This is a genomic window from Paenibacillus sp. JQZ6Y-1 (assembly GCF_040719145.1).
In the GTDB taxonomy this organism is placed as follows: Bacteria; Bacillota; Bacilli; order Paenibacillales; family Paenibacillaceae; genus Saccharibacillus; species Saccharibacillus kandeliae.
The window spans coordinates 173014-288356 of the sequence record NZ_JBFDUZ010000005.1; the positions used below are offsets into that span (position 1 = coordinate 173014).

Genomic DNA, 115343 nt, shown 5'->3' on the forward strand with positions numbered 1-115343 from the left:
GCTGTCGTGCTTGCGGTAGTGGAGGTTGCCGCTGATGCGGATTCCAATGTAATCGGTAATACCAGCGCCGTCGCTAATACAAACGCCCCTATGTTTCTTGTCCAGCCATTCCATTTGATCATACAAATTCCTCCTTCAGGATGTTGGTTGAGTGTTGCACACATGTATATCACGCTGTTGTTTGTATGTATAAAAATTCAAAGCAAGCGGTAAACAAGCAGCAGATTCATGTATTCCGTATTCTATGTAATCCAGCCAAACGGTTTATTTTCACCTCCATGTATTTTTTTAAGCAAAAAGCGAATTTTATGTTAGTTTATTTTACATAAAAGCATGTGATTTGAGGTAAATTATAATAAACGCGTTTCTTCCACGTCAAGTAAATTTACATAAATATAAATGATCGTGCATATTATGCAAATTATATTTTGGTATTTTATACATATTTTCCTTTTTACTGCTTGCTTCTTCTAAAAAATATCGCCTCAAGTCGTCTGTAGAGGTAGACGACTTGAGGCGATGTTTGCCTATCAATATACGAGACGGTTCCTCGCGATTCAAAACAATTGTAGTAAAGGGGCAGCGTTATCAAGTAGGGATCAGGGCGGCAATCCTATTATTCCATGCCCAGTACCTGCTTCTCGTACGATTCAAAAGCATTTTCCAAACCCATAATGACATTTTTAATCTTCATATAGCCGCGTGTGTAAGGCTCGGAGTCGCGAATCGCTTCCCACATATAGTGATACGATTCCATATCGTCCGTTTCGCAGACGACAAAGTCAGTGTAGTCCTTGCCCGGTAGTGCCTCGGCGTCAAAAAACCGCACAGTTACCTTATCCTTATGCTGCTGTATAATCTCTTGCAATCCAGCAGCATGTACGCGCCGTTGTTCTCGCGGCAACGCCAACCAAGACGGATAAAATTCCAACAGTACAATCATCATATAACGCATTTCATCATTCTCCTTTACGTGATCAGTGGATCATATTTCATCCTGTGCTGACTTGATTGTAAAATATTCATCGAAATTCCTCATTAACATAGGTTAATGACAAACTTACATCTGCTGAGTAGCATCACAGTTAGGCGCTGGTTATTAGATTTCGCCGCGATGCAACATCCGACTAAGCGACACAGGTGAAATACCAATATAGGAAGCAATATGATACTGCGGAATGCGCTGCTCTAGCCCCGGATATTTGTGTAAACAAGCTTGATATCGCTCTGCGGCAGACAAATACAGCAACTCGCGCTCCCGTTCTTCTTTTCGAATATACAGCCTCTCCACTGCCAGTCGGACAAAGCGCTCCCAGCTATGATGCTCTGCCATCAACTGTTCTAGCAGCCCATGATCCATTTCGATAACCACCGAATCTTCCAGTGCTTCAATCGTATACGCTGAGGGGGTTCTTTGAATCATTGCTGCATAGGATGTCGCGTAATCGCCTTCCAATGTAAAGCCTACATTGTATTCGCGTCCGTCCTCCAATATATAATAGAGCCGAAACAATCCGCTCACGCAAAAGTAAGCCGCTTTAACCGACTCTCCCGCAGCAATCAGCTGTTGCCCCGCCCGAATCTGACGAATCGTCGTCCCCTGAATAAATGGCGTCCATTCCTGCTGCTTCATGCCCGTCTCAGCCGCCAATCGCCATAGGGCTTCATAATGCTGATCCATGCTAATCATTTCCTCCCTTCTGCTCAAAGATGTTATGTGATGTGCAATGTGCAGATCATTTATTTCACACATGGGAACAAGGTAATTTTGTTGTGTTGTTGTGTTGTTGTGTTGTTATTTAATATTTTTGTTGTTTGGTAGCTTCGTCGTTCCGTTGTCTTGCCAGTAAACCGCTGCGATTCTCTACCTTATATTGTATGCTTCTCCAGCGTCAAAAAGCCATTTCATGCACATAATCACCGTCATTCTCATGTTTCTCCAAGCCTACACAATAGATAACTATCATAATAGGGATTCCTGAAAAGGATAGAATTGGTTATACTCATTATTGTAAGCGTATACAATTAATGCCTAATTGTCGCTTATCCTGTTCATACCAGCACTACATAGCTCATCATTTGAAGGAGGACATGTCATGAGATTGATCCATAACAACCCCACCAGATGGTTACCTCGATTGAGCGCGCTATCCCTATCCATCGCGCTCTTTTCCAGTATGGCATCCGGTGCTGGAGCAGCGTCGTCTACAGGCAACGACACCACTGCATCCAAGCAAGAACCTCAACGCAGTGTACAAACAATTACAATCAACGGACAGCAGCATTACCAGCATATCGACGGCTTCGGCGCATCTGGTGCATGGAGTATCGATCATATCGGCTCCGAATGGTCGGACAAAAACAAAAATCGTGTCGCCGATCTGCTATTTTCCAAGCATAAAGGCATTGGGCTGTCCATCTGGCGCTTCAATATTGGTGCAGGCAGCACCGCGACCGATCAGGATATCATTAGCGATCCTTGGCGCCGAGCGGACAGCTTCAAATCGGCTGCCAATCAGCCATACGACTGGTCACAGCAGGCAGGGCAGCAATGGTTTCTCAAAGCCGCCAAGCAGCGTGGTGTCAGCCAAACGGTCGCTTTTGTAAATAGCCCACCCGTATGGATGACCAAAAATGGACACGGGCAGCCAGACGATTCGGTTGGCAGCACCAATCTGAAGCCAGAGGCGGTTCAGGATTATGCCGTATTTCTCGCAGATGTATTGGAGCATTTTGACAAGCAAAAGCTGGGCTTCGACTATATTAGCCCGATCAACGAACCGACATGGGACTGGAACAAAGCCGGGCAGGAAGGCAATCGCTATAACATGCAAGACATCCGCAATGTGCTGAATGCCCTGCATACCGAGCTGCAAAAACGCGGTCTGCATACCGAGATTGATGCCATCGAAGCAGTCGAATACTTATCCCTGCTGGATAACGATCAGTACGCTGCGTTTACCGGAAAAGCTGGCAGCACCTACACCAGTGGCAATGCAGGCGGCAAGTATCCCGGCAAATACAGCGAATATATCAAGGAACTGCTGGGTGACCCCACAACAGCACAGATCATCGGCAATAAGATGAGCGCTCACGCCTACTGGTCTGATCAATCCAATCCCGGCGACGACCGACTGGTGCGTCTGCGTGAGCTGGTTCGTGACAATTTGAACCGATACGGAAAAAATATGACATTCTGGATGTCCGAATACTGTATCCTCGGCGATCGTGGACCCGGACGTGATCTGACGATGACAACGGCACTGGATGTAGCCAAAGTGATCCACTATGATATGGTGACAACACAGGCATCCGCATGGCAATGGTGGCTTGCCGTATCCAAAGAAGATTACAAGGACGGTCTGATCTACACTGATTACAACAATCCGGGCGATGAACAGTCCATTTTACCATCCAAAACGCTATGGGCGCTGGGCAATTACAGCCGCTTCGTTCGTCCTGGTGCAGAACGCATCGGTCTAGAAGGTGCCAACGACCCGAATGGTCTGATGGGCTCGGCGTATTATCATGACAAAGACAAGCAGCTGTCCGTTGTATTCGTCAACAGCAGCAATGAAGACAAAACGATCCATGTGGACATCAGCAACCTACCCGGTGGCAAGGATGTGAAGCAGTTTGAGCCTTATCTGACTTCCGATTCTGCCGATCTGAAAAAGCAGTCTACCGTTTCGATGAAAAAGGATATTACCATCCCGGCACGATCCCTGATGACACTAGTAGGAAAATGATGCTAATAGCGAAAAATGAAAGAAATACCAGCAGTCTTGCAGACGTATGGCGCACTCGATCTAGCATACGAATCTCTGATAGCAAGAACGTATGCTCATTCCATAGGAAAGGAATATAGTAATGATCGTTATCTATATGATTGCAGCCGTGATTGGTTTCTATGTGCTACACTTTTTGCTTTCCTTGTTCAATATCCATGTGTTGGATAACGGCTGGGAAACGGTATACCTGTTGCTGACAGTCATCATTGGCATTCTTCTGTATATCGCTTCGCTTTTACAACACTCGCATAAACGAAATTAGATGTGGCATTCCATGTGACAGCATACTGCTGCACCATACAGCAAAAAAACGACTGGCTTTTGCCTAGTCGTTTTTTTACTATGATCCTGTGTTGTTTGTTTCTTCTATTCCGTACACATTACTGCTTACTTGGTATCGGTCGTCGTGTCGGTGCTGTTCGTTGTACCTTGTTGTTGTCCAGGTCTGCCGCCACCGCCGCCCATTCCACCCATGCCGCCGTTCGGGTTGCTAGTGGATACGCCGGATTCGCTCAACCATGTTACATTGCTGGAAATATCGAAGCTCACTACTTCTGTACCGCCGCTGTACGTACCGTCCGTATACAGTCCGTCTGTTGCTGTACCTGTGGAGGAACCACCGCTGTACAGGGTGTAGCTGCCGTCTTTCAGATCAGGAGAGCTAACAACGACATATTGATAGTCTTTATCCGGTGCAAAGGTCAGGATGTTATTGCCATCGCTGTCTTGCAGATGAACCAGTGTGCCTGCTGCCTGTGTGGTGGAGTAGCTCATCGCTACCGAATATTGGGTTGAGCCGTCGGAAGTGGATTGTGCCATACCGGAGCTGCCCGAAGCAACCAAGAAGCCACCTGTCATTTCAAAGGTACCGTCATAGTCGAGTGTACCGTTACCATTCGATGTTGGACCATTCACGACTACCGTACCGCCGGACATCGTGATCGAACCATTCGCATCCAGACCGTCGCCTTCTGCATCTACATACAGGGTACCGCCAGTGATGTTGATCAGCGCGTTGCCTGCTGCTTGTGGTCCGCCACCGCCACCAAAACCGCCTGCCGCTTGTGTTGCTGTCGCTGTATCGGTTGCCGCAGCATTCGCTGTTGTTACGTTGGCAGTATCCGTTGTTGCGCTGGCTGTAGTTACTGCTGCATCTGTAGCATTTGTGCTCGCCGTTACGACCGATGTATCAGTGCTGGCTGCTGCTGTTTCGTTCGTCGTTGTCGCATCGGTCGTTGTCATTGTGTCGCTTTCGGAAGCATTCACACCGTCATCGCTTGCTACAACATGCGTTTCGCCGCCGGAGACTGCAATCGTAGTTCCTTCCAGACCCTCATAGCTTTTCGCAATGTTCACTGTACCGTCAGTGATACTCAGTGTCGATTCAGCATGTACACCATCATCGCCAGTTGCCAGTGTCAGGTCGCCGCCATTGATCGTTACCGTGCCGTTACTGTGTACACTGTCGTCTTTGGCATCCACAGTGAACGTACCGCCGTTGATGACCAGATCGGTTCCAGCTTTCAATGCTTTGGCACTGTCGGATGATTCTTCGGTTGTAGTCGTATCTGTTGCTGTAGAATCTGCCGATGTGCTGGCTGCCGTTGTCGTTACATTCGCAGCTGTTGTTGTCGCATTGGCTGTTGTTACGCTGCTATCTGTTGCTGCTGCCGATGTGTTGGTGTTGCTGGATGTCGTTGTGTCGGTGCTACCCGGAGGTGTACCGGTTGGAGGTGTGCCACCGCCACCCATTCCACCGCCCATGCCGCCACCCGGCATTTCTTCGGTATGTGCTTCAGCATTGGCACTGCCGCCACCAGTTGTGATGTTGTACGTACCGCCATCGGTCACGAGTACCGTTTCCGCTTGAATGCCGTCATTCTCAGCAGTGATTGTAAATGTACCGTCGGTGATAGCGACAAAGCCTTTGTCTGTATCCTCGTCATTGGTCGATTTGATACCGTCGCCGCCAACAGTAATAGTAAATGTACCGTTCTCGACTGCAACCATATCCTTACCAACGATACCGTCATCTTCCGCTTGGATGTTGAAAGTACCAGAAACGATTTTTAGATCGTCTTTGCTGGTGATGCCGTCTTTGTAGTTGGCGTTGATATTCAGTATACCGGTGCCGTTGATCGTCAGATCGGCTTTACTAAACAGTGCTGCGCTTGGCTCATCCGTGGAGCTGTCAGCGAATACATAGTTGGAACCGTCGGTCAGTGTATTTTCCGTGCCTTCTTGCAGTGTCAAAATGACATTGTCGGCTTCTTGGATGTAGATCGGTGCGCTGTCGCTGTCGGTAATATTGATGCCGTTCAGAACGATATGCACATCGCCTTCTTCTGTGCTGTTGACGATAATCTGTCCATCGGTCAGCTCACCGCTGATCACATACGTACCAGCTGTTGTGATCGTTACGTTGCCGCCAGATACTTCAGCACCATCGCCAGAGACGGAAGCACTGCTGCCGCTTAGTGTAATCATGGTGGAGCTATCCGCGCTCCAATCCGTTGTATGATCGGAATCTTTGAAGGTAACTAGATCGGCGCTGGTGGTCGTTACTGGTGTCGTTACGGTCGATGTGCTGATCTGAGTTGCCGATGATGTGGTCAATGCACTCGTCGTTGCACTGGTTGCGCCAGTCGATGTACTGCATGCTGCCAAGATGGATGCGGATAGAATCAATGCGGAAAAGACAGACGTCACTTTTTTGGCAATGCCTTTTTTATTCTTCGTGGACGGGGAGGTCGGTTGTTTGGTTACGTTTCTCATAATACATCTTCCTTTCAGGATCGTTTGATATGAATCGCTCATTGATCAGGGGCGTCATGGTCAAGGTTGTGATGATGCTCCGGCAGGTTGCGTGTGGATCTCGCTTGGAGACATTCAACTGCCGGAGCGTGTAGATGATTAATATTCGTTGACTGGAGTTGGGCTCATCGTCAGGGACAAGTCCAGATTGCCGTTGCGGCAGCGGATATCGTCCAGAAATTCTTTTTGATTCGTCGTTGGCTTCATGGTGACGAGATACACGAGTTCGTACAAACTGCCTAGCTCGGTCGTTCTGATTTTTTTCAGGTCATATTGCACGTCGAATTTGTGAAATACTTCGTTAAAGGCTTCTTCGTAGCCGAGATTTTCAGGAATGGTCACTTTTAGCATACGTTGCTCGGTTTTCTTACGACCGAAGTTGAAGCGGTTGAGCAGAAGCATCAGTGCGCAAAGGATCAGCGTGAACAGGACTGCGTAACCGTAATATCCGGTACCAACTGCCAGACCAGCTGCCATTGTGAACAGGACGTATGCGATGTCCTTCGGATCGCCGGGAGCACTGCGGAAACGGATAATCGAGAAGGCACCAGCAAGACTGAATGCTCTAGCGATATTGCTGCCAATCAGCAGGATAATGATGGCGACGATGACGGGAAGCAGTACCATCGTTAAGGTGAAGCTTTGGGAAAAACCGGCTTTGTTCGTTTTCATATACGTTAGGCTGATGATACCGCCGAGAATAATTGAGATTAGAATGGTGATCAGCGCGCCGCTCAGAGTGAGGTCGGTCGTGCTGGTGCTTAATGTGGTGCTAAACAAACTATCAAGCATAGAGGATCGTCTCCTTTTCGGTAGGGATAGTAATGACAGGTTCGTTGACCGGTACCAGCTCCGGTTGGAGAATTGGTAGAGTCGGTGTCGGTTGGTTGCGATGTTTGATCATTTTCTTGTATTCATTGCCGTATTTGGAAAAGCCGGTGCGGTACAGCCCGTGCTTGCCGAGCAATTTAGATAACCAGAGGGGAACGGTGTTTTCCGCTTTGACCTCCATCAGCCATTGATCCGGTTCCATCAGCTGTTCGCCATAATCGCCCTGCTCCAGCTTCAGATCGTAGCGTCGGCAGCGAATGTTAGTGTCAAAGGTGATCCGTAGATCGCGGCTTTCCTTGCTGAACAGTGCTTTGCGGTCGTACGAGAGATACAAGCGCGGAGCCAGATCGTACAGTCGCAGGAAGTAGCTGATTTCGTTGACGACCTGCTTGTTCATATAATCCTGAAGTTCAGGAGCAACACCAGTGCGTACAAACTCGTATGCTTCATCCAATCGCAGCGCCGTACGACGCTTGTTGACCAGCCCGGTGAATTTCTTTTTGATCTCCAGATAGACTTTGGCGTTGGCATCCGGTACACCGTAAGCACGAAGGCGAAGCTTTTCTTTGTACTTCGGTTTGGATAAACTTTCGCGGATCAGTGTGTTGCTTGGTGTGTCGTAGTAGATGTTGCTAATGCTGTAAAAGTCGTGCTGCTTGTTGTACGCATCCAGTTCCATATATTCCAGCAGGTCAGCGTACAGTTCATTGAATTTGGCGGTGTTCATTAGGTATTTGCTTTCGTAGCGGTTAAACACTTCAATAGCCATGTGGATCATTTCCTCTCGTATGTGGGATGCGATGTGCTCTATGGTTTGGACCGTTTGTCGTTTGTTTTGACTGTGTGTCTGTTGCTTATGTTTGTATCTTACGGGGGGAACCTTTAGTGAATCTTAAATGTTTTACATTGCGATAATAAATTTACAAACATCTACATTAGGATCGAATGCGGTGAAGTAGCGAATATTTTCTTTCATTAATAGCGCGAATAGCAATAGCACAAATAGCATCGAAAGAGAATAAGGCGAAGACACGGACAAGGTAAGGATTCGGCATGAAAATAGATTCCGCACCTATACGGAGTTATCGCAGGCATACAAAAAAACACTACTCCTGCTTTCGCGGTGGAGTAGTGTTGAGGTGTACCTTTATGTGGGTGATTGTGGTAATTTGCCGATTGGTGGTACTGATGTATGGGTGTGATGATCGTATGATCATGATATGGTCTATTGGTAATGGGATTGCCATATTGGGTTTGATAGTAGGATTATATCAAGTGTTCGATAAACTATGATCCCAACGCAATCGTTCAGCAATCAGCGCGATAAATTCGCTGTTGGTCGGTTTGTTGCGAGTAGCATGGACCTCATAGCCGAATAGGTTATTAATGCTGTCCATATTGCCGCGCGCCCAAGCGACCTCGATCGCATGGCGAATCGCACGCTCGACCCGTGGCGGGGTGGTATCGTATTTTTCGGCGATTTGCGGGTAGAGGATTTTGGTCATAGAGCCGAGAATACCCGGGTTTTGGTGAATGAGTGCAATCGCTTCGCGCAGAAATTTGTAGCCTTTAATATGCGGCGGGATGCCGATTTCGTTGATGATAACGGTGATGTCGATCTCCAGATTGCGCACGGTTCCCGGCGATACGGCGGTAGCCATCGAGGAATGGATCGCTGGCGGCGTCGGTCGCGTGGGTGCAGCCTGTGGTGCTGTTCCTTTACTTGGAACGCTCACCAGCTGACGAATGCGGTTCATCAGCATCTCCAGATCAAATGGTTTCACAATATAGTACGAAGCACCCAGCTCAACAGCGCGCTGCGTAATATTTTCCTGACCAAAGGCAGTCAGCATAATAATCTTCGGTAGCGGTTTACCTTTCCAATCCTGCAACCGCTCCAATACACCAAGTCCGTCCAAATGCGGCATAATAATATCCAAAATGAGCACATCCGGCAGCTGCGGCATCATATGCATCATGCGCAGCACTTCCTCCCCGTGCGCAGCGACACCCGCCATCTCCATATCCCCCTGCCGGGAAATGTAATCCGACAACATATACGTAAATTCCCGGTTGTCGTCAGCAATCAAAACTTGAATTTTCGTCATGGTATGTTCTCCTCTCTGCACATTCCAGATTCCGTTTCCATTGATGATCATGCGCAAACACCTTGTTAATAGATGGTATTATCCCCTATTCTGTCAACATGACTGAATGCAGGAGCGATATGGACAAGTGCTTACATGATGTGCTGCGTATACGTGAAGGATGGGAACCGGATTTGCTCTGAATTTTCAATAATCAGACCACTACTTATTTACTATATTAGTTCTTTTGACTCATAAAAGAAAGTGTTTATTTCCAGAAAGTGCTATCCGCACTAATTTGGACCATCGTTTGGCGGATATATGTTCTACTCGATATGGTTCATACGAGATGGAATTTGCTTTCCACCCCAACGACAACCTGTGATACGCTGATACTAATCTGATGCCATGAAGTATGAAGGCTTGGAGTATTGCTTGGAGTATTGGAAATGAGCATGATCTATCATTCCATTAAGGTTCGCTAAAGCTTACAACGCTATACTACACACAACCGATGTACACGTACCCGGCGATACGCTGGAATAAGCATAGATGAAGGAGATACGACAATGAGAATACTGATCGTGGAGGATGAGCTGCATCTGGCGGAAGCGCTCATGCAGATTTTGAAAAAGCACAACTATTCGGTAGACGCTGTACATGACGGTCGGACTGGGCTAGATTATGCGCAGAGCGGCATTTATGATCTGCTGCTGCTCGATATTATGATGCCGGAAATGGATGGAATCAGCGTGCTCAAAACGCTGCGCAATCAGGGCGATTCTACACCAGTCATTCTACTGACTGCCAAAGGGGAGACTTCCGACAAAGTGACTGGTTTGGATTATGGCGCAGATGATTATATTGCGAAACCGTTCTCGTCCGAGGAGCTAATGGCGCGTATTCGTGCCGCGCTGCGCCGTAAAGGTGAGGTTCCGCCAGACGACTCGCTGCGTTATGGCGATCTGGAGCTGAATGCCGCCAATCTCAAGCTGACCGTAGGCGGCAAAGAAATGAAGCTGAATTTGAAGGAAACGGAACTGCTGGAGCTGCTCATCGTGCGCAAGCAATCGATCACATCTAAGGAGCAGATTATCGAGAAGCTATGGGGATTTGATTCCGAGGCGGAGCATAACAATGTGGAAGTGTATGTATCCTTCCTGCGTAAAAAGCTGAATTTCCTGCATTCGACAACCAAGATCAGCACCATCCGCAATGTAGGCTATGTACTTGAGGTGAATGAGTAATGTTTAAGCAGCTACGCAATCGCTTTCTGATTCTCAATCTGGCGACCATCTCCATTCTGATGATCATCGCCTTTGCTTCCATTTATACGATTACCTATCGGGATGTGCAGAACGATATTCAGCAGGAGATCAGCCGCATTTCTGAATCGTACATGCACCCTGGCAACGGACAAGGTCCACCCGGCTCACAAAATAATGGCAGTAGTAATCCCAATTCCACCTCTACCACCGAACCGTCCACATCCCATTCTACATCCAGTACGGATGGCGATACATCGACGGGTACAACTACTAGCGATACCAGCCTGACTATGAATGACGAAACGCAGCGTACAAATGCGAATACGGCAACCAGCCCATCCAATGGCAATATGATGAATGGTACGCCGGAGCGTGCGGTTGCATTTATGATCGAGACGGATACTGCGGGTAGTGTGATCAATCAGAAATCGCAGGTCGATATTGAGACTAGCGTATACACAAACGCCTTAAAAGAAGCACTGGATCAAGGGAGCCAGCGCGGGCAATTCACGCTGGATGGCAGCGACTGGACATTTATCCGCCAGCCGCTCAACGATGGGTATTTGTATACGTTTCTGGATATTACGGCGCGGCAGGATATTTTGACCAACCTGGTATATACATTTGCCGCTGTCGGTGTCGTGATGCTCATTCTGCTCTTTTTCACGAGTCGGTACTTTGCGAACCGTTCGATTCAGCCAGTACGCGAAGCATTTGACAAGCAGAAGCAATTTATCGCTGACGCTTCTCATGAGCTAAAAACGCCGCTGGCGGTCATTAATACCAATACCGATGTGCTGCTCGCCAACCCAGACGATACGATCCGCAACCAGTCCAAATGGCTGCATTATATCAAAGGCGAGACCGAGCGCATGGCACGTCTTACTGGCGATTTGCTGTTTCTAACTGAAATGGAGCAGACGCGTACCCCGATGATGTACACCGATTTCGATCTGAGCGACACAGTGGAAAATATCATTCTGACGATGGAAGCAGTCATTTTCGAGAAAAACCTGACATTGGACTATGATATTACGCCAGGTCTGGTAGTCGAGGGCAGCAGCCAGCAAATCCATCAGGTGACTATGATCCTGCTGGACAATGCGATCAAATATTGCAATACAGGCGGCGACATCAAGCTAACGCTACACCGCCAAGGCAATCAGGCGGTGCTGTCGGTTACGAATACCGGTGACGGTATCGCTGCCGAACATCTGCCTCGCATCTTCGACCGCTTTTATCGCACAGATACGTCGCGTGCGCGCAAGCTGGGCGGTCACGGACTCGGTCTAGCCATTGCCAAATCAATCGTAGAGCAGCATAAAGGAAAGATCGAAGCGACCAGCGTTGTTGGTCAATCCACCACCTTTTACGTATATATGCAGACACAATCCTAAGTCGGAGCCAAGCTTCCACTTCGGTTGACTGTTCACCCTCACGCTTCGTTCAGATAGTTAGTAATAATTTTACAAAAAGGCTCTGCTGGACCTACAGCAGAGCCTTTGTTTTGGGGTATATAATACATGCGGTGATTCCGCCAAGATGACATTACCCTTTTCAATCTCGGCTTATTGTTCAATCTTGCCTGATGGTACTTCAATGTCATACGGTATTCGATACAAACCATTTGAGATACTTATCCCATTTTACAATAGAAAGGAACATTCCCTGTGAAGCGAGCCATGGTTATTATCAATCCCTCCTCCGGTAAGGAGCAGGCACAACAATATGTGGAAAAGGTTGAACAGCTTCTACGCGACGAAGCTGGATACGATGTCGTAATTAACGAAACCGCCAAAGAACTGGATGCGACCAAATATTGCGCGTCCGCATGTGCGGACTGCTTCGATCTGGTCATCTCCATCGGTGGCGACGGCACGCTGCATGAGACGATTAACGGATTGTTGGATCAGCAGCACCGCCCGCAGCTGGGTGTGATTCCGCTCGGTACGGTGAACGATTTTGCCCGTGCCTTGAATATTCCGCTTAATACGGATGAAGCCATCCGCACCCTGTTGTCCTCCAATCGGCGCAAGGTCGATATGGCGCGATTGAACGATCAATTGTTTGCCAATGTGGTAGCAGCCGGTTCGATGGCAGAATCGCTATCGTCCGTTACCTCCGAGGACAAATCCAAGCTTGGCGCCTTTGCCTATTTCCGTGAAGGATTCCGCGAATTGATCGGTGGCTCTGCTTCGCCACTTGTGATCGAATACGATGGACAAACATGGTCCGGCGAATCGCCACTATTTATCGCTACCCTGACCAACTCAGTTGGTGGTTTTGAAAAGATCGCCCCGGATGCCGAGGTGGATGACGGCTTGCTGCACGGCTTCATTATTCACAACCTGAATCTATTCAACACGCTTGCTGTCGGCACATCCTTGCTGCTAGGCAACCTGAAGGATCATCAGGACGTGACTTACTTTACCGCTCGTCAGATTACGGTCAGCTCTACGGAGCCGGTACGTACTAATGTAGATGGTGAGGAAGGACCGACACTACCGATTAACATGCACATTTTGCCAGCACATGTGGAAGTGATTGTGCCGGAGACGGCGTAGTGATGCGAAACAGAAGAATGAGATGAATCTAGGTTCTTTCATTTTTTTGTCCTGATTATATCTCAGTATGGAAAATAAAGATGAAACCACTTGATTAGCCATGTGGATTTTGACTTATATGTAAATACGAAAGTAGGGGATTACTCCCCTACTTTTTTTATTTTGTAATATTAACTGACTGTTCCATAGAATTAAACTATGATGCTAAAGTGTATGTATTGAATTAAAAAACAGAGAAAGAGGATAAATATGAGTAGAAAAAATAGAATTGGTATTTTAGTTTTTGCTATTGTTATTATTGCTGTAGTATCTTTGTTCTTTGTTTTCAAACAAGAGCGTCAACATTATATCTTTTTAATTCCACAAAACTATACTGGACAAGTCGACATTGTTTTTGAACAAGAAGGAGCTGCCCCTTTGAAATATGAAGGAAAAGATGCTATCGTTCAAATTCCAGATACAGGTAAGGTTTCAACATCAGACTCCAATAAAACTGGCACAATCGACTATTACTTTATAGACAAGAATGGAAACAGAGAAAAAATAGATGATATTCAAAATGTCATTCACAACCTTCATACTCAGTCAGGAAACGACAATGGAAAAAATATAAACGAAACTATTCAATTTTTTGTAGGCTCAAAAGATGATGTTCAGTAGTAAATATTCAGCTTTCAACCCAAACACTAGTACATGTAAATTTCTTATTACTTGTGCTAGTGTTTTTTATACTATATAGAATATGTTCATTACACTTTCTACATACCCAACAAAAAAATAAATGCCTGATTTTCGGCGATGAATATGTCAGGCAGACGATATACTACATGTATACTCAAGCTTCCACATGAAAGGACGTATGAACATGATTGCACTGGATCGCAAGCAGGAATACTATCAGGCGCTGATTTCAAAAAATACAGAATATGAAGGATTGTTCTACGTAGGTGTCAAAACGACCGGCATTTTCTGCCGCCCTACCTGTCCGGCGCGCAAGCCAAAATTTGAAAATTGTGAGTTTTTTGACAATGCACAGCAAGCGCTACTGGCATCCTTCCGTCCTTGCCAGCGCTGTCGTCCACTGTCGCATCCTAATCATGTGTCCGATGTCATTCGTACACTGGTGGAAGCTGTGGAAAACAACCCGGAAAAGCGCTGGAATACGCAAGATTTCCGCGCATTGTCTATCGACGAATCGACCGCACGCCGTCAGTTCAAAAAGCGGTTTGGCATGACCTTTGTAGAATATGCGCGTGCTCGCCGTATGGGGCTAGCGCTCAAGCAAATTCGCTCCGGTCAAAGCGTGATCGACAGCCAGCTGTATACCGGCTATGAATCGGGCAGCGGCTTTCGCGATGCGTTTGCCCGCATTATGGGCGATGCGCCAACCAAGCTGAATGATCAGCATATCCTCAAAGCAGCATGGCTGGATACGCCGCTCGGTCCGATGATTGCCATTGCCGACGAGCAGGCGCTGGTGTTGCTAGAGTTTGTAGATCGGCGAGGCTTGGAGCGCGAGGTGGAACGATTGCGTTTACGTACAGGCTCAGCGATTATCCCCGGCATGAACGATGTGATCGAATCTATCGAGCAGGAGCTGGAGCAGTATTTTGCCGGAACCTCTCTGCATTTCTCTACTCCGATTCGTATGATCGGATCGCCCTTTCAACAAAGTGTGTGGCAGCAGCTCATGCAGATTCCGGTTGGCGAAACACGCTCGTATCAAGGCATCGCTATACAGCTTGGTCGACCGACTGCTTCTCGTGCTGTCGCTCGCGCCAACGGCTCCAACCAGCTGGCGATCATCATCCCTTGTCACCGCGTCATCACCTCCAGTGGCGAGCTTGGTGGCTATGCGGGAGGGTTGACCCGTAAGGATTGGCTGCTCAATCATGAGAGTCGGCATAATACAATATCTTAACGATATAAATATAGACGTACTATTCAAATACTCACATGTATATGCACAGACAAATAGACCCGACTGGCAAGAAGAGATGCTTCTCTTTGCCTGTCGGGTCTATTTATATCATTGCCGTATCTTTACACTCTTATACATGCTTGCTTCATCTAGTGATTATCGATTCGGACGCTCACGTTTCGGAATCAATCCCCATAGTCCAGCGAGACCCAGTAGACCAAACCAGCCCCATTTGCCGCTGCTGCCGTTATCCATGTCGTCCATATCATTCATATTCATCGTATCGCCAGTTGTTCCGGTGGTTGAACCGGTCGTGCCAGTAGTCCCCGTTGTACCGGTTGTTCCTGTACTACCTGTTCCCGTTCCATTATCTGTACCCATCGTTCCGGTCGAATCGGTTGTTCCAGTGCCTGTACCTGTTGCCGGATCGGTCGTGGTGCCTGTTCCATTGGTGGTGCCAGATGGATCGGTTGTCGTTCCTGTTCCCGGCGTTGTCGTTCCCGCGGGATTGGTCGTACTCCCAGTCGAATCGGTCGTACCGCCCATTGAGCCGTCAGTCGTTCCGGTTCCATCCGTTCCCATCGTGCCGCCTGTGCCTCCCGTAGTACCGCCAGTGCCATCGGTTCCTGTCGTACCGCCAGTTGTTCCACCGGTACCTGCTCCAGCATCCGTTCCGATGCCTGTGCTTCCTGTACCTGTTCCTCCTGTTGTTCCGCCCGTACCACCTGTCGTTGCAAAAGCAGGTACTGCCGCACCCGCGGATACCAGCATAGAAGCCAGCGCAATCACCTGAATTTTCTTCATCATCGTGTATTCGCTCCTCTAAGATGAGTTATGTTCTGATAGGCTACTATTAACCCTCCTCACCTCAGCGAAACGAATATTTTCTAATTATTGGAATTAAAATCACCTCTGCGAAAAGAATCCGTGCCTGATTTTCGGCGATGACGAGTGCAAACAAGCGATATACTACAGCTATACTCATACAGAAAAGAGAGGAATGATTCTATGAACACTTTTGCCGTACAAACCGAACAATTTCACAAACTTCATATTCCAGGGCAGCCGCTCATCCTCATGAATGTCTGGGATGCAGGCAGCGCCATCACGGTAGAGCAGACGGGAGCACAAGCGCTGGCTACCGGTAGCTGGGCAGTCGCTCATGCGCATGGTTACGAGGATAGCGAGCAATTAGCATGGGAGCTTGTGCTGGCGAATGTACAACACATATGCCGTGTTACGCATACACCCGTAACGATTGATATCGAAAGTGGATATGGCGTTGATCCTGACATGATTGGTCGCCATGTATTACAAGTGATCGCGTATGGAGCCGTCGGCATCAATCTGGAAGACCGCTTGCCGGATGGGCAGGGATTGTATTCCATAACCGAGCAGAGTGAACGCTTGCGAGCAGCACGCTATGCTGGGAATCTGCATGATGGGCAACTGTTTATCAATGCACGGACTGATCTCTTTTTCCAAAATCCAACGGATGCTCATTCCATCCAACATATTGACCAAGCCCTTGAACGTGCGCAGGCGTATGCAGAAGCGGGAGCGAATGGGTTGTTTGTACCGGGTCTGAGTGATTTGGCATTGATTGAAGCACTTTGCAAGCAATCTCCGTTACCGATTAATGTCATGGTGAACAGCGAAGCTGATTGGAACGCATTGGCGCAATGTGGCGTTGCACGCATAAGCTATGGACCTGCACCGTATTTGCAAGCCTTGCAGACGCTGAAGCAAATGGCACAACAGATATACGATTTGCCGCTTGTGAAATAACCTTATGGATACAAGTAACAACGTATAAATAACATATGCAGTGTCATGATTCATTTCATAATTATCTTCTACCCATCTCATGCAAAAGAAAAAGCCGGGGGCTACATCGCCTCCGGCTCATATTCACTTAGCTTGCCCTCATATACTAGTCGCAATCGCTCACTGCTGCGCAAATCCTCCGGCGTCACCAGTGCAGGCAGCTTGCTCCACAACTTAATGCCAGAACGATGCAGAATCTCTGCTACAAATTGCGAGCAGAAATAGGAGTTGCTAAACTCCACCGGTTCCTGAATAGCCACGCCAATCACACCAAGCAGATTATAACCATACTTCTGACTGCTGCGGATAAAAATATGCAGCACTCGCTTCATTTTTTCGACTTCACGCGGCATTACCTTGAGTTCATAGATTACACAAGTCGTATTGGGATACTTGCTATATGTACCAGTCTGGATATTTTCTTTGACAAAACCGCCGTTCAGCGGATTCTTCGGCTGCTTGCGTCCGAAGCTGTACAGTTCGCTCAATTCACGGTCAAACGAGATCGATGCGTGGTTGTAAGGTGCCTTCGTATACAGCTGAATCATACGTGTGAACAGCGTGCCTGTATTCGTCAGCAAAATATAAACGGATTGTTCCTCGTTCATGCTGCAATTCCCCTCTTATCAAGTTGGCATTATTCCTTCATAATAACATAGGAACCTCTGTCTGCTGCGACATATTTGATACGACAGAGCAATCTTACTTCTTAATAGGCGGTGGTAGCATATGAGCGCGTCTTTGCTTACGCTCATTCTCGTATTTACAGCTTTACTGATCGTCCAGCTTGTCTACATAATCATTGGCAAAATCCAGCCAGAACGCGATTACCGACTGATCGGTACACGTATCAAAACATGGTGGGGCATGTTCTTTATTTTCTGTCTAGCCACGCTGTTCAACCAGATTGTATCACTACTCTCCCTGATGGTATTGACCTTCTTTGCCCTCAAGGAATACTACTCAATGATTCGCACGCGCAAGGCAGATCGGCGGCTGTTTCTGTGGTCGTATCTGGCAATTCCGCTGCAATTTTACTGGATCTATATCGGCTGGTATGGCATGTTTATCGTGTTTATTCCAATCTATGTATTCCTGCTGTTGCCTTTGCCACGCCTGATTAACAAAGGCACTGGTGGCTTCTTACGCAGTGTTAGCTCGACCCAGTGGGGCTTGATGCTAATGGTATTCGGTCTGAGCCATCTGGCATATTTCCCATTTGCAACGCCACAATATGGCGGCAGACTGGTGCTGTTCCTCGTGCTGCTGACCCAGCTGAACGATGTGGTGCATTACGTGGCATCCATGTATATCGGCAAACACAAAATCGTTCCCACCTCCAATCCGCATCTCACATGGGAAGGCTTTGCCTGTGGATTTGTGGCGACGTTGGCAGCAGCGTATATCGCTCATCCGTATTTAACGCCGTTTGGAACAGGCTTTACGTTCATCATCGCGGCGCTGATCAGTCTGGCGGGCTTTTTCGGTAGTTTGACGATTTCCGTGCTGAAGCGGGATCTGCTTATCGGTGACAGTGGCAGAGCCGAAGCGCTCAAGGAAAGCTATCTTAGTCGCGTGGACAGTCTGACCTATACAGCACCGGTCTTTTTCCATGTTGTGCGATATGTCTTTGACTTTATGTAAAAAAAGAATCTATACTTTGTTCAGATGCACAACCCGGATGACCAATCAGGAGGCTGAAGATGTACAAGCTCTCAGACAGACAGGCACAGGATATCGTCGACAAAATGATGCAGGACATTCCGTACAACATCAATATTATGAACGAGCAGGGCATTATCATCGGTAGCGGTAACGCCCGCCGCATCGGTTCCGTCCATCAAGGCGCGGTTGCTGCACTGCAAACCGGTACGATGGTTGAAGTATGGCAGGATGGTCGTCTGGAGAAAAAAGGCACCAATGAGCCGATCGTGATCAACGGTCAGCGCATTGGTGTGATTGGCATTAGCGGCGAACCGGACGAAGTCCGTCCATTTTGCAATCTGGTACGCACTACGGTCACACTGCTGATTGAGCAGCGCAGCCGTTTGGAAAGTCTCGCACATGAAGCGAACCGCAAAAAAGCGTTTTTGGAGCAGCTGCTGCGCTATACCGGCTCTGCCTATCCGCCGCGTATGCGACGCGAAGCAGCAGAATACGGACTGGACCTGCTGCTTCGCACGACCGTCCTGCTTGTCCGCCGCCTACAGCTAGATGAACCAACCGCACGCGTACTGCTGCAATTCCCTTCATTTCAAACAGGCGAGCAGGACGATATGCAGCTGATCTTCGTACAAAATGAAGCAGAATTGCCGTCCCTGTTAGATACGCTGCGGATGCAGCAACCTCAAGCCCAACTCACAGCCGGACGCCCCGAATCACTGATTGCCCATAGCTATGCACAGGCGCAGGATACGATGAATGTCCTACTGGCGCTGCAACCAGATACTTCGTTTGCTACCTATGATCAGCTACAATTCATTATCCAGTTTGGACAAGCGGTAACGGCGACCCACAATCCCGTTGCCAAGCTGGAAGAACATGCGGATCTGCTGCTCACGCTACGTAGCTTTATTTTTCATAATGGCAGCATTCATGATACGGCGTTGGCTCTGAACATTCATCGCAACACCCTACAATACCGACTGAAACGCATCCAAGCCATTACCGGACGCGATCCACGGCAATGGCTGGAATTGATCGAGCTGACGCATGGATTGCTATCCATGTATCTGACACCATAATGAGCAGGCTGATATTATCCTAACGATAGCTTCAGTGTACGACCGATATTTTCCATTGTGCGCTCTACATTGGCAGGTCCTTGCTGCAATAGTTGCTCTAGCTCCCCTGCTCCCGGTACGATGCCGAATACAGCATCAATGCCTTCCTCATACAGCGTGTCGATCCCTTCGCCCACATAACCAGCAATCGCAATGACTGGCTTGCCTGCTGCCTTTGCCGCTTGCGCGACACCATGCGGTGTTTTGCCAAACTTGGTCTGGAAGTCGATACCGCCCTCACCTGTAAAGACTACATCTGCTTTAGACAGCTGCTCCTGCAAGCCAGTATATTGAATCACAATATCAATCCCACGCTGCAAGGTCGCTTGGGTAAAGGTCATCAGTCCCGCACCCAATCCGCCTGCCGCACCTGCACCGGGAAGCTCCCGTACCTCCTTGTGCAGCTGCTGCCCAATCACATCCGCATAATGCTGCAAACTATCATCCAGCTGGCGCACCATCTCTGGGGTCGCCCCTTTTTGTGGACCAAATACATACGATGCACCCTGCTCGCCGCACAGCGGATTGCTCACATCACAGGCAACGATCAATGCCGTCTGCTGCAACCGTTGATCCAATCCACTGCAATCGATACGATCCAGATGTGCTAGCGCTGCACCGCCACGCGGTAATACCTGCCCCTGCTCATCCAGCAAACGGACACCGAGCGCTTCCGCCATCCCAGCGCCTCCATCATTGGTCGCACTGCCGCCAATGCCGATAATAATGCTGCGAATCCCCTGTTCCAAACAAGCAAGGATCAGCTGCCCCGTACCATAGGTGGACGTAATCAACGGATTTCGTTGCTGACGCGGCACCAGATGCAGCCCGCTTGCCGATGCCATTTCAATCGCTGCTGTCTGTCCATCGCCTAGAATGCCATAGCTTGCTAATACTGGTTCACCGAGCGGTCCACTAACTTCCAGCTGCATCATCTTGCCACCAGACGCATCCACTAGCGATTGCACTGTTCCTTCGCCACCATCTGCCATCGGTACATGAATATAGTTGGCATGCGGGAACACGTGACGCAGCCCTTTTTCCATCGCCACACATACCTGCTTGGCAGTCATGCTTTCCTTGAATGAGTCTGGTGCCAGTACAAATGTCTTTTCGCTCATCTCTCTCCACTCCGTCCCTAGTATGATCTCTCTGTTATAGCTATTGTCTGTAACGACTATGGTCCGTTCGCCTTTATAACAAAAATCCATACAGCAGTGTCGCTACAATCGCCATCGTGCCGCCGACCATCGCTTCATACGGTACAACGCCAAGCCGCTGACGGATGCTCATTTTCATACTATCTGCTGTCACGTGGAAATAGTTGCCCTGCGGCAGTGAGTCAATCACAGTCGCGCCTGTATGCACCATCACTGCGGCTGCAAGCGGAGCAGTACCCATATTTAGAATCGCTTCCCCAAACGAACCCGTTGCCAGAATGACACCAGTTGAAGTGGAAGCCGTCGCAGCCGCCATCAGAATACCGGAGATCGGCGCGAGAAAGGTTCCCGAAATGCCAGATGCATCGATCAGCGCCACCACCTGCGACGACAGATTGGATGCCGAGATCAGTCCAGCAATCCCGCCCGCACCGACCAGAATCAGTACCGTAGCAGTCATTTTATTTAATCCAGCGGTTGTGTATTTCACGATATTATTCGCCTGTCCCATCGCCAGCATGCCGATAATACCGGCAATCGGTAAAATGTACATCGCGTCCACCTTGAAGCTGGATAACCAGCTAATCCCTGCGATCGAGCCGATTGGATTGATCATCAGCAGCACAACTGCCACCACTGGCGCCACAATCGCACGGCTGAGCGGTGGATACTTGGACATATCCACATCCCCATCATCCGCTTCCTCAGCAGACACCATATCGCCTTTGTTCTTCAATAGCGAAGCAACAATAACAGCAACCGCCAGACCACAGATCGCTGGCACAAAGCCCGCCAGCATGACGCTGCTCAGATCCAGATCGAATCCACGCGCCGCCGCAATCGTATTCGGATTGGGTGAGATGATATTGCCTGCTTTGCCTCCACCGGATAACGCAACCAACAGTGCTAGCTTGGAAATGCCCATCTTGTTGCCTACCGACAAGGCAATCGGTGCCACGATCAGCACCGCCACTGGAATAAACACACCAACCGCCGTGATGATCATCGTTGCCAGCGCCAATGCCAGAATCGCCTTGCTGCCGCCAAATTTCCGTACAATCGCCTGTGCAATCGTCTCAGCTGCCCCCGATTCCATCATCACGCCAGCCAGCACACCCGCTGCCAGCACGCGCAGCACCGTGCCCATCACGCTCTGGGTACCGCTTACAAGAATACTAACCGTCTGTTCTAGATTCGCACCGCCGAGCAATGCCCCAACAATCGCACCCAGAAATAACGCATAGACCGGATTTAATTTACGTAAAATCAAAACAATCGCAAGCGCCAGCCCTGCCAGCGCACCAAGCCATCCAATCGTCAATCCTTCCATACCCGTCTTCCCCCTACGCACATAGTGAACACGCTTTCATTATATATAGGGATGTCGTTAAAACATATTGATGAACGGACGAAATTCATTGTGCATCTGCACAATCCATTAGTAATATAGCGAATATCACGTACTCCCTAAACAGCAAAAAGCCCAATTCTCCGCACAGAAGAAATTGGGCTTACACATGGCTTTCGATGCTATTGCATGAGCTTCCTTATTAATCATATCGCTGTATCTGCGCTCTTCATTCAAGATCACTGTATCCGCACGAATGGTGAGTATCATCAACGAGCGATCATATCCTGATAAGGATACAAACATACTCCACGTTCAATGTTCATGTTAGGCAGTTGCTGGCTTGGCGATCTCAGTACCATTCAGAATCAGACGGTAGTTAATAGTCGCGCTCAATGAATCCGATACCGCACAATACTTCTCTTTGCCCATCTGAATCGCGCGCCATACACGGTAATCGGGAATCTCGCCATCTACATGGAAGATCAGATCAATATCCGTGAAGCCCTTCGGCATCTCCTCACGACGCGTACCGTCTGCTTCAATCCGAATACTCTCAATCTGACCTAGAAAGGAATCCAGAATCATCGTAATATCAATACCGATACAGCCCGCCAGCCCTGCCAGCAGCAGCTCCATCGGCGTTGCGCCTTTGCCGAGTCCGCCGTAAGCAGGAGTCGCATCCATACCAACTGGATAACCAGAAGGACCTGTCGATTCAAATGCACGTCCACCGTGCCATACTGTTGTTACATTCATAGGTAGTACCTGCCTTTATATAAATTTGGTTTTGTATATTGTGTAACGCGATGGTGTATCATTCATCCCTTGCTATTCATCCCTTGCTATTGATCCTTTGCAATCAATCCCGTATCTCTCTCTCAATGATCCAATACCTTACTCAAAAAGCGCTGCGCCCGCTCACTAGACGGCTGTTCAAAAAACGCCTCCGGCTCGGACTGCTCTACAATCCGACCTTCATCCATAAAAATGATCTTGTTCGCCACTTGGCGTGCAAACTTCATCTCATGGGTGACCACGATCATCGTCATGCCTTCCTGAGCAAGCGACTTCATTACATCCAGCACCTCGCCTACAAGTTCTGGATCAAGCGCAGAAGTCGGCTCATCGAACAGAATCAGCTCTGGCTGCATCGCTAACGCACGCGCAATACCGACACGCTGCTGCTGCCCACCGGACAATCGCGACGGATACTGATCCTTTTTATCCAGCAAGCCAACGCGTTCTAGCATCCGCTCGCCCAGATTGCGTGCCTGTATCGCACTCATCTTTTTCACCATTCGTAGCGATTCGGTCACATTACCGAGTGCCGTCTTGTGCGGATATAGATTGAATTGCTGAAATACCATACCGGTGCGGCGGCGAATCTGCGCCATGACACGCTGCCGCTGCCGAAGCGACATCGTGCCGTTCACCTGATGATCCTGCACTTGAATTGAGCCACTGCTCAAATCCTCCAAACCGTTAATGCAGCGTAGCAGTGTGCTTTTGCCTGAACCGCTCGGTCCGAGCAGTACCACAATCTCACCCGCCTGCACATCCAGATCAATCTCATGCAGCACCTGATGCTTGCCAAAATGCTTGGATAGATTCCGAATCTGTATCATCTGATCCACCTCCTGTATGCTCTCTATCTATGCTTCATCTTCTACTCAATATGCCCGTGCTAAGCGTTTTTCCACCAATTCCAGCAAGGTGGAAAATACCGTACTCATCACCCAATACATGATAGCGATGCCGAGATAAAATGGCATATAAATGTAATACTGCGCAATCAGCAGATCCGCCGAACGCATCAGATCAGTTACCGTAATGACAGAGACGAGCGAGGTTTCTTTAAGCATGCCAATAAATGTATTGCCCATCGGCGGAATCGCTACTCGTGCTGCCTGCGGTAAAATAATACGCCACATCGTTTGCAGCGAGGACATGCCTGTCGCATACGCCGCTTCGGTCTGCCCTTTTGGAATGGACAAAATCGCGCCGCGGAATGTTTCCGACAAGTACGCCCCGATGTTGATACTAAGCGCAATACATGCTGCTGGTACGGCATCCAGCGTGATGCCATAATCGGTTAATCCGTAGTACACGATCACCAGCTGTACGAGCACGGGTGTACCACGAATAATGGATACATAAAAGCGTGCTATCGCACGCACCAATTTGTTGCCCTTCATACGCGCAATGGCTACCACCACGCCGATGATCAATCCGAAGAACATCGAGATCACTGTCAGCAGCAGCGTATAACCTGCACCCTTGAACAGAAACGGCAAATTGTCCCATACGAGCTGCCAGCCCGATTCACCGACCGTTTGCATGTTTCCATCCCTCCTTCCTATCTCTCATGGTAAAAGACTGCGCCATAGTAGCGCAGTCTTGATATCACATCATGAAGTTGATGATAGCCGCTTATTCTGCAGGCGGTTGCTCACCAAACCATTTTTCAAAAATCGTATTGTATGTGCCGTCGTCCTTCATATCCTTGAGCGCTTTGTTCAGTGCTTCCAGCAATTCTGGATTATTTTTGCGAATCGCAATTCCTGCTTGGTCAGACTTGATCGCATCGCCGACAGCTTTGATTTTGAACCCATTCTCTTCCACAACCGGCTTCAGTGCATAGATGTTGTTGATCGTTGCGTCGATACGTCCCACATTCAAATCCTGCAACGTCGTGATCACATCGTTGTACGTTTTGATCGTAAAGTCACCAACCTGCGGCAGCACTTCGTTACGCAGATACGTTTCGTCGTTCGTGCCCAGACCAACGCCGATGTTTTTGCCTTTAAAATCAGCAAGCTTGGTAATATCGGTATTGGTTTCGTTGACGATGATCTTCACCTGATTGGTAATGTACGGATCGGAGAAGTCCAGCTGCTGCTTGCGCTCGTCCGTAATCGTCACCTGACTGATGATGGCATCGAATTTGCCCGCTTGCAGACTCGGAATCAGACCGGAAAATGCCTGCGTCGTAAATTCGACCTTCACGCCAAGACGCTTGGCAACTTCATTCGCAATATCTGCATCGAAGCCGATGACCTGCTTGTTGGAATCCAGATAGTTGTACGGTGCATAGGTTCCCATCAGACCGACCTTGAGTACGCCAGCAGACTTGATCTGCTCCAGCTCGTTACCGCCCGTTGTTGTAGCTGCTTCCTGACTGCCTGTACCGCCTGCATTGCTGGACGTGGATGCTGCATTCCCGCATGCGCTCAATACCAGTGTAAGTACCATAACCAGTGTGAGCGTCAGCGCGCTTTTACGTTGAAACAATGACTTCATGGATCATTCTCCTTTATATAGATATGCCGGTTTGTGCTTACTTATAACCGATATACATTGTTGATTGACTCGTCAGTCGGTTTATTTTTAAATCCTATCCGATAACTTGGTTATTGTCAATTGCTTTCCTTCTCGTCTGACCAAATAATTTTCGTTAGGATCAAGCGTTCTTCCGTGCATACGTAGCAAGCATGTATCGTGTATGTCGTTTGCCTATACGATACACGAAAAAAGGATGTATCTCCTTTTCAACTTGGGAAAAGGGATACATCCTTGATCTATACCGTCTATGCCGCTTAGGCAAAGATTCGTTTGAGTTCACTCGCCATCAGCTGCCATGCTTCTTCGGCATTAGCAGGGGTGCCGTTGTGCGTGAAGCCGTGCGCTTCGCCAGGGTATTGTCGCTTGGTGACAGCCACACCGGCTTGCTCAAGGTGCTCTGCGTATTTCTCCGCTTCCGCTGCCAGCGAATCTTTGCCTGCTGTAATGACAAGCGCTGGGGGCAGTTTTTGTAAAGAGGAAATCGGCGCAAACACCGGCGATGCCAGTGGATTGCGTGGATCAGCACCCTCTTCAAAATACATCGCGTTAAACATACGTGCCATATCAACTGGAATCGCTTCGGCAAAGGCTGGCTTCTCTGCTGGATCGGTAGCCAGATCAAGTGGCGGATAGTCAAGAATCTGATAAGCGATTGGCAGCTCGCCACCTTTATCCAGATTCAGCAAGCAAACAGCAGCAGACAGATTGCCACCGGCGCTGTGCCCACCGATTGCCAGCTTGGAGCCGTCGCCGCCCCATTCCGACGCATGTTGATGAATCCATTGCGCCACTTCGTAACACTGATACACGGCGGCAGGGAATTTGTGCTCCGGTGCCAGTACATACTCCACGTTGAACACGATACAACCGGATAGATCGGCAATATACGCACACCACGGATCGTCCATTTGCGGATCACCAAGCACGAAGCCGCCGCCATGCAAGTTTATGAACACTGGCGCTTGTTCCTCAGCATCCAGCGGACGGTAGATACTTGTGCGTGCGTCGCCATAGGTGGTAGGAATGACAATCTCCGTACGCTGCGCCGCAGGTGTACCCGGAGGCGAAAGCGTACCGCCATCTACTTGCGTAAATTGCTGTTCACGTATTTCACGGATCATCTTCAGTTGTTGTTCTCTCATCCATATCACTCCGTTTCAATAAAATAACTGCAAAGGATACTATAATCAACTATCATTGAAGGCTCTTTTCTAACAACCTGTAACAGGTATCAAACGTACCTGTTACTATATAAGATACACCTTTAAAATCACTACATTCAACTTTGGTCGATCTTTTTCTTTCATTTATTATATATTTATCCATCATTATACTTTCCTTATAAAAACAGGCTCTATTTCTTACTTCACCAACGACGTTTGAGCCATCCCCCTATCATGATACTCGTAGCGATCAAACTACAATTGTCCCCAGTACACCTCTGTCTCATAATCCATATAGACAACTCCATCCTGCTTCGTCTCGTTGAACAGCCGCTCCGCTTCCTGCATGAGCGGCTCATATCCCGGTTCACCCGCTGATGGTACATAAGAAGTGGAACGCAATCTACCCTGCACCCCATCCAGATCCATCACCTGTCGATTGATAAAAGTAGCCCGCTGCATCGTGCCATCCCGAAATACTGGATGCTGCAACTGGCTGAACATATACTGATGATTCACTTCTTTGTAATCGGTACCAAATTGCTGTAGCAGCTGCTCATATCGTTCCAGAAAATCACTGCCGGTCTGTAGCCGCGTATTCCAGATCAGCGCTAGCTTGCCATCTTCTCCAGCGATTCTGCGAAATTCTTGGATCGCGCGTTCCGTATCAAACCAGTGGAATGATTGCGCGCAGACGATGACATCGACACTATGATCTGGCAAGTTCGTCTGCTCTGCCGATCCATCCATCAGATGCAGAGGTGCACTTGGCAATGACTTCTCCGCAGCAAGGCGCATCGGCTCATTCGGCTCTACCGCGAATACTTCCAATCCACGTTCCAGTAACAATGCGGTAAAAATCCCTGTTCCTGCACCGATGTCAGCTACCTTTTGCCCAGCCTCTATACCCATAGTGTTCTGCATATAATCGAATAATTCCGCTGGATAGCCCGGACGATACTTCACATAATCATCTACACGCGTCGAAAAACGTTTGGTTACATCCTGTTTGTTTTGGTCACTCACTACAATCATCCTTTCTGGAATAGGATTCTCTAGAATCAATTTGTTCCATCTGATGAAACTGAGTTTTGTTATAGAAAAATTATATACCAAACACACAGACATTCCAAATCCATATGATGCTACACTTATATATGAATAACGCAGTTTCACCTACGCTTTATTCTCTTTTTTTATATATTCCCGTCTGTTTCACTACAATCTCTACATTACAGACGTAAATGAGTCGTGATTAAATATACATTCTGTCTCAAAGGTTAGAATGTATATATCATCTCAGAAACATCATGTCGCAAACCGTCACCCTTACCCAAGGTTTGTCACTCTTATTCTGCTCTAGGTAAGACATCTACAGTAATAATATGTTAGTACATCTAACGACTAATTCTTCAAATGACTTCGCACTTTATATACCTCAACTCCTTTATCAATTACATATAGACACATTTTCATACATATATATCCATAAATAAGTTCCAATCCCCCTATTTTTCGCCAAAAATCGCATAGATTCTATTTATTTTTACAAAACCAATTGACATACTTGGTTTTAGCTTCTATATTAAATTCTAACATTACAAGTCGCACATCAATTAAAGCTTTAACGCAACCATGTACAGGGGGAACTAACCATGAAAAAGTCTTCAAAATCCGCACTTCTGCTCTCTATTCTGATGGTCTTCGCGATCGTGCTGAGCGCCTGCGGAAACGGAGCAGCAGATAACAACGCTTCGGGAAGCACAGAGAATGCTTCTGGCAACGCTCTTGCCGGTAAAAATATCGCACTGATCATGCGTCTGAACAACGGTAACTTCTCCGCCCAGTATGTGGACGGCGTGAAGGATCAGGTTGCTAAATACGGCGGCACTGTTACGGTGATTAGCGCCGACAATGATCTGAGCAAAATGGCATCTTCACTCGATGCAGCAGTTAACCAAGGTCAATTCGACGGTATCCTGATCGACCACGGTGATGCAGGCGCACTGACAGCTGGTGTACAAAAAGCAGTGCAAGCCGGTATTCCGGTTGTTGCCTTCGACTCCGCACTGGACGGTATTCAAGGCGTAACAAGTCTGGCACAAAACGACCAAAAAATGGCGGAGCTGACACTGGATCAACTGGCAGCCGATGCTGGCGGCAAAGGCAATATCGTCAAAATCTGGGTGGCCGGTTTCCCACCGATGGAATCCCGTCAAATCTCCTACAAAAAATTCCAAGAGAAATATCCAAATATTAAAGAAATCGCTGCTTTTGGTACAGCAGACAATGCACAGCTGGATGCACAAACGCAGATGGAAGCGATTTTGAAGCAATATCCGAACAAAGGCGATATTACAGCGGTATGGGCATCTTGGGATGAATTTGCCAAAGGTGCTAGCAATGCAATCAAACAAGCCGGACGCAATGAGATTAAAGTGTACGGTATCGATATGAGTGACGAGGATCTGAGCATGATTCAGGATACGACCAGCCCGTGGGTAGCTTCCGCAGCGGTTGATCCGACCACAATCGGACGCGTACAGGTTCGCTATCTGTACCAGAAATTCGCAGGCGATACATCTGACCAAAAAGTTGAGCTGGAGCCTGTTTATGTGAAACGTGACGATCTGCCGAAGGATAAAAAAGTAACCACTGCCGATCTGAATCAATACGTGAAGGGCTGGGGCGAAAGCGATCAAGGCAATACCGATCAGCTAAAAGAACTGGAAAAAGCAGTCGCAGCAGCGAAGTAATTGCAAGCACAGGATAGCAAGATCATCCTATCCACTACGATGTGGCTATCCTTGCTCCCATGATGTATGAAACGAACAAAACCGTGATCCACCTGCATGAGCTATATGGTGCAGGTGGATACTGTTGTTATTGCAGGTTACAGGAAAGGGGCAATCCATAATGAGCAATTCCGCAGCGACAACCAGCGGCAATCTGACCATGACCGGCATTTTCAAATCCTTCGCCAACGTACCGGCGCTGCAGGATGTGGATTTTCAATTGCACAGCGGCGAGATTCATGCGCTGCTCGGCGCGAATGGCGCAGGCAAGAGTACACTGATGAAAATATTGTCCGGTGCCTACACGTCAGACAAAGGCAGCATTTTGATCGACGGCAGCGAAGTGGTTATCGATTCACCCGCAGCCGCCAAACAAGCCGGCATCCAGTGCGTCTATCAGGAGGTCGATACCTCGCTGATTCCGCAGCTGTCGGTAGCGGAAAATATTTTGCTGGATCAGCTGATCTCTTCCGGTGGCAGTCCTGTGCTGAACTGGAAAAAGCTATACAACGAGGCAGATGCTATTTTAAAACGGCTGGGCTTTGCGATCTCAGCGCGTCGTCAGGTGAGCGAATTGACGCTGGCGGAAAAGCAGCTCGTGCTAATCGCCCGCGTCATGGCGGAGCAAGCACGCTTTGTCATTTTGGATGAGCCGACGGCGCCGCTTAGTATTGAAGAAGCGGAACGGTTGTTCACGATTATGCAGGAGCTAAAATCACAGGGCATCGGGGTCATCTTCATCTCGCACCGTTTGCCGGAGATTTTCCGAGTGTGTGACCGCATTACCGTGATGCGCGACGGTCGCCGAGTAAGCACACTCCCAGCGGCAGAAACCAATCCAAACGATGTGGTGCATTCCATGCTGGGACGCGCATTTGAAGAGGAATATCCGAAGGTATTTACCGAGATCGGAGAGCCGATTCTGACCGTGCGCAATCTGGCGGCAGGGCGGCATGTGCAGGATGTGAGTTTGGAAGTAAACAGCGGCGAGATTGTTGCCATCGTCGGGCTGGTGGGCGCAGGCAAAACGGAGCTGTCCAAGCTGCTGTTCGGTGCGGATGTACCGGAGCAAGGCAGTATCGAGCTGAATGGCAAAAAGCTGCGTATCCGCACGCCGCAGCAAGCGATCTCCGCCGGAATCGTGTTGGTGCCGGAAGAACGGCGCAAGGAAGGTATTTTGGTCAAGGAATCGGTACTGCACAATCTGAGTCTGCCTATTTTGCAGAAAATCACATCACTTGGCATCGTCTCGGGCAAAGCGGAACGCAAGCACGGCAGCGGTCTAGTATCTGCGTTAGGCATCAAGGCAGCATCCGATCAGCAGCTCACCGGCTATCTCAGTGGCGGGAATCAGCAAAAGGTCGCTATCGGGAAATGGATGGAGACCAACGCGCATGTATATGTACTCGACGAGCCGACCAAGGGCGTTGATGTGGGCGCGAAGCGCGATATTTTCCGTGTAATCGGCGGCTTGGCGCAGCAGGGCAAAGGCATCCTGTATCTCACCTGCGAATTTGAGGAAGCACTTGGACTTGCCGACCGCATTCTCGTCATGTGCGACGGTCGGATTACGAAAACCTTTGCCTACGGCGAAGCATCTCATGAGGATTTACTATACTACGCCAGCGCAGGCCGGGAGGAACTTGTATGAAACACCAACTCGCCCAATTCTCATATCGTTACGGAGCGCTGATCTTTATCGGTCTGGTACTGGTCTTCTTCTCCGTCTATAATACGCATTTCTTTACGTACAACAATATTACTGATATTTTGCGTTCGATCTCGATTGTGACGTTTGTGGCAATCGGTATTACGATCTCGCTTACGGTAGACGGCTTTGATCTGTCCGCAGGCTCTACCGTCTCGCTCACAACCGTTGTCACCGCAGCGATGATGGTATGGTATCAAATGCCGCTGATCGCTGTTATCATCGTGCCGCTCATTCTGGGCGCACTGGTCGGCTTGCTGAACTCGCTGTTAATTGTGAAAATTCGGATTCCCGATCTGCTGGCAACACTGGCAGTGATGTACATCATTAGCGGGATTCATCGTACGTATACAAAAGGCTATGCCATTTACAACAATATGCAGTTTCAGGATGGCACGAAGGCGCCGGGCGTGATGTTGGATTCCTTCCTTTGGATCGGGCAAGGGCGTCTGCTCGGGATTCCATTCCCTGTAATTCTGATGATTCTAGCTGTGATCGGCATGCACCTATTCTTCAAATACACACGTGGTGGTCGTCAGATGATCATGACCGGCAGTAACGAGGAAGCTGCACGTCTGTCAGGTCTGCGCGTGAATCGCATTCGCACACTGGCATATGTCGCTTCTGGTATCTTCGCTGCGGTCGGTGGGATTCTGTTCGCAGCACGCGTCGGTTCCGGTCAAGTCGATGCCGGTTCGTCGATGCAAATGGACGCGCTTGCGGCGGTATTCGTTGGTTATTCGGTCTTCGGCGCAGGTCGTCCAAATGTGATCGGAACCTTTTTCGGAGCGGTATTGATGGGCATTCTCGTGAACGGTATGACCATGCTGAATGTGCAGTATTATGCGACAGATATTATCAAAGGCGCAGTACTGGTACTGGCGCTGGCAGTCACCTTTATCCATCGGGCAAGACAGAAGGTATAACATTTTATCAGGAGGGAATGCGTGATGAGCACACCTGCTACCAATACGTATGAAGCATTGAATGAACAGACCGCGATAGAACTGGCGGTGAAGCTGAATCTGTTTCCTACGGATGCCAAGCTGTCCTGCCGCGAGATCGGCGATGGCAACCTGAATCTAGTATTTCATATTACCGAGCCGTCCACCGGACGAGGCAGCATTATTAAGCAAGCACTGCCGTATGTACGCGTGATCGGGGAAGGCTGGCCGCTGACACTGGATCGGGCGCGAATGGAGAGCGAAGCGTTACGAATCTTTGCTCGGTATGCCCCGGACTACGTGCCGCAGGTATATTATACTGACGAGCAGTATGCAATTACAGTAATGGAAGACTTATCCCATCTGACAATCGTGCGTACCGGATTTGCCGAAGGCGCAGTCTATCCGCTGCTATCTCAACATATCGGCGAATATCTGGCGCAAACGCTGTACGGCACGTCGGACTTTGCATTAGGTGCGGAGGCACGGCGCGAGCTGGCATTACAATTTCATAATCCAGAGCTGTGCAAAATTACAGAGAATTTTGTGTTTACCTATCCGCTGATCGACGATGAAAGTAATGACGTCGAACCCGGCTTGCAGCAGCTAGCACAGCAATTGTGGCAAGATCAGGCATTGCTATTGGAAGGCGCCAAATTGAAGCGTCACTTCATGACGTCTGCCGAAGCACTGCTGCATGGAGATCTGCATACCGGTAGTATCTTTGCCAGTGATGAGGAGACGAAGGTGATTGATCCTGAGTTTGCCTTTTATGGTCCTGTCGGTTATGACATTGGTCTGTTTATCTCCAATACGCTACTGTCTGCTCTAGCGCGTCAGGATGATAGCCGTGAGCTGCTGCTGAATCATGTGCTAACGGTGTGGGACGTGTTCTCCACTCGTTACCGTGAGCTGTGGCAGCAGAATAATCAGGAGTATTTTGCCAATGTGCCGGGGTTGGTGGAGGATCAGCTACAGCATATTTTGGAAGATACGGTAGGCTTTGCGGGCAGCGAGATGATGCGACGTGTGATCGGACTCGCCCATGCCAAGGATATTGAAGCTATCGGCGATGACGAAAAGCGTCTGCATATCAAGTCCAGTGCTGCTCTGCTAGCACGCGATTTTATCGTGAACCGCAGCCGTTATCGCACTGCACAGCAGATCGTCGATGCACTACAGCAGGCAGATCAAGGTGTTCCTATCCATATCCATCCATAAAAAAGAGGAGAGTGCGATGCGCTCTCCTCTTTTTTTGTTGATCATATTCGTTTTTATTCCTCTATCATGCTCAGACCTATGTCATGCTCAGACTCATATCATGCTCAAACCCATCTCCCCATTAGATTTGAAAGGTAAGATACATTCACATATAGCGACATTGGATGATAGTTGAATAGTTTTTACAGTGGTTGATACTACATGTACAATAAATGGAAACGATCGCAGTTCAGGAATGGAGGATTTTGATACATATGTCGATATATCATCCGAAAATCGTGTTTCCTATGATTGCCCTTGTGGTTTGGATCACTGTTATGATTTTGTTTGGCGTTGTATCCCATTTCTCTTTGGGCGGTTTCTGTTTATGTATTCAGGGTCTATGCTTCTATCTATATGAGTCAAAGCAAAAGAAGAAACCATCACTAGCTATATTGGGTATTACTTTTGCAATTGTTCATGCGATCAATGCTTGGTATTTGGAATCTTCAAGTGTACCATTCAAACTATTCGTAATCTTATTTTCATTAGCATGTGTATATGTGTTTGTGAATATGATCCGAGAAACTAACTATGCAAAATGATATATCCATCTTTAAAGAAAGAGAAGATGACCGTTCTACAACCTAAAACAAAATAGAATATATCCTCAATCTTTTTTACTTTTTTGCGTAAATATATAACGTATATAAGATATATCATGTTATAATAAAAGCCGGATGATCAAGTGTCCGGCGGTACACGACACGGCATCGCAGCCCGAAAGGGGGTGACGCCATGTCATATTTTGATTTCGTATTCGGTTTGTTAAATGTAGGGATTCGGGCTGCACAATTTTTGTATATTGTGCTGAAAATACGCTCTTTTCTACAAACAAGCAAATCTGAGAACGAAGACAAGAAAAACCGCCGGTCGTAAGAGGTGACTACTCTAACCGGCGATTTTCTTGTGTCGAATGATTACAAGCGATCGCCGTGTATGTCCGCCGATCTGTCATCCAGCCTGTGATGTTAGCGCATCACAGGTTTTTTTGTTTGATAATAGTATTATAACGCACTTCATTGCGTATTTAAACAGATTTATCATAAAACGTTCATTATCTTTTATCATTTCCATTATTACTTTGCAGCTTGCCGATTTGTTTCAGAGGGAACGAACAAACGATAGTATACTCGTACTGATATTGTTCTATATACGGATGATTATACTCCTACCTAGGCGCTTAATAGGACTGATCAACTCTGCGCGATCGTAATCGCCGCATCTTCATCCAGCAAGGCTTGATTGTTCTGGATGACCTGCTCACCGGATTTTAGACCTTTGGAGATCAGCGTTTGAGAACCAGTTGTGGAAGCGATAGTGACTTCTTTGCGTATCGCTTTGCCATTAGCAGCAACGTACACATACGATTTGTCGCCATCTTTGACAACCGCTTTGGTTGGGATGATGATGCCGGATTTGGAATCTTTACCGATAAAGCTGACGTCAGCCAGCATTCCCGTTTTGAGTTTTCCATCGGCATTGGATACCGTTACCTGTACTGGATAGCCATTGCCGCTATCATCCAGTGGATTGATCAGCTTCACTTTTCCAGTAGCAATCAGACCGGAGGACGATACATTAACCTGCACCTGATCGCCTTTTTGAATACCATTAATCTGGTCAGCTGGAATGTAGATCAGAATATTGACGGTATTCAGATTGGCAATTACGAGCGATGCGGTTCCGGTTGGCGTCATCTCGCCAGACTCGATATTTTTGGTTACGATGATACCATTAATTGGTGATTCCACAACTGCGTTATCCAGCGCATCGCGGGCAATATCGACATTCACCTGTGCCTGCTTGAGCTTTTGCTGACTCGCTTCAATGCCTGCGGTGCTTTGCGATACTTCCAATTGACGCTGCGCATTGCTATAGCCGTCGTTCGCGTTGGCATAGCTGCTAGTTGCGTTATTGTACGCTTCACGGGCAGTGGTCAGTGCCTTTTGCGTGGTGGCGATATTGTTCTGCGCTGCTGCCAGTTGTTCTTCAGCATTGGCTTTGGCGTTGACTGCATTATCGTAGGCGGTCTGGGCGCTGCTAACGGCGGATTGTGCTTTTTCCAGATCAGCTTGTGTAGCCAGCCCGTTATCCAACAGCGACTGAGTACGTGTCTGGGTAGCCTGCGCCGTCTTTAAGGCTTCCTGCGTTTGTTTGATCGTATTGCCCGCCGTGGATACGCCAGTTTGTGCTGTTTTCAAGGCTGTATTCGCCTGATTCACTGATGCTTGCGCTTGATTGATGCCGCTCTCTGCTTGGGTGATTGCACTTTTGGATGAAATCACGCCGCTTTTCGAGCTGACGACGCCGGAATTGGCAGATACCATACCGGATTCGCGGGAGCTTTCTGCGGTTTTGATGCCAGCGGAGGCTGCTTCGGCGTCGGATTGAGCGATCTTGAGTTTATTTTGCAGATCGTCATCCTCCAGCTTGAACAACACCTGACCCGGTTTTACCGGTGTGCCAACATCGACGGAGACGGCGGAGATTTTGCCGCTCATTTTCGGTACGATATTGACCGTTTCAGACGGATTGACGGTACCCGTGTAGATTTCACCCTGACCAATCTGACCCTGCTGAGCAGAAGCGACTTTGACCGTCACCTTCATCGGAGATGCCGCTTGGTTACTGGTAGAACAGCCTGCCAGCATGACGGTACTAAGTACCAGTGCGGCAGCAGTCATTTCCCATTTTCTTGTTCTCATGGCTCGTTTCCCTTTCCTTCTGTAATGATACATATCTTCTATCGCCATAGGCTTGGATTGAAATAGGAATATCCTTGCGCTTCTATAGGCGTTCACATGCGACTAGGATACATACAAAGCTGCAAATCATGCGTAGGATCGACTTCATATGGCATAGATATTGGCTTGCTTATACCTGCGCCTGAACTTCTTCCGTCAGCGGCATTTCCTTGTTCTTCGGTTTTCGTTTCCCACCGAGGAATAAGAACATGAGTGGGATGCAGCAGAATAACGGAATGGACGACAGTAAGAAGGTATCGGCGATCCCACGCGAATACGCATCTAACGAGATCAGCCCCGTTGCGCTGGACAGCCATGAGCTGCCAAGTACGGATTGCAAGTACTGTCCGCCCTCAACCGTGATCGACTCGGCAATATGCTGGCTATGGACAGCTGTACGATCCTGCATAATAAAGGTCAAAATAGCAATTGCCATCGAACCCGCCAGCGTACGGATCAGGTTGGAAGCAGCCGATGCGCTACTGACCTTCGCTGGCGACACTTCGTCCGCAATAGCATTCATACCGACCGTAGACAGCGGCATCAGACAAAGCCCGATCCCCATCCCGCGCATCACCATCACCGTTTCAAACCAGAGGCGGGACGTTTGTGGCGACAGCGTATGCAGATGGTATGTCATAAAGCTGGTTAAGGTCAGCCCGACCAGACAAAGCGGTACGATACCGATCTTGTCGACCAGCTTGCCTGCAATCGGCATCATAAGCGCCATCGCGACCGCCTGTGGTAGCAGGATCAGACCGGTTTGGATCGCAGAATTGGACTGCACACTTTGCAAAAATAACGGCGCCAAAAAAGTACCGCCCATCATGCCCATCATTACGAAGCTGGATGCGATGACACTGACCGTAAATTTATAGTTTTTAAATAACGATACATCAATAACGGCATTGTCCTTGCCACGCTCCACATAGATTAGGAACACAAGCGCCCAGAAGGAGATAAAGAATAAGCCGACGATTTTGAAAGATGTCCAGCCGGACGATGAACCGTTGGACAGTGCGTACAGTAACGTTCCCGCACACGTTGCCGACAATAGAAATCCGGTTAGATCGAATTTGATCGGTTGGTTCTTCGGCGGCTCCTTGATCAGTACAAAGACCATCAGAATCGCAAACATCGCAATCGGCACACAAGCGATAAACAGAAAGCGCCAGTTGAACCATTCGATCAAATAACCGCTCAATGTCGGACCAATCGCTGGTGCTGCCATTGCAGCAATCCCCCATAGACCAATTGCCAGTCCCACCTGCTCGCGCAGCATGATTTTATATACAATCGTCATACTAAGCGGCATAATCAGACCGCCGCCCAGACCCGCCAGAATACGCGCCATAATCAGCGACATATCATTCCAAGCAAACGCACAGATCAGCGTGCCAATCGTAAACACCGACAGTGCTAAAATCATAAATTTCTTGTAGCCGATCCGCTGCTCCATAAAGCCAGTAATCGGCACGATAATACCGGAAGCAAGCGTATAGCCAGTAATCACCCATTGAATACGGGTCGTCGTCGATCCAAGATCGGTTGTAAGCTGCGGAATCGCAACGTTAATCAGACTATTGTTCAGAACAGCAACGAATGTACCAAGGACGATTGCCCAGAATGCAAACCAGCGTTCACGCGAGGTGAGATGTTCTGGACCGGCAGGAGCAGTACGTATAGCTTCAGATGACATCGGTACGCCCCCTTTTTACGGTGTATGAATCTTCACTTCCACGTTGGTTCCGGGAATCAATTGCAGTCCTTCCGGTACGTTCAAAGCGATCTCAACCGGAATCCGCTGAGTGACTTTGTTAAAGTTACCGCTCGTATTGGTCGCCGGAATCACGGAAAAGACCGAGTTCGACGCTTGTCCAATCTTGCGCACCTTGCCTTGAATGATCTCATCACTCGCCGCATCCAGCGTAATATCGACCAGCGCCCCCAGCTTGATGCGGCTAATGTCGGTTTCTTCGATATTGGTCGATACGTACAAATTGTTCAGATCCGCCATTACCGCGACCGTCGAGCTAGGCGAAGCGATTTCGTTTGTTTTGGAATACAGCTTGAGCACCGTGCCGTCAATTGGGGCGCGCAGTATTGATTTGCTAATGGCATCGGAGGTGAGACCGGATACGTCCTGCTCGGCAATCGGTTCATTGCGCTTCAACGTGTCCCCTTCCTCTACATCAATATGCGTCAGCTTGGCTGTAATCTGCGGCATCACCTTATACTGGTCAGCCGTAATACGTGCGTCATCGCTCTTGATGTAATACGTTCCTTGGTACCAGTAATAGTAGCCGAGCGCCCCGCCACTAATGACTAATAACGCGACCAATATCCATAATGTGAGCTTCTTCTTCACTCTTTCCACCTCAAACCTGTATATTTTGCATCCATACGGATGTGGATCATTGCTGGCTGTTCATCCGTTGAATAACACCAAGCAAGTCTTTTAGCGAAGCCAGTTCATTTTCACGCTTCGAAAGCGAATAGCGAATTAAAAAGGCATGGCATTCCTCATACTCCGGCGTCATGTCCGGTGTAGTCCATTGGGCTGAACGTTCTCGTGTGCTCACAAGGTCTTGTTCACGCTGCTCCACTGCTTCCTGTAGCAAAAAAGCAATCCGATTCATATCCACCAGCCGCACAAAAAAGAGCGGCGCCAGCAGCGAACGTACATCCTTGGGGGCTGTAAAGCTTTTGTAAATCATATCTTTTAGAGATTCGCGTCCCTGCTCGGTGATGCCGTAAAAGCTTTTGTCAGGATAGTGTTCGGAAGATACCGTTTCAACCTTTTCGATGTAGCCTTTCTTATGTAGGGCATCGAAATTGTAGTACAGATTGCCGTCGGTAATGGTGACTGTGCCGCTCGTATTCTCGATAATGCGCTTCTTGATCTCGTAGGGATGAATGTCGTTTTCCCATAACGATCCTAGAATATAAATTTGTAAAGACAATGCCTTCCCCCTTCTGCTGCTTGCTTCATGCCGGTTATCTGTGATGCGTTCCGGTCAGCGGTTCGATGTGTACCTATGCGTGGTAGATGCATGAATAGATGTGGTACTTATGTGGATATATGCGCTTTTGCTCTGCATAGAGTACTCTGTACAGAGTATGTCTGCTGATTAATATACAGAATTTTGTTTAGAGTGTCAATATATTAGGTAACCTATTATTTTTGAAAATATTTGCTTGAGAACGATCATCTCTTACTTCTTTTGAATTCATTTTGGTAGGTGTGGTATGTTGGATCATGTGAAGGAGCCATCCAATCTGATAGGAGGGAATATCATCCATGAACTATTACGTTTTGGAGTATCAATATCCACGCAAAGGATTTATTTCCGGGGGGGCTACATTTACACCTGCAGTAGAATATTATGATCCGATTCAAACGGACCTACCACCCTATACAACTGCTGAAGTAATACTGGATTCGCGTTTACGCAAAATGGATGTCGATTTCTTTTATACTGGTACACGGGCTACTGTAGTATCGGATGCCTTCAAGCAATTACTAGAGCAGTATCCCACACCGACGCAATTCGTACCGGCGAAGGTTTATTATCATAATCACGCGCTGGTCTCTACTACATATTGGATTGCTCATCGTATACAGCCGCTGGATTGTGTTGATTATGAAGCCTCTCAGTATGCCGGAAAGCAATTGGTGCTGCGTTCGATCCAGCAGCCTCCACGCCGAATTGCTAAAGGGTTCGAACACATCGTATTGGATGAACAGAAGATCGGAACAAACGAATGGTTCACACTGGATTATACATACATCTCCAATCCGATCATCTCGGAAACGTTAGCTCAGGAAATCAAGGCACGCAAATTACACGTTCACACTACCCCCATTGGTGATTTTAAACCGTAGTTATCAGAACATAGATAAGCCCTAGTCCATCGTTTCATTCCATAGACTGGGGAATTACTGATATATGGATTGCATTTTTCCAAAAAAAAACAAATAGCCTGCGTTCGTATACATATTGAACGCAGGCTATTTGCTTTTAGATTGTATTACAGGTGTTTTGGACAGAAATCGCTTGCATAGCGCGCTTCTTTCTTCGCTATATTGGATGTTCACTACACGCCTACATCCGATGCCCATTCGCCTGAATAAAGAATTGAGACTGTACATAGTTGTACGTGATTTTGGAAAAGTCGAACGGTTGACCATTGGACAGATGGAAAATCGTCTCCACCTGTAGCTTCGGCTCACCCGGCTGCAATCGCAGATGCGCCGCCTCCTCCGCATTTAGCTTGTCGACATGCAAATACGAATCCGAGAATCCGATCTTCAGCCCCAAGCCGTCCCGAATATAATCAAAGATCGAATCGGAGACGATCTCATTGTTCAGATACGTGACAATGGCTTTGTTGTAATACGATTCCTCTACGCATAGCGTCTGCTCGTAGATATAGCGAACCCGCTTCACATGATACACATCCTGATCCGGCTCAATATTCAGATTGGACGCCACCTCGCGATTGGGCTTGATCACTTCTAGTAACAGTACATTCGATGTCACCGGAAACTCATCCAGATCGCGGGTAAAGCCTTGATTTTTCAGCAAGCTGATATATCCTTTGCGCCCGTGACGGCGGACGAAGATACCGCTACCACGCACCTGAAAGATCACGCCTTTCTCTTCCAGCAGCTCTAGCGATTTGATGATGGTGCTTTTGCTCACACCGAATTGGAGCATCAGCTCGTCCAGCACGGGCAATTTATCTCCCTGCTGCAAGGCATGCTCTTGAATGTATTTTTCGATTTCTGCGGCAATGTGTTGGTATTTTAACATAGGCATTCCTCTTTAATTGGATTGGTATTGGGCATGTAAATATTTCCACGCTCCATCGCACCGATAAGCGGCGCCGATGATTCGTAGGCTGTACCGAAATTGTATCATATTCATTTCAAAACCACATGATTAAATCGTATATTCAAAATATAATTATTTGGTTATTGATAAATTATACCGTTATAATTATAATGTAAGCGTATAACAAATAAAAGGAGTGGATTCCATGTCGGGAAAAGTGAGAGATTATCCAAAGCTGGCACAGGACATCCTGACCGCAGTCGGCGGTGAGCAAAACATCGCTGGAGCGACGCGCTGCGCAACTCGGTTGCGTCTGGTGTTGAAGGATTCGAATACACAGGCAAAAGAAACCGTGTCCGCAATGCCGGGTGTCATCACCGTGGTGGAAAATGGCGGACAGTTCCAAATCGTCATCGGTCAGCATGTCGGCGAAGTGTATGACGAATTCGCCAAGCTAGTCAATATCGACCAGTCTGCTGAAGGTAACGAGCATAAAGGTACGATTGTAAACCGTATTATTGCTACGATGTCAGCAGTATTTGCTCCTTTTGTCTATATTCTGGCAGCAGCCGGTATTATGCAGGGTCTGCTGATTATCATCAATCTATTGTTTCCTGGCGCGGATCAGAACAGTACATATCAGGTGATCAGCTTCATCTCCTGGTCGCCGTTCACCTTCCTGCCGATCTTTATCGCCATTACGGCATCCAAGCATTTTAAAACCAATATGTTTATCGCGGTCGCCTGTTGTGCGGCACTTGTTAGCCCTTCATGGGCAGAGATGGCAGCGCAGATTGCCGACGGCGGTCGCTTGAATTTTGCTGGTATTGCACTGACAGAGACTACGTATACCTCTACTGTGCTGCCACCGCTGTTCCTTGTATGGATTCTGTCCTATCTGGAAAAATTCCTAAACAAACGTATACATGAAGTGATTCGTCCACTATTTGTACCGCTGCTCTGTATGCTGATCATGGTTCCTTTAACCATCGTACTGATCGGTCCGGTAACCACAATGGGTGCTAACGGCATTGCAAACGGATACAACTTCCTTGCTGAGCACGCACCTGCTCTTGCCGGTGCGATTGTCGGCGGATTCTGGCAGGTCATCGTGATCTTTGGCGTACACTGGGGTGTCACACCGATGGTACTCGCCAACTTTGAACAATATGGACGCGATTCGTTCCAAGCGTACCAAACGATTGCTGTCGTCGCACAGATCGGTGCTGTACTGGGTGTTATTTTGAAAACACGCAACAGCGAAACACGCAAAATCGGTGTATCCGCTGGTGTCACTGGATTGTTCGGCATTACCGAGCCAGCGATCTACGGGATTACGCTTCGCTTCAAAAAGCCGATGATCTTCGGCTGTATCTCTGGTGCAGTTGGTGCAATTGTAGCGAGCTTCTTTAACCCGTATTACTTCGCTTATGCAGGTCTGCCGGGTCCACTCACCATTGTAAACGGCATCAACGCCGACTATCCGACTTCTATCTGGGGTCTGCTCATCGGTGCTGCCATTGCCATCGTTCTGCCGGTTATTCTAATTCAGCTATTCGGCTATGGCGTAGACGAAGCCAAATCATCGGACGGCGATCCACAGCTGGCAAGTGAACAAGGTAAAACTGGTACAGCGCAGCAAACGCCTGCACCAGCGGTGATCGGTACACTGAATGATGCAGCGGTATCATCTGCATCGCAGAATCCTACTGGCGTAGCAGCAACGACCATCCATACTGCTCAATCAGCAGATGCACAGCCATCCACTGCTACACTGGCGCAAGAAGAAAGTATTAGCGCTCCGTTAGCTGGCAAAATCCTGCCATTGTCCGATGTACCAGACGAAGCATTCAGCTCTGGCGCGATGGGACAAGGTATTGCGATTCAGCCGGATGACAACAAGCTGTACGCACCATTTGACGGTACCGTGGCAACCATTGCACCAACCCTTCATGCCATCGGGCTGCAATCGGATAGCGGTGTAGAGCTGTTCATCCACATCGGATTGGATACGGTCAAACTGAAAGGCGCTCCATTCACTCTGCATGTACAAGATGGCGACCGCATTCGCAAAGGCGATCTGCTACTCACCTTTGACCGCGAGCAGATTGAAAACGAAGGGCTGCCGATCATCACACCCGTACTGGTCACCAATGGATATGAGTACAAAGACATCGTAGTCGGCAATCTGGATATCGCTACAAGAGACGCTGACATTTTGACCGTCATTCGTTGATCCCTATCGGATGACAGAAGCACACTATTACTAAAAAACAGACAAATAACATATTGGACTATAGGAGGAAATCATCATGACACAACTACCAAAAGACTTTTTATGGGGCGGCGCACTGGCGGCGCATCAATTCGAGGGCGGCTGGAACGCCGACGGTAAAGGACCGAGCGTCGTAGACGTAATGACCGCTGGTGCGCACGGTGTACCACGCCGAATTACCGACACCATCGAGCCAAACACCTTTTACCCGAACCACGAAGCAATCGACTTTCATGGTCATTATAAGGAGGATATTGCGCTATTCGCCGAAATGGGCTTGAAATGTCTGCGCACCTCCATCGGTTGGAGCCGTATTTTTCCACAGGGTGACGAGGATGCGCCAAATGAAGCAGGGCTGCAATTTTACGACAATGTATTCGACGAGCTGCTGAAGCACGGCATTGAGCCAGTGATCACGCTGTCGCATTTTGAAATGCCGCTGCATCTGGCACGGGAATATGGTGGTTTTCGCAGTCGCAAAGTCATCGAATACTTCGTTACCTTTGCCGAAACCTGCTTCAAGCGCTACAAGGACAAAGTGAAATACTGGATGACCTTTAACGAAATCAACAATAAAATGGACGCTCACAATCCGATCTTCCTCTGGACCAATTCCGGCGTAATGGTACAAGAAGGCGAAAATGCGCGCGAAGTGATGTACCAAGCTGGACATCATGAGCTGCTGGCGAGCGCACTGTCCGTTGCCAAAGGTAAAGAGATCAATCCTGATTTCCAAATTGGCGCCATGGTGTCCCATGTACCGATCTATCCGTACTCCTGCAACCCAGACGATGTGATGCTAGCAGAACAAGCGATGCGGGAACGCTACTTCTTCCCCGATGTGCATGTGCGCGGATACTATCCAAATTATGTGCTCAAGGAATTTGAACGCGAGGGCTACAACATCGTATTCGAGCCGGGCGATGAGGAGATTCTGCGTAATGGTACAGTCGATTACCTCGGCTTTAGCTATTACATGTCTACGACGGTGAAGAGTGATGTGCATAACGATAATACAGGCGACGTGGTCAATGGTGGATTGCCCAACAGCATAGCCAACCCGTATATCCAATCGAGCGATTGGGGCTGGGCGATTGATCCCGTTGGATTGCGTTACACGCTGAATCGCTTTTATGACCGTTACCAGATTCCATTGTTTATCGTGGAAAATGGCTTTGGTGCGATTGACCAACTGGAAGACGACGGCTCCATCCATGATCCGGCGCGGATTGAATATTTGAAATCCCATATTGAAGCGCTGGAACAAGCAGTGAATGAGGACGGCGTGGATCTGATCGGCTATACGCCATGGGGGATTATTGATATTGTGTCGTTTACGACGGGCGAGATGAAGAAGCGGTATGGAATGATTTATGTAGATCGGGATAATGAGGGCAATGGGTCGATGAAGCGGTATAAGAAAGATTCGTTTGCTTGGTATCAACAAGTGATTGAGAGCCGTGGAGAAACAAACAACAAATAATAATTAATATAAAACTAGTCGATTAGTAAGCAAAATTTTCGGCTAGTTTTATATTAAAATCTAATTTTATATTTTCCTCCAAATTGGAGTACCTACTTTAATAGGTAAAGATTTTATGATCTCTTGAAAAGCTTCTAATTCTGAATCAGGTGATTTCCATACAAAATCTTGGAGCAGTTCTGGAACATTACCCTTATTACCATTTTGATCTTTAAATTGGAGTGTTATAATTGAGAAGTTTTGCTTTTTAACATGCTTTTGTTTTATTGCATAATCCACTTCAGTTTCTAGATAATCTTCATCTTTGAACTCAGGTGTAATGAAAAAAATAACAGCACAAGAATCTTTAAACCCTTTAAGAATTGATCTATACAGTTTAACTCCTGCCTCCATGTCTTCTTCATCAATCCAAGGATCGAATCCCATTTCTTTCAAAAGTTTGTAAAATTTTCTGACCAAGTCTTTATTAGCGCCCTTATGGCTCAAAAAAATTTTCTGTGGATACAGGTTAATAATCTCTTCATAAGTTACCGAAAAATTGATAATGCTCATTTCACTTTGAAGCGCACTATCATGTTCTAGTTTCACTTCTATTTTTCCTTTCAACCAATCTGGAGAGTCTAAAAATAGAGATGGATAAGATTGAGTAAGTGCGTCTAAGTCTACAAAGTAGTCCTTATTCTCCTGCAATAACCAAGAAGTACTTTTAGCAAAATTATTAATTATATATTTCATTTCACTATCATGTACATTTATCTCGAAAAAAAAGTCTATCGATATCCCATCATATAGATGATCTTTTAAGTGCGGAGAAAACTTCATATGATATTGTTGGTCATTGGTTACCGTGATTGAAATTTTTCTCATTTTTCTTTATCTCCTTCTTTCTATATCTCTCATAAAGAATATTAAACGCCTTAGCTAAATCCAAAAATTCTTCTTTACTTATATCTTTACTAAATTGCAATAAATTGTTTTTCCTAAAAGTCAAAACGTAATTATTTATATCTGGTTGTAGTTTTATATATTCAAAGGATATGTCTGGCATTTTCAAAGCATTTTTAAATTCAAATGTAAAATTAAGTCCTTCTCCATAAATAAGTTTTTGATCGAAAACTTCAAAATCTTCATCTCCAGAAATATACATTTCAATTAAATTATCACTAAATTTACTATCAAAGAAAAACTTTATTAGTTTCTTATCAACAATATTTATAGGTTCTAAAATGCCTTTAAGTTTTCTAGGTAGATTGTAGCTTAAATGTAGCCCTTCATTTGGAACAATCCATAATAAAGAATTAAACAAAAAAAAATTCGTGTCTTTGATTGAGATAATTTGAGGTTGATTTACCAAATTACATGTATGCAAATCAAAAGAAGAAATTAAAGGATTCTCAAATTCCAATAAATCTGTTATAAATTCCAAAAGTTTAGATTTATTCAATTTATTTTCTTCAATGTAAAATACTAGTGATCCATACATTGTATTTTCCCACTTTACTTTTAAATACCTAACATTTCTTTCAATTTAGACTCATTTTTAAGATCACTATCTTTTAAATGTGTTATAAACATATTTTTCAAATCATTATAAGCATCCTTCACAACTTGTGTAATCAAATAATCACTATTATCAATATAAATTCTTATGCCCTTAATTTTACTTTTATCATTAATTATACCTGCAGTAATAATATGTTTTCTGGGATGATTTAATTCATTGAAAGTGGTATGTTCGATTTTAAATTCAATTTCTAAAATCATTCGATTATTTAGAATGTGCTGTTTTATTTCTTCTTTTTTGAAAAGATCACCTATATCACATCCATAAGCCTGACTACCAATTCTATGATGTAAGTCTGATTTATTTGTTGTATCTTCATGGTCAAACTTAATATCAATACACTCGAAATTACTAAATGTATTAGAATTCTCTATTTCAAGAAATAAATCTAGCAGCTTGATTGTATTCCGATTGATATTAGTATAATCAGTGGCTGTTCTACCGTCTTCACTAATTACAAAATTAAGGCTCTGACTCATTTTAGGAAATAAAAGTTTGATTCCAACATGTTTATCCTCAGTCATATAATTTAAAAAGCTGGCTACTAGAGGCCGAATCGCATTAAATTTAACAGAATTAGAAGTTTGAAAATATATTACTTGTTCTAAAAAATAAATTTCTACTACTACTTTTTGAATATCATAATAGGATTTGCTAAACATACTTTGATTATCATAAATCAATCTTTCATTTTTTTTGATAAAGACGAATTGACAACGTTCTGATGAAAAATATCGCAGTTCTACGTCTACTTGATAATTATTTTCTAAAGGCTTATCGTTTTGCTGTATACCTTCCTTCCATCTTTCAATATATGATAAAATTTTATTCTCAGAAATTTTTCCAAAATCATGAATGAAAGTCAAAAAGAAACCATCAGTTGATTGCAAATTTGGATCAAATGCCGCTTCCCTAAAATCTTGAAATGCACTCATAGAAATTTGACCCTCTTCGAATATTTTCACTAAAAAGCTCAAAAGTTCTCCAACTCTGTCAAAATCGGTTGGAATATTAATTTTATGTCTATTAATTATAACCATTAATTCTCTTTTTCTTTTTTTCAACAAATAAAGGGAGTGTCTAAAAGTAGTTATCTCAGTTGCATTCGGTAATTTTAATTGAATTACATTATCTTTTTCAATAGAATCATCTTCTACACTATATTGTGACTCATGGTTATTCATTAATTGATTGAGATTCCCCTTGGATTCCATAATTCGTTTCTCCTCTACAAGTTATAACCTTATCCTTTCATAATTATATACATTCTTCCTAATAATTCCTATGTATTTGTAGAGAAGTTTACATCTTAATTATATCAAAAGAAATAAATAAGAACAAGTGTTCTCTATTAATCCTCCATTATCTTATTTAATAATTTAATTTTTGATTATTAAATAAGATGTTCAAATTAAATTTTTCATATTTGCCTCATATTGCCCCTCTAAGCCATACTTCTGTGTGATGACGTGCTCCATACCCATCTCTAATGCATTCCTCACTCCTTTTATCAAGTCGAAATATGCCCCACTGCTCAGTTTCGTTACGCTCTTATAGTCACGGAATATCGTCTCAATCTGGCTTTCCGGCAGATTGTCTATCGCATTACCACCCTGCATCTGCACTAAATCAACCTTGTTAAACGCATTCAAATGTTTTGAATTTTTCAGTTACAGCAAATTTAGCTATTCCGCAATCTAACCTATAGTCAGGAAGCCGCGATGCAGCAATTGAAAAATTTGTATCCAATTCGATTCAGCCAAGGCAGGCAATGTTGCAGCAACGATTGCGCTCATATTGAAATCATTCTCTTGTACACTTAATATACTCCCAACAGCAAGCATCATTTTGCCGTATAGATCAAAAAAGCAGTACAATACATACCATATAGACCTACTATAACTATCACTGTCGCGAAGCCGATTCATCTCCTTGTTTGTCTTTAGCTCTTCCTCTACTTTTCAAAGCTACTTATAACCGCCAAATCAATAAGCATACACAACAGACATCCACTCCCATCTGCTCAAACCAAAACCTAAGCAGAAAGGACGTATCCTCATGAAACTACAGCGTTCCTCCTCGGCACTCGGCGAGTTTATCCGTTCCCGTCGCGAGCGTATTCAGCCTACCGATGCTGGAATCCAGCCGCTGCCCGGTAGACGGCGTACACCCGGACTGCGGCGCGAAGAAGTTGCCTATCTTGCCAATGTGAGCGTCACCTACTATACGTGGCTAGAGCAAGGCAAAGAAACCAATCCATCGCCAGATGTGTTAACCAGCATCGGATCGGCGCTGCAATTAACCGACGATGAACGGCAATATATGCTGGGTCTGGTACAACGGGAGGCTACCGATCCTTCGCGTCTGCTCTGGCCGCCGGAACGCAATACCGACGTCATGCAGCAGCTGGTGCAGCAATTACAATACCCTTCGTTTATTACCAATGAAGCGACCGATGTGATTGTTTGGAACCGAGCGGCGGAGCTGGTAATTGCCGATTTTGGTCAAATGGAGCCGTCGGAGCGATATATGATGAAGCTGATTTTCCTGCATCCCGACTATCGACGCAAGCTGCTCAATTGGGATGAATTTGCCCGATATAGCGCAGGCATTATGCGTGCCAGCTTTGAAAAGTACCGTGACGAGCCATTATATATGGAACGCTTCAACCGTTTATATACAGGCAGCCCGGAGTTTGCCACCCAATGGGATCGCTTTGAGATTCGGCAAAAGCAGGTAGCCACCGCCACGTACCAGCTGGACAATGGGCAAACGATGGAGTTTGACATCCACTCCGCTACCTCCATCGACAATGATCCGGGGCTGCATTGGTGCTTCTTCGTTCCATCCGCAGATACGGCGCCTAAGTTAGCACAATTGCTGGCACAGGATCGCGGATAGTGTCTTGTCCTGCATCACCTGCTCTATGTTATGTATTCCATTCTGCTCACCAGCCTGTTAATGCCATTACCAGTATAAGCATGCTGTGGCTGGCGGGGGTTTCAGCCGTTATGCTATAAGCCAATACAGCATAACAGGAGGCATATGATGACGAACACAGCGAAAACATGGTTTATTACCGGTGCAACCGGAGGTCTAGCTACTCCCATGATCGAACGACTGCTAAAGCGCGGGGACCGTGTAGCAGCAACGATTCGCAAGCCAGGCGCACTGGACGAATGGAAGCAGCAATACGGCGACCAGCTCTGGATCGCTCAACTGGATCTCACGCATGCCGAACAGATAAATGACGTGGTAAAACGCGCCTTTACCGAACTTGGTCAAATCGATGTATTCGTCAACAATGCCGCCTACGGATTATATGGCGCGATTGAAGAAGCGACAGATCAGCAGATCGAGCATCTGTTCCAGACGAATGTACTCGGCTCGCTGCGCGCAGCACGAGCGGCACTCCCTTTTCTCAGACAACAAGGCGGCGGACAGATTGTGCAAGTTTCCAGTATGGCGGGGCATTATTCGGTAGCTGGAATGGGACTATATTGTGCGTCCAAATGGGCGATTGAAGCTGCCATCGAAGCACTGGCACTGGAAGCGGCGCCGTTCAACATTCATACGATGATGGTGGAGCCGGGCGGCATTCGGACCAGCTTTATTACCGGCAATGCGGTATTCGGCGAGCGGATGGATGTGTATCGCGATCAGGAAGCAGGTCAATTCGTCAGCCTGATGAAAGGCGAGCTGCCCGGCATTGATATGGATGCCTTCCATCGCATGGTGGTCGGCGATCCGGTAAAAATGGCGCAACAGATCATTCAGGCGGTGGATCGGGGCAATGGTCCGCTGCGTCTGGCACTGGGTAGCGATTCGTATGAATATACCCGCAAAGCCTTACTAGATCGTCTAGAAGCATTGGAGGCGCAAAAGGAACTCGCTTTCTCCACCGATGCGGATGATGTTATTCGGCAGTAACGAATCTGGCAATACCGATACAGTTTCGTATGGAGTCAGATCACATGATAGGACAGCCAATTTATATCATTACGATGTGATGCAGATGGATACGATATGGGATGCAACTCTACTCAAGTTAAGGATATTGCAATCTACGTCATCGCTGCATCTACATACTACCACTCTATAAATACTGCAATCGAAAAAGGTTCACGTCTCTGCTGCCTAGCTTATGCAGCGGAACGTGAACCTTTTGAGTTCTGAACATCCTTTTTGGTTGTTACGATTTGTTGGAGTTGGTACTACGCTTTGAGGTTGCTGCATGCTCTCTTGGCTAGAAGTATTCTGACGATCCCCTCACCATCCATTCAGCAGTTTCACCATCACTTATCCATTCAACAGCTCAACCGCATCGTACACCCAGCCTGCACTTAACCATGTACCAAGATCGCTAGAACCGCTGATTGGTGTAATGGTCAGCGTATTAGCACCGGATTTGAGCGAAGACGTTGGAATAGTCCATGAAAAAGTATGATTGTTTCCACGATACGTGCCAATTGTAAAGCTGCGCGAGTTCGGCTGTGTCGATGCGCCCGGATTGGTCAACGCATTGCCATTGACGGATACGCTTGGGCGACCGTTAATGTAAGCAGCAGTAATCCCTATATTCAGTATATGCGGCGAAGCCGCCTGTGTAGCCGTCAAATTGAACGTAATCGTCGTTGGCGAATTCTGATTACGGAACTGGATCGCTGGAAATTTGTTGGTCGCACTCCCCGTCGCAAATGTCACTGGTCCCCAGCTTGGATTGCGGCTGTCGGACGGATGACGGACGCTGATTGTCTGTCCATTCAGAAATTCCAGCGGTGTGCCGTCCCAGTTACCAATGCGCCAGATTGCCGATTTGGACGATGGATCGGCGCTAATGGTGCGCGTATTGATCGTCGTCGTGCCGCCTGCGGTCACATTGACACTCTCACTGTGTACCGCCAGTTCGCCCTTGTATACCGTCATCGTATACGTGCCGGGAATCATATCGCGGCGTACAGCCGCTCCGCTGGAGGAAGCGCTTGTCCAATATTGCGCCGTACTATTGGCAAAGCCGACCGTATACGCATAATTGCTATCCATACCCGACAATCCATTCAGCACAACAGCACCGCGACTGGCTACCCAACCAGTGAGATTTAGCCCCGCCATCCAGCTAACATCCGGTACCGACGGCGTCGAACCGGTAGTGAAGATGAGCGCATACGGTCCATGCAGACCCATGCGGAAATTCTCTGTCTGCTCATGACCGGAGTTCATGTAGTTGTACACCTCAGTATCGCCGCCGCTCTGAAATTGAATATCTCGGAAAAAGGGACCACCAGAGCTTTTTTCCCGATTGCCATACGCCATGAATACACCGACATTGCTTCCAGTAACGCCGCGCACGGTTAGATGTTTCGCTTGATCATTGCCGTAGTATTTGGAGGCAGTTTGCCCGTTGGAGAATCCAAATACATCCTGACTTTCAATCGCGCCGGTATTGCCACGATTATTAGAATTGGCAGGCACACCAGTCAGCACATTGCCATTGCCACGGAAAATATAGCGCAGCTCGCCCACCGATGGCTCTGCTGTTATGTATGTCGCCATATAAATGATATTCTCGCCACTGCGCGAGGCGTAATAATGAGTCAGCGTGCTAGTTTTGGCGGTGATCAGCACCGTCGAGCCAGATGGGGATGCGTTCCATGTTACCTCTGCACCCGAACCGAGACCAGAGCTAATATGCGAGCCTTTACCAGAGCTGCTCAACTCTGTACCGTTTAACTTGCTGGATGTAAGATCGCCGTTGTCCTTGTTGACCGTGTACACAAGACCAGCGCCTGTCGTAACAACGATGCTAGAGCCATTGTCTGTAACTCCGATAGCGGCAGCATGACTTTTCTGTGCTGGAAACACATTACTGGTAACGACCAGAGCGAGCACAAGCAGAACAGTTAAAGTCTGACGAATAGAAAGCGGACGACGAGAAGATGATTTTTTCACGATACAATCCCTCCAAATGATGTAGTACTATCGCTAGCATCCCTATGGATTACAACATAATGAATATGCTAGCAATATTTTTGTAGCGCTTACATTTTGAAGTATACGGAATAGTAAGATGAATAGTAGGAAGAGGATACTATAGACTGCGATGATAACGTGTGCAAAAGCAGCAGGAAGCGTAGCTTGAGCATGAGAGCGAGTGGGCTTTAAGCATTACAGAGCACGGACAGATAGCGACAAGAGGTATCTAGTGTTGCGATTTAATTTTACATTATCTTACATGTAGAGATGGTACATTTAAAGGGGTTTTCGGGAATGTTATAGCGCAACTCCATTTTTTCATTGCATAGCTATGGACAGTTCTCTTTCTTTTGTAAAATAAAATCATTCTCGCGGCGTTCAATTCCCGTTACACTATATATATGGTTGCATTCATTCTGACGAACGGAGTGATCCTTATGGAGCAAGGCATGAACCCTTATCGATTGAACCCTCGGTATGCCCAGATGATCGTGGATGCCATTGTGGAAGGGTACCGCGACTATATCGAGATTCGTAAAAAATACCGGAACAGCATGGTGATCAGCTCGGCGTTCGCTTGGACCAAAGGCAATTGTATTGAGCATAAAGTAGCGGAGCGTGCGCGTTCCTTCGGCTTTCATTTCAAACGAGCCAAAGCGGGCATGACGTGGGACTATTTGCAGTTTATCCATGATGACGACAAGCTGATGTTTGTGATCAAGGATGCGGCTTATTTTCTACCGACCGGATTCACGCAGAGCCGCTTGCCCAATCCACTGATTCCGTCCTCGTCTCAGCGTACGTATTTGCATGAGCTGTCGCGACTCAATCAGCATATTATTTTCTCGGATGACTACAAAGAGCCTTCCTTTGTGTTTGAAGAAGAGATGCAGCAGGGAGAATTTGATTTTGGACTGGAACAGAATCAACGGTCGCCAGCAACAGACTTCTTTTCGCATATTAATGAATTTCATATTTTGACGTATGCGCTGGATAGTCATCATCAAATGTCGGAGATTATGCACTACTTGCCCAACCCAGACGACAATCTGGCGTATGTGGTAGAAGACTTGTCGCCACTTATTACCGGAGCAGAATTGTCCGAGCATGATCGGCGCATCTTTGCACCGGATGAGGATGAATATACGCGCTATATCGCTGAATTTGAAGCGCTAGCCGATGATACGGACAAACCGGAATAAGGATGGATATTGGAAATAACATGCAGTCGTATGGTAGGAAAGAAGCGCGGTAGACGGAGATTCATTATCCGTCCGCTGCGCTTTTTTTGTATGAATCGTGATCGTTATAAAGATAAGCTCATTGTAAATAAGGAGCAGTGGAACGGTAGATTGTACGTGGCAAATAGATAACCCTTCAAGCGATGGAGCACATCGCGGTGTAGATGACATCATGAGCGGCATCATACCCATCGTATCTGCACCGACCTTCCATCGTCGTTTGCCTTCCTACTATCCCCCATACGACTTGTAAACCGTTACTCTGCTTTTATTCGTCTTTAGCCGTTAGACTCTTGGATATTTATCCCGATCCGCTTCCGTTATGTCGCGAATCACTCGGCAAGGATTGCCTGCGGCGATCACACCGGGCGGAATATCCTTGGTGACCACACTGCCTGCGCCAATAACGGAGTTATCTCCAATCGTGACACCCGGCAATACAGACACGCCACCGCCAATCCATACATTGTTGCCTACATGAATCGGATAAGCAATCTCCAATCCCTGATTGCGCTGCTCCGCATCCAACGGATGCCCTGCTGTATAAAATCCGCAGTTCGGAGCGATAAACACATAATCGCCAAACGTAATCGGAGCAGCATCCAGCATAACTGTATTGTGATTGCAGTAAAAGTGATCGCCGATGGTAATGTTATAGCCCTGATCGCAATAAAAGGGCTGCTCAATCCAAAACGTATCACCCGTCTGAGCAAATAATTGCCGAATGATGTCTTCGCGTTCCTTGACCATCGACGGGCGAAGCTGGTTGTAATCGTAGCATTGCTCCTTCGCCTGCTGACGCTCTGCCACCAGCTGGGGATCATTGTTATTGTCGTAGAGTAAGCCGCGTTGGGCTTTTTCCTTTTCCGTTAAACGCATCGGTTATGACTCCTTCTCTAGGTAGATCGATTTCCCTTTGGATGGATATAGCATAACGCGCCTACGTAAGTGATGCAAAATGGACAGAGCAGCATTACCAAGGCAATTGCTCATCCATATGATAAAACGTTCCGGTTGGTCCGTCAGACGGCAATGTAGCAAAATGAACTGCCGTTCTCGCTCCATCCTCAATCGATACAGGCGCTTCTTCACCGCCCATCTGTGTTTTCACCAGACCGGGATGAACGGAATTGACCTTGAGCGGAGTATTGCTGTAGGTTTGCGACCAGTACGCCGTCAGCATATTCAGCGCCGCCTTGGATACTGCATAACCGGGCTTTGCCAACTGCTTCACAAGAGGTTCGTTCAATTGCAGATATATGGAGCCAATCGCGCTGCTCTGATTCACAATGCGCCCAGCAGGGCTTTGCAATAGCAGCGGCAACAATGCTTCCGTCAGATAAAAGGGAGCGATTGTATTCACTTCCAGCGTATCACGGAAGGCATCTCCTTCATAATCCCCTCTTTCCAACAATACGCCAGCATTATTGATCAGAATATCCAGCTTGCCGTAGCTACTTTGAATATGTTGAACAAGCGCCTCAATATGCTGTGGATTGGTCACTTCCAGCTGTACAGCCTCCACGTCTAGTCCTTCCTGCACCAATTGAGTCGCCGCTTCCTGTGCTTGCTCTAGCGACCGTGCTGCCAGCAGCACCTTAATATGTTGCTTACCTAGCTGGCGTACAATTTCCAAACCGATTCCTTTACTTGCACCTGTAACCAAAGCGATGGATTGCGTCATGATTATGTTCCTCCTCTAAATCTGAATGAGCTGCCAGAAAGTGCTCTCCAACTAGCAGCATGAATGACTATGTACACAGTGATAACGGATATAACGACTATTGAGAACGATCATTCTCAATAAGGTAAAAAATTTTGTTTTTTATTTTGTATTTATTTTGAATGCTTGGTACATATCCTGCTTGATAGGTGTGATTGGTATGTAGCTTGAGCCGTATACACCTTGTTGATATGAATGTTTGGTTGCTGCATCTGGCAGCATCAGCCTTCCAGCAACCGCAAATTCATCTCCATAATCTCTCGCAATTTGGACGTATCTGTTGACGTGCGCACGAGTACACGCAAGCCAATCAGTGCATTGTGTAAATACGCCGCCATCTGCTCTGCATCCAGTGTGCTGCTATATTCGCCTGTCTGCTGACCATGACGGATGATGCCAGCGATCATCTCCTCTGTTTTCTCAAAAGCGGCAACTGCCATATGATCGACTTTCTGATCCCGCGCCGCCAGTTCTACTGCTGAGTTAACCAGCAGACAGCCCGCAGGCAGATCTTCAATGCCCTCAATTACATAGCCAAATATCATTTCCAACGCTTCACGCGCCGTTTTTGCCTGCGCAATAGCTGCCTGTCCACGATTGCCATTCTGTACGCCGAACTTCTCCAATGCCAGTAAGAATAGAGTATGCTTGTCGGTAAATGTATCGTATAAACTGCGGCGATGAATGCCCATATGCTCGGTCAGATCATTCATAGACGTCTTCTCATAACCCTGCTGCCAAAATAGCTTCATCGCACGATCCAGTACGACTTGGTCATCAAACTCCTTACTCCGCGCCATCTTCATTCCTCCTTGCTGTCTTTTCCTATACATCATCGAATGAGAATGATCGTTCTTATTTAGGTGAAGATATCTACAAATCCTTAATTAGCCTTTCCCCACTTCAAGGAGCACTCACCTGTATCTCGTCTTCTCGTCATCCAGTAAATGATGCACTCAGCATATCATATTGAGAACGATCGGTAAAGAAAGATATTTAAAAAAGATTATTGAAAGAAAAAGAACGCTCCGATCCGTAGACCGAAACGTTCTGCTTGTGCATCTGATTATTTTCCGGCAGTCGCTGCTGCAATATCGCGTGCTGCCCAGTACGTAGACGGTACATCCGACCATGCGGACGTTGTCTCTGTACGGTTGCTATCGGTTGCAACATCCATTCCAAGCACACGGTTAAACAAGGTTACGGCTTCCGCACGAGTCAGTGTACGATCCGGTGCAAAGCTGCCATCCGGTTGTCCCTGCATATAGCCTGCCTGCTGCACGGATGCAATATCTGCTGCCGCCCAATGCCCAGCAGTGTCCTTAAATGCCGCCGGAATATTATGGGAAGAAGTAGTAGCTCCACCTCCAGCTGCATGACTATCCTTCATCCAGCGCGCCAGCACCGTTGCCATTTCGGCGCGCGTAATGGCGCGCTGCGGAGCAAAGGTATGATCGCTATAACCTGTCATCCAACCGGATGAGGTGGCTGCCACAATCGCTTGAGCTGCCCAGTTGTCAGTCGGTACATCGCTGTACATTCCAACTGCGGTGGATGGAGAGAAGTTCGTGCTTGTACTTGGTATACTATTCAGTTGAGTAGCTCTATTCGGTTGAGCAGCTACATCATCTTTCTTGTCCAATGCACTCTGTACCGTCGTGTCTGTTGCCGATGGTACTGCTGCGAGACGATTCAGCATCATCGCCAGCTCGGCGCGTGTTACCGTATGCGTCGGGCGGAAGGTCCCATCCGGGTATCCCTGCATATAAGCGGCATGCTGCTTAATATCACCTGTTGCATCGTTGCTGTCCGTTGTCGTCTTAGCTGCATTCCATTTCTGTTCCGAATGTAGAATGGTAAAGGTACTGAATTTGCTCACTGTAAATTGCAGCGCCGACGGCTGATCGCCCTTCCATTGTACAGTTGGCGTGATCAGCTCTTTGCTTCCATCGCTATGCTCTACATATATTGCCAAACGATCCAGAAACGTCTGTCGCTCCGCAGCACCTGACGGTATTGCTCCAGCTGGTAACGGCAGCGATACTTGCACAGGCTGACCTTGTACATTGGTATCAATCGTTACTGGTGTGCCAATGATCTCAACAGCACCCTGATTGGCTGCTTGCTGTACCATATCATCCTGCTGAGCGCGGCGAGCAATGGCGTCCAGCGCAGCAGCCCCTTTGGCTGGCAGAATGGTAAACTGGCTCGCTCCATTCATCGACGACAGCGTGTTTGCAGGCAGAGTCAGAGAGAGATGATTCGTTTGCAGCTCCAATCCAGCGTCTCCGGTTGCTAGCGTTTTAGCCGCGTCGGTTGGCAGGCTGAAATTCAGTTCTGCCACCTCGTCGTTCTGATCTGGCAAAACAAGGCGTACATTGCCGCCACCCGCTGCCTTCACATTGTCCAACGCCGTACGCGCTTGAGTTGCACTGTAGTTGAGTGTATCCTTTTTCCAACCGTCTGTACGCGTGGTACGTTGCACGGTAAAGGCGGCGGAAGAACCGCCATTTGGCACATCTGCCTGTACCTGAATACTCTGGCTCTGACCGGTAGAGCTACTTCCCCCACCACCGGATGAACTGCCAGAACCGGAATTGTTGCCCGGTACAGGCGTTGGTACAGGTTCAGGAGTCGGCTGCGGTGTTGGCACAGGCTCCGGTGTTGGTTGTGGAGTCGGTACGGGTTCTGGGGTAGGCTCTGGTGTCGGCGTCGAATCATCCACACCGCGTACAAAGGTCAGATAGAAATCGTCCAGCGTTCCCCATGCGCCGCCATCTGCTTGAACAGAAGCACCAATAGTCAGTGCGCCGTCTGCCACATACACATCATGGATGACAGGCTGGCTCCATTGTACCCAACCATTCACGCTGGTCGGTGTCTCTTTCTCCTGTCCGTTGCTCACCGCATACAGCTTCATATTCGCGTTATTGGCGTTGCCGCCCTGAATATTCATAGATAGATCGTAATAGCCCGGCTGCAATCCATATACCTGTTGCTCCACCGTAAAATTAACCGGATCGCCGTTGTAGAAATGCAGCGAATAGTCACCCGACTTGGCATCGGACGCTTTGTTCTGGTAATCCGTATGCGGGCTCAATCCCGCACCATACGTAATATGCCACATGCTGCGGTCGCTATTCTCAAAACTGCCATTTTGCAGCAGATTCGGCTTGCGAATGGATAGGTTGACCTGCGCCTCGTGATCGCCTTGCGTTTTGCCTGTGATGATATAGCTGCCTGCACCTTTGGCAATCGCCTGCTGCAAGGCTTGCTCATCCCAGCTCACATCCACCGTGCCAGTGCTGCCATCGTTATATGTGACACTCACCGTTTGCGGCAACTGGATCACATCACCCGCGTTAACCGTAATGGATACCGGCTGTACTCCATCCACCTTCAATGGCGCTACTGCACCAGTATTGACGTAGTTGAACACATTCAAGGATGACAACGGATGACCGGTAAAATCGAACAACGCTTGGTTGTCGACTGCGCTGCCGCCATACCATTTGCCTGCATCGTCAGGATCATATTCGCCCGCATAGCTGGATGCCCAACCGGAGCCGTACGTTTCCCACAGCTCTTTGTTATGCGCTAGCTCACTTGCCGGACCGACTGGTAGCCATGCCGGTTCCCAGTAAAACATACCAATTCCCGCCGCACCTACATCCGATACCGCCTGAATTACATTGCGCACAGACGTTGCTTGTCCCTGCACGCTAACCGGATAATCCAGCGTCTGACCGGAGCTGCGTGGTGCGGTATTTTCATGCCCGTCGCCATCCTGCGAAGTGTACGTATAGGATGTTTCCGCGACCATGACCTTTTTGCCATACGTATCGGCGACCTGCTTGAGTACAGAGGTCAGATTGCTCAATGTACCATGCCAAAACGGATAATACGAACTGGCAAACACATCGTAATCGACATGGTTATCCGCCAGTGCCTTCGCATACGCCGCATATCGTCCCGGCGTCTCTGGATTCGTAAAATGCAGAGCGATCAGGATATTGGGATTGATCTCACGAATCGCTTGACTGCCTTTGTTAAACAGCTTGCTGATGCTACTCCAATTCGTTTCCCCGATAAACGATTGATTCGTCTCGTTACCGACTTGCACCATGCCTACGTCCACGCCCGCATCTACAATCTGTTGCAAGCTGGACTTGGTATAGTCATATACCGCTTGCTGCTTTTGCTCCAGATTCAGGCTAGCCCATGCTTTCGGTACATGCTGCTTGCCCGGATCTGCCCAGAAATCGGAATAATGGAAATCGACCAGTAGCTTCATCCCATTGGCAGTGGCACGTTTGCCAATCGCAATCGCTTTAGCAAGATCGTTATCGCCCCCGCCGTAGCCCTTACCATCTGCGGTGTAAGGATTATCCCAGACACGCACCCGAATATAATTCACGCCAGACTGATGCAATGTCGTGAATAGATCCTGCACCTGTCCCTGCTCATCGTAGAATTTCACCCCGCTCTGTTCCAGCGAGATAATACTCGACACATCGACACCCTTGATAAAATCTGGGCTTAATCCCTCGACCTTTTTCACAAAAATATCCGAGGATACCGGCTGGCTTGTATCCGAACCCGTGCGTTTTAGCTTAAAGCTGTCCAGATAGCCCCAGCCGTTAGCCATTCCGCGAATATGAGCGCCAATCTGCACCTGATTCGTCGGCTGCGTTAGCACAAATTGCAGCTTCACCGTACCCCATTGGTTGTAGCCAGTCGTCGCCACTTCAGTGCCTTGGTTGGTATCTGCGAATACCTGTACATGCCCCGATTCAGCGCCGCTGCCACCCATGGATTGTACAGTCAGCTCATAGCTGCCCGCAGGCAGAGACGATACGTTCTGACTGAGCGTAATCTGTTGTTGTACGCTGGCTGTATCTTTGATCCAATATTTGAATGCGTACGTGTCCTCAGATGGTGTAATAAAAGGATCGTTGGCGTAGGCATATCGTTCGATGCTCACCTGATCCCAATCCGAAGGCTCTACTTTCCAAGACCCGTCACTCCACCAGTCACTTTCAAATCCCGCATTGTTCAGCGGAATATCCTCATCATTCGCTGCATGCGCCAGCGGCGCCTGTATCGGCAACATGCCTAGCACCATCACCACTGCCAGCATTAACAACGACACCCGTTTCTTGCTTCTCATTCTGTTTATCCCCTTTCAAAACCGAATACCCACATGCAAATCCCACTTTTTGTAAAGCGCTTACATATTTGCTGTGATCACTATAGCAGACGGCAGAAGCAGAGGACATGGGAAGATTGCAACATTTTGTGTTTTTATGCAAGCAGTTTGAAGGGCATATAGAGCCAATACATAGAATCTGGAAATTCATCTACAACTGCACAGTCGAGGGGATACAACCCTAGCTCACAATAGACATAAGCTGGTTATGACATTACATTGCAGACGGTTTTTCAGTCCTTTATTGATGTACAAGTAGCAAGGAGCTAGGCAATAAAAGGGATGATCACCTGAATCGGCGATCATCCCATCGGTAGAGCCATTTTACCCATCGTCTGTTGTGCTTATCATTTATTGGTATGCGTCGTCCTCTATGATTCGCTTGTTATCGAAAGAAACAGACCTAACATCTACTTCTCCGTTCCATACACCTCAAACTGCGTCAGCGCTGGAAACGGCGACGGATCGTCCGCCTGAATCAGCTCGTGCAGCTTTACCCACTCTACCTGCTTGCCGCCAACCTCTATCGTCTGCCCTTTATCTGACTTCTCCAACCCCACCACCTGACGCGTGCCGTCGGAGTATTCCAATGTCACCTGCTGCCAGTAGCTATCATGCGGAAAGTCTGCCCGCAAATACAGCACGATTTCCTCAATCTGCACCGTGCGTCCAAATTCCAGTGTAAACGCCGCATCCAGATTTTGATTGATTCCCCACGACTCAAATGGCCATTCTCCATGCGAAAAGGTAATCGTATTTCCATTAATCGCATTCCTTGCTGCAAATACTGCTTCGCCGCGCGTTTCTACATTAGCGTGCGCATGTGGGAATAGCGAATCATTCCCATGATGATCGTACACATTGCGTGCCAGATTGCGGTAAGCCTGTACCTCTCGCTGCTTAGCCACGCGTGCACGCAGCGCATGCAGCTCACCGATAAACGTCTGAGGAGAGTAGGACGATTTCTTTTCACCAAATGGAATGGGCAGTGTATACTCCTGTCCGGTCATATAGACCAGCTCCTTGCCCAGCGCTTCATCCAATGAAATGCGCAGAAATACCGGCGTATCGTTACTACGCAGTACAATCACATCACCCGGCTCGTAAGCCGCCGCATAGACCAGATTCACCTCGCCTTGATTCTGTTGCTCCGCCTTTACGTTACCATGCTGATCCTGTATCACAATCGTTAACTGTGTCATATATTCACCTCATCGTTGAAATGGTAGACTATGCTTCTCATCTATCGTTGCCTGCATATGACTTGTTACTGCGTTCATGTAATCTTCCACAAATGAGATGCAAACAAAGGGTATAGCTCTATTCAGTATGTATTGATTCTCTCTTCAATCCCGTTCGTTCTCTATTTGCGTCCAGTCATCGCCTTGACTACGGCTGCGGCTATGGCTATGGCTATGGCTATGGCTATGGCTAGTTTAGCATAGCGATTTTGATTGCCATGATAACAATATTGACCAAAACGCATACTCCTTTGTGCACTTATACCGTTTCTACTTGTATGCCTATTTCCTTTGCCCTTCACACTACAGTTGATCACAAGCCACCAATCTACTTTATGCCGCTCGCTTCATACCAAAAGAACCTTCAATCCGCTCTGATCAAAGGTTCCTCCTCTTGCTGTCACTTCTATGCTGTTGGTGTAACCTTACGGATCATCCTTTGGCGGCAGGCTGCCAGTCCTTCGGCAGAACCTCATTTCATGGTTCTTCGCCGACGGCCCATCACCGTCTGGCAGCCTGTATGGTCGGCTATAGGGAATAGCACGAGCATTTTAAAATAATGATCTATCTCTCATGAGTATCGATTGGACGAATCAGATGCTTTTGGTGACCATATCCGGCGATGTTTCCACTCCGGTATGAGCAGGTTGTCCTTTATCCAGCTCCAGCATTTTCGTCGTTGAAGCGAAGATGTCGCGGAACAGATCAGGATGCTGGGACAGCGACAATCCGTAGGACGGGATCATTTCCTTGATTTTCGGCTCCCAGCCCGGCATTTGCTGCGGGAAGCAGCGGCGCAGTACTTCCAGCATGACATGAACCGCTGTCGATGCTCCCGGTGACGCGCCCAATAGTGCAGCTACTGAGCCATCCGCGGCACTGACAACCTCGGTACCGAATTGCAGCGTTCCTTTGCCTGTTGGGGTGTCCTTGATGACCTGTACACGCTGACCTGCGACAACCAGTTCCCAGTCCTCGCTTTTCGCATTGGGAATGAATTCACGCAATTCTTCCATCCGCTGCTCGTTGGACAGCATGACTTGCTGCACCAGATAACGGGTTAGCCCCATTTCCTTCATTCCGGCAGCTAGCATGGTCATCAGATTGTTCGGCTTGACTGAACCGATCAGATCCATATTCGAACCTGTCTTCAAAAACTTAGGTGAGAAACCAGCAAAAGGACCAAACAGCAGTGCCTTTTTGTTATCAATATAACGGGTATCCAGATGCGGAACAGACATCGGCGGCGCGCCAACCTTCGCTTTGCCGTATACTTTGGCATGATGCTGTTCAATCACATCTGGATTTTTACAGACCATGAATACACCACTAACCGGAAATCCGCCGATCTGACGGGATTCTGGAATGCCTGTCTTTTGCAGCAATGGCAGACTACCGCCACCTGCTCCGATAAACACAAAGCGTGTCTCGTGATGCTCTACCCGACCGGTATTCAGATCCTGCACCTTGATGTTCCACGAGGAACCATCTGCGGCGCGCTTGATGTCCTTGATGCTGTGCTTGTAATGAATCTGCACGCCTTTGCCCTTGAGATACTCGAACATCATCCGAGTCAGTGCGCCAAAGTTCACATCCGTACCGGTTTCGATTTTGGTTGCAGCAATAGGTTCACTGGACGTACGCCCGTTCATAATGAGCGGAATCCATTTTTGCAACGTAGCCGCATCCTCCGCATACTCCATTCCTTGGAATAACGGATTCTCGGTAAGCGCTTTAAATCTTTTTCTTAAAAAAGAAACATTGCTCTCTCCCAGCACCAGACTCATATGCGGAATCGGTTTAATAAACTGCTGTGGATGATGCAATACACCGGTTTGGATCAAGTGAGACCAGAACTGACGAGACAGCTGAAACTGTTCGTTGATCTGTACCGCTTTGGTAATGTCGATCGAACCGTCTGGCTTTTCGGTCGTATAATTCAACTCGCATAGTGCCGCATGACCGGTACCGGCATTATTCCATTCATTGGAGCTTTCTTCTCCAGGGTTTGCTAATTTCTCAAACACTTTAATTTCCCATTCTGGTGCTAACTCTTTCAGCAATGATCCCAGCGTCGCACTCATGACTCCGGCACCGATTAAGATAACGTCTGTTTTTTTCTGTACGTTGCTCATAAAAACAAAACCTTCCTTATCTCGTATATTTGCAAAAAAGAGCAGTAGCTCCTGCTCTGGTACTACACGAAAGCAAGGCTCCACTCAGGAACATCCTCGAACTGTCAAACACATCTGCAACCGCTAACTTCATTATAACCCAATTGCAGTCTGTTAAAAATGTTATCGACTCTTATCATTTAATTATATACTATTTAGAGTTGGTAAAAAATGAAAACTTTGCGCGAAAAGGGCTAAATCGGTGGAAAAAGAGTCGTCTATACCATTTCCATTCTATTCTTGAAATGCCTATGTATCCCTCCTACCTTTACATTTTATACTTATTTTTTTACATATACAAAAGAAATGAGATCGGATTGCAGGTATTCTTTTTATTTTCCCGCTAATAGGGACATTATTCCGTTCTTTTATAGCATCTATTTGCAGCTGACTCGCTTCTATTTTGCCAATTGAAAGCAATCTCCGGTATCCTCTATATCGAATAGCAAACAACGCGATTCCGGCATGTTAAACGGGCGATGCAAAATGAGCTTCCATTGCCCATCAAAGGTCTGGAACAGCATGCCATGCCCGCTATCCTCCTTCACAAGCGGCTCCAGCTGCTCCCACGGTCCTTCCAGCTTGCCGCTGATTGAACGGGCAATGGTCTGCACGTAGCTGTCCTGTTCATAGCTAGACCAGAGCATGATCAGATTGCCACTGGATGTACGGTACAGCTGACAGCCATCGGTGACGTACACTTCTGGTTCGTTCCTATTCGATTCTTGCGGAATCAACTGGGCTTCGTCAACGTTGTAGCGCTGCGGGTGTTCGACGTCTTGGGAATGGTGAGGCTCCGACTGTGGTAGTCTGGAATCGTTGCACTGCGTTTGTGAGTCTTGTTTAGAGCTGTGAATAGTCTGTATACCCTCGTCGGATAACGATGGAGACGACAGCCAAGGTGCTGCCGATCCGCTGAACAGATGCACCGGATCGCCGACCGCAGCCGACCAATCTCCATTCAGACGTACCGCTTCAATCGTACCATCTAGCGTCTGTACCCATTCGTGACAGTACACCATCCACGGATCGTTATGCTCATCCCGATACAGCGTGCCATCCAGCGTCATGAACGTTTCTGATACAACCGGACGTTGCTTGTTCATCATAGTAAAAGGACCTGCTGGGGAGTCACTGACCGCGATTACGGTGCCGCGCCAGTGCTTGTTGTATCCTTGAATCGGCTCACCATCCAGCACCCGTTCCTGATTATGCAGCGTGACGAACAGATAATATTTGCCCTCATGCTCATGTACTTCCGGCGCCCAAGCACCATGTTGCGGATGCGCCCATGTATCGTCAGGAATGATAAATACAACATGCGGTCCTTCCCAGTGCTGAAGATCAGCGCTGGTGTAGGTTATGACGCCATAACGCTCCATCCCGTTGAGCCACGGCGCGCCACCAGTGTAGAGATAGTAGAGTTGCATATGCGGGTCAGCAAGAATAAACGGATCATGGGCAGGGATGTCGGATAAGAGATGACCTTTTTGCGGATGCGCAACGTCGGCAGCGCTGTTGTATGAAGGCATGGGAACCGCTCCTTTGGATGTGTATAGGATTTTTTGTATACGCTTTCAAAATAGTATGCATCGTATTGTTCTGGATGTCCATGGATTTTAAAACCAAGTCGATATGCTTCCAAGCACTCTTCCATTCTAACCATATGCCAATCTCATCATCGGTTTCTATATCTTGAGCCAGCCTACATAGATCATTCCAGTTTCCTATATGCTGCCTTTCATTATCTATTCATATCGTTTGAATGGCTCATACCACTGCTCTACCTGTATAATTTCACTTGCAAATTCATTTCTAATTTCCTGCGACTGGCGCAATTCCAACCTCTTTGCATCATTGCTACGTTCATATGTATCTAGCAAACCATAATAGTACGAGCAGTGATGTGCCAGCATTTGATAGGCATCTGCATAGTGAGCCATCTCCATCAAAAATACCGACCATGCTTGTGGACTGCTGGGTAACTGTCGTTCGTATTTTACATACAAGCAAGCGGCATACAGCTGATACCGTGCTTCCAAAAAATTCTCATCCGCTTCATCGGCAATATACTCATAGATCCTATTCCTTGCTTCTTCCGCATCCCGTATTACAGCCAGCTCTATCATCAAATAGGGCGGTGTATCCATATTCTCAATGATCTCATCGCAGAACGGAATATACTGCTTATAGGTTAGCAGCCCCGTTTCGATCATCAGCGCCAGTTGATGGGCAAATACAATGCCAAATGGGTTGTTCATTGCGATCATCCTCTATAGTCAAATAAGCCTTACACAAATCCCGTAATCGACTGACGTTGTGAATGTTCTATGATAGTGCATACAACGAATTTACAACACCAGTTTAACACATCAAACAACAACAAACAGGCTTCTCTCCATCAAATAGACTTGAGAAAAGCCTGTTTATTACAACATAAGCAGTTTACTTCAAAATTAACAACCGATCATCGTCTGCATTCGCTGAACCTCGCGACGTATTATTCGTAATCACATAAATCTTCCCATTGTGAATTGCTACATCGCGTACTCGGCCGACATCGGTGAGGATATCAGTCATTTTTTTGGTAGATGGATCGAACAGTTTCAGGCTTTCACCAGCAAGGGTGGCGACCAGTATCTTATCATCCGGTGTGGCGGCGATGCCGGATGGCGCGATGGCGGTGGTACCGGCGACATAGACAGGGGCGGTGATGCCTTGGGCGGTTTCTTTGCCCATCACCTTCGGCCAGCCGTAGTTGGCGCCTGCCTTGATCACGTTGATCTCATCCAACCCCGTACGGTCGGTCTGGCTGGTGCCGGGAATTGGTGCGCCGCTTGGACCATGGTCGGATGCGTACAATACGCCTTTGGATGTCCATGCCAATCCTTGCGAATTGCGCAATCCGTAGGCGTAGACGTAGGAATTTTTGAACGGATTATCCTTAGGCACTGCGCCGTCAGAGGTCATGCGCAGGATTTTGCCGCCTAGACTGGAGCGATCTTGTGACAGCTCACGGCGATTGGTTTCACCAGCAGTGCTGTACAGTAATCCATCTGGACCAAAGGCGAGTCGTCCGCCTTCATGAATGCGTCCGCCTGGGATCTGTTCTACCAGTGCCTTTTGTTCTTTCCAGACGCCGCTCGTCAGCTTGATCTTCACAATGCGATTGTATCCGGTGCCGTTCTGCTCATACGCATGGTAAATGTAGGCGGTTTTGTTGGTGGAAAATTTGGGATCGAGCACAAATCCGGTCAAACCCGCTTCGCCAACGACACGTAGCACTTTTTTGGTCTGAATCTTTTGCACGGTTTGCTTGCCGTTCTTGATCTGTACAATTCCGCCGCCGCGCTGCGTGATATACACGGTATCGCCAGAGAATTGGATCGACCATGGAATGTCTAGCTTGGTTGCCGCTACCGTGTAGCCGCCTTTCAGGGAATCGGTAATGCTGGCATTTTTCTTGGTAGTCGTTGCGGTTGTCGTTGCTTTTTTACTCGTAGACGAAGATGTACTATTGGCTGCAGAGGAGCGATCTGTGGACGACGACTGGTTATTGCTACTGGTATTTGTAGAATCAGTCGTTGATGTAGACGATGGCTTGGATGAGGATGTGGCTTCACTGGTAGTGCCGGATGCTGTGGACGAAGTAGGAGCGGTATTGGACGAGATCGACGGTGTGGTGGAAGGTTCTGTCAACGCACCATTCATTGTAGATTCGGATGTACAGGCAGAGACGGGCAGGGCAAGCAGCAAAGCTGCGGTTAATATTTTTCCTTTTGGATACATATTAAGCATATTGTTCCTCCTTCTGCTCTTTTCCATTTTTTACCCATAGATGAAGGTAAGAACCGGAATTAACGCAATCTACAGCGGATATTGGTGAAGGAAGCAAAAGTCATATTACACATTTGGCATATAAATAGGTGTAGGGATTTATACGTACTAGGAACGGATGATGCAGTATTGTAGATAGTAGACGGGTGAAAGCTACGCCTTATACCAATCAATCATAATACTAGTCATTCATGCAAAATAAAGGCATTCCCAGATAACCGGGAATGCCTTTGTCGAAGTTATGGTTGTGAACACAAACATGTATCCAGAGATGAGTCTGTCAAACAGAACGGACCTATCCATTTCTCTATCAAGCGCGTGCGTTGGATGTCTGCGTTTGCAATGCTTTCTGAACGCCATTCTCTTCAATCTCTTCTAGCGTATGACCGTGTGTTTCTGGTACACGGGTACGAATGAACAGAATACCGAGCAGACAAATCACGCCGAAGATGCAGAATACGGTCTGTTGCGACATCGACGCAGTCATGATCGGGAACAACAGTCCGACTAGCCAAGAGCCGATCCAGTTAAACGACGATGCCACGCCAGACGCTTGACCACGAATCGCGAGCGGGAAGATCTCACCGACGATCACCCATGTCAGCGGTGCCCATGTGAACGAGTACGCAGCGACATAGATGGACAAGAACACAACGATCATAATCGGATTGCTATTCGGCATAATCCAGCTGATGACCGCTGGCAGGATAAAGGAAAGACCCATCACAGTACCGCCCAAAGTCAGCAAGGTACGACGCTTGAATTTGTCGGCAATCAGCAGGAAGACGAGCGAGCCGATGACGAGAATGATCCCTTGAATAATGGGCCACAGTAGCGCAGAGCTTGCGGATGTACCGGTTGCCTTTTCCACGATCAGCGGAATGTAGTAGAAGATCGCGTTAGCACCTTGAAACTGTTGAAACGCAGCAACGCCGACACCAGCGATGACCAGATAGCGGTATTTGCCACTAAACAGCTTACTCCACGATGCACTGATAGCGCTTTTCTCTTGCTTGGCAGTATCTTGAATTTGCGACAGCTCAGCATCGATTTCATTGGCAGGGCGGATATAACTCAGTACTTTGCGTGCTTCATCCATCATATTGTGTTTGACGAGGAAACGTGGCGATTCTGGCAGGCGCAGCACGCCAACGTACAGAATCAGCGCCGGTACGGCAGCCAGACCGAGCATCAGGCGCCATGCCATCACTTCCGGCAAGTCTTTTAACAAAAAGTCCACTACATATGACAGCAGCATACCGGATACGATCATCGTCTGGTTAATACCAGATAAGCGTCCGCGCAGCTTGGCAGGAGCCATCTCTGACATATACGCCGGTACAAGCGCTGAAGCAGCACCGACCGCCAGACCGAGGAAGATCCGTACCAAGATCAGGTAATACGATCCGTTATGCGGCGCGACCGCAGACAGTACGGAACCGATTACAAAAACAAGTGCCGACAGCAGAATCATGCGCCGCCGACCGAGTCGGTCGGACATCTGACCCGCCAATGCACCGCCGAAGATCGCACCGAACATCACGGAAGCGGTAATCCAGCCGATGATGCCCGCGCTGTCCTGTAATCCCCAATCACTTTGCAAAAACGGGAGCGCACCCGTCATCACACCGATATCGTAACCAAACAAAATGCCACCAAACGAACCGAAAAAATAGATAAATCGACTTGAGATTTTCTTGCCATCTTTCATTGTTTCCATCTCCTCATCCCGACAATGAACGCCTGCGGTCTACCGCATGATCATTCATTCCCACTGTTGATATCCATCTCTCTCTGTATAAAAATATGGAAACCCCAATTCAATGATTACTCACATGTCGAATATTCGTTGTTAGATCACTTTTGCAATCACCATATTTACAATCAATCAAAAAAACAGTCTCTGCGCAGCAACCCTGTCTTTTTTCCGGCGTGTACGCCTTCCGATATGACAGTATATTCCTGTGCAAAGACTGTTTCGTGATCGCCAAATATAATAGCGTTTGCAAAACCAGGTTTCTTCTGTCATTTCTCAGGTGTCTTGGACGAAATTCCGGTATGGGATAGTTGACCGGAACGCTGTATTACAGATCGTTCCGGTCATATGGCAACTCTTATGATTGGTATTATTTATAATCGATATTATTTGATCACTACATAGTCCAGACCAACCAGCTTCGCGTAGCTGACGATCTGATCTGTAGTCAGGTTCAGAGACACAACGGTATGGTGACCACCGCCATTTTCGATCCACGCTTTCACGCCGTCTTGGAAGTTCGGTTTCACTTCCCACAGTACGCGTGCTACCGGTAATTTCGGAGCTGGAACGGTTGGTTCAAATGCGGATACTTCGTTGATCAGCAGCTTGTAGTGCGTACCGAAGTCTGCCATAGATACAACGACACCTTCACCAGCTTTGCCATCGAATACAAGACGTGCTGGGTCTTCGCGGTCGCCGATACCAAGTGGGGATACGACGATTTTTGGTTTGCTGCTTGCCAGTGTTGGGTCTACTTCCAGCATATGCGATTGCAGGATTGCTTCTTGTCCTTCGCCCAGCTCGTAAGTGTAGTCTTCCATAAAGCCAGTATTTTCATTATGGCTCATGATCTTCAGCAGACGATCCAGAGCGGCTGTTTTCCAGTCGCCTTCCCCAGCGAAGCCGTAGCCTTGTGCCATCAGACGTTGTACAGCAAGACCCGGAAGCTGCTTCATGCCGTGCAGATCTTCAAAGTTGGTTGTGAATGCAGTGTAGCCGCCTTGGTCGAGGAAGCGTTTGATCGCAATCTCGTAGCTAGCTTGTACACGTACACTGGCTTCCCAGTCTTCTTTGCTGTTAGTGCCATAATCGAACTCGTACAACTCGCCGTATTGGGACAGCAACTCGTCGATTTCCTGCTCAGTCACTGCGTTGATCACTTCGACCAGATCACCGATTCCGAAGTAGTCGACCGTCCAGCCGAATTGGATTTGCGCTTCGACTTTGTCGCCCTCGGTTACGCCAACATTGCGCATGTTATCGCCAAAGCGTGCCACTTTGATATTGAAGCTTTCGTTGTAAGCAACCGCCACATCCTGCCAATCCGCGATTTGCTGCTGTACAGCCGGACGCTCCCAGTAGCCAACTACGATTTTGTTTTGTTTGTTCAGACGAGCATTGATAAAGCCGTATTCACGATCACCATGCGCCGCTTGGTTCAGGTTCATAAAGTCCATGTCGATCGTTGCCCATGGAATATTTTCGTTATATTGTGTCGCCAGATGCAGCAATGGTTTTTGCAGCAGCTTGGTACCGCGAATCCACATTTTCGCTGGAGAGAAGGTGTGCATCCAAGTGATCACGCCTGCTACTTCGTCACGATAGTTGACTTCTTTCATAATTTCGGTGATTTTATCAGCGCTTACCGCCAGATCTTGCAGTACAAGCGGGTAAGGAAGTACGCCGCTCGCATTGAGGGAATCCGTGATTTTCTGTGCATTGGCTTTAACTTGTCCGAGTGCTTCTTCACCATACAGATGCTGGGAACCTACGACGAACCAGAATTGCTTGTCTGTTGCTGTTGACATGAAATCATCCTCTTTTCGCTAAAGTGATATAGGCTATGGAGTGAATACTTTGATTTATTTTTGTCCGTAATACGCGTCCTTGCCGTGCTTACGTAAGTAGTGCTTGTCGAGAATATTCTGCGGCAGCTCTTGGGCAAAATGGTTCAATTGACGCGCGTACAGATTCATTTTGCACACTTCTTCAAGTACGACGCTGTTCACGACAGCAGACTTGGCATCCTTACCCCAAGTGAACGGTGCATGACCGTGCAGCAGAACTGCTGGAATCGCCATCACATCCAGACCACGCTGTTCAAATGTCTCGATGATCACGTTGCCTGTCTCGGCTTCATACCCGCGATCAATCTCCGCCTGATTCAATACACGCGCGCATGGCACAGCTCCGTAAAACGTATCCGCATGTGTCGTACCCATGACCGGAACGTCCAGACCCGCTTGCGCCCAAATCGTTGCCCAAGTGGAATGGGTATGCACAATACCGCCGATTTGCTCATAGTGCTTATATAATACGGCATGTGTCGCTGTATCGGAGGAAGGACGCATCTCGCCCTCCACCACATTGCCATCCAGATCGACAACAACCATATCGCTTGGCTTCATCGTTTCATAGCTAACACCGCTTGGCTTGATGACGAACAATCCACTTTCGCGGTCTACTGCGCTCGCATTGCCCCACGTGAATTTCACGAGACCGTGCTTCGGCAGTTCCAGATTCGCCTCGTATACCTCTTCCTTCAACTGTTCTAACATGATTGGTTTCCTCCGTTCTCCAGAAGATGATCCACTGCGGCTTGCTCAATCGCCAGACCCTGCTGATACCGTTCGATAAACGTTTCAAAGCCTCTCACATCGGCTGCAACTGGTGCAACCTGCTGTCCTTCTACATCGTGGAATACTTTGTGCTCCAGATAGTCGTCCAGACGTTCACTATCGTCCTTGTTGATCATGTAGGACGCCAGCAGCGCCATGCCCCATGCGCCACCCTCGCCAGCCGTGGACATGACCGAGATCGGCACGTTCATCGCTGCTGCGACGATACGCTGCCCGACGACTGGTGTTTTGAACAAGCCACCGTGCGCCAAAATGCTGTCGATCACGACATGCTCGTTTTTGGTCAAAATATCCATACCGATCTTGAGTGCGCCAAACGCTGTAAACAGATGAGTGCGCATAAAGTTCGCCAGAGTAAAGCGACTTTCTGGCGAGCGAACGAACAGTGGACGACCCTTGTCGATGCCGGTAATATTTTCGCCGGAATAGTAGCCGTAGCTGAGTAATCCGCCGCCATCCGGGTCAGCTTCCAATGCTTTGTTGAACATAACGCTGAACAACTTCGCACTGTCGACTTCATATCCCATCGCCTCAGCAAATTCGCGGAATAGTCCGATCCAAGCGTTAATATCGCTGGAGCAGTTATTGGCGTGTACCATCCCGACAGGGCTACCATCTGGCGTTGTTACCAGATCAATCTCTGGATAGACTTTGGACAATTCCTTTTCCAGTACGATCATGGCAAATACGGATGTACCGACCGAGATGTTACCTGTGCGCTTACGTACGCTATTGGTCGCAACCATACCCGTTCCAGCATCGCCTTCTGGCGGACAGAGTGGAATGCCTGCTTGCAAATGCTGCGCTGGATCAAGCAATCTCGCGCCATCCGCGGTCAACGTTCCGGCAACTTCACCAGCACGATATACTTGCGGCAGTAGATCTTCCAGCTTCCACGGATACCCTTTGCCTGCGATATGCTCATCAAACTGCTTGACCATATCTGGGTGGTAATTGTGACTGGATTCGTCGATAGGGAACATGCCGGACGCATCGCCGATACCAATCGCTTTGCTGCCGGTCAGCAGCCAGTGTATGTAACCACCCAGTGTCGTCAGGAATGTGAGTTGCGGTACATGCGGCTCATCGTTCAGAATCGCTTGATATAGATGGGCAATACTCCAGCGCTCTGGAATATTGAATTGGAACAGCTCCGTCAGCTCTTTTGCCGCCTGACCAGTTGTCGCATTGCGCCACGTACGGAATGGAACGAGCAGCTTACCATCGTTATCCAGTGCGACGTAGCCGTGCATCATTGCCGAGAAGCCGATGGAGCCTACCTTTTCCAGCGTAATGCCATATTGCTGCTGCACATCCTGCTTCATCTCGCGGTATGCCGTTTGCAGACCAGTAATGATGTCCTGCTGATCATACGTCCAATATCCGTCCTTCAGCTGGTTCTCCCATTCATAGCTACCGGAAGCAATACTCTCAAACTGCTCATTGATCAGCACTGCCTTGATCCGGGTCGATCCAAATTCGATTCCGAGCGATGTTGCACCGCTGGCGATGATGTCCTTCACGTCCACCTGACTCATGATCACGTATTCCCCTCTCCCAAATGCGCTGGATATGCTTGCCCGCATTCCGCCTCCCGCTTACATAAGCTGCTTGCCGGAGTATTCATGCTTGCTTTTACTGTGTTGTTATAAAATCAGATTCCACTAAGCGTTAGAAAAGCGCTTACCGGATAATGTACATACCATAGATTGATTTTTTGTTTATTTTCTTATTCATGCGGCGTAATCGGGGGCATAATCGTTAGTAGAGCGTATACATAACATACATGGTATATACGATCTCAAACTCTTGCTATAACGCGATAATCCCAGTGAATACGCGGTATTTATGCTAAATCCATCATTCTTTTCCATCATACGCCCTTAAAAGAAGGCGTTTTCTTTTGGTGACATTTTTCAGTATAGATATTGTACGTACATTTGTCAATTTCCCAATCTTGCTGTACAGTCAATAATGAAAGAGAACGCTTCATCAATAAAATATATGCTTCTTTTTACTAACTATTGCTGCGAAATTCACTTTTTTTCGTTCGAAACGATATAAAACCCTTACATATGTACGTACATTTCATTCACTAGAGACATAGCAAATACATAAAAAACCACTAGAGGCATAACACTTACGCCCCAGTGGTTTTTTATTTCGCTTACTAGTATGTCGCTTACTTATACGTTGGAATATCGCTATTCATCGGCAGTTTTCATCTTCATTCGTCCTTGTATTCGTAACTCCCATTGCTCGTTCGCTGTCCATTCCCATACTTTTTAAGTAAACTATAACTCAATACGTATAGATGGGAGGATCGATATGTTTATTGGAGTGATTGTTTTCTTTGCCATCTGTGTAGCACCTATGTTTTACAACCAAAATCGGCGGATTCGTATACTGGAAGAACACGTTCGCACGCTGCGTGAACAACATCAGACACCTGTACATAACCAAGATTGATATTTGTAGGAATGACTTATTTTACATTCTAGCTTCCCTTTGCAGAGAGGATGATTCTAATCATGACAAATCATTATGTATCCAGCTCGTTTCATCTAGGTTCAGCCTTTTTTCCACTTCTTACTATGCTCCCTTGGATACTCAGCATTGTGCTGATGATATGTGGGCTATATTTTCTGATCAAAATCGGCAATCGCTTGATCAAACTGATTGATCTGAGCATTGATGAGAAAAAGAGAAATCGATACATCGCCAACTTCCCATCCAACGACGATCAGACCAAGTAATCCACATGTATATCAGTGAATATCCAGACTAGACTATCAAAAAAGGCAGCAGCCCAGTCACGATCTGATCAAGAAACCTCTTGATCTCATTCGGTGATTTCGCTACTGCCTTCTTCTATTTCATTGTCTTATGCGATTGGCGTTCCGTTGGGCACATCGAATTCTGGCTGCAACAGCACCACATCGCCTTCACCCGGTACGCCGCCTAGTACCAATACTTCTGAATCAAATCCGGCAATCCGGCGCGGCGGGAAGTTTACCACTGCAATCACCTGCCGACCGACTAATTGCTCTGCCTCGTACCGTTTTGTCAGCTGCGCACTGGAACGCTTCACCCCAATATCGGCTCCAAAATCAATGTCTAGCTTGATTGCTGGCACGCGCGCTTTGGCGAAAAATTCCGCTCCAATAACGGTACCAACCCGAATATCCAGCTTTAACAAATCTTCAAATGTCGCCATCAATATACACTCCTCTATTTTATGAATGGATTCATGCGTCACACGTCTTATCAGCAGAATACGTCTTGATCCGCTACTATGGGAATCCCCTATCAAAGCAGTTGCTGGATGCGGCGGATATCTTCATCGTTCAGTATATAATTGACGTAGACGACCTGTATATGCTCCGGCAGTTGTACATCGAATATGCGGGATACGGTAATGATCATATCCGTTTCCGGCACATTTTGACGTAAATGCGATAATGAAGTGCGTTTCGTGATCTCCAATCGCTCCCCGCAGGATTTGTAAATCTGTCTGATCATATGATGGGCGACACTCTCACCGAGATCACAGATCAAGATCGCTTTCTTGGTCTGACGAGCAAATGAGGCAAAATAGAGAGCAATATAGCTAATTTCATGTTCATTCAGTGAAGATGGCCCATTATCCGGCAAGAAATGACTACACAAAGCAGCCATTTCCATTTGTCTAGGATATTGTTCCTTCACCTGTTCCAAAATCGGATTATGTTCAAAATGCCCCTGCCGGATGCGGTTCAGCATACTTTCATTATGCATGGACAATCGTGTATACAACGCCGCATCCGATGTATAGGAAGTGCCGTAATTACGATCTACCATCTGCAAAAATTGCTGTGTAAACCGCAGGCTCTCTGCGGCGGCTGGATTCGGTGTCGGTTCCCGATAGATCACACGCTTTGCCCCTAAGCATTCCTGTAAAAAGGCTGCCCCGACAGGCGACAACTCTGTCTTCCGATCTGCAAGCGCCTGCATCAGTTCCGCCGTCCATGCAGCGGATGGAAGCGACTGCGGCTCCAATGTATAGCCTTTTTCTTCGCGTTTAATTGTAATAAAGGTATCCAACAGAAAGCCTTCTGCTGACTTGTCGATCAGATCATACTGATGGCGCTCTAGCAGTTGCGGCAAATAGCTTTGCAGCCATGTGTACAGCTGTACATACGATTCACCGAAAATAAAGCGCAGCGCCTTGTCCATCAGAATAGAGCCGAATGTATAGTAATTCAAGGTTGCTGCAATCACATGACGTTTCATGCGCTCAGAGCCAACCAATTGTATCCCTTTGAGAGACGTTTGCAATTGAATATGGTCAAAGCCAGCAAGATAATGAGCTATTTCTTTTAGACTTTGTGTGACTGATGTTTTGGAAGCGTACATAATTTCCGCCAGATCGCGTGTTGCGGTAGGCTGATCCAAAAAGGAAAGATGCAACAGCAAAAACAAAAAGCGTTCATTGGCGGTTTCTGGATAACTTTGTGTACGCGCATCCTGAATGAGCTGTTCCAGACAATAACGTGCACCAGCTTGATCGGATGGGCGGATATAGTATCCGCGTGTTGGCGAAGAACGAATCAAGGTATCGCCAGAATGCTCGTAAACGGCTTTGTAGTATTCGTTCAGGGAACGGATATCCATACGCACGGTACGCAGACTGATCGCCAGTCTGTTGGTGAATTCTGCCGGAAGCACATGGTCCTTTTGCAAAAGCATACGCATCATAATAATCTCTCTTGCCCGCACAACAATCCCTCCCCATACTATGTTGATTATAGCATTGGAGAGGGATAGCTGGTGAATGAAAAGGCTCTAGTTTCGCTAATGTTTACGTTTGGGATGATATCAACCGAATCGTTACAGCTGAACCACGGCGGCTGTCTGGACCGATCATCAACTCGAATTCGCCAGGATCGGCGCGGTATTCAAGATCCGTATGATAGTAGCCCAGCATGTCTGCATGAATGGTATACTGCACCTTAGTAGTCTCACCGGGATTCAATTCGATTTGCTGATAAGCAATCAGCTCCCTCACTGGTCTAGCAATCTCAGCTACACGATCATGGATATACACCTGCACGGTTTCGCGCCCAGCATACTCACCGGTATTGGTTACAGGGATGCTAATCTGAAGGGGGCTATCCGCCGACAACTCGCCTGAACCTGCATCTATATCTCCATACACGAATTCGGAATATCCCAATCCATACCCAAATGGATACAATGATTCGTTCGGAACATCCAAATACTGTGTCTTATAGCGCTTCTCCTGCGTCAGCAGAGGTGCCGGACGACCGGTATTCAGATGATTGTAATGAACCGGAATCTGCCCGCTATGGTACGGGAAGCTCATCGTAAGACGTCCACTCGGATTACAACGACCTGTTAGGATATCCGTAACCGCATGTCCGCCTTCTGTACCCGGAAACCATGCCATTAATACAGCATCCGCGTGCCGGGCAACTTCCTCCAGTTCAATCGGCCGTCCCGCAAACACGACGACAACGACCGGCTTACCAGCAGCCGCTGCCGTACGCAGCAGCTTCAGCTGATCCTGTGGTAGCCCGATCTGGGCGCGCGAGCCAGCTTCCCCGGACCATTCTTCCCTTTCCCCTAAGGCAAGTAGGGTTATGTCCGATTGCTGAATCAGCTCATTCGCCTGATCGAACATATCCTCTTGTATATGCTCGTCGTCGGTGGACAGCGACTGTACATGCACCCCCTGCTGCTTCAGCCCTTCTAGCACTGTCACGGTATGCTGTGGATCGCCATCGATTGACCAAGGACCCAGCATGTTCCGATTGTCTGCATACGGTCCGATCAGTGCCAGCTTTTGAGCCGGATTCAGCGGTAATACATGTTGATTTTTTAGCAGTACCATTGACTGTACTGCTGCGTCGCGGGCAGCTTGGCGATGGTGCGGATGCAAAATCACTTCCTGCTCCCGTGCTTCGGAGACACCGCGATACGGGTCATCGAACAAGCCCAGTTCCTGCTTTAACTGCAAGATATGCTTGACCGCTTCGTCTAGCTTTTGCTCCAGCTCTGGATGCCGTTCGCACAGTTCCGGTAGTGCCTCGATATAAGCGGTCGTCATCATTTCAATCTCGATACCGGCTTGCAGCGACAGACGTGCCGCATCTTCCGAATCAGCAGCTACCCCATGCGGAATCAGTTCTTTGACCGCACCCCAATCGGAAATGATGGTGCCGTCAAATCCCCATTGCTTGCGCAATATATCCTGTAGCAACCATGTATTGGCTGTAGCTGGAACGCCGTTCAGCGTATTGAACGCCGCCATCATCAAGCGCGCCCCTGCCTGAAGTGCCTGACGGTACGCAGGCAAATAGTCGGTATATAGAGAAAGCGGCGACAGATCAACAGTATTGTAATCTTTGCCACCCTCTGCCGCGCCATATCCAGCAAAATGCTTCACACACGCAGCTAGCGTATCAAGCTGCTGTAGATCGTCCGTTTGATATCCTTCCACCATTGCGGCACCGAACTGCCCGAGCAGCAGCCGATCCTCGCCGAAGCTCTCCATCACTCTGCCCCACCGCGGATCACGCACCAGATCGACCATCGGCGAAAAGGTTACCTGAAATCCAGCAGCCGCAGCTTCTACAGCCGATACGCGGGCAGTGCGCCGCAGCACCTCTGCATTCCAGCTACACGACAATGCCAGCGGAACCGGAAAAATCGTTTTGTAGCCATGCACCACATCGGTCATGAACAACAACGGAATGCCTAGACGATTGTTCTGCAAATAGTCGCGCTGGATACGCAGCATACTTGCCGCATCCAGCTTACCCAGTACCGAGCCGACGATCCATTTGTGCTGTTCCACGTCCTTCATACGAGAAGCCGTACCCGTTGCCTGTGCTCCATCTACATTGAAAAAGCTGGTGGTAATCTGTGTCATCTGTCCGATCTTTTCCATACGCGTCATCTGTTCAACAAGTGCTTTTATCTGTGTTGTGTTCATATTCTGCTCCTGTATACGTTGTGTATTAGTCTTTCTTGGACTCCAGCGCTTCCTTCATCTTGTCCGAATAACCAAAGAAATAAGTAAGCAGGAACGCTGTTGCCATCGCGATCACATTCACCAACAAATACCATGGTAGCTGATTGTTCATATAGAGTAATGTACCCGGTATCGCAGTAATAGACATACCCGTTGCCTTCAAACCAAACAGCGAAGATAGAAAACCACCGACTGCACCGCCAATCAATCCCATAACAAACGGCTTCACGAAACGCAGGTTAACCCCGAAAATAGCTGGCTCCGTAATGCCTAGCATCGCTGATACCGCCGAAGGATAGGCAAGCGACTTGGTTTTGGGCGACTTCGTTTTAACCGCTACTGCCAGTGCCGCTCCCGCTTGAGCAATAATCGACGCCGAGCTGATCGGATTGACCGTATTCCAGCCCGTTTCTGCTAGCATTTGAATTTCGATCAGATTGAGCGCATGATGCACGCCCGTGACGACGATAATCTGGTTAATCCCGCCATAGAGCAATCCGCCCAATCCGCCGGGCAATGCCAGCAGGAAATTCACCGCTGCGAGCAGCCAGATTTCCACTTGATGGAAGATTGGACCGATGACCATAAGCGACAATACAACCATAATGAGGAGTGTCAGAAACGGTGTCAAAATCAGATCAAGCGCATTGGGTACGCGTTTACGCAGCCATTTCTCGATCTTCGCCAGACACAATCCTGCGATAAAGGCAGGCAATACCGATCCTTGATAACCGGCAACTTTGATAAAGCCAAAAAAGTACAGTGGGTCTGCCTTATGCTGCGCGACATCCCATGACACTGGCAAGGACGGATGCACAAGCATCAATCCGAGAATAATACCCAGTACTGGCGAACCGCCAAAGTTTTTGACAGCCGACCAACACACAAGCACTGGCAAAAAAGCAAATGCCGTATCGGTCAAAATCTGCGTAAGCAGTAGAAAGTCAGGCGATACCGTCGCTGGTGTAGCTCCGAACAAAGCCAGCACCTGCTCCTGCATAATCAGACCGCGCACACCCATGAATAAACCAGTCGCCACCAATACCGGAATGATCGGCACAAACACATCGCCAAAGATGCGAATCATGCGTTTGAACCAGTTGTCGCCGTATTTCGATGCAGCTTCTGCCTGCTCGCTCTTACTGCTACCGGACAAGCCGAGTGCTAGCACTTCCTCGTACACTTTATTAACGATACCGGTTCCAAGAATGACCTGATACTGACCCGATGTGAAAAACGAACCTTTGACCAGATCAATATCCGTCACTTGCGAATCATCGATGATTTCGCGGTCTTTGACAATGACACGTAGCCTAGTCGCACAATGCGCAACCGAAATGATATTTTCATCGCCGCCAAGCGCCTCTACAATCTCGCCAGCGATTTGCTTATATTCTTTGGACACTTACAATTCCTCCTTCGATAACTCCCATACCTTGACATTTACATTGGTACAACCGGACAGACGAATCGTATCCGCGGCCGAGTCGAAAAATACGCGCATGGTGGCTGTTTTTTCACCATCATTGATAAACAATTCCACCGACGAGCGATCTATAAATACGTGCAATTGCTGTAATCCATTTGGCAATACAAGCACGCGCTCATCCCATTGCCCAGTCCACCAGTTACGCCGTTTCAAAATGGCTTGCCCGCTCTCAGCGGAATAGTGCAGCTGTACGCCATCCAGTAAGAGCAGTTGCCAGTGCTGGACATCGCCAAATGCAAGCCACATTTCCTGTACGTGAGAAGTTACAGGCAGTACGGTTTCGCTAACGTCCTCATGACCTGCCAATGCCAGATGATACGAACGCTCATGCTGGCGCAGTTTCTGCAATTCGGCAACTGGACGTTGCTTCATTCCGCCGGGTCCTGCGATCAGCTCGCGCGGAATGGTCAACGCATGCAGCCAGCCGTCCGGTACAGTCGGTTGCGCCATCTGGTAATCAATCTCACCGCCACCCATCCATGCAAAGGAAAGCACACGTCCCTGCTCATCCACAAACGACTGCGGCGCATAATAGTCCCAGCCTTCATCCAACTGCTGCTCCTGTCCCGAATACAGCAGAAATTGAGCATCCGGCTGCATCTGTCCGGCAAAATAATACGGGATGCACTGATCTAGCTCGCGCCCGTCTCGTTGGATCTTCTCTTGACGGCTGACAATCATATACTGTTGATCTGCAACCGTCACGAGATCTGGACATTCGCACATATATCCCCAGTTGCGAGTATCCGGCAGCATATTGCCCTGATACGTCCAATTCCACAAATCGTCTGACCGATACAGCGCCACATTGCCAGTCAACGCCTGCGTCTGAGCACCGATCACCATCCACCATTGCTGCGCAGCCCGGTCCTTCCATACTTTGGGATCACGGAAATGCGGTGTATAGCCTTCCGGTAGGTGAATGATTGGTCCATGCTTGGTAAATTGTTCTCCATCCGTAGATGTCGCCAAGCATTGATACGTTTCGCGATCACCGGATTCTGTACGCACATTGCCAGTATAAAAAAGGTACAACGTATCCTCGTGCACAATCGCACTGCCAGAGTAGCAGCCGTCTTTGTCATACCATTGATCCGGTTGGAGTGCACATTCATAGGTTTCCCAGTGCACCAGATCATGAGAAGCGACATGCCCCCAGCTCTTAGGTCCTTGCGCCTGTAGTTGATCCAGCCACTGATAGAACACGTGATATTTTCCGTTGAATTGCACCAGTCCATTGGGATCATTCATAAATCCGAAAGTCGGCGCAATATGGTAATCCAATCTGTAGTTGCTCATTTTGTATACCCTTTCATTTCGTGATGTAACGTTATTATAGGGTAATGCTCACCTTGCCGAATACTCAATTATTTGCACTTGAAAGCGGCAAAAAAATGATTCCCTTCTCCTGTTGCCTTGCTGTATTTCTCTGAGTATACCAAGAGCCGCCTCGATAACGAAGCGGCTCTTGATCATGATATGAAAGGTACGTCTGGATAGTATTTCGTGCTAACTCCACTTTTTGAATACATATCCACCGAATAGGGAACCATATATTGGCGCTCGTTGTTGCGATCACCTGTACTTGTAGATCGTACATCGTTTTTACGTATTCATCGTACTTACTTTCTCTACCTTTTGCACATCGGCTGTTTTACGACTCCGAATCTGATACAGCACTAATAGCAAAATAAACCAAAGCGGCGTGCACAATAACGCGGGACGCGTTTCGCCAGAGATTAGCATGATCACCAGAATGCCTGCAAACAGCGCCAGCACCACATAATTGATCCACGGTGTAAACGGTGCTTTGAAGCGCGACGTTGCATGCAGCTCTGGACGGCTTCGTTTATACCGGATATGGCATACCAGAATTACACCCCACACCCAGATAAAGCAAATCGCACTAATCGTCGTCACAATTTCAAATGCCTGTCCCGGTAACAGCTTGCTCAGTAGCGCACCACCCGAGATGACAAGCGTAGATAGGAACAACGACTGACTTGGTACATGATTGCGGTTTAGTCTGCCCAGTCGCTGTGGAGCCTGCCCTTTATGGCTCAAATTGTACAGAATACGACTCGTCGAGAACATACCGCTGTTACAGGCGGAAGCCGCCGACGTCAGCACGACAAAGTTGATAATGCCCGCCGCCACCGGAATACCGACCAGTGTAAAGGTGCGGACAAATGGACTTTCCGCCGGGCTGAGCTGTGTCCACGGATTGATACACAGCAGCACGAACAACGCGCCTACATAGAAGAACAGAATACGTAGCGGAATCTTATTAATCGCCGATGGAATGCTTTTCTCTGGGTTGGCAGTTTCCGCTGCCGATACACCCACCAGCTCCACACCGACATAAGCGAATACGACCATTTGGAACGAGAATAGGAAGCCAGATACGCCATTTGGGAAGATACCGCCATGCTCCCACAGATTACGTACCGATACCGTACCTGCGTCTGTACGGAAGCCCATAATGAGTAGCACAATGCCTAGACCGATCAGTGCCACAATCGTAATCACCTTAATCAAGGCAAACCAGAATTCCAGCTCCCCGAAGTTTTTGACGGTTAACAGATTCAGTCCAAGCAATACGATCAGGCACAGCACCGCTGGCATCCACTGGGGAATATCAAACCAGTACTGCACATACACACCAACCGCGATCACATCCGCCATCGCCGTCATAATCCAGCAAAACCAATACGTCCAACCCGTTATAAATGCCGCACGCGGTCCCAAATAATCCTCTGCAATATCGGTAAATGACTGATAGCCCGCCTTGGATAATAGCAATTCTCCCAGCGCCCGCATCACAAAGAAAATCGCCATCCCGACGATCAGATACGTGAGGATAATCGACGGTCCTGCCTTCTCAATCGCTTTGCCGGAGCCGAGAAATAATCCCGTTCCAATCGTTCCTCCAATCGCAATCAACTGAACATGCCGGTTAGCAAGCTCTCTTTTTAGTCCTGTCTGTGTCATCGTGTTTCCCCCTCGATCTCCTGATCTGTCTGTAAAAACCAATAAAAAAAGAGACTGGATATCATCCAATCTCTCAGCGCACAAGAATAACAAAATATATACATGCCCCGCAGCATATACCTCGCCGCATGACACATATGTATTCGTACTCTTCTGTCCTTTTGCCTGAGATTGTGAACCCTTCGGCGCTGCGGTATATCCGCAGTCTCTCCAGAAGCTGCTCCTGCTGTAGTGTGATCCACAGCAATCATAGCCCTTGAATATATGCAATTATTGAAGCATTACTGCCATTTCGATATGTTAACATATTACCGCCAATGTGAGCAATGGATCAGTGAAAAAAGTTACACATCCATCTCCTGCTCCAAAATGACTTGCTCAATCCCCAGCAAGATCACCTTTAATCCAAAATCGAACGCCCGATCACTCCCCATCAGCTCAAACAGCTGATTGTGGAACATCCGCCGGAACAGCCATACATCCTCATCGCGCATCGAATCCATCACCTGCGTCATATGGTCGCTCATCGTAGACTGCTGTTCCTGACTCATGATCTCCACATTACGCATATGCTGATACTGATCCAGTACAAAATAAAACACAAAATTCACCAGCGTCGTCACGACCTGCATCTTCTGATCCTGCGCCAATGGCGTTTCTTCGACGCATGCTAGCATCCGGTTAGTGAAACGGATAATGTCTGGATCATGCGGCAGTGTCATCATCATGATCTGCGTCGAGCACGGGTAGCGATTCAATACCACGCGCGTCGTGACTGCCAACTCGGTTAGCTGCTCCTTCCAATTCCCGTCGCTGTGCAACTCATCCACGATCACCTTGGATACATGATTCGCTAGACGCTGGTACAGCTGTTGCTTGCTTTTGAAATGCCAGTACAGCGATGGCGCCTGAATGCCGAGCCGGTCGGCAAGCCGCCGCATACTTAACTTCTCAATCCCATCTTCCCCCAAAAGCTCCCACGACGCTTCGAGAATCTTGTCCTCCGAAATTTGAGGCTGCTTTTTCATCTATATCCATCCTTCGAAAAAATTTATCTAACACTGTAAGTTTGTGCTTTACAACCCATCCATCCCATGATACCATCTAACACTGTAAGGCACAAACTAACAGTGTAAGGCAAAAAATGATAGAAAGCAGGAATCCATATGGATACAGAAAATCTGCATTACTTTGAAAAAGCCCCTATCGCCAAAGCCGTCGCTCACTTTGCCATTCCGATGATGCTCGGTACATCCATGAGCGTGATCTATTCTCTTCTGAACGCTTATTTCCTCGGTACGCTGCATAATACAGCCATGCTGACGGCGCTGGCATTGACGCTACCGTTGTTCGCGATTATCATGGCACTCGGTAACCTGATCGGTATGGGCGGCGGTACATTTATCTCTCGTCTGCTTGGCGACAAGCGATATGACGATGCCAAGCATGTCTCGTCCTTCGCCTTTTACAGCAGTCTGCTGCTCGGTCTGCTCGTTATTCTGGTCGGTTTGCCGCTGGCGGATCTCATCACATCGGGTCTAGGGGCAACGAGCGAATCGTTCGCTTTTACCAAAGATTACGTCACCGTCATGCTGATTGGCTCTCCCGTTGTCGTCCTATTCTTCACCTTGGAAAATATCGTGCGTGCCGAGGGATCGGCAATCACCTCTATGATCGGTATGATCCTGAGTGTGATCGTCAATATTGTGCTGGATGCCCTCGCGATCTTTGTTCTTCACTGGGGCGTGATCGGCGTAGCTACAGCGACCGTTGTAGCGAATCTGGTCGCAAGCGCCTTTTACACGTATCATCTGGGGTTCAAAAGCACCTTTCTGAGTGTGTCGTTGAAATGGTTTAAAGCGAGCCAAGAGATTATGAGCAATGTGTTCAAAATCGGCGTGCCTGTGTTTGTGATGAGTGTCTTTCTTGGTGCGATGTCGCTGATTCTGAATTATTTTCTGATTCAATACGGCGATGCTTCCGTCGCTGCATACGGCATCTCGTCGAGATTGCTGCAATTTCCAGAGTTTGTACTGATGGGATTGTGTGAAGGTGTTGTGCCGCTGATCGCCTTTTCGTTTACCGCGAATAAATTGCGGATGAAGCAAGCGATAGGATTTACGGTTAAAACGATTGTGCTCCTGGCGGTTGTATTCGGGGTAGTGGTGTATCTGGTGGCAGATCATCTGATCGGCTGGTTTACCAATGATGCACAGCTGATTGTGATGGGCAGTTATATTTTGCACGTTACCTTCCTGTCGCTGTTTATTACGGGAATAACGACGCTGTTTACGGGTATTTTCCAAGCAACGGGGCAAGGTACGGCGGCGTTTATTATGTCGGTCATTCAAGGCGTGACGCTGATTCCGGTGTTGTTTATTGCGAATGCGATGAGTGGGTTTCATGGGGTGGTGTGGTCGTTGGTGATTGCAGATGCGATGGCGTTTCTGGTGGGGGCGGGGTTGTTGTATGGATTGCGGCATAAGCTGCAACCGGATATGGAAACAATCGTTTCCGGTTAACGAAGCTTTATACAATAAAACAGCCACTTTGACATTAATCAAGTGGCTGTTTATGGTATGCAAAAAACTCTTTGCTTCTAGATAAAAACGTATCAAACACACCAAATAATATCGCGTCACCTGCTGCCAACAACAGGAATGACGAAGAAAAAGAGAAATGAACGATATACAAAATGATGGATATTATTAAAAAACCAGTGAATAGATAGGACAGCTTGGATGTAAAACATCTAATTATAGTAGAGATTATCGCGCCGCCAACAAGAATAAAACTATAACTTACCACAATAAAAATCATACCAAATGCAAGAAGTTCATTTGTCTCAAGCATCATAGGACCTGTCTGTGGACGTAGAAACATCAAAAGGATTGTACTGATTACCGAAGTAAATAAAGCAACCCATAGATAATGCTTTAACAATGGATGCAAATCCAAAACTCCTTTTAGATACCTTTGTTCATTTGACTTAGACTCCATGCCATGCCCTTTTACTGATCATACCTTGCATCAATCGCTTCTTCCGTTTGCGGAATCAGAAAATTCACCATCATCGCCGCCTGTGCCTGCACGTCTTCGATAAACGGACGGAAGCTCTCATCATATGCCTGAAAAGCAAGCGTCACATCCCCATCACTCTTCTCCAAAGCATCCGCCAGAGCCGCTGCTCCGTCGATTGCCAGCGAGCCGCCCATACCTGCAGCCGGAGAAGCACAATAGCCCGCATCGCCGACTAGAGCTACTCTGCCCTTCGTCCATGACGGCATTTTCATCTGACAGAGCTTATCAAAATAAAAGGATGACGTTTGCTTCACCTCTTCCAAGAGTTCCGGCACGCGCCAGGCCATGCTATTCACATGCTGGATCGTGATTGCCCGCTGCTGTTGCTCGTTTCGATAATCATATGGAATCTCTTGGTCCGCAGAAAAGCAGAAGACAATATCGGTTTTGCCATTATACGCGTTCAGCATGACCATCTTGCCCGGTTCATTATAGATCTGGGTCGTATGTTCACGAATCAACAGCTTGTCTGCAATCGTAATGGAGAAATACGTGTTCAGAAAATGCGAAAACTCTGCTTCCTCTCCGAAGTGCAATCTTCTCACAACAGAGTGAATACCATCGCAGCCGAACACCAAGTCATAGGAACGCTGCTGTCCGCTCTTAAACGTCACCTCGACGCCATCTCCTTGGTCGATCAGCGATACGATACTGTCGTCAAAGAGGAACTGAACCTCGTCTTTGACCGCTTCAAACATGAGATTCAGCAGGACATCCCGTTCAATCTCATATTCGTCGTCAGCAAGAGGTTCGCGCACTTCCGATTGCTCGGTGACATCGTCTGCACTTTTGAATTCGGTCAACTCCATATGGATCTGATTCGCTCGAATCTGTTCCAGCAGCCCCATCCGCTTAACGATATCGATTGTATGCTCACGAATATTGACGGGTGTACCGCCTTTTTTGAGACCTTTAGCAATCTCAACGACAGTAACATCGTATCCCCGCTGCTTCATCCAATACGCTGTTGCAAGACCAGCAAAGCTTGCTCCACTAATGAGGATCTGTTGATTCATGTGTATCCCTCCAGCTCTACGCTAGTTTGTAAGTACAGGAGACAGCATAATACGGCTATATAAACGGAATATAAACAGGCTGGTTTTGTATCGCTGAAGGTAAGACGATTGGAATGGGTTGAAGATAGTAAAGCTTTTGCAAGACACAGACATCAAAATAAACGAATGTATTGATGCACAGCACATGCGAACGGCACGAATTTTTCTACATCTCCCGCAGCAGCGACGTATCCAAATACTCTCTCCCCAGATACCCACTGCACAGCACCGGACGATTCACAACCTCATAGAACTTCTTCATATCTTTGCCATGCGTCTGAACCCAATCGTCAAAGGAATCAAATTCTTCTTTGGAAATTTGGTGATACTCCGGCGAGTCTGCAACTCCCGTCAGCACTTCATAGACATAAATGTCATCGCCAAACGTCCCTACCGACTGGTAAGGTCCTTTTTTTACACGTACATAGTCTGTATAGCGTATGCTCATCATCGTCACTCATCCTTTCTTTCCTCTTCCGCGTCGTTCCTATGCTGCATATCCTCACTCCATCATACATCCACAACCAAAAAGAAAACCACTCCTGATGATAGAGTGGTTTCTTCCTATAGAAGCATATAGATATAGCTGTATACGATGGATTCGATTGGCTTTTTTTACGTAGCTCTCGCTTACAGTAGCTGAATCAACGCTTCCAGCTCATCCATCAAGCTCTGTGCACGTTCAAAGTCCGTATCTTTCAACGCCAATTCGATCTGCATTTCGACAGCTTTTTTCTTCTGCTCATTCGCCAGATAGTCTTTATCAAAATGGCTCGCATAGATCATTTGTCTGAATTTGCGCATACTCATTTTACGGATCGTCTTGTTGTCGATGATCAGTACATAATCCATGCCGTTTACCACCGAATAGAAATCATGCGAAATCATTAGAATCGCGCCTTTGTAATCCTTGATCGCTTGCTCCAAGGCAATCTGTGTGTAGATATCCAGATGACTTGTCGGTTCGTCGAGCAGCAGCAGATTGGCGTTACTGGCAGCAATCTTCGCTAATTGCAGCATATTTTTCTCGCCACCGGACAGCGATTGGATCTTCTGATTCAAGATTTCCCCTTCAAAGCCATAGCTAGACAGATACGCTATAACCGCATCGTACGTAGGGAATCCAGCTTCGATAAACTCTTCCAAAATGGTATGGGAATCGGTCAGCGTCTCGCCTTGCAGCTGGGATAGATACCCGATCTTCACGTCGTCATGGATGGTAATCGATTCATGATTGTTTCGGAAAATGTCTCGCAGTAATGTCGTTTTCCCCGTACCATTGGCACCGATGATCGCCACTTTATCTGTCGATTGCATCTCAAACTCCACATGCTCCAGCAGCAGTTGGTCAAACGAAACGCCGTAATCCTGCACCTTCACTACCGTAGTATCTTCCAGCGCATGATCCAGCCCAAATGCAATACTCGGCTGCTTAATATCCACGAATGGCGCCTTGATTCGGCTCGCTTCCAACCGTTCTTGTACCTTCATGCGGGCTTTGAGCGCTCTACCTCTGGATTCGTCAGAATTGTAGGTCGCGATGGTGCGCAGATTATCGATAAGCGCCTCATTGCGCTGCACTTCCTCTGCTTCCGCTACGGCGATCTCCTGCATCTCGATCTTCGTTTGCAGCAAGGAGAAGTTGTAATCGATGTAGCGTCCGTCGAACTCCTGAATCTCGGCATTTTCGAGGTGAATGATTTTATTGAAGCAATGATTCAGCAGATAGCGGTTGTGCGTTACGACCAGCAGCATGCCTTTGTGCGAGTTGATGAGTTTTTTGAGTGCGTTCAGATTTTCAAAATCCAAAAACACATCCGGCTCGTCCATAATCATCAGGTCGGGGCGATTCATCATTTCCTTCATGACTTGAATCAGCTTGAATTCGCCGCCACTCAAGGAGGAAACGTCTGTATCTTTGAGCTTCATCAGATTAGCGAGATTGAGTTGCTTGTTGATTTTGCTCTCAAAATCATCGCCACCGATTGCTTCCAGAGCATCCAGCGCCAACTGGTACTTTTCCATGAGCGCATCCATATCCGACGTGGTTGCCATCTCGGCATAGATGTCGGTAATCTCATCTTGGATCTTCATAAACGGTTCTGCGATATATTCAAAAACGGTGATTGGCTTAGTAGTATCGACTTGGGAAAATTGACTAACGTAACCGATGGTGACATTCGGATCGATCTCCAGCTTGCCGTCAAACACATGACGCTGCGGGTCGATCAGCATATCGATTAGCGTACTTTTGCCGCTACCGCTCGTTCCGATAAAAGCACAATGCTGCCCTTCTTCCAGTGTAAAGGAGATATTGTTGTAGAGTTCCTTTTGCGGGAAAGAGAAGGAGAGGTTTTCAACTTTAATCATAGTGTTACCTTTCTTTGCAGATAAAATAGGGTTGGTGCTTGGATGTACTGCAGAACATCCTGTTTGCATTTGCCATTCCTCAGAGTAACACTGTTTATAGGGGGAGTACAATGGATTTGTGAAGGTAGACCATGTATTATTTTCTGTTTCTATAAATCTTGCAGCAATGACATGTCTAGCTCCGCTCTGCCCAGATACCCGCTGCAAAGAACAGGACGCTCAGCGATCTCATAAAATTTCTTCATATCCATATCATCATTCCGACCCCAGACTTCAAAGGAATCAAATTCTTCCTTCGAAATCTGATGATACTCTGGTGTATCAGTGAATCCGGTTAGTACTTCATACGCATAAATATGATCGCCAAATGTGCCGACCGAATGGTATCCGCCTTCTTTTAGACGTACATATTGTTTATAGTGAATGCCCATAATTATCACACTGCCTTTCGCTCATTTCTGTTGTTCGCTTATGTTGAGCTGCTTCCTATCCATATAGCTATTCACTGCTTTTCCCTCAAATATCATGCAAGCAGTTGCGGATCAGATCGTCCCGTATTCTCAAGAATATTGCCAAAAGCCTGCAACGATCCGCCCAATCTCATCTTCCTCTATTGTAGCGTACACGTACAACGCCCCAAAGCCAAACGGATAACTCCCATCCTCCGCAAGCAATGTCTCCGGGTATCCTTCTTCATCCACTTGAAAGAAGAAAGAGAACGATTCCGCCTGTAGCCCTGCCATATAATACTCTTCCTGTTGAATCAGCTTGGGAGTACCGCCTACTTTAATTAGAAACGGCATTTCCATCGCTTCGTCATCCGTCGTCACTGTTCCGTGTGAGATGCTGTGCTTGATCAGATTGGGATTCGTAAAGGTATCGTTGTTGCTCTCGTTTGAAATAGGATGCTCAATCACCTTGATCGCACAATGAGGGTAGATATTATGTTCTACGTATTCGTCATATTCCTGTGGGATAAAAATCGATATCATCCGTTCCGGTTGAAATGGATGCACCAGAGCCAGATAAAAGAAATACATCGAGCTTCCTTGGCGCTCCTGAATCAGATGAGCTGTATCGTCAAAATATGCTGGTGCATTCCCGCCGATCCAGCCCGCTATTGTATTGTCGTTGTATGTATCCAGTTGTGCATGATACAGGATGCAATCTGTTCTGCGTTGTAGAATTTGAATGGGATTATCCATTGTCATGATCTTCCTTTCTTCGCTTGCCATCGGACATATACAGCTGCGAGTTGATTAGTATATCGGTCAGCGTATTGTTCGCACTGTCACTAGTCCCGATCCAAGCGCAATGTTGCCTGGTTTACTGTGTAAAGGAGAAGATGCTAATTAGCGATGTTGCGCGCCCCATTCGCATAACTGCTCCAATACAGGCAGTAGCGTCTGTGCTTTGGGTGTCAGAGAATACTCTACTTTTGGCGGTATCTGCGGATATTCCTTGCGTTCCACAAGCCCATCTGCTTCCAGCTCCTTCAGCTGCGCACTCAGCACCTTATACGTAATTTTGCCCAGCTGGCGCTGTATCTCATTAAAACGAACCGTTTGCTTTTCCGCCAGCAAATACAGAATCGCCAACTTCCATTTGCCGCCAATCACCGACATCGTATACCCAAATGGCGTATCTGCAATAACAGTTTCGTTCCCTCTCAAGTCTGTGATGCCCATCGTTACACTATCCTTTCAGATAGTACCTCTCTTTATTGTGCGTACTACCCCATGATTTTTGCCCAGTTTATACTAGCCTTAATTCAAAGTAAAGGGGCTACGATCATGACAACGATTCAAACACATAACCACTCTTTGTGGGATCACGGCATTTCGCAAGGCTATCGCGTCGACAATACCATTTATATCTCCGGTCAATTCTCGCACAATGCAGCAGGAGAATTGGTAGGTGCAGGGGATATAGAAGCACAGGTACGACAAACGCTAAATAACCTAGATGGCGTATTGGAGCAATTCAATATAACGAAATCTAATTTAGCCTATGTGGAGCTGTATTTGACCGATGCAGAGACGCATGGGGAGATAGCAATTGAACTGTTCAAGGAATATGTCGGTGAGCATCGTCCAGCAGGCAGTATGATCGGGGTGACGTATCTAGCTTTTCCTGAGCAGTTGGTTGAGATTCGAGCGGTGGCGCATATTGGAGATAGCAGGTAATAGGTGTAGATAGAGCGAGGATATAAAGACGACATCATTCGTAAAGACAACATTATTTCGTGGATAACATATCATTTCGTAGAGCACATATCATTCGTAGAGCACATATCATAGAAAAAGGAGGACTGCGAGTGCAGTTCCTCCTTTTCTACCTTTGCTGTCACAATCATCATATCTCGTAGATGATACCAATACACTCTGTAGCTCATTAATACATTGATTTATTTTACATTCGCCGACTCATTACGCTGTGGATTGGGAATTGTAAATACATCGGACATCCGAGCATAATATTCACCTGCTAGACGAGCCACAGGCTGAAGCTGGAACAGATCAATCTTCCCATCGTTATAGATATGATCCTCAATATGCATCTGCACGACGCGACCAAGCACCAGATTCGACGACCCGGCTCCCTCGCCAATCTTCACAATATCCTCCAATACACACTCCATATGAATCGGGCTTTCCTGCACACGATACGGCTTCACCTGTACACTCGGAACAGGCGTTAATCCCGTCTCCTGAAACTCATTGACCCCATAGTCAAACGCAAACGACGTCTCATTCACCTGCGACACAATCTGCTCGGTCACAATATTAATAACAAATTGCCCGGTCGCTTCAATATTGCGTAGTGTATCCTTCTTCATCCCATCCTCTGGACGAATCAAAGGCGCAAACGCAACAGTAAACGGCTGCGGGCACACACCACAAAAGTTACTGAATGGTGCCAGATTCGGAACACCCTCCGCAGACATCGTCGACACGAGCGCGATCGGTCGTGGCACAATCGAACCTGTATATAATTTGTAGCTATCTTTCCACGTCAGTTGGTCAGTAATAATCTCCATGCTTATCGCATCCTCTCTTCGTCTACATACCTACGCATACCAATGATCTGGTCTATCCATCTCCGTCCCAGCTTCGCAGCTGCTTCCGAAACGGTATGGCTGAAGTATACGAATTCGAGCCGACTCGAAGTCAAGCATCGGAAATAAAATCATTCGCAGCCTACGATCCAGACTGCATTACAAGGAATCAAATGCAAGGAGCCACCCTGTTGCAACAAATGTAGCTGAAGCTAACGTACATCACCCAGTCAAAAGCTTGACTTCGAGTTAACTCGAAGGTGTACGATTATAACAAACGTATTGAACGAAGGAGAGACCATCCCATGCTAAGCATCAGCCAAGTTACCGCACAAACTGGATTAACCGCCTACACGCTCCGCTACTACGAGCAAATCGGCGTACTCCAAAGCCCTAATCGCAAACCGGGCGGCTCTCGCGTATACAGCGAGAGCGATGTCAAATATATTCAATGCCTCGTCCATTTGAAAAAGCTAGGCTTATCGCTAGAGGAGATTACGGAATTTACGCGCGACGGCTGTGTGATGGAGAAGATCAAGCAAGGCGAAGACCCAGCTGATTTTACACCGACACTGAGCAAACGAACAGAGATTTTATCCAAATATCTCGCGGAACTGGAAGCCAAGCGTCAGGAGCTGGATGAGATTATTGCGATGACACGGGAGAAATTGGCAGGGTATCATGAGATGGCGAAGGATCTTTGAGAGGATAGGGGCATGTAGCGAGTGTAGAGCGTAGAGCGAATATCGCATTCCATGTACAGGTTATATAGGATGTAGTAATTAGACCCAAGCAACAATAAAGCTCAAGCCGTTGATCAGCTTGAGCTTTATTGTTGCTTGATGAGCCATATTCTTTCCCTATCTAGCCTACAATCAACTACTTATAGTTATTGAGCGGACCTTCATCCATAATCACTTCCACCATATTCGAAGCCCCTATTCTGAGCATTGGGCGGTTCTCTGAATTCTTCTTACTGTACAGCTCCAGCGGGCTAATAATCACGCCATCTGATGTATTGTGCAGGATACCCGGTACACAGGTATAAATCTTGTCGTTATTGTTCGCATTTTTAGCGGAGATCGTAACCGATGTGCCACTATGATTATCAATGCTCATCGACACCTTATATCTGTAAAATGAACCCGTACCATTGGATTGAGCGGAATATACTACGGGAACAACAGCCAGAATGTCGTCTGTTAGTCGTAACTTGATCACCTCAGTCTTCTCAGACTGCTTGCTTCTCCCCACATCGCCCATATGCTCAACTGCACCGTTACCAAAGCTTTGCAGCGGTGGAACACCCTTCGCGCCGAACATCGCGACGTCGATCTGCTTGCCTGCTTTGGTGTACACCAACGCGTAGATATCATAATCTGTCCCTGTTTTCCACGATACCGTAGCCGTAATTTCCGGTGTTTTCTCGATGATAACGGACTTCTGCCCTTTTTCGAGATTGACCTTGCCTGTGACCTTTTGCAGGTTGATGGAAAAAGGCAATGGCTGATGATCCGGCGCGGCGGGAGCAGGTGCGGGCGGTGTAGACGACTGTGCAGGAATAGACGAAGGCAACGCAGACGGCTCGGAAGTAGGCTGTGAAGCAGGTGGAGCGGCTTGCGTAGGTTGGAGTGCAGGATTGGAATTTGCCTCCGATGCAGCAGATCCCTGCGTTTCATCTGCCTCTACCTCAACACCGTAATTGATACACAACCCTTCAAGCCCAGAATCAAATCCGCGCCAGATCGACTTTGCTTTGGTCTGACCATTTCTTAGGTACAATTCCAACACAATGATCCCATTTTCACTTTGGAAATGGGATGGAGTGAGCTGAATGACTTCATTTCCAGCAGCAATCTCTGCGGTCAGATTACTTACATTTGCAAATCCGGTGTTGTTATCCTCCGTCAGTGTCACTGCAATTTTCGTAATGCCCGCAGGAACCTTGTCCAGATCAAATGTAAGCTTATGCACCTTGGTATTGCCCACTTGCTCCGATGGCAAAAGAGTCGCTACCCCTGTGGCGCTCGTCGGTTGATTGTAAAAGATGATGCCGCTATCTCCCTGCACCTTGTCGGCATCGGTGAGCAGGAATGCAGTTAAGGAAATGTCGATAGTAGACGATACATCGTGGCTGATCTTGATTTGACCGCTTGCAGTAGTCAAATTCGTATTCGCACCCATTGGCAGAAATTGATTCATTGTAAACCACTCCCGTTCATTCATCGTTTGTATTCACGTTGGTTTTTTACCTAGCAATCCTCGAACATCTACATTCAGACTATGTATGGACTCACCTATATTACCACAACAAGGAAATCCTTAGGATATACATAAATATACAGGAAACAGAGTGCTTCTCGACACTATTGTACGGAACACTCTTCTTCCCTATTGTTTGAGTACCCCATAGATCAACGACTACTCCCCTTCGCTTGGTTCCACGCTTCAGCATATTCACGGATGGATGAATAGCGATCCTCTTTGTTCATACTCACAGCTTTTAAAGCAATCTGAAATAGCTGTTCATTCGCTTCCCATGTATCTAAGTTCCGTTCCTTGCCACCGCCAAATAACTGAAAGGCTGTAGCTCCCATTAGGAATACATTGGAGATTTCATCAATCTCTTGCCCTAACGCATACTCCTCTGGAGACATGTAGCGACTCGATCCCCACATACGCCCCATGGTGTTAATCACTGGTGATTGGGCATAGAACTCAATGTCGCAGATTCTAGTCTCGTCTAATGCGAAATCATACATAATACAACCGTCATAAAAGTCTACCGCAACATATCCCTTTTCGTTAACATGGATATGGAATCGCACGATTGCATCGTAGATCTGAAATTTCTTGTCTAACGGCAGCGCCAAAAATGTCTCCACATGATCATACTGTCTGCCCATGCAATCTCCTTCAAACCATTCAAATACCGTGAGATAGCCGCCTTTGATCTCCTTGTGTTCGATGATGTTCAGAAGAGTCGGATGACTAAGAGCCTCATATACAGAAACGGTGGATTGCAGGCGAGCAATCGCCGTAGCGACACTATTATTGCTGAATAGCGTTGCTGCACCTGCCACCTTGATAAACAGCTTCTTATGATCGTGCTGCACACCAAAACAGATGTATCCAGAATCTTGCTTGTCAAATACGGCAAACACCTTGCCATATTCAGATAGAAAGCTAAAATCAAATGCTTCCTTCAATGCAAACGTGATGCCATCTATCGTTTTCGTAATCATGATGTGCAACCTCCCTATCTTATTTCACGAAGCGAAAAGCAACTTCATCTAACCATTCGACATAGCTGGTATGAACGTTTCCCACTGTTCTCCGTTTACCGTTCCAATGAAGCGATATACTGGTTGGTAATATCCTTTGGAATCATATTTGTACGCAAGCTCATATTGTTGAACGCGCAGCAGATCGCCTTTTTTCAGATCATTATATATGGAGAAATTCCCCTGAAGCACTTGTTCGTACGCTTGTGCCGGGCTGATGAGCTTGACCTTGCGTACATATTTATTTTCATTCATAAAATGAATGAAACTCTGAGGTATCTTCTGACCAACCGCAGAAGGCACAATGATAACCATCCCATTGGCAAAATCCTTTTCGCCCTGAGCGATAGCGTTTACTGGTTTTTGGATGTCCCATCTTAGCGTATCCTCGTTCTGTACGCTGAATACAGTGTCAGCAGGCAAAATCTTATGCTCAAGCAGCCATGCTTCATAGAACTCTTTCTGCTTGATCAGTTCTTGCTTACTGAACTTCATCTCTCCTGCGCTCTCGCTATACAACTGCCATCCACCGTCCTGTACGTTATAAGTGAAGGTAGATAGATTACCATTCGGATCGGCGAATAACCAGACTCGATTCATCCCATCGATGCGATTGGCTTGCTTCTCCTGCAATTCGAAGGACTGCTGCACAAATGCTGCCACACGCTTCCCATACTCCACATTGTAAATTTGATCATTCACATAGAGGGAAGCCATCTCTGCCTTCTCGGGAAGCTTGGCATCCAGCTTAACCTCAACGCCGTTCATGTTCTGCTTGATTGCTGGTCGAATCGAGAGATTCCCCAGCTCTTTGGACTGATACACGGCTAATGCACTGGTGAACAATAGGACAAAAGCGACCGGAATACAGAGTGCAAGCGCTGTGGATCGGATCGCTAACTTGCGCTGCTGCGCACTGTTTAGAATCGCCTGCATGATCAAGTAACCTGCTACACTGCCAAGCGTATTGTGGAAAATATCATCCAGCTCAAAGATGCCTCTTCCGCTAAGCATCTGGATCAGCTCAATACCGATGGTGACGATCAGAGAAGCCAACAGCACCGGAGTAAAGCGCCGCATTCGCATGAACAGCAGCGGCAACAAAAAGCCCAGCGGCATGAACATCATCATATTAAATATAATAAGCTGAAACTCGCTGAGTGACCATTGATTCCAAGCACTCAGATAACCGCTAAACAATCGAACATTCACCCATCCCTCAAAATTCGCTCCTCGGCTGAATGTGGTTAATATCATGACCAAGCCAAACCACATGATCAGCAAGCAACCTGCTGCAAGCTGTGTCATTGTGAATGTTCTCTTGCCACCCTTTTTGCGGTATAACACATACAAAAGGGCGATGATGCCTAAAACGACGAATGCGATCACGATTACCTTCGGTAGAAGCGGTAATAGCGCGCTAAGTATCCCTTGAATATCCATATTGGTACTTCCTTCCTTTTAGCTATATAAGTGATAGTTCATTTTGCTGTAAGGAAGACGGAGCTTACTCGGATTGTGTAACAGCTTATTCAAAAATGTAGTAAAGGCTTCTCCTATCAACGAAAAATAGCTCACTAGCATATATCCAAGCACATAGTAGGCTTCCCTTATCCCCTGTCCATCCCTATATGCAACCAACGCCACCCCCGCAGAAGGAGTGGTGTTGTTAATATAGAACTAACGATGTCGGCGTAATGCTTCCTACAATCGGTCGATCGACGATGAACTGTGTTACACTTTTAACAGAGCAGCGCTTATGTATTGCCCGTCGAATAGACGTAGACTGCACAGTCGAATATACATATCGATACCATCAAGCTCAGTTTAGAAAGGAGCATTTATGCGCCATTTGCAGCAGCCAATGATCAAGTCATTCCCCGTATCGACCATTCTAGGTGCAATCCTTATCATTGTTATATTCTCTGTCGATTATTTTCAATTGGAGCTTGTCGAAATATTTCTACTATTTGCGGCTTTTGTGATTGTCCCTCTGGTCATTACACTATTGAACTATGAAGAAAAAAGTACCTTACAACGAAATATCTACACAGCAATGAAGTGGTTTCAATTCCCCGCAGCCCTTTTGGCGCTGGCATCTATGATGAGCAGTAAGGTGTGGGGGCTAGAAGGTACGTCTATACCGGGAACTCTCTCGCTTGGCTGGCTACTGCTTACCTTGCTGCTTGGCTTGTATGGAATAGCTACTATCGCGCTCCATAAGAGGAAAATAGCTGAACTTGCGATTGGCGCAGGGCTGGTTTACTTTTTCGTCGGTGGCATATGGTTTACCTTGTATCAGTATCAATGGACTCTCTTCCAAGCGAATCCTGCTACCCATGCTTTGAGTTCGGTTCACTTTCATTTCTCCTCGGCAATTGTTCCAATTTTTATCGGTATGCTGGGGCGAATCATGACCAAGAAAAGCTGGTATCCGTGGGTCGTTGCCATTGATATTATCGGACCGATCCTGATCGCAATCGGCATGATCTTCTCCAAACCCATCGAGTATGTCGGGGTCACATTGTTTGCTTGTAATATTGCGATTTATACGACGTATTTGCTGACCTACTTGAAGCGGAACCCATTGTACAAACAGGCAGCACTCTTTTTGATTCTGTCATGTCTTGCGTTCTATACTATTGTGGTCATTTCTATGTTCTATCCGTTACTGAAACGAAGATTGGACCTAACGATCCTTGATTTCATCCCCATTTACGGAGCGCTGCATGCGTTTGGATTTGTGTTGTGTGGATTGATCGGGTGGGTGTTCATGGTAGGCTCTATGAAGAAGCATGCACCTGTGCCAGGCGGTGGGTGATGCACTTTGTGGAATGATGAGACAGTTGGATGATATATGTGGCAAACTACGATCATCCAACCCTACCCTTCGATTGCATCTGTTATTTGGACTGGACAATGATGCGGATGGCATTACCATTACACCGTCTTAGTGTTACGGCAAATGGGCAGCAGCTTCCCAGCTACTCAGCTACTCATCACAGTACGTACTCCACTTACTTCTCTCACTCACTTTTCTTACTGACTTCTCTCATTCACTTCTCTATAGCACTCACTCCTCTCACTTCCACTTTCCTATATCTCTCATTCAATCCATTTTCCAGTATAATCATTTGGTATAACTATCATTTGAAAATAAGCCTACCTTCCGCTTGTAAGTTGTTTTACAGCCTTCTGAGGTAGGAAAAAGGAGATTGGTTATGGAATATCATGTATGCATAGATGGGAATGACCGGAATACAGGAACCGTGGAGCAACCCTTGCGTACGATCTCGCGCGCTGCCGCTCGCGCCGTAGCTGGCGATACCGTTATTGTTCACGCGGGAGTGTACCGGGAATGGGTGAATCCGGCGAATGGTGGGACAGCGGAGCATCGCATTGTGTATCGCTCCGCAGGTGACGGAGAAGTGGTCATTACGGGTGCTGAACGGATTACGAATTGGACATCTGAAGGGGGTCAGGTGTGGCGCACAGAAGTGCCCAATTCTATCTTTTCCGTGCGGAATCCATTTGAGATAGAACTTAGCGGAGACTGGTTATTTGACGGGCCTTTCCCCGTTCATCTGGGTGATGTCTATCTGGATGGCAAATCATTATATGAGTGCGACATTTTTGAAAGCGTTCGCAATCCTAAGGTTTGGTCAGAAGCCAAATACTCTCAAGATTCATTATTAACATGGTATGCCGAAGTGAATGCAACAACAACCACGATCTGGGCTAATTTTGGTGGAAAAAATCCTCGGAACGAAAATGTAGAAATCAATGTACGCCCATATTGCTTTTGGCCAGAGAAGCCGGGACGCAGCTATATTACCGTCAGTGGATTTACCCTTCGACAAGCATCTCCTCAATGGGCGCCGCCAACAGACTATCAGGAAGGTTTAATTGGTCCTCATTGGAGCAAGGGCTGGATCATTGAGAACAATACCATCTGCGAATCGAAATGCGTCGGCATTAGTCTAGGTACTGCCATCGGCACGGGTCACAGCCAGTCGCTGGAGCAGCAGAGTAAGGGCGGAACGCAGCGGGAGCAGGAAGTGATTTTACGGGCATTACGCGCTGGCTGGCATAAGGATACGGTCGGCAGTCATATCATTCGTAGGAATGTGATTCACGATTGTGAACAAGCAGGCATTGTCGGTCATATGGGCGCCGTCTTCAGCCAGATTGTCCAGAATCGCATCTACAATATTCATCACAAACGACTCCGACATGGTGCGGAAGTGGCTGGTATTAAGCTGCATGCGGCATTGGATACACAAATGAGTGACAATATGATCTATAGCTGTTACCGTGCGCTTTGGCTGGATTGGCAAGCACAGGGTACGCGAATTAACCGTAATGTGTTTTTCGATAATCTGTCAGAAGACCTGTTTGTAGAAGTGTGTCACGGACCGTATATGGTCGATCATAATCTGTTTCTATCGCCGATGAATTTTAGAAATATGGCGCAGGGCGGGGCATTTGCTCATAATCTGTTTGCAGGGCGGTTTGTCGTTCGTTCTGAGGTAACGCGTGTGACGCCGTATCATTTCCCGCATGAGACAGCGATGGCAGGATACTCGAATATTACGGGTGGGGATGATCGGTACTACAATAATGTCTTTGTGGGCGATGGTAATGATAATGAGGAACCTGTGCCAATTACCTTTTTCGAGCATCTTCCGCTTAGAGCAAGGGATGAAGCGGGAACGGATGGCAAGACAGTGATGGACGGCGTGCCGGATGATTCGATTTGTTATTTGCATCCGGTGGGCTTGGGTGGATATGACCAGCATCCGAATGTAAACGATAAGCGATGGTGGGAGTATACGCAAGAGGAGTTGATGGAGCTGGGCGATGCTGCAAAGGATTTCTTTATCGGGAATGCGGTGCTTCCGGTTGCTATGGGTGGGAATGTGTTTGTGAATGGAGCGGTTCCGAGTCGGCATGAATCGGAGTCTGATGCGAAGGTGTATAAGCAGAAGGGCATGAATGTGGAGATTGATCCTGTGATGGGTAAAGTAAGCATTCAGATGGATAAGGCTGAATTGCTGAGAGGAAACGCTGCTGCTATGCGTGTTACGACGGATTTGCTTGGCAAGGCGTATCACGCGAATATGGGATTTGAGGAGCCGGATGGTGCGCCGTATCAGTTGGATTTTGACTTTTTCGGGGTGAAGAGAGCTGATGAGAAGGTGACGGCAGGGCCTTTTGAGTTGGTTGAGGATGGCAAGCTTGCATTTGAGATTTAGTTGATCGAGGAAGATCCAGTCAGTTTAGGTGGCTGGATCTTTTTGTGTGGAGTTGTTATGTGGTAATGGTAGAAAAAGATACAGACAGGATGCGTGCTAGTTATCGTCCAACATTAACAATCGTTCTGTCCCAGTCTGACTCATTCGTCGCCGCTCGCACAAGGCAGTCGGCACAATCGGCGAAAGACAGCATTCGAGTTAAATGAATGCGTGCTGCTGGGCCTGCGATATAGTTTCGCGTGGCAGTCGTATCACTTAGTCCAGTGGGTCTTATAATAATCCAGTTCAGGTTACTCTGCTGTACTGTATGCTCGGCAATTCCTTTATCCTTGATCGCCTTTGAGAGTATACAGCGATTTATGCCCAGTAGCCATCGATTACTGATACTGAGCTCACGACCATCGCTCAACCCAATACCACTTTGCATAACAAGACGCTGAACTCCATTACGTTGACACGCCTCCACAATATTCTGAGTTCCTTCTGACATTACCGTACCTGGTGAGAAATTTGCCGCAATGGCATTCGGTAATCCTTTCGACATGAATGTACCCGCTGGGTATGCTTTTGTTGGACCTATGCAACTGATAACCACATCGGTATCTGCAATAGCTTGACCTATGCTGGTCGCGTCAAACACATCTGCTTGCAGGGCAGTGAGTCGCTCTGCGGGAGCAATCCTTTCTGGGCGGCGAGCCACAGCTACAACCTCATGTCCCAATTCAAGAGCCCGCTCGACTACCTTCCTTCCCGTTGCCCCCGTCGCTCCAATCACTGCAATTCTCATACATCCATTTCTCCTTTGTATTCTAAATAGTATATGTTTTTCGTTTCTTATCTCGTAATCCTCACTCATCCCGAAAATGCACACTAGTGTACTAAGTATCAGCTATGTATAATTGTATTCAGATATTGAGCATCTACAATGATCAAAAAGGCGAATGACGTGCAGTAATTCACGAATCTTGTGTAATTGTGCATGTATGAGGCTGGAAAGCAGGTGACTCCTATGGTGTCTACGATAGATCGAAGAGTACGCAAATCTCAAGAAGCGATAAAAAAGGCAATGACCGAACTGTTGGCTGAACAAAACTTTGATCAAATCACGATACAAGATATTGCTGACAAAGCAGATGTGAGTCGAAGAACCATCTATCTTCATTACACAGACAAATTCGATCTTCTGGATAAACTAATCGAAGAACATATGGATGAACTGCACCAACTGTGCGAATCAACAGAGGATGATGTTGATTATACTGATCCCAATGTATTGGTTGTATGGTTTGAATATTTGGAGAGTCATGCTTTATTCTTCTCGGCGATGCTGGCGAGTACAGGAAGCCCCTTTTTCCGCAATCGGTTCTTGGAATTTTTCCTTCGAGAGCTAGAAAAGGGAAGCGATCAAGGATTAACGGATGGTGTAAAGGTAGATATTCAATTTCTAGGAGCTGCGATTGTAGGAGTCGTGGAATGGTGGTTCAAAACGGAGCGGTCACTTTCTACGTCCTTTATGGCGGAGCGGGTGGGAATGCTACTTGGACGGAATGTGAAAGCTAGTTTGCCACTGGCATGAAAGAGTAAAATGTTCAGCCAATTACAGATTAAGCTATGCCATGCAATCTCTGTTGATGTACATGTCATACCAAACATGAATTTCATAGCAAAAAGCGCCCTATCTACCGATTCTCAAGAATCAGTAAATAGGGCGCTTCATTCAAGCCTACACTCATATCAACAGCAGTACTTCCGTACAGTTTCTTATACCATTTACTCAGGAATATAAGGCAGATCCAGCATCTTCGGCACATTAATCACATGCTGCTCCGTATACGTGCGAATACCTTCTACACCATACTCACGACCAATCCCAGACTGCTTGAAGCCGCCAAATGGGAAACGAACGTCCAGCCCCTGCACAGCAGCCGTATTAATCATCGTCGTTCCAGCTTCGAGCTGACGCGCCACAGAGATTGCATCCTCTTCCTTGCCCCACACCGAGCTGGTCAAGCCGTAGATGCTTTCATTGTGCAGATGAATGACCTGCTCTACATCATCGAACGGCAGAATCGGAACCGTAGGACCGAACTGCTCCTCTACCACGATCCGATCATGCACATCACAATCCAGAACGAGCGTCGGTTGCAGATAGTATCCCTCGTCAAACCGCTTTTGATCCAAAATACGACCAAGCGGGATAACCTTCGCTCCGCGCTGCTTCGCGTCTTCGACCAGACTCAGCACGTAATCTCTCTGCTTCACGTTATTGACTGGACCTACCGTCGTATCGGGGTCAAACGGATCACCGATGCGAATCCAGCGATTCGCCGCTTCGATATATTTTTCTACAAACTGATCATAGATCGAACGATGTACATACACGCGTTTGGCGATCATACAGATCTGACCTGTCGTCAAGAAATTGGAAACGACAATCCGGCGCATTGCACGCTCGTCTGCAACGTCAAAGCTGTCGAGGAAGATCGCCGCATCATTACCACCCAGCTCAAGTGTCATATCTTTGATCGTGTCCGAAGCTGCTTTGATAATATGCTTGGCGGTTTCCGTGCCGCCTGTAAATGCGATCTTCGCCACATGCGGATTCGTCGTCAGTTCTACGCCCACATCCGCAGCACCATGAACGACATTGATCACGCCCGCTGGGAACTCGCTTGCGATGATCTCTGCCACCTTCGCTGCTGCCAGCGGCGCATACGGGCTTGGCTTCAAAACGATCGTATTACCCGCCAGCAAGGCAGGAGCGATCTTGATCGTAGACAACGCGATGGGATAATTCCATGGGCTAATCGCTGCCACCACGCCAATCGGGTCGTACGAAAGAATCGTTTTGCCGTGATCATGCTCCTGAGTTTCTCCTTGAAGAGCCGCCGCCGCTTCATTACAAACAAACTCCATCCACATCAACGATACATAGATTTCACCGTGCGCATCATACAACGGCTTGCCGTGCTCTCTAGACAGCAGCTGTACAATTTCATTCTCGGCTGCTCGGATCTTCGCAATCGCTTTGCGCATGCTGGTCACGCGTTCTGCAATGTCGGTTGTTTTCCATGTTTGGAAAGCTTCTGACGCCGCTTCGATGGCTTCAACAGCTTGTTCCTTCGTCGTGACAGGGAAATAGCCCACGATTTCAGTCGGGTTAGCCGGATTCTCTTTGGCTGATTGGGAAAGAGAGGTTACATTCTGTCCATTGATCAGCGCTTCAACGGTAACGACATTAACGGCATTCTGGTCTGCTTGAGTTGTCATGTTCTAACTCCTTATGATTGAAATGGATTACGTCCACACTTCGTCGGCAATTTCCTTCACGTAACGCAGCTTACGCCATTGTTGGTCTTCGGTTAAAATATTTCCCTCTTCCGTCGACGAAAATCCACACTGCGGGCTCAAGCAAAGCTGCTCCAGAGGCACATACGTAGCCGCTTCGGCAATCCGCGCTTTGATTTGCTCTTTATCTTCCAACTCGCCAGTTTTGGATGTGAGCAGACCGAGTACGATTTTTAGATCTTTGCGATTCACATGTTTTAAGGAATCGAAGCTGCCAGAGCGCTCGTCGTCAAACTCCAAAAATAACCCGTCTACATCCAAGCCGCCAAAGATCACCTCAGAAGCATAATCATAGCCGCCCGTCGAGAAATAATTCGATTTGTAGTTACCGCGGCAAATATGCATCGTTACTACCAGATCCGCTGGCTTATGCGCCAATGTCTCGTTAATCATACGCTGCATCGTTTTCAGCTCTTCCGCTGGCTCCAATCCTTTGGCACGTATCTTATCGTGACCCGCTTCCGAGAAGAGGTCTGCCCAAGCGGTATCATCTAGTTGCAGGTATCGGCATCCCGCATCATAGAACGCTTGGATTGCTTTTTGATACGCTGCGATGGTGTCCTGAAGGAATTGCTCACGATCTGTATAGATATTGGCACCATTCTCCAAGCGATACAGCAGCATATTCGGGCTTGGAATCGTCTGCTTGGCTACGACGTCACCTGCATGCTGTTTAACGAATTTGAAGTCCTCTACGAACGGATGCGTGGAGAAATCAACTTTGCCTACAACGCGAATCCCGCCTTTGCGCGTTTGCATATTATGAAATTGTGGTCCATCGATTTGTTCATACAGCTCTACGCCGTCCAGACCGCCCAAGAAATCAAAATGCCACCAGCTTCTGCGCAACTCGCCATCTGTAACAGCAAGCACGCCGTTTTCCTTTTGCTTTTCAATGATACGGATAATCTCTTGATCTTCTACAGCTCTTAATTCTTCTTGTGTGATGCTACCTGCTTTATATTGTTGACGTGCCTGACTCAAGTTGCCAGGACGTAAAAAGCTACCTACATGGTCGTGTCGAAAGGGAATCATATCACTTGCTCCTTCTGCCTTATTGTTCTAATGAGTATAACATGAGCGAAGCGGAGTCCTGTCATACGAAAAAAGCATGTCTAGTCATATGTTGCGGCTATAGCTAGAAGGTTAGAAGCATGGAAGATGCGTTTCAAGAGCAAAGATGCTATGTCTAAAGAACAAAATAAAAGGCACCCAAATGGGTGCCTCAAATTCAACGCTTAGGAATGAAGATCGAATTGGCTCATTAATGCCAATGCCTCTTCATGATCAGGCTCAACCTCTAATAATTTTCTAACATACATCCATGCTTCTTCCTCGATCTCTAACTCAAAGCAACACAGCGCCAGACAATAATATACCGTTGATACAATCTCATCTGTATCCTGCTGTACCGAGATTTCTAAGAAATGCTTGGATTGTTCATACATCCCCATTTCAAACAAGATCAGACCGATATCAAGCGCCAGATCATAACGCTGTGCCATGACGTAATATGATGCCCACATCGTTTGAATGCCCATCCACAGATCTTCATGTTCATCGTCGGTGGCATCTGGCAACAAATCGGATATGTGCTTCAGGCTCTGAATGAAAAACTCCGAATCATATCCGCCCAGACGCCAAAAGCTTAACAATTCCTGCATGCCCATACTCTCAATATGGCGATCCACCCATACTTTGATATTGAAAAAGTCGTCCGGTCCAAACCGCTCAATACAGCGACGATAAGCTAATCTCGAATGCACATAGTCCATCGGCTTGTCCACATGGAGAATATAGCCGACATTGATATTTTTATAATGATGCGGTGGAAATAACGCCAAAGCGCCCTGTTGCTCAAAGAAATATTGAATCGCATGATAATTCGCTGTTAATGAAAAGCTTCCACCATGCAGGATCAGCTCCGGTGGTTCTGCGAATTTCCACTGATCTAGCAAATGATCCCCTTTGTCAGCAGATAGCAATACGCAGCCCGCCTGCGATAAACCATTCAATCGTTCCAAGCATTGCAATCCAGCAACAGGGAACAAGATGTGCGAGTCCTCCAAGTGCTCCCGATAGAGCGCAATCACATCGCGGTAAGGATAGGTGGATTGTTCGTATTCAGGCGCCCGTCGGTGCTCATAGCGTAGCTGGATATTTTTCAGCAATTCCGATGCTTGCGGCGATTCCAAATGTTCCAGACCTTGAACATGTACGTCGGTTTCATACACGTTTCCGTCACCTATATATAGCAACTCTTGCGGAATGCTGTCAAAGAAATAGTTCGCAATAACGACAACGGGTTGCTTGAGCTGCTTTTCACGAATCGTGATGCCAGATACCACCAGATTCAGCTCCGTATCATGAACCGCATCATATTGCGCAAAATCCAGTAACCCTTCGGCAATAAAAGATTGCAGCGCGGGATGCTCCTGCCATGCCAATATATTGTTCAGCGCCAAGTCTGTCATCACATAACGGAATGGAGGTAGCGTAATGCCTGCATAATCTCGAATACGGCATAGCTCATCCAACAGATGATAAGCGAAGCGCCCGGCTCCCGCGCCAAGCTCTACGATAATAACAGGTTCGGAAGGATGCTCCATCTTCGCCCGATCTTGCAGAAACCCAAAGAGCACTTCTGCATAAGTAGCAGCAATCATCGGATTACTTGTGATATATTGAGGCACTTGGTTGTTTTTCCAAGCCTTTGTTCCTTGTTCTTCATAATATTGGCGCTGAATATTCCAGATCGGCGCCTCGCTGAATCGGTAACGTTGTTCGTTGTTGCTTGTCATGTAAAAACCTGCTTTCTAAAGTTGAGTCCACGGTATGCTGCACATTGTAGAACAATCCTTAAATCCTTACTTTCTTACGTTCTCTACAGCTATTCCTGCTTATGCGTACGACTACGTTTGTAAGACGAGCGAATCCGTTCGTTGAACAGTCGCCCTTTCACTATCGTTTTCTATAGTATAAAGAACTTGAACGAATGTTACGATGGGTCCATTGATTATAGTGTAAACGGAGTCTATACTACATTATAGTCTAATTAGACTATAATGAGATGGTAAAGGAGTTTCCGCTATATGATACAGTCATTTTTAATGTTGGGTCAGTCGAATATGGCAGGTCGTGGATGTTTGCATGAAGTCGATCCGATTTATAATGAAAAAATAAACATGCTGCGCAATGGGCAGTGGCAGATGATGACAGAGCCGATCAATTACGACCGCCCCGTGTCGGGTGTGAGCCTTGCGGCGTCCTTTGCAGAGGCTTGGTCAAACGCTCATCCTGACGAGGAAATAGGCTTGATTCCATGTGCGGAGGGCGGCAGTTCTTTGGATGATTGGCACCCAGAAGGCATCCTATTTCAGCATGCGTTGTCCGAAGCACGCTTTGCTCTGCGATCCAGCGACATCTGCGGAATCCTGTGGCACCAAGGGGAGAGCGACAGCCATAGCTCACTGCACGAAACGTATCATGAGAAATTAACCGTGATCATGCAGACGCTCCGAGACGAACTGAAGCTGGATAACGTGCCATGGATCATAGGCGGGCTTGGTGATTTCCTTGGCAAGACTGGTTTTGGACAGCATGCGACAGAGTACCAGCAGATCAACGAACAATTGCAGCGCTTCGCTCAGGAACAGCAGCATTGTTATTTTGTAACAGCGGAGGGTTTGACGGCGAATCCTGACGGCATTCATATCGACGCGGCTTCGCAGCGCATATTCGGCTACCGTTATTTTCAGGCATTTTCCCAAAAGAGTCATATTATGCAGCCTATTGCTGGAGAAGAGCAGTCTCTCAATGTGAAGCGAGCCTATTCCCAAAAGGAACAAATCTATATTCACAGTCTAGAACTAGCTTCCCATACGATCACGTACGCACAATTTGAGGCGCTAATGGCGAAGGTGATGCAGCCATGATCCCGTTACTCATCCTTGGCTTGCTCATCCAAAATCCCGGCGCTCACGGCTATGAACTACTGGCTCTTATGGAAAAACGTCATTACAAATACATCGTAAATTTCACCAAAGGATCGTTTTATTATCATTTGCAGCAGCTTGAAGAAAAAGGCTGGATTGAACAGATGCAACAGAATCCGTTGACCAGTGGACGAGAAACGCGGAACTTTATCATCACCGAATTAGGCAAGGCTGAATTTGAGCAATTCATGGTCAAATACGGCACCAAATCGGAATATGTAAATCTTCAATGTTACGGAGCGCTTCTCTTTGCCGAGGAATATGACAAAGACAAATTGCTGGAGCTGATCCAATCGCAAATCGACCAGACCCAAGCCCGCATCGCTCTGCTTGATGAATATCTGTCCCATACGCAGGAACCTCACGGTACTATCGATTACTACCGCCGTATGAATGAAAACTCTCGTGCGCATCACTTGGTTAATTTGGAATGGTTTGAGCAATTGAAAGCGGGAATACAGGGGACTGTTTAGTGTAATAAAGACGTGAGATCAATGGCTCCTCATGGAATCAACAATTGGATAGGGTGGTGAGACTGTGAGGAGCCTTTTCATATATGGATCGTGGCTTTCAAATGTAGATAAGGATGAAGAATGGATGATTCTTGTGCGATATCGCCTGTGAGTATATCACCTGTGAGCACAAAGATGTCTTGCACTGCTATCATCATACAGATTCCACGATAAGCAAAATAAAACTGCGCCATAGATGCGCAGTTTTACAGATCGTTTTGGCATGGCAGTTGTGACTCATTGCTGCTGCCGCAACCTCATTCTAGCAATCACGACTTCGATGACGAGCAGATTCGGAATCCAGCAAGCCCAAGCGACAACGCGAAATGCCGCCTCGAAATCGCCAAGCAGAATAGCTAGCGGCGCTAACAAGATGCGAAGCGTGACCGCGGAAAACGTAAGCGCATAACTGCGCAGCATCCATACTTGATGAGCTTGGACGTCTTTGGCGATAATTTTTCTTACTGCAATAAGCGTAGTCGAAACCCACAGTACATCGAGCGACATAAACCCAAGCCCGGAAATCCAGCCGCCTGTGGCAAACAGGGACAAATACACATTCACGATCCCACTAATTACAATCGAGACAACATATCCATATCCCAATCGGCGATGCCAACGCCTCCTAGCATGGGTTGGCTTTATAAAGAGTTGAAACGGCCCTATCATCAAGGCAAAGATCGCCGTAAAAATATGGGCGTATAGCACATAGAGCCATGGTTTGAGTTCAAAATTCGGCTTTTGCAATTTGAACGAAACCAGCCCAGCATCACTCGCTTGAAGAAAGCCATACTGGACAATAGCGTATCCAGCAATCAAAAATGCGAGAATGAACACGAGTGTCCGAGTCTTTTTACTTGCCATATGAATCCTCCTCCTCCGTTAGCTGTAGGGAAACTATTCACTGCTTGTGCTGTTCCAGTGTTCCGCTGTATTTTTGCTGCAAACGGATCTTGGCTTCCTCCCAGCTTGGAATCGTATCGCCATCCCAATGGATAGAATGAAATTCATCTCCGATTCGACGCGCCGCTTTCATTGTCTTGGCATGATTGCCGTGATTGCGGTAGTCCAGCATGCGATCCTTATTCTCCCATACCGACATCGTCCAGCCTACATTCCAACCATCGTGTGAAAGGTCGGAATGTACCAATCCGGCAGCCGTATTCAGTTGCTTGGTTGACCGAACCATATGGTAAATAAAAAGCGGCAGCACCCACATGCCCTTCACTCGCATCCGCGTCACTGAAATCAACATCGAAATCGCCCCTTCCACGAAACATTCATGTTCGGTTTACAATGTAGTCGGCATCCAGCAGTTAGCGAATGACCGCCAATCTGATGTAGCCTTTCGCTCCTATAACTAACATATACATGCATTCTCAAAAGCTTTTTCCTATCGGTAGGATGTGTATTCTAAGTATAGGGCATGGAACGCTGCTGTCTTTGCCTTTTCCGTCGGAGTCTTTGCCTAATTCAACAGATTCATTCGCTTCATAAAAAACATCCACGAAGCTCCATGCCCGCAGAAATTAAAGATGCATTTGAATTTGAAGTAGTATTTTTGTTTTTTTGCTTGTATTTGTAGTTACCGTTCCCTTCGACTGCTCAATGGTATACATTTATAGATAAAATCAAAACCACTCCTACTACGGAGTGGTTTCTGAGCATCTCGCTTGTATTGAACTATTGTTTTCCATCCAGTTGACTACGCATTGGTGTCCAACATGGCTGGCATATTGATTTCTTTTACACAAGAGGCTTTGGAAAGGTTCATCACGCATTTTACTAAAGACACTATATCTTGAAGCGGAATCTGCGTTCCTTTGTGTGTTGCCAAGACTTTCTCAACGCCATCTTCCAATGGAATCTGGGTAGCAATCTCACCCGGATTGATACAAGTCACACCGATCTCATACTTCTTCACATGCTCCCGTATCGCATTTCCAATACCACGCAAACCGAACTTAGAAGCTGTAAAGGAAACTTGCGTGAAATCATTATGTTCAAGCCCTGCCGTAGAGCCAATCAAGAAAATTTTCCCGTTATCTGACTGTTTTAGATTCGGTAATAGCTTCTGTATGCAGGTAATAGCGGAAGTTACATTGATGTTGATGATGTTAACGATCTCAGCCGGATCATCGTTCTCAAAATCATAGTCATCTCGGAATCCTTTGCTTTCCCATATCCCTACATTGTAGATCAATACGTCTAATCGAACATTATGTAATGCTTTTGCAACCAGATCGCTGGCATCCGAATTCGCCAGATCCGCCTCAATCCAATATTTCTGGATACCATCTTCAACATCTAAAATGTTTGGACGCGTTCTAGAAACAATCCAAACCTGATCACCTTGTTCCGGCAATCCTTTAACGAATGCCTCGCCTAATCCTTTACTTGCTCCAAATATAATGAAGTTTTTCATGAGTTCTCCTTTGGGGGATGATAGTTATCTGTCGGAATGTAGCAATATACTTACCGCTCTAATTATAAACTACAATTCCATCCCTATCCATCATCAGCCACTCTTCCAGGCATCCAGTCAGGTTGCAGTTCAGCTCTAACCCTACGGATTCTAACGATGTCCACAAAACCTATTCAGTCGATTCACAACTGCATATTCTACAACATAGTCACTTCTCAGTTCTATCACACCTGTCGCCGAAAAGAAATTCCTGCATGTCGAATGAATACAAAAAAACGAGCCTGCTAAGGCTCGCTTAATGTATTGAAGTAGCTTTATAATTACGTGTCTCTTATACGTTTGCTTTATTTATAATCTGCTCGTTAGGATGTGATGGTTACTTCAATCCCGACTGTGCCTTCGTGAGCAGCTTCCCACCTTGAAAAGCAATCACAGCATTGGAACCATTGCCAGCTGCACCTTTATAGCTGTACACGACCATGTTCTCTGTTTCGCTTAGCGCTTCACCTTCGCCGCCTAGAATGTTGATGACCTCTTCTACGGACATGCCAACCTCCAGCTTCTTATACTGGGCAAACGTAATCAGCACCCCGTCCCCTTTTCCAGCAGAGCCATTATTGCCTGTGCTAGTCGATGTCTGACTGTTCACACCTTGTCCAGCAGTAGCGCCACCAGCTGCATCAAGTTCTGTCATCTTTTTCTCCAATTCAGCAATTTTCTGCGCTTGCTCATCACTTTTAATACTCTGTTCATCGAGCTTTTTCTCCAGCACCGCGATTTTGTCCTGTAACGCATTCGTATCTACAGATTCAGCCGGAGTCGCTTCTGATCCACATGCAGATAGAAGCAGCATGGATAAGACCACGCTGGTTCCACCAATTACCTTTTTGTTCAATAGATTCATCTTGAATCCCTCCATTTTCAGATTAGCTAGCTGGTTCTAAGGTTATACCGCTATGATTTGCCTCAATGCTCTATGTAAACATATTGATATTAGTTTATCATATAGACTAGTAATGTATCTGCACCTTTGGCTCTGAGACTTCTTGATTAGAAGCGCTCCAACATGTAACAATTTTATATATTAACACGGGTATATTCCTGTGCCGAAAAAACTCGTTTCTAAAAATATATCGGTTTACCCTCATGCCCGTTCCTATGCAACATTCATATAAAAAGAGTGGTCAGAATTTCTGATCACTCTCTATGAGTATCTGTTCTCAGTATCGCCTTTAACTAAATCATTGCTTCATTTCTGGTAGAGCAATTTGTATTTGAGCGATTGACCGAGATGGTTCACCATCCAAAAGTGATGGACGACGATAGTTACTTATGATACGGCTCTCCCCGATTAATCTTCACCGCACGATACACCTGCTCCACCAGCACCAATCGCATCAACTGATGCGGCAACGTCATCCGACCAAAACAAAGCCGTTGCTGCGCTCGTTTCAGCACCTCATCCCCAATCCCATGACTGCCACCAATCACAAACACCACATGACTATTCCCATACGTGCCCAGCCGATCAATCTCCGCCGCCATCTCCTCCGAACTCCACAGCTTCCCGTCCAGCGTCAACGCGACTACATGTGCATCCGGCTTAATCTGCGCCAAAATCCGCTCGCCTTCCTTGTCCTTCACAATCTTCACTTCCGCATCACTGAGCGTATCCGGTGCCTTCTCATCATTCACTTCCGTCATCTGAAACTTAATATACGGCGTCAATCGTTTACTATACTCCGCAATCCCCTGCACCAAATACTTTTCTTTCAGCTTCCCTACACCAATAATCTGAATATGCATAATCTGCTCCTTTATGTTCACTGTAGGACTATTTCAGCCAGAGTCCATCATTGTTCCTTATTCGTGAGATGCATGATCTTTCATCAGTGCAGGCAACAAAATATGATCGATTAATCCAGCATAGAAGTTTGTATCAAACGTCTTATGCTCAATCAGCCCTCGATAACATGCCGATGAGGTGATAACCTGACAGACCATCTCAATATCCGCACCGACAGCAACCTCTCCGCGGCGCTGTGCCCGGCGCATTAATTCCCTATTCACGTTCACCCACGGATCAAAGATGCCCGCCAATCCCAATTCCGGCAGCTCCGCATGCTGCAAAAAGGAACCGAGCTTGGCGAATATGCGGAATTTGCGTTCGTGATCTTGCATTGACGACGGCTTCACTACTGCCAGTAGATCGCCGCGCAATGTGCCGGTATCTGGTAGCGACTCCAGCTCAAGATGGCTTTGGTTCATCCATGATAAAGCATCTCGAACAACCTCGACTTTGGACGACCAACGGCGGTATACGGTTGCTTTTCCGGCTTTGGCTCTAGTCGCAATCATATCCATCGTCATTCCGTCGTATCCGGCTTCGGCAAGTATATCGATCGCAGCTTCTAGAATTTTGGCATCTCGTGTATGGTCGCGTTTGCGTCCCATTTTGGGGACGGATGGTGGAGTCGATTCGCCCGTTCCTTGCGGCTGATTAGACTCTGTTTTGTCATTATGATTCATCGTATATACTCCCTTTTTACGAAACTATATAGTTTCGGAACTTTACAGTTCCGTTTATGTGTGATTTAATGTTATTATCCCACATACAACGGGAAATATATAGATGGTATTCCATCCCAAAAGGAGCTTCTCTCATGTCGAATCAATCTGTTGCGTTAATTACCGGTGCGAACAAAGGAATTGGATTACAAATTGCCAAAGATCTGGCGGGACATGGTTTCACCGTACTGATCGGTTCGCGCAATCTGGAAAATGGAGAACAAGCTGCCCGCAGCATTGGATCGAATGCACATGCGGTCCAATTGGATGTTACGAATTCGGAGTCGATTGCGGCGGCAGCAGTGCATATTGAGCAGGCTTTCGGTCGTTTGGATGTACTTGTGAACAATGCAGGTATTTCACATGCAGGCAATCCGGATAATCCGTTTCCAAGTGGCGGTGCGGCAAGCGGCCTTTTGACCGTGGCTCCAATCGAAGATATTCGAACCATTTATGAAACAAATGTGATTGGAGTGATTGCAGTTACACAGGCGTTGCTTCCTCTTTTACGCCAAGCTCCAGCAGCTCGGATCGTTAATCTGGGCAGCACTGGCGGCTCTTTAA

The 115343-nt window shown here is 47.3% G+C and carries 96 protein-coding genes and 1 riboswitch (2 of these 97 only partly in view); of the genes, 30 read left to right on the forward strand and 66 right to left on the reverse strand.

Going from position 1 to position 115343, the window contains the following annotated elements; translation table 11 throughout:
- The 3 genes from ABXR35_RS20815 to ABXR35_RS20825 all read right to left on the reverse strand — a co-directional run.
- Window positions 1–122 carry the 5' end (the start) of a type II asparaginase gene (locus tag ABXR35_RS20815; protein WP_367063976.1) on the reverse strand. Its footprint begins 1051 nt before the window's first position, so 122 of the gene's 1173 nt are visible here — the first part of the coding sequence; its start codon is at window positions 120–122; the stop codon falls past the left edge of the window.
- A 494-nt stretch (window positions 123–616) separates the two neighbouring features.
- Complete coding sequence (locus ABXR35_RS20820; RefSeq protein WP_367063977.1) at window positions 617–955, reverse strand: darcynin family protein; 339 nt, start codon at window positions 953–955, stop codon at window positions 617–619.
- Between the two features lie 144 nt (window positions 956–1099).
- Complete coding sequence (locus tag ABXR35_RS20825; RefSeq protein WP_367064124.1) at window positions 1100–1633, reverse strand: Crp/Fnr family transcriptional regulator; 534 nt, start codon at window positions 1631–1633, stop codon at window positions 1100–1102.
- A gap of 463 nt (window positions 1634–2096) precedes the next feature.
- Between ABXR35_RS20825 and ABXR35_RS20830 the strand changes: the two genes are divergently transcribed.
- Window positions 2097–3749 (forward strand): glycoside hydrolase, encoded by a 1653-nt coding sequence (locus tag ABXR35_RS20830; protein WP_367063978.1) that lies wholly within the window; start codon window positions 2097–2099, stop codon window positions 3747–3749.
- 429 nt (window positions 3750–4178) lie between these two features.
- On the opposite strand, the gene ABXR35_RS20835 is transcribed toward ABXR35_RS20830, so the two are convergent.
- From ABXR35_RS20835 to spo0A, 4 genes are all read right to left on the reverse strand, one after another.
- Window positions 4179–6566 (reverse strand): carbohydrate-binding domain-containing protein, encoded by a 2388-nt coding sequence (locus ABXR35_RS20835; RefSeq protein ID WP_367063979.1) that lies wholly within the window; start codon window positions 6564–6566, stop codon window positions 4179–4181.
- A 138-nt stretch (window positions 6567–6704) separates the two neighbouring features.
- Window positions 6705–7397 carry a DUF4956 domain-containing protein gene (locus ABXR35_RS20840; RefSeq protein ID WP_367063980.1) on the reverse strand — a complete coding sequence of 231 codons (693 nt, stop codon included), beginning with the start codon at window positions 7395–7397 and terminating at the stop codon, window positions 6705–6707.
- Window positions 7390–8205 carry a polyphosphate polymerase domain-containing protein gene (locus tag ABXR35_RS20845; protein ID WP_367063981.1) on the reverse strand — a complete coding sequence of 272 codons (816 nt, stop codon included), beginning with the start codon at window positions 8203–8205 and terminating at the stop codon, window positions 7390–7392. The genes ABXR35_RS20840 and ABXR35_RS20845 overlap by 8 nt, the downstream gene beginning before the upstream one ends.
- Window positions 8206–8707: 502 nt before the next feature.
- Window positions 8708–9544 carry a sporulation transcription factor Spo0A gene (gene spo0A, locus ABXR35_RS20850; RefSeq protein ID WP_367063982.1) on the reverse strand — a complete coding sequence of 279 codons (837 nt, stop codon included), beginning with the start codon at window positions 9542–9544 and terminating at the stop codon, window positions 8708–8710.
- A gap of 548 nt (window positions 9545–10092) precedes the next feature.
- On the opposite strand from spo0A, the gene ABXR35_RS20855 reads away from it, so the two are divergent.
- The 5 genes from ABXR35_RS20855 (at window position 10093) to ABXR35_RS20875 (ending at window position 15276) form a co-directional block, all read left to right on the forward strand.
- Window positions 10093–10770 carry a response regulator transcription factor gene (locus tag ABXR35_RS20855; RefSeq protein WP_367063983.1) on the forward strand — a complete coding sequence of 226 codons (678 nt, stop codon included), beginning with the start codon at window positions 10093–10095 and terminating at the stop codon, window positions 10768–10770.
- A complete protein-coding gene (locus tag ABXR35_RS20860; protein WP_367063984.1) occupies window positions 10770–12188 on the forward strand; it encodes a sensor histidine kinase in 1419 nt (472 codons plus the stop codon). The genes ABXR35_RS20855 and ABXR35_RS20860 overlap by 1 nt, the downstream gene beginning before the upstream one ends.
- A 273-nt stretch (window positions 12189–12461) precedes the next feature.
- Window positions 12462–13355, forward strand: coding sequence for a diacylglycerol/lipid kinase family protein (locus ABXR35_RS20865; RefSeq protein ID WP_367063985.1), 894 nt, complete (start codon window positions 12462–12464; stop codon window positions 13353–13355).
- A 249-nt stretch (window positions 13356–13604) separates the two neighbouring features.
- Window positions 13605–14015, forward strand: a complete 411-nt coding sequence (locus ABXR35_RS20870) for a DUF6843 domain-containing protein (protein ID WP_367063986.1) — start codon at window positions 13605–13607, stop codon at window positions 14013–14015.
- 205 nt (window positions 14016–14220) lie between these two features.
- Complete coding sequence (locus tag ABXR35_RS20875) at window positions 14221–15276, forward strand: bifunctional transcriptional activator/DNA repair enzyme AdaA (RefSeq protein ID WP_367063987.1); 1056 nt, start codon at window positions 14221–14223, stop codon at window positions 15274–15276.
- A gap of 156 nt (window positions 15277–15432) precedes the next feature.
- On the opposite strand, the gene ABXR35_RS20880 is transcribed toward ABXR35_RS20875, so the two are convergent.
- Window positions 15433–16083: a hypothetical protein gene (locus ABXR35_RS20880; protein WP_367063988.1), complete on the reverse strand. Its 651-nt coding sequence runs from the start codon at window positions 16081–16083 to the stop codon at window positions 15433–15435.
- A 201-nt stretch (window positions 16084–16284) separates the two neighbouring features.
- Here ABXR35_RS20880 and ABXR35_RS20885 point away from each other — a divergent pair, with 201 nt between their 5' ends.
- The gene (locus ABXR35_RS20885; RefSeq protein ID WP_367063989.1) at window positions 16285–17064 is read left to right on the forward strand and encodes an isocitrate lyase/PEP mutase family protein; all 780 of its coding nucleotides are present in this window, start codon (window positions 16285–16287) and stop codon (window positions 17062–17064) included.
- Between the two features lie 101 nt (window positions 17065–17165).
- Here the strand turns inward: ABXR35_RS20885 and ABXR35_RS20890 are convergent, their stop codons facing one another.
- Window positions 17166–17711, reverse strand: coding sequence for a hypothetical protein (locus ABXR35_RS20890; protein ID WP_367063990.1), 546 nt, complete (start codon window positions 17709–17711; stop codon window positions 17166–17168).
- A 121-nt stretch (window positions 17712–17832) separates the two neighbouring features.
- On the opposite strand from ABXR35_RS20890, the gene ABXR35_RS20895 reads away from it, so the two are divergent.
- Window positions 17833–18747, forward strand: coding sequence for a phosphatidate cytidylyltransferase (locus ABXR35_RS20895; RefSeq protein ID WP_367063991.1), 915 nt, complete (start codon window positions 17833–17835; stop codon window positions 18745–18747).
- Between the two features lie 59 nt (window positions 18748–18806).
- Entirely contained in the window at window positions 18807–19847 is a 1041-nt protein-coding gene (locus tag ABXR35_RS20900; RefSeq protein WP_367063992.1) for a CdaR family transcriptional regulator, read from the forward strand.
- Between the two features lie 14 nt (window positions 19848–19861).
- Here ABXR35_RS20900 and ABXR35_RS20905 read toward each other — a convergent pair whose 3' ends face one another.
- From ABXR35_RS20905 to ABXR35_RS20940, 8 genes are all read right to left on the reverse strand, one after another.
- Window positions 19862–21007, reverse strand: a complete 1146-nt coding sequence (locus ABXR35_RS20905; protein ID WP_367063993.1) for a glycerate kinase — start codon at window positions 21005–21007, stop codon at window positions 19862–19864.
- 73 nt (window positions 21008–21080) lie between these two features.
- Window positions 21081–22376, reverse strand: a complete 1296-nt coding sequence (locus tag ABXR35_RS20910) for a GntP family permease (RefSeq protein WP_367063994.1) — start codon at window positions 22374–22376, stop codon at window positions 21081–21083.
- Between the two features lie 345 nt (window positions 22377–22721).
- A complete protein-coding gene (locus ABXR35_RS20915; protein WP_367063995.1) occupies window positions 22722–23153 on the reverse strand; it encodes an OsmC family protein in 432 nt (143 codons plus the stop codon).
- Between the two features lie 122 nt (window positions 23154–23275).
- Window positions 23276–24022, reverse strand: coding sequence for an amino acid ABC transporter ATP-binding protein (locus ABXR35_RS20920; protein ID WP_367063996.1), 747 nt, complete (start codon window positions 24020–24022; stop codon window positions 23276–23278).
- A 45-nt stretch (window positions 24023–24067) separates the two neighbouring features.
- Entirely contained in the window at window positions 24068–24736 is a 669-nt protein-coding gene (locus ABXR35_RS20925) for an amino acid ABC transporter permease (protein WP_367063997.1), read from the reverse strand.
- Between the two features lie 91 nt (window positions 24737–24827).
- Window positions 24828–25697: a substrate-binding periplasmic protein gene (locus ABXR35_RS20930; RefSeq protein WP_367063998.1), complete on the reverse strand. Its 870-nt coding sequence runs from the start codon at window positions 25695–25697 to the stop codon at window positions 24828–24830.
- A gap of 296 nt (window positions 25698–25993) precedes the next feature.
- Window positions 25994–26881, reverse strand: a complete 888-nt coding sequence (locus ABXR35_RS20935; protein WP_367063999.1) for an alpha/beta hydrolase — start codon at window positions 26879–26881, stop codon at window positions 25994–25996.
- Window positions 26882–27157: 276 nt separating this feature from the next.
- On the reverse strand, window positions 27158–27928 hold the full coding sequence (locus ABXR35_RS20940; protein WP_367064000.1) for a class I SAM-dependent methyltransferase: 771 nt from the start codon (window positions 27926–27928) through the stop codon (window positions 27158–27160).
- A 629-nt stretch (window positions 27929–28557) separates the two neighbouring features.
- Between ABXR35_RS20940 and ABXR35_RS20945 the strand changes: the two genes are divergently transcribed.
- The 4 genes from ABXR35_RS20945 (at window position 28558) to mtnK (ending at window position 33570) form a co-directional block, all read left to right on the forward strand.
- Window positions 28558–29658 (forward strand): sugar ABC transporter substrate-binding protein, encoded by a 1101-nt coding sequence (locus ABXR35_RS20945; protein ID WP_367064001.1) that lies wholly within the window; start codon window positions 28558–28560, stop codon window positions 29656–29658.
- A gap of 160 nt (window positions 29659–29818) precedes the next feature.
- The gene (locus tag ABXR35_RS20950) at window positions 29819–31348 is read left to right on the forward strand and encodes a sugar ABC transporter ATP-binding protein (protein WP_367064002.1); all 1530 of its coding nucleotides are present in this window, start codon (window positions 29819–29821) and stop codon (window positions 31346–31348) included.
- Window positions 31345–32331 carry an ABC transporter permease gene (locus ABXR35_RS20955; RefSeq protein WP_367064003.1) on the forward strand — a complete coding sequence of 329 codons (987 nt, stop codon included), beginning with the start codon at window positions 31345–31347 and terminating at the stop codon, window positions 32329–32331. Before ABXR35_RS20950 ends, ABXR35_RS20955 begins: the two co-directional genes overlap by 4 nt.
- 24 nt (window positions 32332–32355) lie before the next feature.
- Window positions 32356–33570, forward strand: a complete 1215-nt coding sequence (gene mtnK, locus ABXR35_RS20960; RefSeq protein ID WP_367064004.1) for an S-methyl-5-thioribose kinase — start codon at window positions 32356–32358, stop codon at window positions 33568–33570.
- 1235 nt (window positions 33571–34805) lie between these two features.
- Here mtnK and ABXR35_RS20965 read toward each other — a convergent pair.
- From ABXR35_RS20965 to ABXR35_RS20980, 4 genes are all read right to left on the reverse strand, one after another.
- Window positions 34806–36317 (reverse strand): efflux RND transporter periplasmic adaptor subunit, encoded by a 1512-nt coding sequence (locus tag ABXR35_RS20965; RefSeq protein WP_367064005.1) that lies wholly within the window; start codon window positions 36315–36317, stop codon window positions 34806–34808.
- A 169-nt stretch (window positions 36318–36486) separates the two neighbouring features.
- On the reverse strand, window positions 36487–38055 hold the full coding sequence (locus tag ABXR35_RS20970) for a DHA2 family efflux MFS transporter permease subunit (RefSeq protein WP_367064006.1): 1569 nt from the start codon (window positions 38053–38055) through the stop codon (window positions 36487–36489).
- Window positions 38056–38070: 15 nt separating this feature from the next.
- Window positions 38071–38724, reverse strand: coding sequence for an HlyD family secretion protein (locus ABXR35_RS20975; protein WP_367064007.1), 654 nt, complete (start codon window positions 38722–38724; stop codon window positions 38071–38073).
- Window positions 38725–38770: 46 nt separating this feature from the next.
- Window positions 38771–39319 (reverse strand): PadR family transcriptional regulator, encoded by a 549-nt coding sequence (locus tag ABXR35_RS20980; RefSeq protein ID WP_367064008.1) that lies wholly within the window; start codon window positions 39317–39319, stop codon window positions 38771–38773.
- Between the two features lie 338 nt (window positions 39320–39657).
- Here ABXR35_RS20980 and ABXR35_RS20985 point away from each other — a divergent pair, with 338 nt between their 5' ends.
- On the forward strand, window positions 39658–40242 hold the full coding sequence (locus ABXR35_RS20985) for an imm11 family protein (protein ID WP_367064009.1): 585 nt from the start codon (window positions 39658–39660) through the stop codon (window positions 40240–40242).
- Between the two features lie 220 nt (window positions 40243–40462).
- Here ABXR35_RS20985 and ABXR35_RS20990 read toward each other — a convergent pair whose 3' ends face one another.
- On the reverse strand, window positions 40463–41173 hold the full coding sequence (locus ABXR35_RS20990; protein ID WP_367064010.1) for a GntR family transcriptional regulator: 711 nt from the start codon (window positions 41171–41173) through the stop codon (window positions 40463–40465).
- A 226-nt stretch (window positions 41174–41399) separates the two neighbouring features.
- Here ABXR35_RS20990 and ABXR35_RS20995 point away from each other — a divergent pair, with 226 nt between their 5' ends.
- Complete coding sequence (locus ABXR35_RS20995; RefSeq protein WP_367064011.1) at window positions 41400–43430, forward strand: beta-glucoside-specific PTS transporter subunit IIABC; 2031 nt, start codon at window positions 41400–41402, stop codon at window positions 43428–43430.
- A gap of 76 nt (window positions 43431–43506) precedes the next feature.
- Window positions 43507–44952 carry a 6-phospho-beta-glucosidase BglA gene (gene bglA, locus ABXR35_RS21000; protein WP_367064012.1) on the forward strand — a complete coding sequence of 482 codons (1446 nt, stop codon included), beginning with the start codon at window positions 43507–43509 and terminating at the stop codon, window positions 44950–44952.
- A 66-nt stretch (window positions 44953–45018) separates the two neighbouring features.
- Here the strand turns inward: bglA and ABXR35_RS21005 are convergent, their stop codons facing one another.
- Genes ABXR35_RS21005 through ABXR35_RS21015 form a run of 3 tightly spaced genes read right to left on the reverse strand, consistent with a single transcriptional unit; the run spans window position 45019 to window position 47730 of the window.
- On the reverse strand, window positions 45019–45819 hold the full coding sequence (locus tag ABXR35_RS21005; protein WP_367064013.1) for a toll/interleukin-1 receptor domain-containing protein: 801 nt from the start codon (window positions 45817–45819) through the stop codon (window positions 45019–45021).
- The gene (locus ABXR35_RS21010) at window positions 45788–46396 is read right to left on the reverse strand and encodes a hypothetical protein (RefSeq protein ID WP_367064014.1); all 609 of its coding nucleotides are present in this window, start codon (window positions 46394–46396) and stop codon (window positions 45788–45790) included. The genes ABXR35_RS21005 and ABXR35_RS21010 overlap by 32 nt, the downstream gene beginning before the upstream one ends.
- 59 nt (window positions 46397–46455) lie before the next feature.
- On the reverse strand, window positions 46456–47730 hold the full coding sequence (locus tag ABXR35_RS21015) for a hypothetical protein (protein ID WP_367064015.1): 1275 nt from the start codon (window positions 47728–47730) through the stop codon (window positions 46456–46458).
- An 844-nt stretch (window positions 47731–48574) separates the two neighbouring features.
- On the opposite strand from ABXR35_RS21015, the gene ABXR35_RS21020 reads away from it, so the two are divergent.
- Together ABXR35_RS21020 and ABXR35_RS21025 are read left to right on the forward strand one after the other, a co-directional pair.
- Window positions 48575–49417, forward strand: coding sequence for a helix-turn-helix transcriptional regulator (locus ABXR35_RS21020; RefSeq protein WP_367064016.1), 843 nt, complete (start codon window positions 48575–48577; stop codon window positions 49415–49417).
- Between the two features lie 144 nt (window positions 49418–49561).
- Window positions 49562–50446 carry an SDR family oxidoreductase gene (locus ABXR35_RS21025; protein WP_367064017.1) on the forward strand — a complete coding sequence of 295 codons (885 nt, stop codon included), beginning with the start codon at window positions 49562–49564 and terminating at the stop codon, window positions 50444–50446.
- 369 nt (window positions 50447–50815) lie between these two features.
- On the opposite strand, the gene ABXR35_RS21030 is transcribed toward ABXR35_RS21025, so the two are convergent.
- Entirely contained in the window at window positions 50816–52465 is a 1650-nt protein-coding gene (locus ABXR35_RS21030) for a rhamnogalacturonan lyase B N-terminal domain-containing protein (RefSeq protein ID WP_367064018.1), read from the reverse strand.
- A 461-nt stretch (window positions 52466–52926) separates the two neighbouring features.
- On the opposite strand from ABXR35_RS21030, the gene ABXR35_RS21035 reads away from it, so the two are divergent.
- The gene (locus tag ABXR35_RS21035) at window positions 52927–53691 is read left to right on the forward strand and encodes a spr1630 family ClpXP-sensitive toxin (RefSeq protein ID WP_367064019.1); all 765 of its coding nucleotides are present in this window, start codon (window positions 52927–52929) and stop codon (window positions 53689–53691) included.
- A 324-nt stretch (window positions 53692–54015) separates the two neighbouring features.
- Here ABXR35_RS21035 and ABXR35_RS21040 read toward each other — a convergent pair whose 3' ends face one another.
- From ABXR35_RS21040 to ABXR35_RS21100, 13 genes are all read right to left on the reverse strand, one after another.
- Window positions 54016–54609, reverse strand: coding sequence for a sugar O-acetyltransferase (locus ABXR35_RS21040; RefSeq protein ID WP_367064020.1), 594 nt, complete (start codon window positions 54607–54609; stop codon window positions 54016–54018).
- A gap of 94 nt (window positions 54610–54703) precedes the next feature.
- Window positions 54704–55414, reverse strand: coding sequence for an SDR family oxidoreductase (locus ABXR35_RS21045; protein ID WP_367064021.1), 711 nt, complete (start codon window positions 55412–55414; stop codon window positions 54704–54706).
- Between the two features lie 260 nt (window positions 55415–55674).
- The gene (locus ABXR35_RS21050; protein WP_367064022.1) at window positions 55675–56253 is read right to left on the reverse strand and encodes a TetR/AcrR family transcriptional regulator; all 579 of its coding nucleotides are present in this window, start codon (window positions 56251–56253) and stop codon (window positions 55675–55677) included.
- Window positions 56254–56519: 266 nt separating this feature from the next.
- Window positions 56520–60623, reverse strand: coding sequence for a glycosyl hydrolase 53 family protein (locus ABXR35_RS21055; RefSeq protein WP_367064023.1), 4104 nt, complete (start codon window positions 60621–60623; stop codon window positions 56520–56522).
- Between the two features lie 449 nt (window positions 60624–61072).
- Complete coding sequence (locus ABXR35_RS21060) at window positions 61073–61864, reverse strand: carbohydrate-binding protein (RefSeq protein ID WP_367064024.1); 792 nt, start codon at window positions 61862–61864, stop codon at window positions 61073–61075.
- Between the two features lie 632 nt (window positions 61865–62496).
- Window positions 62497–64038 (reverse strand): malate:quinone oxidoreductase, encoded by a 1542-nt coding sequence (locus ABXR35_RS21065; RefSeq protein WP_367064025.1) that lies wholly within the window; start codon window positions 64036–64038, stop codon window positions 62497–62499.
- Window positions 64039–64475: 437 nt separating this feature from the next.
- On the reverse strand, window positions 64476–65609 hold the full coding sequence (locus tag ABXR35_RS21070; RefSeq protein WP_367064026.1) for a glycoside hydrolase family 43 protein: 1134 nt from the start codon (window positions 65607–65609) through the stop codon (window positions 64476–64478).
- A 216-nt stretch (window positions 65610–65825) separates the two neighbouring features.
- Window positions 65826–66338 carry a hypothetical protein gene (locus tag ABXR35_RS21075; protein ID WP_367064027.1) on the reverse strand — a complete coding sequence of 171 codons (513 nt, stop codon included), beginning with the start codon at window positions 66336–66338 and terminating at the stop codon, window positions 65826–65828.
- Between the two features lie 184 nt (window positions 66339–66522).
- Entirely contained in the window at window positions 66523–67875 is a 1353-nt protein-coding gene (locus ABXR35_RS21080; RefSeq protein WP_367064028.1) for a PQQ-dependent sugar dehydrogenase, read from the reverse strand.
- 349 nt (window positions 67876–68224) lie between these two features.
- Window positions 68225–69625: a sugar porter family MFS transporter gene (locus ABXR35_RS21085; protein WP_367064029.1), complete on the reverse strand. Its 1401-nt coding sequence runs from the start codon at window positions 69623–69625 to the stop codon at window positions 68225–68227.
- A gap of 431 nt (window positions 69626–70056) precedes the next feature.
- The gene (gene araA / locus ABXR35_RS21090) at window positions 70057–71481 is read right to left on the reverse strand and encodes an L-arabinose isomerase (RefSeq protein ID WP_367064030.1); all 1425 of its coding nucleotides are present in this window, start codon (window positions 71479–71481) and stop codon (window positions 70057–70059) included.
- Window positions 71482–71535: 54 nt separating this feature from the next.
- The gene (locus ABXR35_RS21095; protein WP_367064032.1) at window positions 71536–72231 is read right to left on the reverse strand and encodes an L-ribulose-5-phosphate 4-epimerase; all 696 of its coding nucleotides are present in this window, start codon (window positions 72229–72231) and stop codon (window positions 71536–71538) included.
- Window positions 72225–73850, reverse strand: coding sequence for a xylulokinase (locus ABXR35_RS21100; RefSeq protein ID WP_367064033.1), 1626 nt, complete (start codon window positions 73848–73850; stop codon window positions 72225–72227). The genes ABXR35_RS21095 and ABXR35_RS21100 overlap by 7 nt, the downstream gene beginning before the upstream one ends.
- 790 nt (window positions 73851–74640) lie before the next feature.
- On the opposite strand from ABXR35_RS21100, the gene ABXR35_RS21105 reads away from it, so the two are divergent.
- Together ABXR35_RS21105 and ABXR35_RS21110 are read left to right on the forward strand one after the other, a co-directional pair.
- Window positions 74641–74781: a hypothetical protein gene (locus ABXR35_RS21105; protein WP_367064034.1), complete on the forward strand. Its 141-nt coding sequence runs from the start codon at window positions 74641–74643 to the stop codon at window positions 74779–74781.
- A gap of 62 nt (window positions 74782–74843) precedes the next feature.
- Entirely contained in the window at window positions 74844–75068 is a 225-nt protein-coding gene (locus ABXR35_RS21110; RefSeq protein ID WP_367064035.1) for a hypothetical protein, read from the forward strand.
- A gap of 128 nt (window positions 75069–75196) precedes the next feature.
- On the opposite strand, the gene csaA is transcribed toward ABXR35_RS21110, so the two are convergent.
- From csaA to ABXR35_RS21145, 7 genes are all read right to left on the reverse strand, one after another.
- Window positions 75197–75529, reverse strand: coding sequence for a chaperone CsaA (gene csaA / locus ABXR35_RS21115; protein WP_367064037.1), 333 nt, complete (start codon window positions 75527–75529; stop codon window positions 75197–75199).
- Window positions 75530–75621: 92 nt separating this feature from the next.
- Window positions 75622–77049: a BglG family transcription antiterminator gene (locus tag ABXR35_RS21120; protein ID WP_367064038.1), complete on the reverse strand. Its 1428-nt coding sequence runs from the start codon at window positions 77047–77049 to the stop codon at window positions 75622–75624.
- A 103-nt stretch (window positions 77050–77152) separates the two neighbouring features.
- Window positions 77153–79309, reverse strand: coding sequence for a glycoside hydrolase family 3 N-terminal domain-containing protein (locus ABXR35_RS21125; protein WP_367064039.1), 2157 nt, complete (start codon window positions 79307–79309; stop codon window positions 77153–77155).
- 25 nt (window positions 79310–79334) lie between these two features.
- Window positions 79335–80753, reverse strand: a complete 1419-nt coding sequence (locus ABXR35_RS21130) for a sucrose-specific PTS transporter subunit IIBC (RefSeq protein WP_367064040.1) — start codon at window positions 80751–80753, stop codon at window positions 79335–79337.
- Window positions 80754–82136, reverse strand: coding sequence for a glycoside hydrolase family 32 protein (locus ABXR35_RS21135; protein WP_367064041.1), 1383 nt, complete (start codon window positions 82134–82136; stop codon window positions 80754–80756).
- Between the two features lie 306 nt (window positions 82137–82442).
- Window positions 82443–83828 (reverse strand): amino acid permease, encoded by a 1386-nt coding sequence (locus ABXR35_RS21140; protein WP_367064042.1) that lies wholly within the window; start codon window positions 83826–83828, stop codon window positions 82443–82445.
- A 143-nt stretch (window positions 83829–83971) separates the two neighbouring features.
- Window positions 83972–84052: riboswitch (glycine riboswitch) on the reverse strand.
- Window positions 84053–84172: 120 nt separating this feature from the next.
- On the reverse strand, window positions 84173–84856 hold the full coding sequence (locus ABXR35_RS21145) for a TetR/AcrR family transcriptional regulator (protein WP_367064043.1): 684 nt from the start codon (window positions 84854–84856) through the stop codon (window positions 84173–84175).
- 138 nt (window positions 84857–84994) lie between these two features.
- Here ABXR35_RS21145 and ABXR35_RS21150 point away from each other — a divergent pair, with 138 nt between their 5' ends.
- The gene (locus tag ABXR35_RS21150; protein WP_367064044.1) at window positions 84995–86350 is read left to right on the forward strand and encodes an MATE family efflux transporter; all 1356 of its coding nucleotides are present in this window, start codon (window positions 84995–84997) and stop codon (window positions 86348–86350) included.
- 489 nt (window positions 86351–86839) lie between these two features.
- Here ABXR35_RS21150 and ABXR35_RS21155 read toward each other — a convergent pair whose 3' ends face one another.
- From ABXR35_RS21155 to ABXR35_RS21180, 6 genes are all read right to left on the reverse strand, one after another.
- Window positions 86840–87925, reverse strand: a complete 1086-nt coding sequence (locus ABXR35_RS21155; RefSeq protein ID WP_367064045.1) for an FAD-dependent monooxygenase — start codon at window positions 87923–87925, stop codon at window positions 86840–86842.
- Between the two features lie 205 nt (window positions 87926–88130).
- Window positions 88131–88415: a hypothetical protein gene (locus tag ABXR35_RS21160; protein WP_367064046.1), complete on the reverse strand. Its 285-nt coding sequence runs from the start codon at window positions 88413–88415 to the stop codon at window positions 88131–88133.
- A gap of 179 nt (window positions 88416–88594) precedes the next feature.
- Window positions 88595–90334, reverse strand: coding sequence for an ABC-F family ATP-binding cassette domain-containing protein (locus ABXR35_RS21165; protein WP_367064047.1), 1740 nt, complete (start codon window positions 90332–90334; stop codon window positions 88595–88597).
- A 149-nt stretch (window positions 90335–90483) separates the two neighbouring features.
- A complete protein-coding gene (locus tag ABXR35_RS21170; RefSeq protein ID WP_367064048.1) occupies window positions 90484–90765 on the reverse strand; it encodes a hypothetical protein in 282 nt (93 codons plus the stop codon).
- A 129-nt stretch (window positions 90766–90894) separates the two neighbouring features.
- Window positions 90895–91539: a hypothetical protein gene (locus ABXR35_RS21175; protein ID WP_367064049.1), complete on the reverse strand. Its 645-nt coding sequence runs from the start codon at window positions 91537–91539 to the stop codon at window positions 90895–90897.
- 147 nt (window positions 91540–91686) lie between these two features.
- On the reverse strand, window positions 91687–92022 hold the full coding sequence (locus tag ABXR35_RS21180) for a winged helix-turn-helix transcriptional regulator (RefSeq protein WP_367064050.1): 336 nt from the start codon (window positions 92020–92022) through the stop codon (window positions 91687–91689).
- A 105-nt stretch (window positions 92023–92127) separates the two neighbouring features.
- On the opposite strand from ABXR35_RS21180, the gene ABXR35_RS21185 reads away from it, so the two are divergent.
- Entirely contained in the window at window positions 92128–92520 is a 393-nt protein-coding gene (locus ABXR35_RS21185; RefSeq protein ID WP_367064051.1) for a RidA family protein, read from the forward strand.
- A gap of 221 nt (window positions 92521–92741) precedes the next feature.
- Here ABXR35_RS21185 and ABXR35_RS21190 read toward each other — a convergent pair whose 3' ends face one another.
- Window positions 92742–93374 (reverse strand): flavin reductase family protein, encoded by a 633-nt coding sequence (locus tag ABXR35_RS21190; RefSeq protein ID WP_367064052.1) that lies wholly within the window; start codon window positions 93372–93374, stop codon window positions 92742–92744.
- A gap of 323 nt (window positions 93375–93697) precedes the next feature.
- Between ABXR35_RS21190 and ABXR35_RS21195 the strand changes: the two genes are divergently transcribed.
- Complete coding sequence (locus tag ABXR35_RS21195; protein WP_367064053.1) at window positions 93698–94096, forward strand: MerR family transcriptional regulator; 399 nt, start codon at window positions 93698–93700, stop codon at window positions 94094–94096.
- 175 nt (window positions 94097–94271) lie between these two features.
- Here ABXR35_RS21195 and ABXR35_RS21200 read toward each other — a convergent pair whose 3' ends face one another.
- From ABXR35_RS21200 to ABXR35_RS21210, 3 genes are all read right to left on the reverse strand, one after another.
- Window positions 94272–95594 (reverse strand): TerD family protein, encoded by a 1323-nt coding sequence (locus tag ABXR35_RS21200; RefSeq protein WP_367064054.1) that lies wholly within the window; start codon window positions 95592–95594, stop codon window positions 94272–94274.
- A gap of 212 nt (window positions 95595–95806) precedes the next feature.
- Window positions 95807–96637: a protein kinase family protein gene (locus ABXR35_RS21205; RefSeq protein WP_367064055.1), complete on the reverse strand. Its 831-nt coding sequence runs from the start codon at window positions 96635–96637 to the stop codon at window positions 95807–95809.
- A 48-nt stretch (window positions 96638–96685) separates the two neighbouring features.
- Window positions 96686–98119, reverse strand: coding sequence for a VanZ family protein (locus ABXR35_RS21210; RefSeq protein WP_367064056.1), 1434 nt, complete (start codon window positions 98117–98119; stop codon window positions 96686–96688).
- 400 nt (window positions 98120–98519) lie between these two features.
- On the opposite strand from ABXR35_RS21210, the gene ABXR35_RS21215 reads away from it, so the two are divergent.
- Both ABXR35_RS21215 and ABXR35_RS21220 read left to right on the forward strand, forming a co-directional pair.
- Complete coding sequence (locus ABXR35_RS21215) at window positions 98520–99497, forward strand: YndJ family transporter (protein ID WP_367064057.1); 978 nt, start codon at window positions 98520–98522, stop codon at window positions 99495–99497.
- Window positions 99498–99897: 400 nt separating this feature from the next.
- Entirely contained in the window at window positions 99898–101931 is a 2034-nt protein-coding gene (locus ABXR35_RS21220; RefSeq protein ID WP_367064058.1) for a right-handed parallel beta-helix repeat-containing protein, read from the forward strand.
- 100 nt (window positions 101932–102031) lie between these two features.
- On the opposite strand, the gene ABXR35_RS21225 is transcribed toward ABXR35_RS21220, so the two are convergent.
- The gene (locus tag ABXR35_RS21225) at window positions 102032–102718 is read right to left on the reverse strand and encodes an NAD(P)-dependent oxidoreductase (protein WP_367064059.1); all 687 of its coding nucleotides are present in this window, start codon (window positions 102716–102718) and stop codon (window positions 102032–102034) included.
- Between the two features lie 222 nt (window positions 102719–102940).
- Between ABXR35_RS21225 and ABXR35_RS21230 the strand changes: the two genes are divergently transcribed.
- Window positions 102941–103507, forward strand: coding sequence for a TetR/AcrR family transcriptional regulator (locus ABXR35_RS21230; RefSeq protein WP_367064060.1), 567 nt, complete (start codon window positions 102941–102943; stop codon window positions 103505–103507).
- Window positions 103508–103701: 194 nt separating this feature from the next.
- Here the strand turns inward: ABXR35_RS21230 and ABXR35_RS21235 are convergent, their stop codons facing one another.
- The 3 genes from ABXR35_RS21235 to ABXR35_RS21245 form a co-directional block, all read right to left on the reverse strand.
- On the reverse strand, window positions 103702–105201 hold the full coding sequence (locus tag ABXR35_RS21235) for an aldehyde dehydrogenase family protein (protein ID WP_367064061.1): 1500 nt from the start codon (window positions 105199–105201) through the stop codon (window positions 103702–103704).
- 27 nt (window positions 105202–105228) lie between these two features.
- Window positions 105229–106314: a 5-methyltetrahydropteroyltriglutamate--homocysteine S-methyltransferase gene (locus ABXR35_RS21240; protein WP_367064062.1), complete on the reverse strand. Its 1086-nt coding sequence runs from the start codon at window positions 106312–106314 to the stop codon at window positions 105229–105231.
- A 203-nt stretch (window positions 106315–106517) separates the two neighbouring features.
- Window positions 106518–108080 (reverse strand): SAM-dependent methyltransferase, encoded by a 1563-nt coding sequence (locus tag ABXR35_RS21245; RefSeq protein ID WP_367064063.1) that lies wholly within the window; start codon window positions 108078–108080, stop codon window positions 106518–106520.
- Window positions 108081–108371: 291 nt separating this feature from the next.
- On the opposite strand from ABXR35_RS21245, the gene ABXR35_RS21250 reads away from it, so the two are divergent.
- A complete protein-coding gene (locus ABXR35_RS21250) occupies window positions 108372–109214 on the forward strand; it encodes a sialate O-acetylesterase (protein ID WP_367064064.1) in 843 nt (280 codons plus the stop codon).
- The gene (locus ABXR35_RS21255) at window positions 109211–109747 is read left to right on the forward strand and encodes a PadR family transcriptional regulator (RefSeq protein ID WP_367064065.1); all 537 of its coding nucleotides are present in this window, start codon (window positions 109211–109213) and stop codon (window positions 109745–109747) included. The genes ABXR35_RS21250 and ABXR35_RS21255 overlap by 4 nt, the downstream gene beginning before the upstream one ends.
- 276 nt (window positions 109748–110023) lie before the next feature.
- On the opposite strand, the gene ABXR35_RS21260 is transcribed toward ABXR35_RS21255, so the two are convergent.
- The 6 genes from ABXR35_RS21260 to ABXR35_RS21285 form a co-directional block, all read right to left on the reverse strand.
- Complete coding sequence (locus ABXR35_RS21260) at window positions 110024–110650, reverse strand: DUF2306 domain-containing protein (protein ID WP_367064066.1); 627 nt, start codon at window positions 110648–110650, stop codon at window positions 110024–110026.
- A 37-nt stretch (window positions 110651–110687) separates the two neighbouring features.
- Entirely contained in the window at window positions 110688–111041 is a 354-nt protein-coding gene (locus ABXR35_RS21265) for a DUF3291 domain-containing protein (RefSeq protein WP_367064067.1), read from the reverse strand.
- A 450-nt stretch (window positions 111042–111491) separates the two neighbouring features.
- Window positions 111492–112211, reverse strand: coding sequence for an SDR family NAD(P)-dependent oxidoreductase (locus tag ABXR35_RS21270; protein ID WP_367064069.1), 720 nt, complete (start codon window positions 112209–112211; stop codon window positions 111492–111494).
- A 376-nt stretch (window positions 112212–112587) separates the two neighbouring features.
- Entirely contained in the window at window positions 112588–113115 is a 528-nt protein-coding gene (locus tag ABXR35_RS21275) for a hypothetical protein (protein ID WP_367064071.1), read from the reverse strand.
- A 422-nt stretch (window positions 113116–113537) separates the two neighbouring features.
- On the reverse strand, window positions 113538–114017 hold the full coding sequence (gene rlmH / locus ABXR35_RS21280) for a 23S rRNA (pseudouridine(1915)-N(3))-methyltransferase RlmH (RefSeq protein ID WP_367064072.1): 480 nt from the start codon (window positions 114015–114017) through the stop codon (window positions 113538–113540).
- Between the two features lie 57 nt (window positions 114018–114074).
- A complete protein-coding gene (locus ABXR35_RS21285) occupies window positions 114075–114740 on the reverse strand; it encodes a TetR/AcrR family transcriptional regulator (RefSeq protein ID WP_367064073.1) in 666 nt (221 codons plus the stop codon).
- 134 nt (window positions 114741–114874) lie between these two features.
- On the opposite strand from ABXR35_RS21285, the gene ABXR35_RS21290 reads away from it, so the two are divergent.
- A protein-coding gene (locus ABXR35_RS21290) for an SDR family oxidoreductase (protein ID WP_367064074.1) crosses the window boundary here: on the forward strand, window positions 114875–115343 show its 5' portion. 284 nt of this gene lie beyond the right edge of the window; 469 of the gene's 753 nt are visible here — the first part of the coding sequence; its start codon is at window positions 114875–114877; the stop codon falls past the right edge of the window.

Coding starts and splice junctions, on each gene's coding strand:
- ABXR35_RS21145 (WP_367064043.1), bottom strand. CDS start 84,856: ATGAAAAAGCAGCCTCAAATTTCGGAGGACAAGATTCTCGAAGCGTCG.
- ABXR35_RS21070 (WP_367064026.1), bottom strand. CDS start 65,609: ATGCCTTCATACAACAGCGCTGCCGACGTTGCGCATCCGCAAAAAGGT.
- ABXR35_RS20845 (WP_367063981.1), bottom strand. CDS start 8,205: ATGGCTATTGAAGTGTTTAACCGCTACGAAAGCAAATACCTAATGAAC.
- ABXR35_RS21205 (WP_367064055.1), bottom strand. CDS start 96,637: ATGATTACGAAAACGATAGATGGCATCACGTTTGCATTGAAGGAAGCA.
- ABXR35_RS21110 (WP_367064035.1), top strand. CDS start 74,844: ATGACAAATCATTATGTATCCAGCTCGTTTCATCTAGGTTCAGCCTTT.
- ABXR35_RS21155 (WP_367064045.1), bottom strand. CDS start 87,925: ATGAATCAACAGATCCTCATTAGTGGAGCAAGCTTTGCTGGTCTTGCA.
- ABXR35_RS21260 (WP_367064066.1), bottom strand. CDS start 110,650: ATGGCAAGTAAAAAGACTCGGACACTCGTGTTCATTCTCGCATTTTTG.
- ABXR35_RS20905 (WP_367063993.1), bottom strand. CDS start 21,007: ATGAGCGAAAAGACATTTGTACTGGCACCAGACTCATTCAAGGAAAGC.
- ABXR35_RS20930 (WP_367063998.1), bottom strand. CDS start 25,697: ATGAAGTCATTGTTTCAACGTAAAAGCGCGCTGACGCTCACACTGGTT.
- ABXR35_RS21195 (WP_367064053.1), top strand. CDS start 93,698: ATGCTAAGCATCAGCCAAGTTACCGCACAAACTGGATTAACCGCCTAC.
- ABXR35_RS21035 (WP_367064019.1), top strand. CDS start 52,927: ATGGAGCAAGGCATGAACCCTTATCGATTGAACCCTCGGTATGCCCAG.
- mtnK (WP_367064004.1), top strand. CDS start 32,356: ATGAGCACACCTGCTACCAATACGTATGAAGCATTGAATGAACAGACC.
- ABXR35_RS21055 (WP_367064023.1), bottom strand. CDS start 60,623: ATGAGAAGCAAGAAACGGGTGTCGTTGTTAATGCTGGCAGTGGTGATG.
- ABXR35_RS21085 (WP_367064029.1), bottom strand. CDS start 69,625: ATGAAAGATGGCAAGAAAATCTCAAGTCGATTTATCTATTTTTTCGGT.
- ABXR35_RS21095 (WP_367064032.1), bottom strand. CDS start 72,231: ATGTTAGAACAGTTGAAGGAAGAGGTATACGAGGCGAATCTGGAACTG.
- ABXR35_RS20830 (WP_367063978.1), top strand. CDS start 2,097: ATGAGATTGATCCATAACAACCCCACCAGATGGTTACCTCGATTGAGC.
- ABXR35_RS21140 (WP_367064042.1), bottom strand. CDS start 83,828: ATGACACAGACAGGACTAAAAAGAGAGCTTGCTAACCGGCATGTTCAG.
- ABXR35_RS21200 (WP_367064054.1), bottom strand. CDS start 95,594: ATGAATCAATTTCTGCCAATGGGTGCGAATACGAATTTGACTACTGCA.
- spo0A (WP_367063982.1), bottom strand. CDS start 9,544: ATGACGAAAATTCAAGTTTTGATTGCTGACGACAACCGGGAATTTACG.
- ABXR35_RS20915 (WP_367063995.1), bottom strand. CDS start 23,153: ATGAATGTAACAACAGTATGGCACGGTGGACGTGCATTTGAATCGACA.
- ABXR35_RS21065 (WP_367064025.1), bottom strand. CDS start 64,038: ATGAGCAACGTACAGAAAAAAACAGACGTTATCTTAATCGGTGCCGGA.
- ABXR35_RS20870 (WP_367063986.1), top strand. CDS start 13,605: ATGAGTAGAAAAAATAGAATTGGTATTTTAGTTTTTGCTATTGTTATT.
- ABXR35_RS20895 (WP_367063991.1), top strand. CDS start 17,833: ATGAGCGCGTCTTTGCTTACGCTCATTCTCGTATTTACAGCTTTACTG.
- ABXR35_RS21250 (WP_367064064.1), top strand. CDS start 108,372: ATGATACAGTCATTTTTAATGTTGGGTCAGTCGAATATGGCAGGTCGT.
- ABXR35_RS20920 (WP_367063996.1), bottom strand. CDS start 24,022: ATGATACAGATTCGGAATCTATCCAAGCATTTTGGCAAGCATCAGGTG.
- rlmH (WP_367064072.1), bottom strand. CDS start 114,017: ATGCATATTCAGATTATTGGTGTAGGGAAGCTGAAAGAAAAGTATTTG.
- ABXR35_RS20885 (WP_367063989.1), top strand. CDS start 16,285: ATGAACACTTTTGCCGTACAAACCGAACAATTTCACAAACTTCATATT.
- ABXR35_RS21255 (WP_367064065.1), top strand. CDS start 109,211: ATGATCCCGTTACTCATCCTTGGCTTGCTCATCCAAAATCCCGGCGCT.
- ABXR35_RS20955 (WP_367064003.1), top strand. CDS start 31,345: ATGAAACACCAACTCGCCCAATTCTCATATCGTTACGGAGCGCTGATC.
- ABXR35_RS21245 (WP_367064063.1), bottom strand. CDS start 108,080: ATGACAAGCAACAACGAACAACGTTACCGATTCAGCGAGGCGCCGATC.
- ABXR35_RS21045 (WP_367064021.1), bottom strand. CDS start 55,414: ATGACGCAATCCATCGCTTTGGTTACAGGTGCAAGTAAAGGAATCGGT.
- ABXR35_RS21080 (WP_367064028.1), bottom strand. CDS start 67,875: ATGCTTAATATGTATCCAAAAGGAAAAATATTAACCGCAGCTTTGCTG.
- ABXR35_RS20835 (WP_367063979.1), bottom strand. CDS start 6,566: ATGAGAAACGTAACCAAACAACCGACCTCCCCGTCCACGAAGAATAAA.
- ABXR35_RS21215 (WP_367064057.1), top strand. CDS start 98,520: ATGCGCCATTTGCAGCAGCCAATGATCAAGTCATTCCCCGTATCGACC.
- ABXR35_RS21005 (WP_367064013.1), bottom strand. CDS start 45,819: ATGAGAAAAATTTCAATCACGGTAACCAATGACCAACAATATCATATG.
- ABXR35_RS20910 (WP_367063994.1), bottom strand. CDS start 22,376: ATGGAAGGATTGACGATTGGATGGCTTGGTGCGCTGGCAGGGCTGGCG.
- ABXR35_RS21025 (WP_367064017.1), top strand. CDS start 49,562: ATGATGACGAACACAGCGAAAACATGGTTTATTACCGGTGCAACCGGA.
- ABXR35_RS21175 (WP_367064049.1), bottom strand. CDS start 91,539: ATGGATAATCCCATTCAAATTCTACAACGCAGAACAGATTGCATCCTG.
- ABXR35_RS21220 (WP_367064058.1), top strand. CDS start 99,898: ATGGAATATCATGTATGCATAGATGGGAATGACCGGAATACAGGAACC.
- ABXR35_RS21060 (WP_367064024.1), bottom strand. CDS start 61,864: ATGACACAGTTAACGATTGTGATACAGGATCAGCATGGTAACGTAAAG.
- ABXR35_RS20900 (WP_367063992.1), top strand. CDS start 18,807: ATGTACAAGCTCTCAGACAGACAGGCACAGGATATCGTCGACAAAATG.
- ABXR35_RS21180 (WP_367064050.1), bottom strand. CDS start 92,022: ATGGGCATCACAGACTTGAGAGGGAACGAAACTGTTATTGCAGATACG.
- ABXR35_RS20970 (WP_367064006.1), bottom strand. CDS start 38,055: ATGTCATCTGAAGCTATACGTACTGCTCCTGCCGGTCCAGAACATCTC.
- ABXR35_RS20990 (WP_367064010.1), bottom strand. CDS start 41,173: ATGTTAAAATACCAACACATTGCCGCAGAAATCGAAAAATACATTCAA.
- ABXR35_RS21020 (WP_367064016.1), top strand. CDS start 48,575: ATGAAACTACAGCGTTCCTCCTCGGCACTCGGCGAGTTTATCCGTTCC.
- csaA (WP_367064037.1), bottom strand. CDS start 75,529: ATGGCGACATTTGAAGATTTGTTAAAGCTGGATATTCGGGTTGGTACC.
- ABXR35_RS21225 (WP_367064059.1), bottom strand. CDS start 102,718: ATGAGAATTGCAGTGATTGGAGCGACGGGGGCAACGGGAAGGAAGGTA.
- ABXR35_RS20880 (WP_367063988.1), bottom strand. CDS start 16,083: ATGATGAAGAAAATTCAGGTGATTGCGCTGGCTTCTATGCTGGTATCC.
- ABXR35_RS20945 (WP_367064001.1), top strand. CDS start 28,558: ATGAAAAAGTCTTCAAAATCCGCACTTCTGCTCTCTATTCTGATGGTC.
- ABXR35_RS21075 (WP_367064027.1), bottom strand. CDS start 66,338: ATGAACAACCCATTTGGCATTGTATTTGCCCATCAACTGGCGCTGATG.
- ABXR35_RS21050 (WP_367064022.1), bottom strand. CDS start 56,253: ATGGCGCGGAGTAAGGAGTTTGATGACCAAGTCGTACTGGATCGTGCG.
- ABXR35_RS21170 (WP_367064048.1), bottom strand. CDS start 90,765: ATGGGCATTCACTATAAACAATATGTACGTCTAAAAGAAGGCGGATAC.
- ABXR35_RS20890 (WP_367063990.1), bottom strand. CDS start 17,711: ATGAACGAGGAACAATCCGTTTATATTTTGCTGACGAATACAGGCACG.
- ABXR35_RS20985 (WP_367064009.1), top strand. CDS start 39,658: ATGAACTATTACGTTTTGGAGTATCAATATCCACGCAAAGGATTTATT.
- ABXR35_RS21125 (WP_367064039.1), bottom strand. CDS start 79,309: ATGAACACAACACAGATAAAAGCACTTGTTGAACAGATGACGCGTATG.
- ABXR35_RS21105 (WP_367064034.1), top strand. CDS start 74,641: ATGTTTATTGGAGTGATTGTTTTCTTTGCCATCTGTGTAGCACCTATG.
- ABXR35_RS21015 (WP_367064015.1), bottom strand. CDS start 47,730: ATGGAATCCAAGGGGAATCTCAATCAATTAATGAATAACCATGAGTCA.
- ABXR35_RS20860 (WP_367063984.1), top strand. CDS start 10,770: ATGTTTAAGCAGCTACGCAATCGCTTTCTGATTCTCAATCTGGCGACC.
- bglA (WP_367064012.1), top strand. CDS start 43,507: ATGACACAACTACCAAAAGACTTTTTATGGGGCGGCGCACTGGCGGCG.
- ABXR35_RS20840 (WP_367063980.1), bottom strand. CDS start 7,397: ATGCTTGATAGTTTGTTTAGCACCACATTAAGCACCAGCACGACCGAC.
- ABXR35_RS20965 (WP_367064005.1), bottom strand. CDS start 36,317: ATGAGAACAAGAAAATGGGAAATGACTGCTGCCGCACTGGTACTTAGT.
- ABXR35_RS21165 (WP_367064047.1), bottom strand. CDS start 90,334: ATGATTAAAGTTGAAAACCTCTCCTTCTCTTTCCCGCAAAAGGAACTC.
- ABXR35_RS21265 (WP_367064067.1), bottom strand. CDS start 111,041: ATGTTGATTTCAGTGACGCGGATGCGAGTGAAGGGCATGTGGGTGCTG.
- ABXR35_RS21270 (WP_367064069.1), bottom strand. CDS start 112,211: ATGAAAAACTTCATTATATTTGGAGCAAGTAAAGGATTAGGCGAGGCA.
- araA (WP_367064030.1), bottom strand. CDS start 71,481: ATGTCAACAGCAACAGACAAGCAATTCTGGTTCGTCGTAGGTTCCCAG.
- ABXR35_RS21190 (WP_367064052.1), bottom strand. CDS start 93,374: ATGGAGATTATTACTGACCAACTGACGTGGAAAGATAGCTACAAATTA.
- ABXR35_RS21230 (WP_367064060.1), top strand. CDS start 102,941: ATGGTGTCTACGATAGATCGAAGAGTACGCAAATCTCAAGAAGCGATA.
- ABXR35_RS20855 (WP_367063983.1), top strand. CDS start 10,093: ATGAGAATACTGATCGTGGAGGATGAGCTGCATCTGGCGGAAGCGCTC.
- ABXR35_RS21135 (WP_367064041.1), bottom strand. CDS start 82,136: ATGAGCAACTACAGATTGGATTACCATATTGCGCCGACTTTCGGATTT.
- ABXR35_RS21040 (WP_367064020.1), bottom strand. CDS start 54,609: ATGCGTTTAACGGAAAAGGAAAAAGCCCAACGCGGCTTACTCTACGAC.
- ABXR35_RS20925 (WP_367063997.1), bottom strand. CDS start 24,736: ATGCAAACGGTCGGTGAATCGGGCTGGCAGCTCGTATGGGACAATTTG.
- ABXR35_RS21235 (WP_367064061.1), bottom strand. CDS start 105,201: ATGACAACTCAAGCAGACCAGAATGCCGTTAATGTCGTTACCGTTGAA.
- ABXR35_RS20875 (WP_367063987.1), top strand. CDS start 14,221: ATGATTGCACTGGATCGCAAGCAGGAATACTATCAGGCGCTGATTTCA.
- ABXR35_RS21275 (WP_367064071.1), bottom strand. CDS start 113,115: ATGAATCTATTGAACAAAAAGGTAATTGGTGGAACCAGCGTGGTCTTA.
- ABXR35_RS20995 (WP_367064011.1), top strand. CDS start 41,400: ATGTCGGGAAAAGTGAGAGATTATCCAAAGCTGGCACAGGACATCCTG.
- ABXR35_RS21120 (WP_367064038.1), bottom strand. CDS start 77,049: ATGATGCGTATGCTTTTGCAAAAGGACCATGTGCTTCCGGCAGAATTC.
- ABXR35_RS20820 (WP_367063977.1), bottom strand. CDS start 955: ATGCGTTATATGATGATTGTACTGTTGGAATTTTATCCGTCTTGGTTG.
- ABXR35_RS20935 (WP_367063999.1), bottom strand. CDS start 26,881: ATGAGAGAACAACAACTGAAGATGATCCGTGAAATACGTGAACAGCAA.
- ABXR35_RS21185 (WP_367064051.1), top strand. CDS start 92,128: ATGACAACGATTCAAACACATAACCACTCTTTGTGGGATCACGGCATT.
- ABXR35_RS21150 (WP_367064044.1), top strand. CDS start 84,995: ATGGATACAGAAAATCTGCATTACTTTGAAAAAGCCCCTATCGCCAAA.
- ABXR35_RS20825 (WP_367064124.1), bottom strand. CDS start 1,633: ATGAAGCAGCAGGAATGGACGCCATTTATTCAGGGGACGACGATTCGT.
- ABXR35_RS21240 (WP_367064062.1), bottom strand. CDS start 106,314: ATGATTCCCTTTCGACACGACCATGTAGGTAGCTTTTTACGTCCTGGC.
- ABXR35_RS21100 (WP_367064033.1), bottom strand. CDS start 73,850: ATGAGTCAGGTGGACGTGAAGGACATCATCGCCAGCGGTGCAACATCG.
- ABXR35_RS21160 (WP_367064046.1), bottom strand. CDS start 88,415: ATGATGAGCATACGCTATACAGACTATGTACGTGTAAAAAAAGGACCT.
- ABXR35_RS21210 (WP_367064056.1), bottom strand. CDS start 98,119: ATGGATATTCAAGGGATACTTAGCGCGCTATTACCGCTTCTACCGAAG.
- ABXR35_RS20950 (WP_367064002.1), top strand. CDS start 29,819: ATGAGCAATTCCGCAGCGACAACCAGCGGCAATCTGACCATGACCGGC.
- ABXR35_RS21285 (WP_367064073.1), bottom strand. CDS start 114,740: ATGAATCATAATGACAAAACAGAGTCTAATCAGCCGCAAGGAACGGGC.